Here is a 110,927-nt window from a genome sequence, read left to right as displayed (position 1 = left end):
AGAATCACGCCGGGCACTCCGACCAAGGCACTTAAGCCGCCGATCACGGCCATGACCTTGACCGTCTTCTTCCAGCGCGGGGTTTCCTGGTCCGGTCCGTCGTTCGGCTGCGGAGGTGGCGCCGCCGGAGGTGAAGGCGGAGATGCGGTCATCGTTTCCCCCGGTTCTTCTGCTGTTGTCCGAGGTCGACGTTTTAGCAGAAGGTGTTCCCACCATCAACTCGTCGCAAGATCAATCGAGTTGGCTGCCGTCCGGGGGTGGCTGGAAGTGCGTCACTCGGTGGAGTGAGTCACTCAGCGACGTCACGAGGGCCTCGCGGAAGCTGCCCCAGGGGCCGGGGGAGAAGCGGATCACTGGGCCGTGGGGGCTTTTGGAGTCACGTATCGCCACGATGCCGGGGATGTTGGTGGCTATCTCCACGCATTCATGGTTGGGGTCGCTGAAGCTCGACTTGCGGAACTGAAAACGCGTCTTCATCACAACTCCTTGATCATGGCGTTGATGAAGGCGCGGGAGTCGTCAGGGTTGAGGGCGGTTGCGGCGGCGCTCTCGAAGAGCGCGGCATGTTGTGCGGCTTCCTCGCCTCCCTCGGCCCAGTGTTGGCTGAGCGGTACCTCCATGTACACCACGTCCATGGCGCCAGGTTCCGCGAATGAGAGGACGTTGAACGCGGCTCCCAAGGCTGGATGAGGTCCAGCGGTGAACGGGCGCACCTGGACGGTGACGTTCGGCTCGCGGGAGAGGCGGTTCAGTTGGTCCAACTGGCCCCTCATGACGTCCGGACCGCCTACCTGGCAGCGAAGTGCTGATTCATTGATCACTGCCCAGACCGACAGTGGTGGGGTTTCGACGAGGCGCCGCTGACGCTCGATCCTCGCCGCTACGAATTGCTCGTCGGGACGCAGAGCCCGTACGTAGTCAGCCGTCTGGAACAGGCCGGGTACGTAGGAGACCTGCCAATACCTGATGGAGGCGGCCGCGCTCTCCAGCGAGACGTATTCCGTCATCTTCACTCGCGAAAGAACAGGAAGACCGTTCCACCAACCTTTCGCCTTGCGCCGCTCACGGTCGATCCGTGCCAGCTCCAGCAGGCCGCCCACAGCGGTCGGATCGCGCACCCCGTACAGCTCGCACAGTGCCCGGATGTCCGGATCTCGAATGGGAACCCAGCCGCGTTCCATCTTCGCGACCTTCGTGGTGGACGCGCTCAGGACCTTCGCCGCCTGCGGCTGAGTCATGCCCGCTGCTGTCCGGAGCTTGATGAGTTCGCCGCCGAGTCTGCGGCCCAAAACGGTCGACGTGCTGTTGCCCTGCATCGGCTGACTGGCTGTCACGTATCCCTCCTCGTGGGCGTTGCGCGCCCAGTTTGGTGCCGTGCGGACCGCGCTCGCAACCTGGTTCGGAGGATATTTTCCAGGAGGAGGTTGCGGGCTGCCCGGGCGCGGCCCTACCGTCCGTAACGCACCGATCGCGCCACGCAAATCAGCCACGCGCGCCGATCCCCCACGCCCGGAGGAGACCGAAAATGCTCGCTCCCGAGGAACTCCCCAGCCCCCTCCAGTACGACCGCATGAACTACCCGTCGAGCCTTCAGTGCGTCGCCATCGCCCGCCGCCACACCGCCCGGCTCGTCGACGTCTGGGGGTACCCCGAGGCCGCCGATGACGCCGCCGTCCTACTGTCCGAGCTGGCGGGCAACGCCGTGCAGCACGGGCGTCTGCGGGGGCGGCTATTCCAGGTGGAGCTGACGGTCACCCAGGCCGTGACCAGGGCAGAGGCCGTCACCCTGCGGATCGCCGTCTCCGACGCCCGGGGCGAGACCCTCCCCAGGCCACGGCACGCCACGCCGGAGGACGAATTCGGCAGGGGTTTGTTGATCATTCGTACGCTGGCCACGCGCTGGGGAGTGGCTCGGCGGACCGTGGGAAAGACAGTCTGGTGCGAGTTGGATCTTGGCGGATGCGGTTAGCCTGTCGATTACCTTCCTGACGTGGTGGGGGTTCTTGTGCGTTTCTCCCGGTGGAGCCGTGGCCCGTGGGTTCGGGCCGTGCTCGCGGGGCTGTATGTCGTCGCGCTCGCCGCTGCCGTGCCGCGCGGGGCCGGTGGGCACGGGCGGGACGGCGACTGGTCGAGCGAGGAGGCCCAACGGTTCTGGGGGCCCTCGCGGATGTCGGCGTCGACGACGGCCGGGGACGGTGAGGACGACGACGCCGAGTCACCCGCACAGCGGATGACGGGGAGCGCGCGGCACTTCGACGGGGTGCCGTCGGTGGGGGTGCTGTTCTACGTCGGCGAGGACATGAAGGACCATCACTGCACGGCCAGCGTGGTGCACAGCCCCAAGGGGAATCTGATCGTCACCGCCGGGCACTGTTCGGTCGGTGACGACGCCGCCTTCGTGCCGGGCTATCAGCGCGGCAAGGACACGCAGCCCTACGGGGTGTGGGCGGTGGACCGTACGTTCGTCGATCCCCGGCGTGCGGACTACGGCGACGGGTCCGATCTGGACTTCGCCTTCGCCACCGTCAAGCCCGATGGCCGGGGGCGGCAGATCGAGCGTGTGACGGGCGCGAACCGGCTGACCCGGACGCCCGGGTACGTCAACCGGGTGACTGTCATCGGCTATCCGAACTCCGATGACGACCCCGCCGACCAGGCCATTCGCTGCACGACCCTGACGTCCCGGCTCGATGACCACAAGCAGTTGCAGATGCGCTGTGACGGCTTCTATTCGGGCACGTCAGGAAGCCCCTGGCTTGCTCACTTCAACGAGAAGACGAAGACGGGCGAGCTGATCGGGGTGCTCGGCGGGCTCAACGGCGGCGGTCCGGACGGTGACGACAGCGATCAGCTCTCGTACAGCCCGGTCAACGACGAAGAGATCTTCAAGCTGTACCTGGACGCGATCAACGGCCGCGAGCCGCGTCGCTCCTGAGGCTCAGGAACCTTGCTCAGCCCTCGCCCGGCTCGTACAGGGGGAGGAAGTGGATGACCGGCTCCTCGTAGGGGTGGGCGGCGCGGACCGCGCGCAGGATGGCGGCGGCCTGGTCGGTGTCGCAGAAGGACTCGATCCGGCTCTCCGTGGCGTGTTGCGGGACGCCGACCTCCCCGTCGTACGGGTCGGCGCCCGGCAGCGGCTGCCACGTGCCGGTGATGCGCCAGACGCTGGTGCAGCGCTCGTAGGCGCCGACCCGTCCCGCGCCGGATGCGTGCAGGGCGGCTGCCACCTTCTCCACGTGGTCGTCCGGAACCGATATCTCGATCTTCAGGCGTGCCATGCCCCGGACCCTAACAAGTGGTCTGTCTCCCCTCCCTGAGTGGCAATTCAGGCGCCGGCGCCGTCGAGGCGTCCCGCGACCACCGGTTGGCGATGACCGCGCACACCATCAACTGCACCTGGTGGTAGAGCATGAGCGGCAGGATCACCGGGCCCGCCGACGCGCCGAACAGGACCGCCGCCATCGGCAGGCCCGTCGCGAGGCTCTTGTTGGAGCCGCAGAAGACAATGGTGATCCGGTCCTCCCGGTCGAACCCCAGTCGCCGGGCGACGAGGGACGTCGTGGTGAGCGCCAGGGCCAGCAGGGCCGTGGCCACGCACAGCAGGGCCAGCAGCCGGATCGGCGTGACCTGCTGCCAGATGCCTTCCGCGACTCCTCTGCTGAACGCGGTGTAGACGACGAGGAGGATGGAGAGCCGGTCCAGGAGGCCGAGGGGCTTCTTGTGGCGGGTGAGGAAGCCGGTGAGCCGGCGGCGGGCCAGTTGGCCGGCGAGGAACGGCGCCAGTAGCTGGGTGGCGATGGTCAGCAGGCCGTCGGCCGAGAAGCTGACGGCGGAGCCGATCAGCCAGGCGGCGAGGAGCGGGCTCGCGACCATGCCGAGCAGGCTGGAGTACGTACCGGCGCAGATCGCGGCGGGGACGTTGCCCCGGGCCGTGGACGTCAGGGCGATCGATGACTGGATCGTCGAGGGGACGACGCAGAGGAAGAGCAGGCCGGTGTAGAGGTCCTCGGTGAGCAGGTACGGGACCAGGCCGGCGGCGGCCAGCCCCAGCAGGGGGAAGAGGACGAACGTGCTCGTCGCCACCACGGTCTGCAGCCGCCACTGGCGCAGACCGTCCACGGCCTCGCGGGTGGAGAGCCGGGCGCCGTAGAGGAAGAAGAGCAGTCCGATGGCGGCATCGGCCGCGTAGCCGACGGCCGTGGCCGTCCGGCCGGTCGCGGGCACCAGTGTGGCCAGGGTGACCGTGCCGAGGAGGGCGGCGACGTAGGGGTCGACCGCCCTCCTCAGCCGGCCCGGCCGGAAGACCGGGGTCATGCGTCAGTCCCCGTCCTGGGCCGGATCGCCGCTCTGGGCAGGGGAGTTGCCGGTGCCGGAGACGTCCCGGCTGCGCACGTCGATGGCGCCGCCGCCACCGTCGTGGTCACTGCCCGCGGTGCCCTTGCTCGCGAACAGCGTGTTCAGCGTCCGGTCGACCTCCAGCCATGAGTCCGCGTTCGAGTTGTCGATGAACAGGACCCCGGTGCGTGGTCCGCTGAAGGAGGACGGTTCCGGGTCGTCGTCCCCCGGGAGGGCGACGAGCGGTACCGGTGCCGGGTACGCCGCTCCCGCGCAGAAGAGGACGGCCGCGGCGATCGTGAGGGTGATGCCCGCCGTGGAGGACCAGAGCAGGCGGGGTGTTCTCCATGGCGTGCCGAGGCGGCTTCCCACACCGCTCACGTCGTCGACGGCTCTCGCGTCGGGTGGTGCCGGCCGAGGTTCTTCGTCAGAAGTTCCGTGGCGTCCCCGACGCCGATCACTTCGGTCAATTCGGGGTCCGGCAGCCGTCCGTCCGTCTTTCTCAGTTCCGCCAGGGCGCTGTCGATCGCGTGGTGCGCGGCGAACAGACAGGGCGTGCTGTAAATGGCGACGTCCACGCCCAGATCCGCGAGTTCTGAAAGGGAGAGCCGCGGCGATTTACCGCCTGCGATCTGATTGAACAGCAGGGGTTTGTTGCCGACGACCGAGCGGATCTTGTGAATGCTTTCGACGCTTCTCACTCCGTCGACCAGGACGACGTCCGCCGCGGTTTCCGCCAGCGCCGCCGCCCGGCGCATGATCTCGGCTTCCTCGGTGGCGTCCGTACGGGCCACGACAACCAGTTCCTGTCTGCTGTCGAGGACCCGGTGGAGCTTCTCCAGATACTCCTCCAGCGGCAGGATCAGCTTGCCGTCCACGTGCCCGCACCGGCGGGGGCGCTTCTGGTCCTCCAGGATGACCCCGGAGGCGCCCGCCCGCTCCAGTCTTCGCACGACGTGGCAGGCGACCTCCGGGTCGCCGAAACCGTCGTCGATGTCCACCAGCAGGTGGTGGCCGGGGAAAGCCGCGCGCAGTCGTTCGGTGAAGGCCAGAATGTCCGGCCAGGCGATGAAACCGATGTCGGGGAGGCCGTAATGCGAGGCGGCGAAACCGAATCCGGATACGAAGAATCCGTCGTAGTACCGAGCCGCCAGTGAGGCGGAGTACATATCGTAGATTCCGAGGAGGGGCGTGGTCCCGGGACCCGCGATCGCTTCACGTAAGGCGTTTCCGTGCAGCATGTCTTCTCCTTGCGGTGAGTTCGCACAGGCAGCCAAGGCAGCTACGCGCGGATGCTTTCCGGGCGGCCAGTGGTGCAAACCGGTCTGGACTCCCCTTTTGTGGTCGAATATGCAAAAACAGAACAAGAGTGTGGAAGATGTGAAAGCCCGGGGGAGAAGCCCGGCTCCCCAGGGGCCCGGACGGTGGGCGGCCCTGCCGGGTTTACGCTGGCAGGGCACCCCGCTCCGCTCCCGGAAACAGGTCCCACCGTGTCGCTGCCCCCGATACCCAAAGCAGAGCTGCACCTCCACATCGAGGGCACGCTGGAGCCCGAGCTGGCCTTCGCGCTCGCCGCGCGCAACGGCATCGAGCTGCCGTACGCCTCGCAGGACGCACTGCGGGCCGCCTACTCCTTCTCCGACCTCCAGTCGTTCCTGGACCTCTACTACGCGCTGATGACCGTCCTGCGCACCGAGGACGACTTCGCCGACCTCGCCCACGCCTATCTGGCCCGCGCGCAGGCGCAGGGCGTGCGGCACGCCGAGATCTTCTTCGACCCGCAGGCCCACACCGCGCGCGGTGTGGAGATCGGCACCGTCATCGAGGGCCTCACGCGCGCGCTCGACGCCGCCCCGGAGAAGTACGGCATCAGCACGCGCCTGATCATGTGCTTCCTGCGTGACGAGAGTGCGGAATCCGCGCTCGCGACCTTCGAGGCCGCCCGCCCGTATCTGCACCGCATCACGGCCGTCGGCCTGGACTCGGCGGAGGTCGGCAACCCGCCGTCGAAGTTCCGTGAGGTGTACGCGCTCGCCCGCGAGGCCGGGCTGAAGTGCGTGGCCCACGCGGGGGAGGAGGGGCCGCCCGCGTACGTCTGGGAGGCGCTCGACATCCTCGGCGTCGACCGGATCGACCACGGGGTGCGTGCCATGGAGGACGACGCGCTGGTGTCCCGACTGGTCGCCGACCAGGTGCCGCTGACGCTCTGTCCGCTGTCGAACGTACGGCTGCGCGTCATCGACAAGCTGGCCGACCACCCGCTGTGCACCATGCTCGACGCCGGGCTGCTGGTGACGGTCAACTCCGACGATCCCGCCTACTTCGGCGGCTACGCGGACGACAACTTCACCGCTGTGCGCGACGCTCTCGACCTCGACCCGGAGACGCTGCGCACGCTGGCCCGGAACTCCTTCCGGGCCGCGTTCCTCGACGCCGAGACGCGCGAGCTGTATCTGAAGGAAGTCGACGCGTACCGGCCCCAGCCGGGGGCCTAGGGCCTGGCCGCCCGCGGCGGCGGGCGCCCTGCGGGCGCGTCCTCAAACGCCGGACGGGCTTGATATGGCTGGGCTCGGACTCTAACCCCGCTCCGCCGCCGACAGGGCCCGCTGGACACCCGGCTCGTGCGGGCCCAGGAACGTGGGGCTCGGGCGGACGACCGCGTCCAGCGCGGCCTTGCCCGCGGCGAGGACCTCGCGGGCCCCGCCCCCGTACCAGGTGACGTCGTGCACGGCGTCGACCCCGACGCCGTACGCGTCGATGCCCGCCGCCCCGCACAGCGCCAGCGCGCGGCGGATGTGGAAGCCCTGGCTGATCAGCACGGCCCGGTCCACCCCGAATATCCGCTTGGCGCGGGCGCAGGAGTCCCAGGTGTCGAAGCCCGCGTAGTCGCTGACGACCCGGCTGTCGGGCACCTTGCGATCGGTCAGATAGCGGCGCATGGCGTCCGGCTCGTCGTAGTCCGTGCGGCCGTTGTCACCCGTCACCAGGATCACCCGCACCTTGCCCGCGCGGTACAGCTCGATCGCCGCGTCCAGGCGGTGCGCCAGATACGGGGACGGCTTGCCCTTCCACAGGCCCGCGCCGAAGACCATCGCGACCGGCGCCGACGGCACATCGCGCACCTCCCGCAGCCGTGGCTCCGCCGCCGCGTACACCCACGTGACGGGCAGCAGTGCCAGCACACAGCCCGCCACCACGGCCCACAGCGCACGCCGGCGCCCGCGTCTGGTCGCCGGCAACCGCAGGCGCTGCCGCAGATTTCGCGCCAACCTCATGTCGTTCTCCCCCGTTCGCCAAAGCATCAACGCCCCGACACCTGGTGCGGTTCCCGCCGCGGAGGCCCCGCGGAGGGCTGACGAACCGTGGGAAGCGAGCCCTCTCGGCGGGCCGGGCCTGGCCCGGCTCGTTCCGCACCGGTCGGCCGACAGCACGGCCGCACGCGGGCGCAGCTGTCAGACCCGGCGGCTACGGTCGGAGTATGAACGGCACAGCACGGACCGCAACGGAAAAGCCCGGCATCGCCGGATACGACGCGCCGGACCTGGAGCGATGGGCCACCGAGCCCGACAAACGCCCTGGTCGCACCGCCTTCCAGCGGGACCGTGCGCGGGTGCTGCACTCCGCCGCGCTGCGCCGCCTCGCGGGCAAGACCCAGGTGGTCACCCCTGGCGTCAGCGGCCAGGCCTGGGACGCCAGCCCCCGTACGCGCCTCACGCACTCCCTGGAGTGCGCCCAGGTGGGCAGGGAGCTCGGAGCCGCCCTCGGCTGCGACCCCGATCTGGTGGAGGTCGCCTGTCTGGCCCATGACCTCGGTCACCCGCCCTTCGGGCACAACGGCGAGCAGGCGCTCAACGAAGTCGCCGAGGCCTGCGGCGGCTTCGAGGGCAACGCCCAGTCGCTGCGCCTCCTCGCCCGGCTGGAGCCCAAGCGTTTCGTGCCCCAGACGCTCGGCGGTGCCCCGACCGGGCGGCTGGTGAGCGTCGGCCTCAATCTCACCCGCGCCGCCCTCGACGCCGCCACCAAGTACCCCTGGCCGCGCGGCGGGCACCCCACCGACCCGGGCTCCCGGAAGTTCGGGGTCTACGCCGACGACGTGCCCGTCTTCGAGTGGTTCCGCCAGGGCGCCCCCGAGCACCGCAAGAGCTTCGAGGCCCAGGTCATGGACTGGGCCGACGACGTCGCCTACTCCGTGCACGACGTGGAGGACGGGCTGCACGCCGGCCACCTCGACCCCAACATGCTCCAGGCCGACCCCGAGCGCCGCGAGGTGTTCGCCGTGGCCGCCGGCCGCTACGCCCCGGGGGCGGAGGAGGCCGCGCTGGCCGAGGCCCTCGACCGCCTCCTCGACCAGGAGTGGTGGCCGCACGGCTACGACGGCTCGGCCGTCGCCCAGGCCCGCCTCAAGGACGCCACCAGCCAGCTCATCGGCCGTTTCTGCCTCGCCGCGGAGTCCGCCACCCGCGCCGCCTTCGGGCCGGGCCGGCTGACCCGCTACCACGCGGAGCTGGTCGTCCCCCGCGAGACCCGCCTGGAGTGCGCCGTGCTGAAGGCCGTCGCCGACCGCTACGTCATCCAGCGTGAGGACCAGGAGAAGCTCCGCGCCGACCAGCGGATCGTCATCGCCGAGCTGGCCGAAGCCCTCATCGCCCGCGCGCCCGACGGGCTCGACCCGCAGTTCCGCTCCCTCTTCGCCGAGGCCGACGACGACGCGGGGCGGCTGCGTGCCGTCATCGACCAGATCGCCGCGCTCACCGACGCCTCCGCCCGCTCCCTGCGCGCTCGCCTCGCGGCGGGGCGGTCCGGGGTCAGGCCCGGGGGGTGACCCGCGTGTCGGGGCCGGGGCCCCGGGGCATCCCTTTCCCGGGGCTCCGCCCCGGACCCCGGTCCTCAATCGCCGGACGGGCTCACAGACGAGGTACGTATCCGAAGGACGGACCGTGACCCGTCCGGGGTAGTCCCTCTTCCGGCGGCAGGCTCCGTGCGGGACGCTCGGCACTGCTGATTTTACGACCGGGGGCGGTTAACGCAGACGTTCTGCGTGGCATCGAGGAGGCAGCAAGTGGTCGACGCACACCAGACGTTCGTCATCGTCGGAGGGGGCCTGGCCGGGGCGAAGGCCGCCGAGACCCTCCGGTCGGAGGGCTTCACCGGGCGGGTGATCCTCATCTGTGACGAGCGCGACCACCCCTACGAGCGGCCGCCGCTCTCCAAGGGCTACCTCATCGGCAAGGACGAGCGCGAGAGCGTCTTCGTCCACGAACCCGGCTGGTACGCCCAGGCCGACATCGAACTGCACCTCGGCCTGCCCGCCGTCCACCTCGACCGCGAGGCCAAGTCCGTGCGCCTCGGTGACGGCACCCGGATCCACTACGACCGGCTGCTGTTGGCCACCGGTGCCGAACCCCGCCGCCTCGACATCCCCGGCACCGGCCTCGCGGGCGTGCACCATCTGCGCCGCCTCGCCCACGCCGAGCTGCTGCGCGGCGTCCTCGCCTCTCTCGGCCGCGACAACGGCCACCTCGTCATCGCCGGCGCGGGCTGGATCGGCCTCGAAGTCGCCGCCGCAGCCCGCAGTTACGGTGCCGAGGTGACCGTCGTCGAGTCCGAGCCCACCCCGCTGCACACCGTCCTCGGCCCCGAGCTGGGCCAGCTGTTCACCGATCTGCACTCCGAGCACGGCGTCCGCTTCCACTTCGGGGCCCGCCTCACCGAGATCGCCGGCCACGACGGCATGGTCCTGGCCGCCCGCACCGACGACGGCGAGGAGCACCCCGCCCACGACGTCCTCGCCGCGATCGGCGCCGCCCCGCGCACCGCCCTCGCCGAAGCCGCGGGCCTCGCCCTCGTCGACCGGGCCGACGGCGGCGGCATCGCCGTCGACGCCTCGCTGCGCACCTCCGACCCCGACATCTTCGCCGCCGGCGACGTCGCGGCCGCCGAGCACCCGTGGCTCGGCACCCGGCTGCGCGTCGAGCACTGGGCCAACGCCCTCAACGAGGGCCCCGCCGCCGCCCGCGCCATGCTGGGCCAGGAGGTGTCGTACGACCGGGTGCCCTACTTCTTCTCCGACCAGTACGACGTGGGCCTGGAGTACTCCGGCTACGCGCCCCCCGGCTCGTACGACCAGGTCGTCTGCCGCGGTGACGTCGGCAAGCGCGAATTCATCGCCTTCTGGCTGGCGGAGGGCCGGCTGCTCGCCGGGATGAACGTCAATGTGTGGGACGTCACGGACACCGTCCAGAAGCTGATCCGCTCCGGCCACCGGCTCGACCCGAACGCCCTCGCCGACCCGGCCGTCCCCCTGGAGTCACTGCTTCCGTAGGCGGGGCTTCCAGGGGGCGCCCCGCCGGACGTAGCGTGATCCGTATGACGACCTCACCGGCCCGTACGGCCGTGGTACCCGTGGCGGAGATCTTCGAGCTGCGCCGGTCGGTGCTGCGGCCGGGCCTGCCGGCGGAGGCGGCCGTCTTCGCGGAGGACGCCGCCCCGGGCACGTTCCACATCGCGGCGTACGACGAGCGGGGGGCGGTACGGGCGTGTGTCAGCTTCTTCCCGGAGGCGCTGCCCGGGGAGGCCGGGGAGGCCGCGTATCGCTTTCGGGGCATGGCCAGCGACCCGGCCGTCCGGGGTCTCGGCTACGGCGTCGCCGTCCTGCGGGCCGGGCTGGACCAGGCCGCCGCCCGCGGCGCCGGCCTCGCCTGGTGCAACGGCCGCACCTCCGCCCGGGGCTTCTACGAGCACCAGGGCTTCACCGTCACCGGCGAGGAGTTCGTCGTGGAGTCGGTCGGCCCGCACTACCTCTTCACGATCAAGCTCCCGGGGTGAGCGGTCCGGACTGTCGTACCCCGGCCGTAGAATTCACGGCGTGGCAGGCAGGATCAACGATGACGACGTGAAGGCGGTCCGGGACGCGGTCCCGATCGACGCCGTCGTTTCCGAGTACCTCCAGTTGCGCAACGCGGGCGGCGGAAACCTGAAGGGCCTGTGCCCCTTCCACGACGAGAAGTCCCCGTCGTTCCAGGTCAGCCCCGCCAAGGGACTCTTCTACTGCTTCGGCTGCCAGGAGGGCGGGGACACCGTCGACTTCGTCATGAAGATCGACCACCTCTCCTTCGCCGAGACCATCGAGCGGCTCGCGGGCCTCGCCGGCATCACCCTGCGGTACGAGGAGGGCGGCTACACCCCCGGCCGCCAGCAGGGCGAGCGCATCCGCCTCGTCGAGGCGCACAAGCACGCCGCGAAGTTCTACGTCGAGCAGCTCGACAGCCCCGAGGCCGAGATCGGCCGCGCGTTCCTCGCGAGCCGCGGCTTCGACCAGGCCGCCGCCCAGCACTTCGGCGTCGGCTACAGCCCGGCCGGCTGGGACCACCTCACCCGCTTCCTGCGCGGCAAGGGCTTCAGCGACAAGGAGCTGATCCTCTCCGGCCTCGCCCAGGACAGCCGCAACGGCCGGCCCATCGACCGCTTCCGCGGCCGGCTGATGTGGCCCATCCGCGACATCACCGGCGAGGTCATCGGCTTCGGCGCCCGCAAGCTCCGCGACGACGACAACGGCCCGAAGTACCTCAACACCCCCGAGACCCCGCTCTACAAGAAGTCCCACGTCCTCTACGGCATCGACCTCGCCAAGAAGGACATCGCCAAGACCAGCCGTGCCGTCGTCGTCGAGGGCTACACCGACGTCATGGCCTGCCACCTGGCCGGGGTCACTACCGCCATCGCCACCTGCGGTACCGCGTTCGCGGGCGACCACATCAAGATCCTGCGCCGGCTGCTGATGGACAACTCCGGCGCGGAGGTCGTCTTCACCTTCGACGGCGACGCGGCCGGGCAGAAGGCGGCCCTGCGCGCCTTCGAGGACGACCAGAAGTTCGCCGCCGAGACGTCCATCGCGATCACCCCCGGCGGCATGGACCCCTGCGAGCTGCGCCTCGCCCAGGGCGACGCGGCCGTCCAGGCCCTGGTGGACACCCGCACCCCGCTCTTCGCGTTCGCCATCCGGCAGGTCGTCGCCCGGCACAACCTGGACACCGCCGAGGGCCGGGCCGCGGCCCTCGAAGCCGCCGCGCCCATCGTCGCGAACATCAAGAACGGCTCCATCCAGCACGAGTACGCCGTGCAGCTCGCGGGCATGCTCGGCATCCTCGACACGCAGTTCGTCGTCCGCCGCGTGGGCCAGCTCGCCCGCTGGGCCCGCGAGCGGGGCGTCCGCCCCGGGGAGGTCCAGGGCGGCGGCCGGCAGCACCGCGCCGCACCCGCCGCCCCCCAGCAGGCCCCGGCCCGCGGCGGCCCCGCGCTGAACCTCCGCAGCCCCGCCCACCGCACGGAGCGCGAGCTGCTGAAGCTCGCCCTCCAGCGCCCGGAGCTGGTCGCCCCCGCCTTCGACGCCTACGGCGAGGACGAATTCACCGCACCGCCGTACGTGGCCGTGCGCCGCGCCATCGAGCAGGCCGGGGGAGTCACCCAGGCCGCCGAGGACTACCTCGCCCGGGTCCGCGACGTCGCCCCCGACGACACGGTCCGGGCCATGGTCACGGAGCTGGCCGTGGAGGCCATCCACAACAAGAACGTGGACGAGATCTACGCGGGCGTGCAGCTCGTCCAGGTCCGCCTCCGAGCGGTCGAGCGCCGCATCGAGGAGGTCCAGGGCAACCTCGTCCGCCTGGGCGCCCAGGCGGCCCCCGAGCACCTGACGGCCGTGCAGAACGAACTGTGGGTCCTCGAGCAGTACGGCCGCTCCCTCAAGGACCGCGGCGCGGCTGCGCTGTAGCGCCTTTGCCCTGGCCGGGCGGTGGACGTCCCGGCGGCGCCGACTGACCCGCCCCGCGGGGGCGTGGGCCCTACCGTGTGGACACCGGCCTGCGCCGCGGCCGAGCGGCGACTTTGCTGGCCCAGTGGCGTGGACGAGCTCCCGAACGCCGCCCGGTCGGCGCCGAGGCCCCGGCCGGGCGCAGCCCGTCCCGCAGGGGCACCCGCAGCTCCGGCCGGTCCGCGAGGACACCGCCCGTCCGCAGACGGCACCGCCCGTCCCGTCGGCGCGGCATCCGCCCGCGCCTCAGCCGGGCGCCGCCCGTCCCGCAGGGACACGCGCCGCCCCGGCCGGTCCGGCGAGGACACCGCCCGCGCCGCAGGGGCACCCGCCGCCCCGGCCCGCCCGACGAGGGCCCCGTTCAGTAATCGGCCGGTCACCGTGCGGGCTCAGAAAATGCCCGCACGCCCCTCGTGGCGGGACTGTGTCGTACCCCACACTGGTGGGCGGTGCCTGAGTCCTCGGAGCGCGGCAGGTCCGGGCGACTGGACCCGGAGCCCTTCGCGAAGTCGCTCTTGATCCCCGGGACGGACGGCGGCCCGGCCGTCTCCGTCCCTCCTGCGCATGCCGCCCCCGAATCGGCAGCGATCACCCTGGAGGTCGCCCCCGTGCAGACCCGGACCCCGACCCTGCCCCAGGCCCCGGCCGAAACGGCCCCGGCCGTGCCACGGCAGTCCGAGCCACCCGTGTCCGAGAGCTTCGACGAGCCGGCCCCGGAGCCGGCGGTGCGGGCAGCCGACACCGGTGGCCCGTCCTCCGACCTCTTCCGCCAGTACCTCCGCGAGATCGGCCGCATCCCCCTGCTCTCCGCCGCCGAGGAAGTGGAGCTGGCCCGCCGTGTCGAAGCCGGGCTCTTCGCCGAGGAGAAGCTCGGCAGCACCCCCGACCTCGACTCCCAACTCGCCCTCGACCTTGACCGGTTGGTGGTCCTTGGCCGGATGGCCAAGCGGCGGCTCATCGAGGCGAACCTGCGCCTCGTCGTCTCCGTGGCCAAGCGCTACATCGGCCGCGGGCTGACCATGCTCGATCTCGTGCAGGAGGGAAACCTCGGGCTGATCAGGGCCGTTGAGAAGTTCGACTACGCCCGGGGCTACAAGTTCTCGACCTACGCCACCTGGTGGATCCGGCAGGCCATGTCACGGGCGCTGGCCGACCAGGCCCGTACGATCCGGGTCCCCGTCCACGTCGTGGAGTTGATCAACCGCGTGGTGCGGGTCCAGCGCCGGATGCTCCAGGAGCGCGGCTACGAACCCACCGCCGAGGAGGTCGCCGCCTATCTCGACCTCTCCGAGGAGCGGGTCAGCGAAGTCCTGCGCCTCGCCCAGGAACCCGTCTCGCTGCACGCCCCCGTGGGCGAGGAGGACGATGTCGCGCTCGGCGATCTGATCGAGGACGGCGACGCGGCCTCCCCCGTCGAATCGGCCGCGTTCCTGCTGCTGCGCGAGCATCTGGAAGCCGTCCTGTCCACGCTGGGTGAGCGCGAGCGCAAGGTCGTGCAGCTGCGCTACGGCCTGATGGACGGCCGCCCCCGCACCCTGGAGGAGATCGGCCGGATCTTCGGGGTCACCCGCGAACGCATCCGCCAGATCGAGTCCAAGACCCTCAACAAGCTCCGCGACCACGCCTTCGCCGACCAGCTCCGGGGCTACCTGGACTGACCGGACGACCTCACGCGCCGCCCTGGAAGGCCCCGGGGTGGGTCTGCTCGCGGACGGTCACGTACTGCTGCCGCACGGCCTGCCCCACCGCCAGATCCTCACCCGGCTCGAAGACCTGGCAGGCCGCGGCGGGCCAGCGCGGCGGCTCCAGGTGCGACAGCACGCCCTGCTGGACGCCCAGCGCCCACGCGGCCTGCCGGGCCGCGCCCAGCGCCGCGTAGTCCGCCGCCTGCGGGACGACGACCTGCGCGCCGAACAGCGTCGGCGCCACGGCCTGCACGGCCGGCAGCTCGGCCGCCGCACCCAGCAGGAAGACCCGGCGCACGTCGACGCCGCGCCCGCGCAGCACGTCCAAGGCGTCCGTGAGCCCGCACAGCATGCCCTCGAAGGCGGCCCGCGCCAGATGCTCCGGTTTCATGCTCTCGCGGCGCAGCCCCGCCAGCGTTCCGGCGGTGTGCGGCAGGTGCGGGGTGCGCTCGCCCTCCAGATACGGCAGCAGCACCAGCCCGTACGCGCCGGGCGTGGACCGCAGCGCCAGCTCGGACAGCCCGTTCAGATCCGTACCGAGGATCTCGGCCGTGCCGCGCAGCACCCGTACCGCGTTGAGCGTGTGCACCACCGGCAGATGCCGCCCGGTCGCGTCCGCGAAGGAGGTGATCGTGCCCGTGGGGTCCACCAGCGCCTCGTGGTGCACGGCGAAGACCGAGCCCGACGCGCCGAGCGAGATCACCGCGTCGCCGGGGCCGACACCCAGTCCGAAGGCGGCCGCCATCGTCTCGCCCGTACCGGCGGAGATCAGCAGGCCCTCCGGGGTGTGCCCGGCGGGCTCGGCGGGGTGCAGCACGTCGGGCAGCGCCGCCTGGCGGCCCAGCGCCAGCTCCACGAGATCCGGCCGCCAGCTGCCGGTCGCCGCCGACCAGTAGCCGGTCGAGGACGCGGCGCCGCGGTCGGTCGTGCGCCGTACGGGGCGGCCGAGCAACTGCCACACCAGCCAGTCGTGGGGCTGCATCAGCGCGGCCGCCCGCGTCGCCGATTCCGGTTCGTTTCGCGCCAGCCACCGCAGCTTCGCCACGGCCTGCCCGGCCTGCGGCACCGATCCGACGGCCTCCGCCCACGCGGCCCGGCCGCCGAGCGCGTCGGTCAGATCGGCGGCCGCCGCCTGCACACGCCGGTCGTTGCCGAGCATCGCGGGCCGGACGAGCACCCCGCCCGCGTCCAGCACGAGCAGCCCGTGCTGCTGCGCGGACACGCCGATGGCCTGCACGCCTTCCAGTAGCCCGCCCGCAGCGGCCTCGCCCAGCGAGACCAGCCACGCCTGCGGATCACCCTCGGGGCCCGTCGTCGGATGCGGGGCGTAACCCTGCCTGAGCACGGTGCCCGTCTCCGCGTCGCAGACGACGATGCTCGTGCTCTCGGTGGAACTGTCCAGCCCCGCGACTATGCCCATGCGGAGGATGATGCCAAATCCCCGGCGCCCGTCCGTCATCGGTCAGGTGTTGCTGGTGCCCCAGTCGTCCTCGCTGCCCTGGCCCTTCTCGCGCAGGCCGCGGATCCGGTCCGAGACCGAGGCGGGCATCCGCTCGCCGAGGGTGTGGAGAGCCTTGCCGGTCATGGCCCGGCCGTTCTGCGCGGCGGACTCCGCCGTATTGCGCACCGCGGGGTTCTGCGCGACCCGCTGCGCGCCCTTGCGCAGCTGTTCATAGCGCTCACGCCCGGCTCGTGCGCCGAGTACGTACCCGACGGCCGCGCCGATGATGAACGTCAGTCGGTAGCGCATCGCGCTCCACCTTCCCTCGGATTTCCCTCGGATCCCGCAGACCCTGACGACCCTCATGACCCTTGAGCCCTGCCGGGCCCCGCCCGTGTCGGCGGGGCCGTTCGGGGCTGTGCACCGCCTACCCGTCGGACCCGAAGGTCACTCACGGGATACCGATTGGCGGAGCACCCCCCAGCTTGCGCTAATGTATGTGTCGCAGCGAGCGCACGCCGCCCGGGAGACCGGAGGGCAGAGCATTCGAGGCACCGCAGCAATCCCCTGTAGCTCAATTGGCAGAGCAGCCGACTGTTAATCGGCAGGTTACTGGTTCGAGTCCAGTCGGGGGAGCGCAGTCCCCTGTAGCTCAATTGGCAGAGCAGCCGACTGTTAATCGGCAGGTTACTGGTTCGAGTCCAGTCGGGGGAGCAGTGGAGGAAGGGCCCCTTGGGGGCCCTTTTTTCATGCCCGGAGGGAACCATCCATGCGTGATCGAAGTCCTCATGGGCAGGCTGGTCACGCAAAGCGGACCCTCAGGGGCAGCAGATCGTATGAGCAGCTATGCTGCGGCAGACGGCGCGCACAGATGTGCGCGACGCGCCGTGAATGGGGCGGTAGCTCAGCCGGTTAGAGCAGCGGACTCATAATCCGTCGGCCGTGGGTTCGAGTCCCACCCGCCCCACCACACGGTTACTTCGAGGAAACGTTTGACCTGTGTGCTTGTACAACCAAGGGCCGCCACATGCTGATGTGGCGGCCCTTGGTCATGGTGCGTCTGCGCTGGTGAGGCCGAGGTGGGGCCGGTCCGTGAGGGTCAGGAGGCGACGGTCTCGGGCCGGCGTGGTCCGGGCACGGGCACGGTGTCGGCAGCGGGGGCGTCGAGGACGGGGTCGGGGTCCGGCAGGCCCGCGCGGTGCGCCTGGACGCCGGCACGCACGGCCCAGAAGTAGAAGCCCACGGCCGACACGGCGACCAGTGCGATGTCCAGACCGCCCGGGATGACGCCGTGGCCGCCGAACTCGGCACTGCCGAGGGCGGACAGCAGCGCCAGCCACAGCAGGAACGTCACCATCCACCAGGCCGGTGCGAACTGCCGGCGCAGGCTCGTCCCGCCGCGCCGGCGCAGCACCACCGCGGCGATGGGCACCGAGACCAGGGTGAGCACGGCGACCTTGCCGGTGTTGGGCCACTTCGACCAGTACAGGGCGCAGGCCGCGAACGCGAAGGTGATGGGGCAGAGCACCGAGGCGGCGGGGAGGCGGAACGGGCGGGGCAGGTCGGGCTTGGTCTGCCGGAACACGCCGACCGCGATGGGGCCCATCAGGTAGGAGACGACCATCGCGGCGGAGACCACGCTCGCCAGGGCCTCCCAGCTGTGGCCGACGGTGAGGAGCAACAGCACGGAGAAGCCCAGGTTCAGCCACATGGCGGGGCGGGCGACGCCGTAGCGGGGGTGCACCTCGGCGATCTTCTTGGGGAAGAAGCCGGTGTCGGCGAGGTTCTGGGCCAGATACGCGGCCGAGGCGACGTTGCCGATGTTGGCGCCGTTCGGTGAGATGAAGGCGCCGAACTGGAGCATGGTGACGACCCAGTGCAGCATCAGCAGCTTGGCGAGGTCGGCGAAGGGCGAAGCGAAGTTGATCCCGTTCCAGCCGCCCGCCTCGGCGAGCCGCTCCGGCGGTACGGCGCCGAGGAAGGCGATCTGGAGGGCGAGGTAGATGACCAGGCCGAGGGAGAGCGCGCCGACGAGGGCGAGCGGGATGGCCCGGCCGGGGTTCTTGGCGTTGCCGCCGAGGTTGACGACGGCCTGGAAGCCGTTGAAGGCGAAGACGACGCCGGAGGCGGTGACGGCCGTGAGGACGGCGGACCAGCCGTTCGGGGCGAAGCCGCCGTGCGCGGTGAAGTTGTCCGTGTGGAAGCCGGAGGCGATGAGCGCGCCGACCGCGAGGACCGGAATGGCGAACTTCACCAGGGTCAGGAGATTGTTGGCGCGCGCCAGCAGCTCGACCGACCAGTAGCAGGCCAGCCACAGGGCGACGGTCAGGAGTAGCGCCGTCGCCATGCCGGTGCCGGTGAGGCTGCCGTCGGCGACCAGCCCCCGGGCCCAGCCGAAGCTCCAGGACGACATGTACTGGGTGCCGGCGATGGCCTCGATGGGGATCAGGGAGGCGGTCGCGATCCAGACCGCCCATCCGGTGACGAAGCCCAGCACCGGGCCGTGCGAGATGGAGCCGAACCGGGCCATGGCACCGGGCAGCGGGTAGGCGGCACCGACCTCGGCGTAGGTCATGGCGATCATGCCGATGAAGACGGCTCCGATCACCCAGGCGACCAGCGCGGCGGGCCCGGCGACCTGGGCCGCCTGACCGGCTCCGAAGAGCCAGCCCGAGCCGAAGATCGACCCCAGTCCGATCATTATCAGGGCGAAGAGACTGAGGCCTTTTCGATTGGCCGCGCTCATGTCCACGACGTGCATTTCCGTTCTGTCCGGAGACCGAGGGAGCGCCTCTGCGTGCCTCTCGGTCCATCCGGTTGCCGGGCCTGCTCCGTCGGCGCGCACCGACCGGCGACGCCGTCCGGTGGCTGAGCGGAAAGCAGCCGCAAGCGCTGCGTGCCGGCCCCGTGGGCTCCGTCGAATCGGCCCCGGGGAACGGGCACCGGGTGTGGCGCGACGAGTCCGGTGGGCCGCGAATCAAGATCGACGGCTGTTCGGGCTCGATGGCGACGGGATGGCCGAGGACGCAGTAGCGACGCCGGACATACTACGTCAACCGGGGGTAACAGCTGCATTCGGCTCCGGCAGCGAGGTCGACATGCTCGCGTCATCCCCACCCGACCGCAGAGCGTGCGCCGCGGATGCGCAGCGGCCCCTCCCGGGGGCCCTAGGGGAGCCCCTACACCCTTCGGTGGAGGGGCAGTTGGTCATCACGGACGATGTTCCGCCGTGCCGCAGAGCCCATCGTGGGGGGAGATCGTTTCATACGGCAACAAGGTGACAAGGGGAGCGGGCCATGGCGGAAGTGACACGACGCGGCGTACTGGCAGGAGCGGCGGTGATCGGCGGAACGGCCGCCGCGGCGGCCGCACAGGGCGTCACCGCTCCGGCCGCCCTCGCCGCGCCGCCGACGGACGCCCCGCCCCCGTCGGCCCCGGTCACCGTCGGCCCCGGGGACCCGCGCTACCGGTCCCTGACCCATCGCGGCTACAACGCCCGCTTCGTCGGAAAGCCCGACTACGTACGCGTGGTGAACACCACCGCCCAGGTCGTCGACGCGGTGCAGCAGGCGGTGCGGGAGGGCAGGCGCATCGCCGTGCGCAGCGGCGGGCACTGCTTCGAGAACTTCGTCGACGATCCCTCGGTGCGTGTCGTCATCGATGTCTCCCCCATGCGGGCGGTCTCCTACGACGCCCGGCGGCGGGCGTTCGCGGTCCAGCCCGGCGCGTTACTCGGCGAGGTGTACCGCACACTGTTCCTCGGCTGGGGTGTGACCATCCCGGCGGGCGCGACCGCCGAGGTCGGCGTCGGCGGCCATGTCCTGGGGGGCGGGTACGGCTCCCTGTCCCGCCGGTACGGGCTGTCCGTGGACCACCTCCACGCCGTGGAGGTCGTGGTCGTGGACGCGTCCGGAAAGGCTTCCGCCGTGGTGGCCACCCGGGAGCCCTCGGACCCGAACCACGACCTGTGGTGGGCGCACACCGGCGGCGGGGGCGGCAACTTCGGCATCGTCACCCGCTACTGGTTCCGCGACCCGGCGGCCAAGGGCTCGGACCCCGCGCGTCTGCTGCCCAGGGCCCCGGAAGCGGTCACCACCTTCTACGCCACCTGGTCCTGGAAGGACCTTGACCAGCGCTCGTTCAGCAGACTGGTGCGCGATCACGGCACCTGGCACGAGAACGACAGCGCGCCGGACTCGCCCTACGCCGGGCTGTTCAGCGTCCTGATGCTCAACAGCCGCAGGAAGGGAACCGTCAGCCTCGTGGGGCACCTGGACTCCACCGGAGAGGGGGCGAGGCGGCTGATCGACGACTACGTCGCCGCGGTCGGCCGCGGGGCGGGGGCACGGCCCGACCGGAGGCAGGAGGAAGAACCGTGGCTGCAGTCCGAGGCCAGCGTGCAGGAAACGGCCCCGGCCTCCTTCAAGGCCAAGGCCGCCTATCTCCGCAAGCGCTTCACGGACCGGCAGATCGCCGCCGTCCATGACCATCTGTCGAGTGGGACGGGTGGTGACGTCGACGGCTCCCTGTGGCTCGTCTCCTACGGCGGGAAGGTCAACACGGTTCCGGCCGACGCGACGGCCGTCGCCCAGCGCGACTCGATCCTCAAGGCGATCTACATGAACAGCTGGGAGGCCGGGCGAGGGAACCCCGAAGCGTGCCTGGCATGGGTGCGCGACCTCTACCGGTCCGTGTACGCCGACAGCGGCGGCGTGCCCGTGCCGGGCACGGTCAGCGACGGTTCCTTCATCAATTACCCGGACACCGATCTCGCCGACCCTGCCCTCAACACCTCGGGCACCGCATGGCACACCCTGTACTACAAGGACAACTACCCCCGTCTGCAGCGCGTCAAGGCGCGGTGGGACCCGCGTGACGAGTTCCGGCACGCCCTCTCCATCCGCCCGCCGAAGTGACGACGGCCGCAGTGATGACGGCTGCTTTCCCGGCCGGGGCGGCGCGCTGACCGCGCCCCGACCCCGTGCTTTCCGGGCCTCCCCGGGGCCCTTTCGCGCCGTGTGGCGCACATCGCACCACCGTCCGCCGCCGGCTTGGCACACTGAGTCCGCGAGATCACGACATCGTGGGGGCCCGGCACGGGCAGGTCGTGGCCGGAACGACGACGGGCGGGGTGCGTGGACTTCATCGGCAACGACATTTCCGGCGGCACCTTCACGGGAACGGTCATCCAGGCGCAGCACGTGCACTGGGGGCAGGCGGCTCCCGTCCGCACGCCCCGCATGCTGCTGCCCGAGCCGGAGGAATTCGTCGACCGCGCCGCCCCCCGCGCGAGACTCGACGCCCTGCTGACCGGACGGGACGGCCGCAGAGCCCCGCGGATCGTGGTCATCACCGGCATCCCGGGCATCGGCAAGACCGCCGTCGCGCTGCGCTGGCTGTACGACGTGCGCGACGACTTCCCCGGCGGTCAGTTCTACGCGGACATGAGCCCCCAGGGCCCGCGCTCCCCGATCGATCCGGTGAGCGTGCTCGAGACCTTCGTCGGACAGCTGGGCACCCCGCGCGAGGAGCGGCCCGCCGGGCTGGCCGGACTGTCGGCGTACTTCCGGTCCCTGACGGCCGACGAGCCGAGCCTGATGCTGCTCGACAACGTCGTCGTGCCCGCCCAGGTCCGCCCGCTGCTGCCCGGGGCACCCGGCAGCGTCGTGGTCGTGACCAGCCGCAATCGGCTCACCGGCCTGAGCGTCACACAGCCCGGACCGGACTACGTGACGCTCGACGCGCTGGACGACGACGCCTGCGCGCAGCTGTTCGGCCCCGTCGCCGAGGGCGGCCCCGACGACGGGCACGAGGGCGGCCGCGACGGCGGGCAGGCGCTCCGCGAGGTGATCCGCGCCTGCGCCGGGCTGCCGCTGGCGGTCCGTATCGCGCGCGTGCGCGCGGCGGAAGGGGTGGAGGCACTGCGCGAGCTCGCCGACGAGCTCACCGATCCGCAGACCGTATGGGAGGCGCTGTCCGTGGCCGACGAGATCCCCTACCCCAAGGTCCTCGACATTGCCTACTCCGGCCTGGACGAGAGAGCGGCGGCGGTCTGGCGGATGCTCGGCGCACACCCCACCGGCGAGTTCGCGGGCGACCTGGTGAAGCGGCTGGGCGGCGACGGCCGCGACGGGGCCAAGGCGTTACGGACCCTCGTCCACGAACGGCTGCTGGAGCCCTCCACGGCCGGCCGCTACCGCATGAACGGCCTGGTCCACGCGTACGCGCGCAGGCTGCTGGAGGACCCGCCCGCGGCTTCGCCCGGCGCGGTCCTGCCCGGCGCGGCCTCGTCCGACACTGCCACGGACGTGATCATCGACTGGTACCTGGAGCGGGCCGCGGCGGCCGAGGCCCTCATCTCCGACCGGTGGCGCTTCGGCTCCCGCTTCGCCCCGGGCGGCCTGCCGACCGCGGTCTTCGAGAGCGAGGCGGCGGCCCTGGACGCGCTGGAGCCGGACGGGGAGAACGCGGCCGCCGTCGTCGCGCTCGCCGCCCGCACCGGCCGCGACCGGCTCACCTGCGAACTCGCCGAGGCGCTGCGGGGCTTCTTCTTCCGCCGGAAGTACCACACCCGCTGGATCGGCGTGTGCGAGCAGGCCCTCGAAGCGGCCGGGCGGCTGCGCGACGACCTCGTCCTGGCCCGGATGCACTACGAGACCGCCTTCGCGCTGTACGACCGCGCGGGCGACGGCGACAACGACGCCGCCCGGCACCACTACGAGCGGGCGCGCGCCCTCGCGGCCGGCATCGGGCACGCGCGTACCGCGTCCTCCGCGCTGGAGGGCCTGGGGCAGCTCGCGCTCCGGGAAGGGCGCCCTCACGACGCGATCGCCCTGTTCCGGGACGCCACCACCGCGCTCGGCGACATCGAGCACCCACGGGGGCGCGCCCTGCTGGAGTACCACCGGGGCCGCGCCCACAACGCCGCCCACGATCATGCGGAGGCGGCGCGGCTGCTGCTGAACGCCCGCCGCCTGTTCGCCGCCCTGACCGACCGCCACGACCCCACCGTCCCCCGCCCGGACCGCTACAACGAGGCCCGCGCCCTCACCCGCTACGCGGAAGCCCGCCTCCGGGCCGACCGCCCCGACGAGGCCCTGGCGGGGCTCGACGAGGCGATGACCCTGTTCCCGCCCCGCGTCGCCCCCAAGGAGCTGGCGGACGCGGTACTGCTGCGGGGCGACGTCCTGGCCGCGAGCGGCGACCCCGAGGGCGCCCGCCGGGAGTGGCAAGCGGCGCTGGAGACGTATACGGGGATCGGCAGCGTGAAGGCGGCCGCGGTGCGGGTGCGACTGGCCGCGCGGGACGACGACGGTGCGTCTGCCGACGGGGCCTCTACCGATGGCGCGACTGGCGGCGGCTCGTAGCGGGCGGGGGCGCTGCCCCCGCCGACCGGGGTTTCGGCCCGAGCGGTGTGTCGGCTTCGCGTCGGCCACGCGGGCTCGGGGCTTGCTCACCCGGCAGCCCTGCCAGGCCTCCGCTTCCGCGCGGAGCGCGCTGGCACGGCCGTCCGACCGGTGGCTTTTCCCCGTACGGCCGCACGGGGACACGGCCCGGACACGTCATCCCCAGCGCACGGCGGCAACGGTCAGTACGGCGGGTGGCAGGTGTTCTCCCGCCCGGACCGTGATCTCGCCCTCCCAGGACGGGCCGAAACGGGCCAGGCAGGCGTAGGCGGTCGCCGCCGCGGTCTGTGGTGTGGTCCACCACTGCGGGTCGCGCCAGCGGGCCGTGAGCTCCGGGCCGTCGCGCAGGGCGAGCCCGCAGTCTCCGTCCAGCCCGGCCGGCTCGGGAACGGCGACCGCGCCGCACCCCGGATACTGGTCGAACAGCGGCTCCGCGACCTCCCCCGTGGGTCGTCCCGTCGCGTCGGGGTAGGCCAGCACGATGTCCGCCGTGTGCAGCCAGCGGACGTCCGGCTCGCCTTCGACGGCCAGGAGGTGGGGGTCGGGAAGGTGTCCGGCCTCGGAGCCCTGTACCGCCGCCGGGTAGTGGCGGACCGTGACTGCCGTGGCTGCCCCGCCGTGCTCCTCGAAGTGGGCCGTCACGAACACCGGGGGAGGGGCGGGGTCCCGGCGGCGGTCGTGGGGGCGGCGGGGGATGGCGACAGGCCGGACGACCGCCGGGTCGGCCGGTTCGGGCAGCCCGAGGTGTTCGTAGAACAGGGCGCGCAGCAGGGCCATCGACCGCATCGGACGGGACGTCACCAGGCCGCCCACCTCGGCCAGCCGTTCGTCGCCGGGCTGCGTGGCCGCGGCGTCGGCCAGTTGCCCGGCCAGGGGCCGTCCCGCCGCGACGCGCGGCAGCAGCCCGCCCAGGAGGGCCATCGGCGAGCCGGGTGCCACGACGCCGTCGTCGAAGGCGCCCAGCAGGCCGGGAAGGCCCAGCGCGACGCCGTAGAGGGTGACCGAGCCGTGGTCGCCGATGAACGCGTCGGCGGCGGTCAGGGCGGCCTTCCAGGTGTCCGTCTCCGGGACGGGCAGGACCAGCCCGGCGCGGACGAACGGCGCGAGCCACGTGTGCACCTGCCAACCGCCGTGGCCGTGCCAGGCATTGGGGTGTACCGCGGCCACCACGCGGTATTCGTCCCGCGGCAGCTCGGCGAGCGCCCGGCGTACCGTGTCGCCGCCGTGCCCGAGGAGGGAGCGCCGGCCCCAAGTCGACGTCAGGACCAGCAGTTTCTGGCCGGGGCGTACGCCGAGGGCCGCCCGGTAGGCGTCCCGGAAGGGGGTGGAGGACCGCAGTTGGTCGGCGCACGGATCGCCGACGACGGTGGCGAAGGGCACCGCGTCGGGACAGCCGTCGCGCAGGCGTTCGCGTTGCTCGTCGTGGGACAGGACGATGGCGGAGGGGATCAACCGGCCGTCATGGACCAGCCATTCATCCGTCAGGCCGAAGGCTCCCGGCTCCCGGCTCCCGGCTCCCGGCTCCCGGCTCCCGGCTCCCGGCTCCCGGCTCCCGGCTCCCGGCTCCCGGCTGAGTGTTTTATTGTATCCGGCACCGTGCGGGGCGCATATGAGTGGTGCGGAAATATCCTGCAACTCCCCGCCGCGGCTGCTGCTGACCGCGAGGTCGAATTTCAGCTCGCACGCCTCGTCCCAAGGAATGCACGGCATTTCCCTCGCGGCGATGAATTCCCGCATTCCCCCGTCGAACGCCGACGAACCCGTGCATGTGAAATGCACCTGTATCCGTGTATCGCCCTCGAAGACGGACAGGAGGTCCAGCAGACGGGTCGCGGAGGTGACGTTGTGGATGACGCCGAGGACGTGGTGGGTCGCGCCGATCGTGCGCCAGCGCTCCGGTCCGCCGGGCGCGGCGAGGTGCGTCTGCCCGGGCGACACCGGCACCGCGTCCTCCCCATGACGATCGCGTCGGCCGTGGCTCTCCCCGGACGGCCCCGGCCGACGATACCTTGCGCCTGTTCGGGTGCGGGGCGGTCCCGACCGACGGCTCCCGGATGCGGAATACGACGCGGCATCGCCCTGTTGCCGCTGCCGGGGGCCCTGGACGACGAGCGGAAGAGGCAGGCACGCGATGAGCGGCAGCACGGTGGAGCTCACCAAGGACAACTTCGACGAGATCGTCTCCGACAGCGGATTCGTGCTCATCGACTTCTGGGCGGAGTGGTGCGGGCCGTGCCGGAAGTTCGCGCCCGTCTACGAAGGGGCGGCCGGGCGCCATGACGATCTGGTTTTCGCCAAGGTCGACACCGAGGCGCAGCCGGAGCTGGCCGCCGCCTTCGAGATCCAGTCGATTCCGACGCTGATGATCGTGCGGGACAACATCGCGGTCTTCGCCCAGCCCGGCGCGCTGCCCGAGGCCGCGCTGGAGGACGTCATCAAGCAGGCCCGCGCGCTCGACATGGACGAGGTACGGGCCTCGGTCGCGCAGGCCCAGGCGGACGCGGAGGCCGGGCAGGGCGGCGAGCGGCGCGACGGTGAGTGAGCTGCTGCTGGTCCGGCACGGCGAGACCGAGTGGAGCCGCTCCGGGCGGCACACCGGGCTGACCGATCTGCCGCTGACCGAGGTCGGTGAGGGGCAGGCGACGGCGCTACGGCCGTTGCTCGCGGAGCGCACGGTGTCCCTGGTGCTGGCGAGCCCGCTGGGGCGGGCCGTGCGGACCGCTGAACTGGCCGGGCTCACGGATATCCAAACCGACCCCGACCTGCGAGAATGGGACTACGGCGGCTACGAGGGCGTGACGACTCCGGAGATTCAGCGCACCCGGCCCGACTGGTACCTGTGGGACGACGGGGTGATCCCCGGGCCCGCCGAGCACCCCGGGGAGACGCTCGAAGAGGTGGGCGCACGGGCCGACCGGGTGCTGGCACGGATCGCGCCGCGACTGGGCTCGGCGGACGGCGGCGATGTGGTGCTGGTCGCGCACGGGCACTTCCTCCGGGTGCTGACCGCTCGTAGGCTCGGGCTGCCGCCCGCGGCCGGCGCGCTGTTCCGGCTGGACACGGCGACGGTCAGCCGCATCGGCACCGAGCACGGGCGCCCGGCACTCGTGGCGTGGAACACGCCGTCCCCCGCGACGTCCGGGGGGCCTGGGGCCTCCGGGACGTCCGGGAGCGGAGCCTCCGCCGTCGCTATACCCGACGGCGCTCCCGAAACCGCGTCCGATGGGTCTCCCGGGCGTGTCGGAACCGGGGCGGGGGCCGCGTCGGCACGATGATCGGGACGTTGGGCCCCGATCTTCATATGACTCGTTTGAACCGTTCTTGCAGGAGGAAGCCAGCATGGCCACGAACCGCACCGCGCACACGGTCTGGGAAGGCGAGCTGCTCAAGGGCAGCGGCACCGTCACTTTCGACTCGTCCGGCATCGGCGACTACCCGGTCTCCTGGCCGTCCCGCGCCGAGCAGGCCAATGGCAAGACCAGCCCGGAGGAGCTGATCGCGGGCGCTCACTCCAGCTGCTTCTCCATGGCCCTCTCGCACGGGCTGACCGGCGCCGGCACCCCGCCGACCCGCCTGGAGACCAAGGCCGAGGTCACCTTCCAGCCGGGTGAGGGCATCACCGGCATCCACCTCACCGTGCGCGGCGAGGTGCCGGGCCTGGACGAGGACGGCTTCGTCGCGGCAGCCGAGGACGCCAAGAAGAACTGCCCGGTCAGCCAGGCGCTCACCGGCACGACGATCACGCTCTCGGCCGAGCTGGCCTGACCGCCGGCCGATAATGGACCAACCGCTCCCGGCTGCCACACGGCGGCCGGGAGCGGCTTGTCCCCAGCACCGTCCCGCGACTCGTCCCGCGACCGTCTCACGACCGCAGGGACGCGTAGACGATCAGGCTCCGCTTGGGGTGCCCGTCGGGGTCGAGGTCGCCCGCGCAGGTGACCAGGCGCAGCGCCCGCTCGGAGGTCCTGCCGTAGACCTTCTCCCTCGGGAAGGCCTCTTTGTCGACCTTCTCGGTGCCGGTCACCGTGAAGTGCAGCACCTTGCCGTCGCCACGCTCGATGTCGATGACCGTGCCCTTGCCTACCTTGTCCAGGTCGTGGAAGACGGCCTTGCCGTCGTGGGTGTCGTCGTGGCCGATGATGACGGCCGCCCCGGGCTCGCCGGGCCTGGCGCCGCCCGTGTACCAGCCCGCGGTCATGCCCTTCTCCGGCGGTGGGACCCGTACGGTCGCGTCCTTGTCCGTCCCCAGGCGGATCAGCGGGCTCCGTACGCCGATGGCGGGGATGGAGACGCCGGCCGGTTCCTCGGCCGAGGCGGGGGTGCCGCTGGCCTTGTCGTCGGCGGTTCCGCCCATGGAGCAGGCGGTCAGCAGTGCGACCGGCAGCATCAGCAGGGCGAGGACGAGGGCCGACAGGCGGGTGCGGGACATGGGTATCCATCCGGGGTGAGGAAACACCGCCCACGCTACGGAGCGCCCCCGTGCCTGCGCCTCGGGTGAATGGCCACTTCGCCATCCCCCTAAAGGACGAGACACGGGGCCACCACGGGCGCGGCGATCGGCCCCGTGTCGTGTGCACCACCGCTGCGCGGCGGTTTCCTCAGACGCCGGGCGGATCGCTCGGTGTGACGCGCTGCAGCAGCCCCCAGCTGAATTCCGCCACGTACTCCGCGCGCTCCCCGGCGGCGTCCGGTGCCGTGAACGACAGCCGCCAGCGAGTGGGTGCCGTGCCTTCCATCGGGCGCGCGGGCGGGAAGGCGCGCGCCACCTCGTCCACGGTGCACGCCCAGGGCCGCAGGTCACGGGTTGTGCGCAGCGCCGGGCCGGGCAGGCCGGGGGCCCGGATCAGCCATTCGTTCCAGATCGCGCCGCCGGGCGCGGTCAGCACCTCGAACCTCAGGTCGGGCCAGAGCGGTACGCGCCACGTCAGGGCGTCGAAGGTCAGGTCGCCCACGCGGCGCTCGGAGACGGTCTCGGGCGGGCCGAGCACGGAACGGTAGCGGGCGCCCGCCGCGCGGCGGCGCGGGGAGCGCACCATGGCCTGCCAGCGGCGGTTGGCCTCGCGCATCTCCGCGCGGTCGACGCCCAGTTCACGCAGGGCGTCCTCGACCAGGCCGGGCTGGTGGTCGGCCATCCGGCGCAGCAGCACGAGCTGGAAGGCGAGCGGATCGAAGGCGGGGGTGGCCAAGGGGCCGGGCGCTGAGCTCATGGGGGCATGGTCGCGCACCCCGTCCGGCTCCCGGCGCCGGTCGACGGTCTTCGTCGCCGAGGGTGGCGATATCGCGACACCGGCCGCCGGGAACCAGCCACGCTGACGGGTGATCAGCACCGGTGCCGGGCGGACCGTCGGCGGATGTCGTCGAAGCTTTACCCGCCGTCACCCCGGAGCTGGCCCGTGGGCCGCCTACGTCACCGGCCCGGCCGGTACGGTCTGGACATGACCGAAATCGACCCGCAGCGAACCGCCTTGGTGATCGTCGACCTCATGGAGCGCATCGTGGCGCTTCCGCTCGCGCCGCGCTCCGGTGACGAAGTGGCGGAGAGATCCGTGGAGTTGGCGCGGGCGTTCCGCAAGGCGGGGGCGCCGGTCGCGGTCGTCCGGGTGGAGCGGCCGGGGGTGGTGGAGCAGCCGCCCGGCAGCGCGCTGCTCGACGGGGTCGCCGAGCCGGGTGACATCGAGGTCGTCAAGGGGGCCGTCGGCGCGTTCCACGGCACCGGGCTGGACGCGCGGCTGCGGGAGCGCGGGGTGCGGACGCTCGTCCTCACCGGGATCGCCACCAACCTGGGCGTGGAGTCGACCGCCCGTGCCGCCGCCGATCACGGCTATGAGCTGGTGTTCGTGGAGGACGCGATGACCGCCCTGACCGAGGCGGAGCACCGGGCGTCGGTGACGCTCGACATGCCCCGGCTCGGCACCGTCGTCACGGCCCGCGATCTGCGCCTGGCCGGCTGAGCGGGCGGTAGAGCGGGCAGCGCGGAGCGGGGCGCGGCGGCCGCTCAGAGGTGGGTGTACGGGTCGTCGGGGTCCTCGCCCAGCATCCGCTTGAGCAGGTCGCGCAGGACCGCGCGCTCCTGCGTGGACAGCCCCGCCAGCGGCTCGCGCGCGAAGTTCAGCGACTCGCGCAGCCGGCCCGAGACCTCCCGGCCCGTTGCGGTGGCCGCAGCGAGCTTCACCCGGCGGTCGGCGGGGTCCGGCCGGCGTTCGACCAGGTCACGGGCCTCCAGCCGGTCGACGATGCCGGTGACGTTGGACGGCTCGCACTTCAGCTGCTGGGCGATACGACGCATGGGCTGCGGCTCGCCGGCCAGCAGCGCCAGCACCCGCGCCTGGGCGCCGGTGAGGGAGTGCTTGGCCGCCGCCTCCTCGTACTCCTCGTGGTAGCGCGCCACGACGGTCGCGATGAGTTCGACGACTTCGAGGGTCAGGGCATCCGTTCGGGGGACCATACGGCTCAGGCTACTCCGTTGCTTGACAACATGAAATATCGAGGCGCATGGTTGTTTTAGTTGGTGAACCATTAGGAGGCTTCGTTTCATGTCCGCAACGCCCACCACCGGCCGTGAATGGCACCTCGTCGCCCGCCCGCAGGGCTGGCCGAAGCCCGAGGACTTCGCCCTCCGCGAGGTCGCGGTGCCCGAGCCCGGCGAGGGCCAGATCCTCGTCCGCAACATCCACATGTCCGTGGACCCGTACATGCGCGGCCGGATGAACGACGTCAAGTCGTACGTACCCCCGTTCCAGCTCGACCAGCCCATGGACGGCGGCGCGATCGGTGAGGTCATCGCCTCCCGCGCCGAGGGTTTCGCGGTCGGCGACCACGTGCTGCACGGCCTCGGCTGGCGCGAGTACGCGGTGGTCGACGCCCGGCACACCGCCAAGGTCGACCCGGACCTGGCCCCGCTCTCCACCTACCTCGGCGTGCTCGGCATGCCGGGCCTGACCGCCTACGCGGGTCTGCTGGAGGTCGCCTCCTTCAAGGAGGGCGACGCAGTCTTCGTCTCCGGCGCGGCGGGCGCGGTCGGCAGCCTCGTCGGCCAGATCGCCCGGCTCAAGGGCGCCTCGCACGTCGTCGGCAGCGCGGGCTCGGACGAGAAGGTCCGGATCCTCAAGGAGGAGTACGGCTTCACCGCCGCCTTCAACTACAAGAACGGCCCCGTCGCCGAGCAGCTGAAGGAAGCCGCCCCCGACGGCATCGACGTCTACTTCGACAACGTCGGCGGCGACCACCTCGAGGCGGCCATCTCCTCCCTGAACGTGCACGGCCGCGCCGCGCTGTGCGGGGCGATCGCCCAGTACAACGCCACCGAGCCGACGCCCGGACCGAGCAACCTCGCCCTCGTCATCGGCAAGCGGCTGCGTCTGAACGGCCTGCTCGTCTCGGACCACCAGGCGCTGCGCCCGCAGTTCATCGAGGAGGTCTCGGCCTGGGTCCGCTCCGGCGAGATCAAGTACAACGAGACGGTCGTCAAGGGCATCGACCACGCCGTCGACGCCTTCCTCGGCATGCTCCGCGGCGAGAACACCGGCAAGATGATCGTCAGCTTCGCGTGACACATGTCCTCAAGCGCCGGACGGGCTCATCGCAGCCCGTCTGGCGCTTGAGGACGCGCCCGCAGGGCGCCCCCGCCGCAGGCGGGAAAGGTCAGGGCGTCCGCGGCAAGCGGCTACGCTCCCGCCATGCGAGATCTTGTAGCGGGCATGACCTACCTGGCCAAAGGTCAGCGCTGGGTGGGGCGGAACCGGAAGCAGTGGGGGTTCGGACTCCTGCCCGGGCTGATCACTCTTGTGGGATACGCGGGCGCGATGACCGCGCTCGTCCTGTACGCGGACGAGGTCGTCGACTGGGCCACGCCCTTCGCCGACGGCTGGGGCTCCCCCTGGCTCGGCCTCTTCCGCGGCGGCCTGACCGTCCTGTTCTTCGGCGGCAGCCTGCTGCTCGCGCTGATCTCCTTCACCGCCGTCACCCTGCTCGTCGGCCAGCCCTTCTACGAGTCGCTCTCGGAGAAGGTCGACCTGTCCGAGGACGGCACCGTCCACGAATCCGGGCTGCCGCTCTGGCGCGAACTGTGGATCTCCGCCCGCGAGAGCCTCGCCGTGCTCCTCAGGGTGGCCGTCTGGGGCGTGCTGCTCTTCGCCCTCGGCTTCGTGCCCGTCGTCGGACAGACGGTCGTCCCGGCGATCGGCTTCTGCGTCTCCGGGTTCTTCCTCACCGAGGAACTCACCGCCGTCGCCCTCCAGCGCCGTCGCGTCCCCCTGCGGGAGCGCCTGCGGATGCTGCGCTCCCGCAAGCTCCTCGCCCTCGGCTTCGGGGTGCCCCTCACCCTGCTCTTCCTGGTGCCGTTCGTCGCGGTGTTCGTCATGCCCGGCGCGGTCGCCGGCGCGACGCTGCTCGCCCGCGAGCTCACGGGCGAGGCGGCCGCGGAGGACGGGGGCGAGGGGAACGGGGACGACGGCCGGCGGCTGTCGGACCGCGCCGTCAGCTGAGCACGTCCGCCGACACCAGCCCCGGCGCGGCGGCCGGGGCCTCGGCCAGCACGCCGCCGTCCGGGGACCACACCGCACTGAGACCACAGGCGTCGTACGGGCCCGAGGGGCCGGTGTGGTTGGCGAGCAGGACGTGCAGGCCGTGGTCCTTCGCCAGCGCCGGGAAGATCGCCTCGCGCTCCTCGGCGCCGACGCCCTTCGAGTACAGCGAACTCGCCAGCAGCACCCGGCAGCCGTCGGCCGCCGCGCGGGCCGCGAGCTCGGGGAAGTGCGTGTCGAAGCAGATGGCCAGCCCGAACGCGACACCGCCGAGCGTGAACCGGCCGTCCGCCATCCCCGGGACGAAGCCCGCGGCCCGCTCCGAATCCGTCACGTGCCGCTTGTCGTAGCGCGTGAGCAGCGCGCCGTCCGGCCCGTAGACGTACGAGGTGATCGTCGGCCCCGCCGCCGTGCGCCCCGCGCAGTTGACCACCGCCGCGACCCCCGTCGCCGCGCAGGCCTGCCGGACCGGGTCCAGCCGGGGGTCGTCGGGAGCGAAAGCGAGCCGGTCCGGGTCGGCGACTGTCTTCGGCAGCTCGTAGCCGGTGACGGCCAGCTCGGGGAAGACGACGAGCGCCGCACCACGCTCCGCCGCCTCGGTGACGAACCCGGCCATGCGCGCCACATTGGCGTCGACGTCGCACGGCCGGGCGGTGAACTGCGCCGCTGAGATGATCATGTGCTCATCATGACCGAGAGGCGCCACCCGCCGCCACGGTGATCACGGCCCGGATCTGCGCGGTGATCGCCTGCCGGTCCCGGACGAACGACGGGTCCGTGATCCGCCCGGTGGCGGGATCGGTGTTGCCCGCGCCGAACCGCAGCACCGGTGTGTGCAGATGACCGCCCGGGAGGTACGGGCGCAGCGCGTCGCGCAGCAGCGTCGCACGGTAGGCGATCTCGTTGGAGAGGTAGTCGCCCCCGCCGCCCTCGCGGGCCGTCGAGCCCGGCGTCGGCCCGTCGGGCCGGTCCACGGGCCCGGTGCCGCCCGCCGGGATCTCCGTGACGGCCGTGTTGTCGTACACCGGGTACGGGCCGGTCTTCGCCGCCAGGATCGCGTCGTAGGGCAGGGTCGTCGACGTCCACTGCGGCTGCGGGTGGACGGTCGGCACGCCCGGCGGCACGGGGACGGTCTCTGTACGGGACGCGCCCACGTTGTCGGGGAAGCCGCCGCGCCAGGCGCCGTTGGTGTGCTCCAGATCGAAGCGGCCGTCCCGCCCCTGGCTGATCGTCGTGAACAGGTCCGCCTCGCGCTGCCCGGACTCGAAGTGCGGCAGCAGCGTGCGCTCGACGTCCCCGGCCGTGAAGTCCGCCCAGCGCACCGGGAAGAGTGCCGCCTCGATCCGCGCCGGACCGGTCGCCGTGTTCACGGTCGTGCCGTCCAGGGCGAGCGCGGCGGCGCCCGAGGGGTTGGAGCGCCGGATGTCGGAGTCCAGCTGGAAGGGGTCGAAGCCGGTGATCACGACGCGCTTGATGCCCTGGTCGCCCCGGGGCAGCTTGATGGAGTCCTGTCCGCGCGAGCCGCGCTCGACCTTCGCGACCAGCTTCTCCACCAGGGCCGTCCGCCGCGCGTCCGTCATCGCGAACGCCGGCTTCCAGTCGCGCAGCGCGCGCGTCATCCCCAGGCGCGCCCAGTACAGCGGACGGTCGTCGTCCCGGCTCAGGTCCCCGGAGCGACCGGTCGCGCGCCCCTGCGCGCGGTCCACGGCCCGCTGCCACAGCCGCCGCCCCTCGGCGGTCGCGAGCCGCTCGGCCTCCGCGGCGGTGCGCGTACGCGCCAGGGCGCGGGCGAAGCCGGGCGCCACCCCGTCGAACCCCGAGCGGCGCAGGATCTCCTGCGGCACGGAGCCGGTGAGCCGCTCCTCCTCGACGGTGGGCGAAGTGGCCGATGGCGCCGAAGACGCGGCGGGAGCCGCGACGGCAGGGGTGGGCAAAAGGGCGGCGCACGCGAGCAATGCGACGCCGAACGACATCCGGGCCTTCTCAATGGGTCTCATGAGCCGGAAGGAAATCATTGTGCGTGCATGGGCGGAAGGGAAGCACTCAACACCCGTTACGTACAGTCGAGTTCAGGCCACAATGGCGGGATGCGAATAACCGAGTACGCAGCCCCGCTGTTCTCGCCGGGAAGCGGCCAAGGGGCCCGTCAGTTCGCCGAGTTGGGCATCGCGCTCCTGCTCGCCTCGCTCATCGGCCTCGAACGCGAGTTACAGCAGAAGAGCGCCGGACTGCGCACGCACACCCTCGTCGGGGTGGGCAGCGCGCTGTTCATGGAGGTGTCGGCCCACGGCTTCGGCGTGGTCGAGCTGGCGGGTGTGCGCCAGGACCCCTCACGGGTGGCCGCGCAGATCGTCTCCGGCATCGGCTTCATCGGCGGCGGCCTCATCTTCGTCCGCCGCGACGCGGTGCGCGGTCTGACGACGGCGGCCACGATCTGGCTGACCTGCGCCGTCGGCATGGCGTGCGGCGGCGGCCTGCCGCTGCTCGGCGCGGCGGCGACCGTGGTGCACTTCCTGGTGGTCCGCGGCTTCCCGAGAATGACGAGACGGATGACGGTGACGCCGGTGGCGGAGCAAGTGGAGCTGAGACTGTCCTACCGGACGCGCAGCGGGCTGCTGGGGCGGGTGCTGGAGCTGTGCACGAAGCGCGGTTTCCGGGTCACGGACGTACAGATCGACGCCGATACCGCCCCGCGCGGGGACGACAGCCGCGAGAAGGGCAGACACACGGAGGCGGGCCTGGTGCTGAGCCTGGAGGGCAAGGGTTCCGCCCATCCGATCGTGGAGGAGCTGACGGACTGGGACGGCATCCGTGTCGTGGGCCTGAGCGCGCATCGCGACAGCACGGAGTGACGGCGCGGGCCCCCGGGGAGGGCGTGGTCGGGAGGCGGGCGCCGGTGACGGGTGTCAGGCTGGCTTCGAAGGCATCCGCGAAGGGAACTTCCATGATCACCACAGATTTCGTCCACGGCTCACCCTGCTGGCTCGATATCGGCGCTCCGGACGTCCACGCCACGGCCCGCTTCTACAGTTCGGTGTTCGGCTGGGAGTTCCAGTCCATGGGTTCGGACCCGGAAGTCGGCGAATACGGTGTCTTCCAGCTGGACGGCAAGGGCGTCTGCGGCATCGGGCCGCTCACCGAGCAGGGGGCCCGCTCCGCCTGGATGATCTACTTCAGGACCGACGACGCCGACGCCACGGCCCAGGCCGCGGAGCGGCAGGGCGGCACCGTGCGGGTGGCGCCGTCTGACGCGGACGGGTGGGGGCGGATGGCCCAGCTCACCGACCCCCAGGGCGGGCAGTTCGCCGTCTGGCAGTCGGGGGAGAAGGCCCAGGGCGGCATGGAGGTCACCGACCAGCCGGGCGCCCTGTGCTGGACCGAGCTCTACACCACCGACGCGGCCGCGGCGAAGGCCTTCTACGGCAGCCTCTTCGGCTGGACCACGCAGGACGTGCCCCTGCCCGGCGACGGGGACGGCACGTACTCCCTCATCACCCCGGCGGACCAGCCCGAGGAACGCATGCACGGTGGCCTCATGCAGCTCCCGGCCAAGGACCTGTCCCTGACCGGCGGCCGCCCCTACTGGCACCCCGTCTTCGCCACGGCGGACTGCGACGCCACGGTGGCCAAGGCCACCGAGAACGGCGGCAGCGTACAAATGGGCCCGGAGGACGCGGAGGGCGTCGGCCGCCTGGCCGTCTGCGTCGACCCCAACGGCGCGGACTTCGTGGTGCTCAAGCCGAGCGAGATGTGAGCGCGGGTCGACCTCCCCACGCCGAAGCCGGCGCGGGGAGGTTGACCGACAACACGGTTCCGTTGGCCCCTCTGCTTCGGCAGGGTCGTCCCCGTGGTGGTTCGGCGGGGAGGTGGGGACGTGTCCGCGCAGCAGAGTGAGCCCGTGGGCCTTTCGGTGACGCTGAATGCCGAGGCGTGGGCCGAGACCACCGCTCTCGCCGTGGGGCCCGCGAAGTTCAGGTTCGCCGACCCCTCGGCCTTCAAGGCCCACATCGACGTCATGCCCCTCGCGGGGGTGCAGCTCTCGTTCATGCGCTATTCGGCGCTGGTCTCGCAGAGAACCCCGGAACTCATCAGACGCTCGGATCCGGAGCTGCTCCAGATCGCCCTCATGCTGTCGGGGCGGCAAGGCGTCGAGCAGAACAGGAACAACGTCCTGATCTCCCCGGGCGACATGGTGCTGTTCGACAGCTCACGACCGTTCCAGGGTTGTCTCGCCCCGGGGGAGGACGGCGGCTCGTCGGTGATGCTCCAGTTCCCCAGGCAACTGCTGCCCCTGCCCGATCCGCAGATCGCGAGAGTCTGCGCCGAAACGCTGCCCGGCACACAAGGCGTCGGTCGCCTCCTGCGGCAATTCCTGCTGGGGCTGTCCGAGGAATACCGGCACTGCACCCCCGACGACAGGCTGCGACTGAGAAACACCACACTGGACATGGTGACCGCCATGCTGGCGCAATACACGGACGCGAAGGCGCCGTTGTCGCCGGAATCCCGTCGGCACCTACTGTTCCGGACCCTCAGCTCCTTCATCGTCGAGAACCTGGACGACCCGGACCTGACACCCGACAGCATCGCCCGGGCCCACCACATTTCCGTCCGCTACCTGCAACGGGTTTTCCAAGAAGAAGGCAGCACCGTCACGGCCTTCATCAAGCAACACCGTTTGGACCGGTGCCGCCACGATCTGGCCGATCCGGGCCTGGCCGGGACCCCGATCAGCTCCATCGGCAGCCGCTGGGGCTTTACCCACCCCTCCGACTTCTCGCGCGCCTTCCGCGCCTACATGGGAATGACGCCACGCGAGTACCGTCAGGCCGCGCATACGGGCTGACGGCCGGTCCCGGCGGAGCCCGCTCCGTACCCGGCGGTGGCCGGGCACGGAGCGGCGACTCGGCTCAAGGGGATGCGTCCCCCCGTAGCGCATCCAGCGAGAGCCGACTCCGAACCGCCCCCCAGCGGTTCGTCAGTAAAACTAGCGACCGTTGCCCTGTGCCATATATGGGCTCCGCGCACAGTCCTTGACGGGCGACGCACATCGACCGCGGGCCCGGGACGAGTGACGTCCCGGGCCCGCCGTCATGCGGTGATCAGCAGGTGCGCCCCACGTAGTGCGCGCCATTGATCTTGTCGGCGGATCCCAGCCAGACGGTGCCGGGAGCCACACAGCGCTCGTAGTCGGGGCCCCACGCCACATCCACCTTGATGACCACGCGCGAGCCGTCACCGGTGCAGTGGTTGTAGAACGCGTCACTCCCCGTCTCGTAGAACCCGCAGGGGTTCAGGGCCGCGGGAGTGGCGGAGGCCGCCGAGGCCAGGCCGAGGGTGAGAGCCACGGCGCCGACGGCGGCGGTCAGGGAGCGGCGAACGTTCACAGAAAACTCCTCATGAGTATGCGGATGCCCGGGGTGCGGTGTCCCGGGTGTACGGAGAGCGTCGCGCCGTTCGCCGGGGCCGTCACGTGATCTCGCCCGGACGAGTGGTGGAGTCCACCGATTCGAGTGCCTTCCGGCTTGCGCCGCTTCACCGGTGCCTCTCAGCAGCGCCGCGCCGCGTACGCCGCGGTGCCCGCGTGCGGGAGGTCGGCCCACACTCTGGTGCCCTCGGTGGCCGGGGCGGGCTTGGTGATGCCCCACGCCCCGCCGCACTCGCGCACGATGGCGGCGAGGAGAAGAAGTTGGCGCTTACGGCGCGCCCGGCAGGTCGCGGCGAGAACGGGGACGGAGTGGGAGTGGTGGGGGTCCCAGTTCACGATGCGCAATGTCCCGTCCCGCCAGCGGACGGAGTAGTACAGGTCCTGCCCCGGCGCGAACAGCGCGCCGCAGGCGACGAGTTCGCTTGCCACGTGCAGCGCGGGCTCTTCGAGCTCGCCCAACCCGTGGGCGTGCAGCGCGGTGTGGACGTTGCTGCGGGCGATTCCGGCCGAGCGGGGTTCGCCGGGGACGGTGAAGCTGTACGACAGTCCTGCGGGGTCCTGTGGTGTGGGGGTGGGGTGGTGGGTGACGGACTGGACGGTGAGGGGGCAGAGGCTGACGGGCATACGGCAGCTCCGGGTGTGGAGGGGTGTTGGCGTTCGTACGCGTCGGTCAGCCGGTGGCTTGTCTCCCTGACACGAGCACGCCTCTCCCAGGGCAGGAGTGTGCGGGCACGCTCGCGTGATGCGCTTCCGGCTGGTGCCGTGCGGTGATTGATGCGATACCGAAGGTAGCTGCCGATGTGGCACAGGTGCCACGCTTCGCGTGGCAAATGCTCGATCGAGTGAAAGGTGTCTGGCTGTGCGCGGCCACCGGGCCTGGAAGCTGTAGGAAAGGTCCATGCCACCCAGGACGACACCCACCGAACGGCAGCAGCGACTCGGGGCCGAGCTGCGCAAAATGCGTATGGCTGCCGGAGTTTCGACCCATTACGCCGCTGGGCTGCTCGGTATCGACCGCCCGAAGATCTCCAACATCGAGTCCGGGGTGCGGGTGATCACCCCCGATCGCCTACGGACTTTGGCCTGCAACTATGCGTGCACGGACGAGAAGTACGTCGAAGCCCTGGTAGCCATGGCCGCCGATCGCACGCACGGCTGGTGGGAGCATTTCCGGGGCGTGTTGCCAGCGGGGCTGCTGGACATCGCGGAGTTGGAATGGCACGCGGTGCGGGTACGCACCTCACAGGTAATGCACCTCCCCGGGCTTCTTCAGACGGAGGACTACGCGCGGGCGATCTTCGGGGCGGTGCTTCCGCCCATGCCCCGGCTGGAGGTCGAGCTTCATGTGGCACACCGGTTGCAACGACAGCAAGTCTTCGAGCGGGACCGGCCATTGGACTACGTCGGTTACATCCACGAGGCCGCGCTCCGCATGCAGTTCGGCGGTAGGAAGGTGATGCGGGACCAGCTGGATCACCTGCTGCTCATGTCGGAGCGCGAAAGCCTCGAACTGCGCGTCCTCCCTGTCGAAACGGGGGCCTTCCCAGGTGCCGGGCATGCGATGTTGTATGCGGAGGGGCCCGTGCCGCAGCTCGACAGCGTGCAACTCGACTCGGCAGGCGGCCCCTGCTTCCTGTACGCGGAGTCTCAGCTTGCCCGATACCGCGCGCACCTGGCGTGGATGGAGCAGGCCGCCCTTGACCCAAAGCAGTCGCGTGACTTCATTCGAGACATCACGCGCGATCTCTGAGGAAGGTGACCATGAACCGCATCACCTGGGAAGAACCCTTCTGCGGAGCAGGGAACAACTGCTTCCGAATAGGCACCGACGCTGATGGCAACGCCTACATCGCCGTCAGCGGCGCCGAGGACCGCTACCTCACCGATACCCGCGAGGCCCTCGCGACTCTCATCCGGGAGATCAAGGCCGGCAAAGCCGACCACCTCCTCTGAGGAGGCACACCGCCCATGCCCGACGACATCGTCGACGCGCTCGACCTCGACACCAAGGCCCGGCTCCTGTCCGGGCAGGACATGTGGTCCCTGCCCGCCGTACCCGGCATCGGGCTGCGTTCGGTCGTCATGTCCGACGGGCCCGTCGGGGTGCGCGGTGTGCGGTGGAGCGCCGATGATCCCTCGCTCGCGCTGCCCAGCCCCACCGCGCTCGCCGCCACCTGGGACCCGTCGCTCGCCCGCCGCGCGGGCCGGGTCCTCGCGGCGGAGGCCCGGCGCAAGGGCGTGCACGTGCTGCTCGCGCCGACCGTCAATCTGCATCGCTCCCCGCTCGGGGGCCGGCACTTCGAGGCGTACAGCGAGGATCCTTACCTCACAGCCGCCATCGGCACCGGCTATGTGCGGGGCGTGCAGGACGGCGGGGTCGCCGCCGTCGTGAAGCACTTCGTGGCCAACGACGCCGAGACCGAGCGTTTCACCGTGAACAACAAGGTTGCTGCCCGTGCCCTGCGCGAGCTGTATCTGGCGCCCTTCGAGGCCATCGTCAAAGATGCCCGTCCGTGGGGCGTGATGGCCGCGTACAACCAGGTCAACGGCGTGACCATGACCGAGCACGGCCACCTCCAGAACGACGTCCTGCGCGGCGAGTGGGGCTTCGACGGCGTCATCGTCTCCGACTGGCTCGCCGCCCGCGACACCGTGCGGGCCGTGCTCGGCGGGCTCGATGTGGCGATGCCGGGGCCGGTGACCGTCTACGGTCCGGCGCTCGCCGCCGCCGTGCGGGCCGGGGACGTGCCCGAGTCGGTGGTCGACGACGCCGTGCGCCGCGTGCTGCGGCTCGCCGACCGGGTCGGCGCCCTCGGCGAGGCGGCCCCGCCGACTCCGGGCGAAGGCGACAGCGACAGCGACGGCATCGAACTCGCCCGCGAAATCGCCACCCGATCCTTCGTACTGGTACGCAACGCGTCCGTCCGTGGCACGCCCGCCCTGCCCCTCGATCCCGCGCAGGGCCTTCGGGTCGCGCTTCTCGGCGGCGCCGCCCGTGACGCCCGTATCCTCGGCGGCGGCTCCGCGCAGGTCTTCCCCGCCCGAGTCGTCTCGCCGCTGGACGGACTGCGCGCCGCCCTCCCTGAGGGCGCGGTCACCTACGTCGTCGGCGCCGAGCCCGGCGACGAACTCCGTGCCGCAGGTGCCGGGTTCACGCTGCGGGCCGTGTGCCGGGACGCTGCCGGGCGGGTGCTGGGGGAGGAGCGACTGCCCAGCGGCATGGTGCAGTGGCTCGGTGATCTGCCCGCCGGGGTCGGTTACGACGCCCTGCACACCGTCGAGGTGACCGGCACGTTCACCCCGCGCGAGAGCGGTGCGCATGTCTTCGGCACGAAGGGGGTCGGTGCCTTCCGGCTCGTCGTCGACGGGCGGACGCTCTTCGACGGGGAGCAGGGCGCCGACCACGCCGACCCCTTCGAGGCCTTCCTCGGCTCGCCCGTGGAACGCGGGCGGGTCGCCCTTGAAGCCGGGGCGGCCGTCGAGGTCTCCCTCACCTGCGCCGTCGCCAAACCGGAGGGCGCTCCCATCGAGGCCGTCGGCTTCTGCCTCCTGCACCGTGAACCCGAGCGCGACGCGGAGGAGCTACTGGCCGAGGCGGTCGCCGCCGCGGCCTCGGCGGACACGGCCGTCGTCGTGGTCGCCACCACCGAGCGCGTCGAGAGCGAAGGCTTCGATCGCACCACCCTCGCCCTGCCCGGCCGCCAGGACGAGCTCGTCGCCCGGGTGGCCGCCGTCAATCCCCGCACCGTCGTGGTCGTCAATTCCGGCTCACCCGTGGAGCTGCCGTGGCGGGACGACGTCGCCGCCGTGCTGCTCGGATGGTTCCCCGGGCAGGAGGCGGGCGGGGCCCTGGCGGATGTGCTCCTGGGCGCGTGCGAGCCCGGCGGCCGCCTTCCCACCACCTGGCCGGTACGGCTCGCGGACGCGCCGGTGACGCGGGTCGCCCCGGTGGACGGCGAACTCGCTTATGCGGAAGGGGTGTTCATCGGCTACCGTGCGTGGGAGAAGGCGCGGGCGACCCCCGCGTACGCCTTCGGACACGGCCTGGGCTACACCGACTGGTCGTACGAGACCCTTGACATCGACACGGACGTCACAGGAACCGCCACCGCGCGCGTTCGCGTCCGCAACACCGGCAGCCGCCCCGGCCGTGAGGTCGTCCAGATCTATCTGGCCGTCCCGCCCGGTGACAGGGCCGATCGTCCGGCCCGGCGGCTGGCCGGCTTCGCCTCCGTCGAGGCGGGGCCCGGCGAGACGGCCGAGGCGGTCATCGCCCTGGACCCTCGCGCCGTCGAGGTCTGGGACGAGGAAGCGGCCTGCTGGCGTCGGATCCCCGGCATCTACACCGCCGAGGCCGGCCGCAGCGTCGCCGACCGCCGACTGACCGCACGGGTCGCCGTGGGGTAAGAGACCGGGGCGGGGTCACCTGACGGGCCCCGCCCCTCCTCACCGTGCGGTGATCGTGCGGTACGCCATGTCGGCCAGCGTCCGCTGTCCCCTCTTGTTGGGGTGGAACCAGTCCCACTGGCTCAACTCCTGACCCGTGAAGGCGTAGCCGCTGACCGCGGTGTCGTAGCGGCACAGCTTGTCCCGCGCGCAGGCGCTCTTGAGCACGTGGTTGTACGCGGCGACCCGCTGGGCGACCTGGTCACGGCGGGCCACGGCCGCCGCGTCCACCGCCTCGGAGTCGCCGAGCATCGACGGGCAGATCCCCAGCTTCCAGACCGTCTTCGCGTAGCCGTTCGTCCGCCCCTGCGACCACAGCCGCTTGAGGTCCGGCACGCCCGCCACGTACACCTGTGCCTTGGGCAGGGAACGGCGGAGCTCCTTGAGCGAGGACTCGAAGTCCTCCTGGAACCGCTCCACCGGCGTCATATCGGCCACATTCTTGCGGCAGGCGTCATTGGCCCCGAGCAGCACCGTCACGAGCTGCGGCTTCCGCGCTATCGCCGACCGCATCTGCGCCGGCAGGTCCGCCATCCGCGCGCCCGTCCTCGCGTAGTTCCAGCTGCTCGTCTGCGGATACGGCAGCAGCCGTTGCGCCAGGCTGTTCACGGTGGTGCCGGTGGCCCAGGAGGCCTCGGGGCAGTCGGCGAGCACGCCACAGGCGTCGAAGCCCCGGGTGATGGAGTCGCCGAGCGAGGCCATCGACGCGGGGCGGGCGTTCCATGCGGGCTCGGGTGCGGCGCTGGGCTTCGCGGCCGCCTTGGCCGAGCCGTTGTTCGTACCGTCGTCGCAGCCCGCGACGAGGAGCGCGGCCGAGAGCGCCGCCACCGCGGCCTGTACCATCCGGGGCCGCCGCCCCGTGCTGCTGCGCATCGTGTTTCCCCCATCCGGCCGGGTGGTATCTGTCCTGGACCGACGGTACGTCACCCCGTGGGGTGCCCACGCACGGTAGCTTTCCCCGGGAGCGCGACCCTCGTCGGGCCGTGCCGATGATTTGCAACACGTCACGTCCTGTCCCTTTTCAGGAGAATTGCTCCCGATGGTGTTTACTGTTGGTAACCTCGTGGGCTGGTACGGGAGTGGCCATTGGGGCGAAATGCCCCAAGCCGTCCCGGGCGGGACCGATATGCGCGCGAGGCCGCTGGGGAAGGCGAACCTCGAACCGCACTGGAGGTCCCGGTGACGACACGTGGAGTTCTGTACGTCCACTCCGCGCCCCGCGCGCTGTGCCCGCACGTCGAATGGGCCGTCGCGGGCGTGCTCGGTGTGCGCGTCACCCTCGACTGGATCCGACAACCCGCCGCGCCCGGCACCTGGCGCGCCGAGTTCTCCTGGCAGGGCCAGCCCGGCACCGCCTCCAAGCTCGCCTCCGCGCTGCGCGGCTGGCACCTGCTGCGCTTCGAGGTGACCGCCGAGCCCTGCGCCACGGCGGAGGGCGAGCGCTACAGCTCCACCCCCGACCTCGGTATCTTCCACGCCGTCACCGGCATCCACGGCGACATCCTGATCCCCGAGGACCGGCTGCGGGCGGCGCTCGCCCGCGCGGTACGGGGCGAGACCGAGCTGGCGGCCGAGGTGGCGAAGCTGCTCGGCAAGCCCTGGGACGACGAGCTGGAACCTTTCCGCTACGCGGGCGAGGGCGCTCCCGTCCGCTGGCTGCACCAGGTGGTCTGAGCCGCGCGGTCGAACGCCCGTCTGCCGCTGTTCGCGTGAACCCGGCTACATTTCCCCCGTGATCCACACAGGATCCATGCCACGCGCGGGGGGTAGTAGTGAGTGTCATAGGCGTGACCAAGGCGGTCGCGATCGGCCTGGGGGGATTGCTGCTCGGCTGGGGCGTCCTGTTCATCTTCCTCAACATGGGCGGCCGTTCCTACTGCCCCGGCGGCGCCTGCGCGACCGGCAGGGACACCGCGTTCGGCCTCACCATCGCGTTCCTCATCACCGGTCTCGTCGCCCTGATCATCGCGCTCGCCATCGCGGCGAACACCGAGTCGTGGCGCAAGCGGAGCCGGTTCGCCTTCGCCGCGACCGGGCTGGTCGTGGGCCTGCTGCCCGGCTGGCTCTGGCACGACTCGCTCATCGGCCAGCGGGTGCGGCTCGACTGGCACGCGCCGACCGACCGCCCCGAAGCCGTCCGTGGCGTCGGCAATTGGAGCGTCGGCAGCACCGTCGTCCGGGCCCGCACCGACGGCCTCACCGCGTACGCCGGGCGGGACGGCCAGGTGCGGTGGGATCTGACCGCCCCCGTCCGGGAGTCCGTCTGCGCCATGAGCGCCCGCACCAGCAAGGGCACCGGCCTGGTCGCCTTCAGCGGGTACCTCAAGCCGTGCACGACCCTCACGCTCGTGAACCTCTCCACCGGAAAGAGCGTGTGGGAGCAGAAGATCAAGGGTGACGAGTCCTTCCCGGCCGCGACGGACGGGCGGATCGCCCTCGCCGACGGCACGGCCGTCGTCCTGGAGGAGGAAGCCGTGCGCGGCCTCGACGCGGCGAACGGCAAGCAGCGGTGGAAGCGCCCGGTGCCGCGCGACTGCCAGGCCGTGACCGTCGAAGCCTCCGCGGCCCGGCTGCTGCTCGTCGAGCAGTGCCGCAAGGACCGTGCCGGCGACATCACCATGCGGCTGACCTCACTGGACGCCGGTACGGGCAAGCAGCGGTGGAGCAGCCCGCTGCCCGTGAAGTCGGGCTACTCGTCGCTGTACACGGTGTCCGTCGAGCCGGCCGTCATCGCACTCAAGGAGAGGGACGAGCGCGGCACCGCCGCCGTGCTGTCCTTCGACGACACCGGCCGCACCCGGGCGACCATCCCCTTCTCAGGCCGCACGGGGACCCTGGCCATCAGCAACGGCGGTTTCAAGGCCAGGCCCGCGCTGACCGCCCTCGTCGTCGGCGACACCCTCGTCACGGCCGCGAAGGATCCGGGAGAGAACGTCTACGTGCGGCGGGTCAGCGGCTACTCCCTCGCCGACGGCCGCCCGCTGTGGAGCAAGAAGTACGGATCGGGCAAGCGGTACAGGGACGAGGTCGAGGCGCTCGCGGTGCGGCCCGGCGGACGGCTGGCCGTCCTGACGAAGACCTTCTCCGACGGCACCATCCGCCCCCTCGACCCCCGTACCGGACGTCAGGCCGGCGACATCGAGCCGGTGAGCGGACGGGACGGTCTGGTGGCCAGCACCGGGGCGGAGCTGCTGCCCGACGGCGACCGCGGCGGCTACGTCGTCGTCAACCACGACGGCACCGATGACGCCCCGCCCGTCTGGGGCGCCTCGCGCTGAGCCACCGGGCCACCGGATCGAGGGAACGCGAAGGCCCGCCCGGTCGGGACGACCGGGCGGGCCTTCGTCATGCGTCGACGAGCGGTGATCAGACCGAACGGAGCGCGAGGACCACGTTGTGGCCGCCGAAACCGAAGGAGTTGTTGATCGCCGCGATGGAGCCCTCGGGGAGCGGGCGGGGCTCGCCACGGACGACGTCCGCGTCGATGTCCTCGTCCATCTCCTCGATGTTGATGGTCGGCGGCGCCATCCGGTGGTACAGGGCGAGGACGGTCGCGACCGTCTCGATGCCGCCGGCGCCACCGAGCAGGTGACCGGTCATCGACTTCGTCGCGGAGATCGCGACGTGGTCGAGGTCGTCACCGAGGATCTTGCGGAGCGCCTTGACCTCGGCCGCGTCACCCTGCGGGGTGGACGTGGCGTGCGCGTTGAGGTGGACGACCTCCGACGGCTTGAGGTCGGTGGAGTCCAGCAGGTTCTGCAGGGCGGCGGCGATGCCGCGGCCCGTCGGCTCGGGCTGCGCGATGTGGTGGCTGTCCGCGGACAGACCCTGGCCCAGCACCTCGCAGTAGACCCGGGCGCCGCGCTTCGCGGCGTGCTCGGCCGACTCCAGGATGACGACGCCCGCGCCCTCACCGAGGACGAAGCCGTCACGGCCCTTGTCGTACGGGCGGGAGGCCTTCTCGGGCTCGTCGTTGTTCTTCGACATCGCCATCATGTTGGCGAACGCCACGATGGGGAGGGGGTGGATGGCCGCCTCGGTGCCGCCGGCGACGACCACATCGGCACGGCCGGTGCGGATCATCTCGACGGCGTAGCCGATCGCCTCGGCGCCGGACGCGCAGGCGCTGACCGGGGTGTGCACACCCGCCTGGGCGCCCACCTCCAGGCCGACGTTGGCGGACGGGCTGTTGGGCATCAGCATCGGCACGGTGTGCGGGGAGACGCGGCGGACGCCCTTCTCCTTGAGCACGTCGTACTGGTCGAGCAGGGTGGTCACGCCGCCGATGCCGGAGGCGATGACCGTGCCGAGCCGCTCGGGGGCGATGGAGGCGTCGTCACCGGCCTTGGCGGTGAAGCCCGCGTCGGCCCACGCCTCACGCGCGGCGATCAGCGCGAACTGCGCCGACCGGTCCAGCTTGCGGGTGAGCGGGCGGGGCAGGACGTCCTCGGGGTCGACGGCCACCCGGGCGGCGATACGGACCGGGAGGTCGGCGAAGCGCTCACCCACCAGGGGCTTGACGCCGGAACGCCCGGCGAGCAGCCCTTCCCAGGTCGATGCGCTGTCGCCACCCAGCGGTGTGGTTGCGCCGATACCGGTGACGACCACGGTGCGATTGGTCGAGTTCACAGGAATTCTGTCTCCACGTGTAGAGGTGCTGGAACCGCCACCGCCGGGGTGGCGACGAACGCTTGGATCAGTCCTGGTGCTTCAGGATGTAGTCGGCAGCGTCACCGACGGTCTTGAGGTGCTTGACGTCCTCGTCGGGGATCTTCACGTCGAAGCGCTCCTCGGCGGCAACGACGACCTCGACCATGGACAGCGAGTCGACGTCCAGGTCGTCGGTGAAGGACTTGTCCAGCTGGACGTCCTCGACGGGGATGCCGGCGATCTCGTTGACGATCTCCGCGAGACCCTTGAGGATCTCTTCCTGAGTGGCGGCCATGGTGGCGCTCCTTCGATATTGCGGTGGAACTGCGATGTGAGAACTGCGTATGTGGTGAGGGACCGCGGCGGCCGGTGGAAGCCGGTCCGGCGCGGAACTCGCCTAGGGGAGGGTAACGACCGTCGCGGCGTACACGAGACCCGCCCCGAATCCGATGACGAGCGCGGTGTCCCCGCTCTTCGCCGCTCCTGTCGCCAGGAGCCGCTCCATGGCCAGCGGAATGGAGGCCGCGGAGGTGTTGCCCGTGGTCTCCACGTCACGGGCGACCGTGACGGTGTCCGGCAGCTTCAGCGTCTTGACCATCGAGTCGATGATCCGCATGTTGGCCTGGTGCGGGATGAAGACGTCCAGGTCCTCCGGGCTGACGCCGGCGTCGTCCAGCGCCTGCTGGGCGACCTTCGCCATCTCGAAGACGGCCCAGCGGAAGACCGCCTGGCCCTCCTGGGTGAGAGCCGGGAAGCGTACCTCGGTCTCCTCGCGGTAGGCGTCCCAGGCGATGGTCTGCTTGATGGTGTCGGCCTTGTCGCCCTCCGAACCCCACACGGTCGGGCCGATCGCCGGCTCCTTCGAGGGGCCGACGACGACGGCGCCCGCACCGTCACCGAACAGGAAGGCGGTGGAACGGTCCTCCAGGTCGGTCAGGTCCGAGAGTCGCTCGACACCGATGACCAGCACGTATTCGGCGCTGCCGTCGGTGACCATGCCCTTGGCGAGGGTCAGGCCGTAGCCGAAGCCCGCGCAGCCGGCGGAGATGTCGAACGCGGCGGGCTTGCCCGCGCCGATCTTGTGCGCGATCTCGGTCGCGATCGCCGGGGTCTGCTTGAAGTGCGAGACCGTCGAGACGATCACGCCGCCGATCTGCTCGGGGGCGATCCCGGAATTGGCGATGGCCTTGCCCGCGGCCTCGACCGACATCGCGGCCACGGTCTCCTCCGGGCCGGCCCAGTGACGGGTGGCGATGCCGGAGCGGGAGCGGATCCACTCGTCGGACGAGTCGATGTGCTTGAGGATCTCCTCGTTCGGCACCACCCGGACCGGACGGTAGCCGCCGACGCCGAGGATGCGCGCGTACGGAGTGCCCTTGGCGGGCTTGATCTTCGCGGTCATACTCTCGGGCTCCTTATTCGGCCGGGGTCTCGGCGGCGGCGGTGTGCTCGGCGATCAGCGCACGGGCGGCGTCGAGGTCGTCCGGGGTCTTGAGAGCGAGAGTCTTCACACCGGGCAGGGCGCGCTTGGCGAGGCCCACGAGGGTGCCGCCCGGGGCAACCTCGATGATCGCCGTGACGCCCAGCTCCTTGAAGGTATCCATGCACAGGTCCCAGCGGACCGGGTTGGCCACCTGGCCGACGAGCCGGGAGACGACCTCCTGGCCGGTGGCCACGGTCTTGCCGTCCTTGTTGGAGACGTAGACCGTGTGCGGATCGGTGACGGTCAGCTCCGAGACCGCCGACTCCAGTGCGGTGACGGCCGGGGCCATGTGCGGCGTGTGGAACGCGCCGGCCACCTTCAGCGGGACGACCCGCCGGGTGCCCTCGGGCTTGTCCTCGGCCAGCGCCGCCAGCTGCTCCAGGGTGCCGGCGGCCACGATCTGCCCCGCGCCGTTGACGTTCGCGGGGATCAGGCCGAGCTTCTCCAGGTGCGGCAGGACCACCTCGGGCTCACCGCCCAGCAGGGCGGACATGCCGGTCTCGGCGGCCGTCGCCGCCTCGGCCATGGCCAGGCCGCGGCGTCGTACGAGCGTCATGGCGGCGGGCTCGGACAGCACGCCGGTGAGCGCCGCGGCGGCCAGCTCGCCGACGCTGTGGCCGGCGGCGGCGCCGACGAGGCGCGTGAAGTCCCCGGGCGTCGGGAACAGCTGACCCGCGGAGACCAGGGCCGCCGCGACCAGCAGCGGCTGGGCCACCGCGGTGTCGCGGATCTCGTCCGCGTCGGCGTTCGTGCCGTAGTGGACCAGGTCCAGGTCGATGGCAGCCGACCACTCCCGGAGGCGGTCTTCAATACCGGGGAGGTCGAGCCAGGGGGTCAGGAAGCCGGGCGTCTGAGCGCCCTGGCCGGGAGCGACGAGTACGAGCACCCTCACACTCTCTCTCGTGGACGGCATCGGCCACCCGTGGGGACAGGGACGAAGAACCGTCAGGGGAATTGTTGACGTCTGACAAAAGACTAAGACTGCGACTCCGCGTCGGCCAGACGCCCCAGGATCAGCGCCACCCGCAGGGTGAAGGCCGAGCGCACATCGGAGGGTGACCATCCGGTGACGTCCGTCACACGTCGGAGGCGGTATCGCACGGTGTTTGGGTGAACGAACAACATCCGCGCCGCACCCTCCAGGCTACTGGCCTGTTCCAGGTACACACTCAGCGTCTCCAGCAGCGCGGAGCCCGCTTCCTCCAACGGTCTGTAGATCTCCTCCACCAGCTGCTCACGGGCGGTGGCATCACCGGCCATGGCCCGCTCCGGCAGAAGATCGTCGGCCAGTACCGGCCGGGGCGCGTCCGGCCAGGCCGCGCACGCCTTGAGCCCGGCGGCCGCGGCCTGCGCGGAACGCGTCGCGGCCAGCAGATCGGAGACCACCGGCCCGGCCACCACGGGCCCGGCCGCGAAGGGGCCGATCAGCGCCTTCGCGGTCTGCAGCGGATTGTCCGAGCCGCCCGCGATCACCACCAGCCGGTCCCCGAGCACCCCCGTCAGCACCTGCAGCTTCGCGTGCCGCGAGGCCCGGCGGATCGCCTCGACCGTCAGCTCGCTGTCCCCGTTGGGGGCGGTGCCCAGCACCACGCAGACGTGCGCGGGCGAGTTCCAGCCCAGCGCGGCGGCGCGGGAGAGCGCGCCCTCGTCGGCCTCGCCCGACAGCACGGCGTTGACCACCAGCGACTCCAGCCGGGCGTCCCACGCGCCGCGTGCCTCGGCGGCCTGCGCGTACACCTGGGCCGTGGCGAAGGCGATCTCGCGGGCGTAGACGAGCAGCGCCTCGCGCAGCACCGACTCGTCCCCCGGGGCCGCCACCTCGTCGATGGCCGACTCCATGACCTCGATGGTCGTGCGGACCATCTCCACGGTCTGGCGCAGTGTGATCGCCCGGGTCAGCTCCCGGGGAGCCGTCCCGAAGACATCGGTGCTGATCGCCTGCGGAGTCTCCGGATGCCGGAACCACTCCGTGAAGGCCGCGATGCCGGCCTGGGCGACCAGGCCGATCCAGGACCGGTTCTCCGGGGGCATGGCCCGGTACCACGGCAGCTGGGCATCCATGCGGGCGATGGCGGCGGCGGCCAGGGTGCCGGAAGACTTCTCCAGGCGGCGGAGGGTGGCGCTGTGCGGATGCGGGGTGTTAGCGGCGGGTTCAGGCACGGGACAAGCCTGCCTTATTCGGGTGCGGAGCGGGGTCGCCGGGCTACCGTAGCCCGATGACGCACGGACGACCGATCATCCAACGGGCGGAGGAACGCTTCCGCGGCGGGGACCTACCGGCCGGTATCGAAACGTGGCACGCCTTCTCCTTCGCCGGTTTCTACGATCCGGACAACGTGCGCTTCGGTCCGCTCTCCGCCTGCAACGAGGAGCACCTGGCGCCGGGCGCCGGCTTCGCGGAGCACCCGCACCGGGACACGGAGATCGTCACCTGGGTCATCGAGGGCGAGCTCACCCACGAGGACTCCACCGGCCATGTCTCGGTGGTGCGCCCCGGCGACGTCCAGCGGCTCAGCGCGGGCGCGGGCGTGCGGCACGTGGAACGCAACGCGGGAGCCGCCCCGCTGCGGTTCCTGCAGATGTGGCTCACCCCGTCCGAGTTCGGCGGGGATCCCTCGTACGAGGTGGTGCGCGGCCTCGCCGACGGCACGCCCTACGCCCTGACGCGGGCGGAGGCGAGCCTGCGCGTGTGGCGGCTCGACCGGGGCCACGGCGCCGACCTGCCGGCCGCGCCGTGGCTGTACGCGCACGTGGTGCGGGGAGCCGTCCGGCTCGGGGGCGAGGAGCTGCGGGCGGGCGACGCGGCGCGCGTCGTGGACGCGAGCCGGCTGCGCGCCGAGGCGCTGGACCCCGCCGAACTGCTGGTGTGGGAGATGCACGCCGAGCCCCACTTCGGGTGACCCCGGCGCGGGGCGCCGGGGCCTGTGTCCGTGGCCGGACGCGTCACGCCCCGCGCAGCTCGGCGAGGACCGCGTCGGTGAGCGGGGGCCAGGCCTCGATCGCCCAGTCGCCGAAGGGCCGGTCCGCGAGGGCCACGCACGCGGCGCCGGCGTCCGGGTCCACCCACAGGAACGTGCCCGACTGGCCGAAGTGGCCGTACGTGCGCGGCGAGGACGAAGTGCCCGTCCAGTGCGGGGACTTGCCGTCGCGGATCTCGAAGCCCAGGCCCCAGTCGTTCGGCCGCTGGTGTCCGAAGCCCGGCAGCACCCCGGGCAGCCCGGGGAAGACCACCGACGTGGCCTCGTCCACGGTCTGCCGGGACAGCAGCCGCGGCGCCTGGAGTTCGGCGGCGAAGCGCGCCAGGTCGGCCACGGTCGAGACGCCGTCCTTGGCCGGGGAGCCGGGCAGGTCCGTCGCCGTCATCCCGAGCGGCTCCAGCACCGCCTGCCGCAGATACTCCGGGAAAGGGATGTCCGCGGCCTTGGCGAGATGATCGCCGAGCGTCTCGAAGCCGGCGTTGGAGTACAGCCGCCGGGTCCCCGGCTCGGCCATCGTCCGCTGCTCGTCGAAGGCCAGCCCGGACGTGTGCGCGAGCAGATGACGGACCGTGGAGCCGGCGGGGCCGGCCGGCTCGTCCAGCTCGATCGCGCCTTCCTCGACCGCGACCAGCACCGCGTACGCGGCCAGCGGCTTGGTCACGGACGCCAGCGCGAACCGTCGGTCGGTCGGCCCGTGCGACCCCGCCCAGCTGCCGTCGGCACGCACCACGACGGCCGCGGCGTGCTCCACCGGCCAGTTTTCGATCTTGCGCAGGCTCTCCATGACGACGAGCCTAACCCGGTGCCCCACCAGGCCAAGATTGCCTCAAGTCTCCGCTTGCCTGGAGTGCACTCCAACTCTCTAGCGTTGAGTCCGTCGCAAGGGCACAGACCGTGCAGCCATGCGGAGGGGTACTGATGGGGACTGCGATGACCGTGACCGACGACGCGCCGACGGAGGTGCGGGCCTGCGGCGCGCTGGAGCGCGAACGCCACCGGCGCCCGGAGGGGCGGGACCGCTTCTCGATCAGTGAAGTGGCCGACTACACCGGCCTGTCCCCGCACACCCTGCGCTGGTACGAGCGGATCGGGCTGATGCCGCTGGTGGACCGCTCGCACACCGGGCAGCGCCGCTACGGGCCCCGGGACCTGGACTGGCTGGACCTGGTGGGCAAGCTGCGGCTGACCGGCATGCCGGTGGCCGACATGGTCCGCTACGCGGAACTGGTGCGCCAGGGCGAGGGGACCATGGCCGAGCGCGAACGGCTGCTGAGCGCGCACCGCGAGGACGTGCGGCGGCGCATCACCGAGCTGCGGAGCACGCTCGACGTCCTCGACTACAAGATCGATATCTATGCAGACGCCCGTCGCCGGGCGTCCGAAGGAGCCTCACGCACATGAGCAAGGACAGGATCGACACCGTAGGTCTCGGCACCGACGGCCCGCTGGTCGGCGTGCAGGGGCTCGGCTGCATGGGCATGAGCGCCTCCTACGGGCCGACCGACGAGACCGAGGCGCGGGCGACGCTGGAGCGCGCCCTGGAGCTGGGCGTCACGCTGTTCGACACCGCCGACATCTACGGCTTCGGGCGTAACGAGGAGTTCATCGCGCCCTTCGTCCGGGCCCACCGGGACAGCCTCACGCTGGCCACGAAGTTCGCCATCGAGCGCCGTGAGGACGACCCGTCGTTCCAGGCGATACGCAACGACCGCGCCTACATCCGCGCGTCCGTCGAGGGCAGCCTGCGCCGCCTGGGCGTCGACCACATCGACCTCTACTACATGCACCGCCGCAACGTGGACGTGCCGATGGAGGAGAGCGTCGGCGCGATGGCCGAGCTGGTCGCGGAGGGCAAGGTCCGCCACCTCGGCCTCAGCGAGGTCTCCCCGGGCGAACTGCGCGCGGCCCACGCCGTGCACCCGATCGCGGCGGTGCAGTCGGAGTGGTCGCTGTTCAGCCGTGATGTGGAGGCGGGCGTCGTCGACGCGGCCAAGGAGCTGGGCGTCGCCTTCGTGCCCTACTCACCCCTCGGCCGCGGCTTCCTGACCGGCTCGTTCGTGAGCGCGGACAAGGAGCTGGACAGCAAGGACTGGCGGCGTACGCAGCCCCGCTTCACGGGTGACAACGCGGCGGCGAACGCGGCGCTGCTGGAGCCGGTACGGACGATCGCCGAGGCGCGCGGCGTCTCCCTGGCGCAGGTCGCGCTGGCCTGGGTGCAGCAGCGCGCGGAGGTCCACGGCCTGGCCGTGATCCCGATCCCGGGAACGCGCAAGCGCACCCGTCTGGAGGAGAACCTCGCGGCGACGCGCATCACGCTGGACGCGGCGGAGTTGGCGCAGTTGGAGCCGATCGCCGGCAAGGTCGCGGGCAACCGCTACCCGGACATGACCTTCACGGCGGTCGGCCGGGAGTAGTAGCCGGGGCCGGCGGGGTCTATCGGCTGCGGGCCGTCCTGCCGCCTGCGGCGGGGGCGCCCTGCGGAAGCCGTCCCGGCGGGGGTCGGGAGTCCTGTTTCCGGCGGGGTCTTTCGGCTGCGGGCCGTCCTGCCGCCTGCGGCGGGGGCGCCCTGCGGAAGCCGTCCCGGCGGGGGTCGGGAGTCCTGTTTCCAGCGGGGCCTTTCGGCTGCGGGCCGTCCTGCCGCCTGCGGCGGGAGCGCCCTGCGGGCGCGTCCTCAATCGCCGGACGGGCTTGATACGGCGCTACCGGTCGCCCGGGGAGACCAGTCCCGACTCGTAGGCGTAGATCACCGCTTGGGCCCGGTCGCGCAGGCCGAGCTTGGCGAGGACGCGGCCGATGTGGGTCTTGACGGTCTGTTCGGCCAGGATCAGCGAGGCCGCGATCTCCTGGTTGGACAGGCCTCGGGCGATGAGTTCGAGGACCTCGGTCTCACGGGGTGTCAGGCCGCCCAGGCGCAGGGCGGGGTTCTTGCGCGGTGCGGGGCGTTGCTTGGCGAAGTCCGCGATGAGGCGGCGTGTGACCGAGGGGGCCAGCAGGGCCTCGCCGGCGGCGACGACGCGGACGGCCGAGATCAGGTCGGCGGGCGGGGCGTCCTTGAGGAGGAAGCCGGAAGCGCCCGCGCGCAGCGCCTCGTAGACGTAGTCGTCGACGTCGAACGTGGTGAGCATCAGCACCTTCGGACGGTGCGTCACCCCGGTCGGCGGGTCGAGGAGCCGCCGGGCGGCCTCCAGGCCGTCCATCTCCGGCATGCGGACGTCCATCAGCACCACGTCCGGGTGCGTGCGGCGGCTCACCTCCACGCCCTGCCGCCCGTCCGGGGCGTCGCCGACGACGTCGATGTCGCTCTGTGCGGCGAGCAGGGCGGCGAAGCCCGCCCGCACCATGGCCTGGTCGTCGACGATGATCACCTTGATGGTCATGCGGTGAAGAGTTCCTCTTCTGTGTTCGTGGTGAACGGGAGCCGGGCGGCCACCCGGAAGCCGCCGCCCGGCAGCGGGCCGGTGTCGAGGGTGCCCCCGACCAGGCGGACGCGTTCGCGCATGCCGACCAGGCCGTGGCCCGTGCCGCTGGTCTCCAGGGGCGGCGCGTCCGCGTCCGGCGCGGTGGCGTTGACGACCAGGACCATCAGGGCGCTGCCGTCCGCGTCGACGGTGACCGACACCCGCGTCTTCGCGCCCGGGGCGTGCCGGACGACATTGGCCAGGGCCTCCTGCGTGATGCGGTAGGCGGACAGGTCCACGGTCTGCGGCACCCCGGTGGGCAGCGGTTCCGGCATCGACAACTCCACCGGCAACCCGGCCCGTACGGTCGCCTCGACCAACTGCGGGATCCGTTCCACACCCGGCTGCGGCGCCCGCTCCGACCCGCCGCTGACCTCGCCGGCGGCGTCCTCGCTGCGCAGCACGCCCAGCAGCCGGCGCATCTCGGTCAGCGACTCGCGGGCCGTCGCGGCGATCGAGGCGAACTCCTCCCGGGCCTCCGACGGCAGACCGTCGAGGCGGTAGGGGGCGCTGTCGGCCTGCACGGTGATCACCGACATGTGGTGGGCCACGACGTCGTGCAGCTCCCGCGCGATCCGGGTGCGCTCCTCCAGCAGCGTGCGGCGGGCCCGTTCGGCCTCGCTGATGGTCTCCTGTTCGGCCAGCGCCCGCTGCGCGTCGCCCCGTTCACGCAGCGCGCCGCCCACCACGAGCAGTACGCCGCTCAGCACGACCAACGGCACCCAGCTGCCGTCGGACCGTTCGGGAGAGACGCTTCGCAGGGCGACGCTCGCCGAGAGCAGCAGCAGCCAGACCGCCAGGAGCGTACGGCGGCGCTCGCGCAGGCTGACGGCGAGGGTCAGCAGCAGCATGCCGACGATCGACATCGGCGTCCACGGCCAGGGCCGGCCGTCCTGTGCGGGGACGGACAGCAGCGCCACCGCGCCCCCCACGTCGGCGACGAAGACGATCGCCCAGGCCAGCAGCGGCCGGCGGACGGCCATCAGCAGGGGCAGGGTCTGCAGCACGGCGAGCACGACGGCGAGGCCCGGGTGCAGCCCGTGGTCCTGGGAGAGGACCGTGCCGGTGACCGGCAGCAGGACGGCGATGAAGAGGATCGCGACGCCGTACGGCAGCCGCCGCACCCATCGGCGCCGGGAACGGCCGAACAGGGGTTCCGGACGGGTGGGGTTACGTGACTTGAACATGGCCTGTTCAGCGTAGGCGGCCGGAACGGGCCGGTCATCACACCGAGGTGCCGACCCGGGTGTCATACCCGGGTATCACCCACCACGGCCGGGCGCCGTCAGAGCTCGGCCAGCAACTGCGCCTTCTTCGCGCTGAACTCGTCGTCGGTCAGCAGCCCCGCCTCGTGCAGCGCGCCCAAGTGGCGGATGCGGTCGGCGATACCGCCCGGGTCGGGGCGGCCGGCGGGGACGCGGCGCGGGGCCGGAACGGTGGCGCCCCGGCCGGACCGGTCCCGCACGGCCGCCAGGACCGCCGCGGCGAAGGGCAGCGACTCATGGACGAGGCCGTAGCCCATGCCGAAGACGACGGCCGCCGGGTCCTGGTCGGTGTCGCCCGGCCGGCTGTCCTCGGTGCCGCGCGGGACGAGTCGCAGATGGCCGCCGAGGACGTCCGGGGAGCGCCATTCGACGCCCGCCAACTCCTCGACGGGGAACCGCTGGTCGCCGGCCTTCCACTTGGCGGAGGAGGCGCCGGTCCAGAACCAGCGGAAGGAGACGGCCCTGCCGTCGAAGGACGCCTTGCCGTCGTAGGCCTTGAAGGACAGCGGGGGGACGGGTGCGGCGACCAGATGCCGCTCGGCGGGCTCGGCGGCACGCGGGCCGAGCCTGGCCCGTATCTCGTCGGCGTAGTACTCCGCCAGCAGCTCGCGCTCGGCGGGCAGCACCAGCCGGTACGGATCGCAGCTCTCCTTGAGCTGGCCGTCCGCCGCGTCGATCAGCGGATCCGCGCCCGGTCTGGGCACAGCACGCAGGACCACCGTGCCGCGCTTCCCCGAGGCCGGCTCGACGGCCGCGAGCGCCTCGTAGGGGATGCGTCGCTCGCCGAGCGCCTGGAGCAGCTTCGGCGTGCGGATCCCCCGTTCGAAGCGGATGAGCACGGAGTCGGTGTCGAACTCCCAGGCGGCATGGAAACCGGCCAGCACATCACCCATGCGCTTCATCGTATGCGGCGGTCGCCCGCCCGTCCCCCCTCCCGGCGCTACGCGCGTCAAACCGATGGCCTGAAGGGGCCGGTGACCGGCCGGACATGGCCGGTTCCGGCTCAGGCCGCGGAGCAGTCGGGGTCGTCCTTCGCGCAGATGACGGAGGTGACGGCGCCGACGCCGATCCCGGCGAAGTTGGCGAGACTGGTGGTGCCGGGTTCGAAGTAACCGGCGTGGCCCTTCGCGTCCCGGGCCGACAACAGCCGGGCCCCGAAGGCCGTGGAGACCGGGTCGGCACCGTGGCCGAGGCCCCCGACGGCCAGGTGCGGAACGTCCTGAATCCAGTCGTCCGCATCGCGCATCGCCCAGATCCGGGCGCTGGTGCGCAGTTCGGAAACCCGCTCGGCCCGCATGCCGGGGCTGCCGGCCACCGCGACGTCCGTGACCCGGGAGGGCAGCTCGCGGGCGGCCACGCCGCAGACGACCGAGCCGTAGCTGTGGCAGAACAGCGAGGCCCTGGAGGTGCCGGGCAGCGCCCGCACCATCGCCCGCAGCCGCAGCGCCCCCTCGGCGGCGAGCTTGCCTGTCGCCGCGTCCATGCCGACGCCGTTGGGCGAGGTGTAGTCGGCCCAGGCTATGACGGCGGTCCTGGTGCCGGGGGCCGCCTTGCGCTCGGCCGCGTAGAGCGAGCGGGCCATGCCCACGGGCGCGGTGTGGGCGCGCTGGGTCTTCTCGAAGGTCAGCACATTGGTGTCGACGCCGGGCACCACGACCGAGACCCGGTCGGCCCGGTCGAGGTCGCCGAAGACCTCGGCGACCCGGCCGGAGCCACTGGGGTCGAAGGCGAGGATCTGCCGGTCGTCGGCCATCAGCGAGGCGAAGCGGTGCATGCGGCGCCCCGCCTCGTGGCGGCCGGAGGGCGTGAGCCCGCCCGCGTGCCTGCGGCGCTCCTCGACGCTCCGGGCCTTGGCGAGGGCGATCCGGTTGGCGCGGTAGCGCAGCTCGACCGGGGCACCGTCGAGATTGCCGACGACCAGGGGGTAGCGCTCCGCGAGCCGGGTCCGCTGGCCGCCGGAGAGGGAGCCGAGGAAGCGGGCCACGACGGCGGCCCCCGCCTCGGGGGCGGGCAGCGGACGACCCGCTATGGAGTCGTGCAGCCAGGCGCTCAGCGAGGCCGCTCTCGGGTCGGAGTTCCCCTGATGTCCTCTGACCGCCGTCCAGCCGGTCGTGGCGAGCATGACGAAGACCACGGCCAGGGCGAGCAGTGCGCGCATGGCCGTGGTCGAGTTCGTCCAGGGCAGGGAGGAGGGAGAGCCGAGCTCCGGGAAAGAAGTCACCGCGAGACACCCTAGGAGAAACCTGTGGCCATCCGGGAAGCCGGTGAGCTATCTCACGTTTGACGACGGGCAATTGCGCACACTCGTGCTCACCCCGCTCAGGTACGCCAATTTTCCGCCAACACGGGTCCGATCCGGACGAGATGCGGGGGCGCCGGCCGCTTGGGCGTCACCCCGGGTCGTCGTTCACGTCGTCGGTCCGGCGCCTCCCGGTGACCGGCATCACCCGGACCGGGGGCGCCGCGCTCGGCTCTTCTGCGCCGGGCACGCCGTCGGCGTCACCGTTTCGGGCGGCCGGCTGCCGGGGGCGCGTTCGTGAAACCGCCGGTGGCGCGGGACGGGGGCGGGGTGGCTGCCCTGGATCGCGCCCCGCGCGACCGGCTTCCCCTATCAGGGCCCTGCGTGCTTTTCGCCCTTGGCAGCGGTGATCACCGACGAGGAGGATCGCCGTACGCCATTTTCGATTCAGGGGAGTGATCCATATGCGGACGATCCGCACGGCGGCCCTCGCCATGAGCTTCGCTGCCCTCACGGGGACCCTGACCGCCACGAGCGCGCAGGCCGCGCCCGCGCCGTCCCCGGCCCGCACGGCCCGCGTCGCCTCCGGCGACTGCGCCGCCGGGCAGCTGTGCCTGTGGCAGAAGACCGATTTCCGCGGCGCCCGGGCCACGAGCGAGCTCGCGGACATCGACATCGAGAGCTGTGTGACCTTACCGGCGGGCAGGAGCGCGGCCTCCTTCGTCAACCGCACGGGGCGCCCCGTCACCACGTACCAGAGCGCCACCTGCGGGGAAACGGGCGAGTTCGCCACGTATCCCTCCGGGAGCTGGGTGCCGGAGTCGCCCTATCAGGTGAGGGCCTACAAGGTCTGGGAGAGCTAGGGGCCAGCCGGCGGATCCTTCCCCGGTCCCGCCGCCCCTTCCCGGAACCGGGGGCAAGCCCCGGGCCCCCTTTCCGCGCTCCGCACGGTGTCCTCAAGCGCCGGACGGGCTGATCTCAGCTCGTCCGGGGCTCCGGCGCCTTGGAACCGCCGCTGCCCCGGCCAGCAAAGGCTGGCCGGGGCAGCGGCAGTGGGAAGCGGGGTCGGCTCCCGCCGAGTGCGAACGACTACGCGTCGCCGCCCGCGGCGCCCGGGTCGGCCGCCGCGACGTCGAGGAGCTGGTAGCGGTCGATCGCCTGCTTCAGCGCCGAGCGGTCGATCTTGCCTTCCTTGGCGAGCTCGGTGAGCACGCTGAGGACGATCGACTGCGGGTCGATGTGGAAGAAGCGACGGGCCGCGCCACGCGTGTCCGCGAAGCCGAAGCCGTCCGCGCCCAGCGAGGTGTACGTGCCCGGCACCCAGCGCGAGATCTGGTCCGGAACCGCCCGCATCCAGTCGGACACGGCCACCTTCGGGCCCTCGGCGCCCTGGAGCTTGCTCGTCACGTACGGGACGCGCAGTTCCTCCTCCGGGTGCAGGAGGTTGTGCTCCTCCACCTCGATGGCGTCCTTGCGCAGCTCGTTCCAGGAGGTCGCCGACCAGACGTCCGCCTTGACGTTCCACTCCTCGGCCAGGATCCGCTGGGCCTCGAGCGCCCACGGCACCGCCACACCGGAGGCGAGGATCTGCGCCGGGATGGCGCCCTGCTCACCGGTCTTGAAGCGGTAGAGGCCCTTGAGGATGCCCTCGACGTCCACGTCCGCCGGCTCGGCCGGGTGCTGGATCGGCTCGTTGTAGACGGTCAGGTAGTAGAAGACGTCCTCGGCGTTCTCGCCGTACATCCGGCGCAGGCCGTCCTTCATGATGTGCGCCATCTCGAAGCCGTACGCCGGGTCGTAGGAGACGACGGCCGGGTTCGTGGACGCCAGCAGCTGCGAGTGACCGTCCGCGTGCTGCAGACCCTCACCGGTCAGCGTCGTACGACCGGCGGTCGCGCCCAGCACGAAGCCGCGCGAGAGCTGGTCCGCCATCTGCCAGAACTGGTCACCAGTGCGCTGGAAACCGAACATGGAGTAGAAGACGTAGACCGGGATGAGCGGCTCGCCGTGCGTCGCGTAGGCCGAGCCCGCCGCGATCAGGGAGGCCGTGCAGCCCGCCTCGGAGATGCCGTCGTGCAGCATCTGACCGGTCGGCGACTCCTTGTACGCGAGCAGCAGCTCACGGTCCACGGCCTCGTACTGCTGACCGAGCGGGTTGTAGATCTTCGCGGACGGGAAGAACGCGTCCATGCCGAAGGTGCGGTACTCGTCGGGGGCGATCAGCACGAAGCGCTTGCCGATCTCCTTGTCCCGCATGAGGTCCTTCAGGATGCGGACGAAGGCCATGGTGGTGGCGATCGACTGCTGTCCCGAGCCCTTCTTCGCGGTCGCGTAGGCCTTGTCGTCCGGGAGGGCCAGCGGCTTCGCGCGCACGACGCGGGTCGGCACATAGCCGCCCAGCGAGTTGCGGCGGTCGTGCATGTACTGGATCTCCTCCGAGTCGCGACCCGGGTGGTAGTACGGCGGCAGGCCGGACTCCAGCTCCTTGTCGGCGATCGGGATGTGGAGACGGTCCCGGAAGCGCTTGAGGTCGTCGACCGTCAGCTTCTTCATCTGGTGGGTCGCGTTGCGGCCCTCGAAGTTCGGACCGAGGGTCCAGCCCTTGACCGTCTGCGCGAGGATCACGGTCGGCTGGCCCTTGTGCGCCTTGGCCGCCGCGTACGCCGCGTAGATCTTCTTGTGGTCGTGACCGCCACGGCCCAGGTGCAGGATCTGGTCGTCGGTCATGCCCTCGACCATCTTCCGCAGACGCTGGTCGTCGCCGAAGAAGTGCTCACGGATGTACGCACCGGTCTCGGTGGCGTACGTCTGGAACTGGCCGTCCGGGGTGCTGTTGAGCTTGTTCACCAGGATGCCGTCGCGGTCCTGCGCGAGCAGCGGGTCCCAGGAGCGGTCCCAGACGAGCTTGATGACGTTCCAGCCGGCGCCGCGGAACTGCGACTCCAGCTCCTGCATGATCTTGCCGTTGCCGCGGACCGGGCCGTCGAGACGCTGCAGGTTGCAGTTGACGACGAAGGTCAGGTTGTCCAGACCCTCACGGGCGGCGATCGACAGCTGGCCGAGCGACTCCGGCTCGTCCATCTCGCCGTCGCCCAGATACGCCCACACGTGGGACTTGGAGGTGTCGGCGATGCCGCGCGCCTCCATGTAGCGGTTCATGCGCGCCTGGTAGATCGCACCGAGGGGGCCGAGGCCCATCGAGACGGTCGGGAACTCCCAGAAGTCCGGCATGAGCCGCGGGTGCGGGTAGCTGGACAGGCCGTAGGGGGCCTTGGACTTCTCCTGGCGGAACGCGTCGAGCTGCTGCTCGGACAGTCGGTCCAGCAGGAAGGCACGGGCGTAGACGCCGGGGGAGGCGTGGCCCTGGAAGAAGATCTGGTCGCCGCCGTCGCCCTCGTCCTTGCCACGGAAGAAGTGGTTGAAGCCGACGTCGTACAGCGACGCGGAGGAGGCGAAGGTGGCGATGTGGCCGCCGACGCCGATGCCCGGGCGCTGGGCGCGCGAGACCATCACGGCCGCGTTCCACCGGGTCGCGTTCAGGATCTTGCGCTCGATCTCCTCGTTTCCGGGGAAGAACGGCTCGTCCTTGGTGGCGATGGTGTTGACGTAGTCCGTGCTGCGCATCTCGGGCACGGCCACACGCTTCTCACGCGCGCGCTCGATCAGGCGAAGCATGAGGTAGCGGGCACGTTCCCGGCCTCGCTCATCGACGGCTGCGTCGAGCGAGTCGAGCCATTCCTGGGTCTCTTCGGGATCGAAGTCCGGGACCTGGCTGGGAAGGCCGCCAATGATGATCGGGTTGCGATCGGATCCGGGAGCCACGCTGTTCCTTCGCTGTTCGGGTCGTTGTGCCCTGCACGCAAACGATGCTGCGCACGCGGTCACATACGGTCTTTGCTTATGTCGCGCCGTCCCATCGTGGACCGCGGCGGCGCAAACGTCATCTCTACTGATCGGTAACCACCGCTCGCGAGATGAAGCGCCGAAGGCCGACCGACGCGCGGCAGCCAAATCGCAACCATACGCCCCCTATGGGGGTCGTCCGCGTACGGCCGTTCGGACCCGATTGCCGTAATCGTGCGGTGCAACTTCACAAAACCGACAGAACGCTGTGTCATGAATCACTCGCCCGTGCTCTTCCATGGTTGGAGTTGCGGCGAGACGTCAACGTTTGGGCGGGGTGGAGGGCCGGGTACTTGCGCGAACCGCCCGTCACGTGTGGACTACCGCCAATGACTCGCGTAAAGCGAGGAACACAAGACATTTTCTCGAAACAAGACAGGAGGCAATCCGTGAGCGCGACCGCGGACCACGCGGAGGAGCGGACCAACCCTGCCGCCAGGCTGGGTTTCCAGCCCGGACAGGTGGTCCAGGAGATCGGCTACGACGACGATGTCGATCAGGAGCTCCGCGAGGCCATTGAGGAAATCACCGGCCAGGATCTCGTCGACGAGGAATACGACGACGTGGCCGACGCCGTCGTCCTCTGGTTCCGCGACGAGGACGGCGACCTGACGGACGCGCTCGTGGACGCCATCGGCCTGCTCGAGGACGGTGGGGACATCTGGCTGATGACGCCCAAGACCGGCCGCGACGGCTACGTCGAGCCGAGCGACATCAACGAGGCGTCCCGGACCGCCGGCCTGAGCCAGACCAAGAGCATCAGCGTGGCCAAGGACTGGACCGGCACCCGCATGGTCGCCCCGAAGCGCTGACCCTCCGGGGCCGGCCTTCCCGCCGCCGAGCACGACCACCGCGCCCCCCGGCAGCACCGCTGCCGGGGGGCGCGGTGTATCGCGCGGGGGGCGCAGTGACACACTGGCCGCAACCCGCCGGCGGGTGAGGCCGTGATCGACCGCACCGGGGCCGGCATTTTGTCGAGACGAGGGATGCGAACCCATGGCGATTGAGGTCGGCACCAAGGCCCCGGACTTCGAGCTGAAGAACCAGCACGGCGAGACCGTCCGGCTCTCCGACTTCCGTGGTCACAAGAACGTCGTACTGCTCTTCTACCCCTTCGCGTTCACCGGCGTGTGCACCGGTGAGCTGTGCGCCCTGCGCGACGAGCTGCCGCAGTTCGCCAACGACGACGTGCAGCTGCTCGCCGTCTCCAGCGACTCCCCCTTCTCGCTGCGCGTCTTCGCCGAGCAGGAGGGCCTGGAGTACCCGCTGCTGTCCGACTTCTGGCCGCACGGCGAGGCCGGCCGCGCCTACGGCGTCTTCGACGAGGAGAAGGGCTGCTCGGTCCGCGGCACCTTCATCATCGACAAGGAGGGCGTCGTCCGCTGGACGATCGTCAACGGCCTGCCGGACGCGCGCGACCTGAACGAGTACACCAAGGCGCTCGCCGCCCTCTGACCCGGCCGGTGATTCGTCCGGCGGGCGACTGATATGCGCCCGCCGTCCGTTTCGCTGTAGTTTGAGTCACTCCGGGGGCAATCCGAGCGCTCTCCGCGTGCCCTTGAGTGCAAGACCCTGTAATCGGTGGGAACCGGTCACTAGGATCAAAACGTTGATCGGATGCCATCGCACAACGGGGGCGCAGGTCTCGCCGAGTGGTTCCGGCCCCCTCAACCAATGGAGGACTCGTGGGAGTCAGTCTCAGCAAGGGCGGCAACGTCTCGCTGACCAAGGCGGCCCCGAACCTGACCGCGGTCATCGTCGGTCTCGGCTGGGACGCCCGTACCACCACCGGTACGGACTTCGACCTGGACGCCAGTGCCCTGCTGGCGAACGACCAGGGGAAGGTCACCAACGACCAGAACTTCGTCTTCTTCAACAACCTCAAGAGCCCCGACGGCTCCGTCGAGCACACCGGTGACAACCTCACCGGTGAGGGCGAGGGGGACGACGAGGTCATCAAGGTCAACCTGGCCGGCGTCCCGGCCGATGTGCAGAAGATCGTGTTCCCGGTCTCCATCTACGAGGCCGAGTCGCGCACGCAGAGCTTCGGCCAGGTGCGCAACGCGTACATCCGCGTGGTCAACGCCGCCGACAACAACGAGCTGGCGCGCTACGACCTGAGCGAGGACGCCTCGACCGAGACCGCCATGGTCTTCGGTGAGCTGTACCGCAACGGCGCCGAGTGGAAGTTCCGGGCCATCGGCCAGGGCTACGCCTCCGGCCTGCGCGGCATCGCCCAGGACTTCGGCGTCAACGTCTGACCTCGGCGGTCGCACCCGACCGATCCTGATCGCGGCCGGCGCCGCACACCCGCCCCAGGCCTTCGCCATGGGCCGGGAGTGCGGCGCCGGACGCGCATGGACACCCATCTCGTTTCATCTCGGGGAGGAACCAAGATCATGGGCGTAACGCTCGCCAAGGGAGGCAATGTCTCCCTCTCCAAGGCCGCACCGAACCTCACCAACGTGACCATCGGCCTCGGCTGGGACGCGCGCTCCACCACCGGAGCCCCCTTCGATCTCGACGCCAGCGCGCTGCTCTGCGCGAGCGGCCGGGTGCTCGGCGACGAGTACTTCGTCTTCTACAACAACCTCAAGAGCCCCGAGGGCTCCGTCGAACACACGGGCGACAACCTCACGGGTGACGGCGACGGCGACGACGAGTCGATCATGATCGACCTCACCCAGGTGCCGGCGACCTGCGACAAGATCGTCTTTCCGGTCTCCATTCATGACGCCGATGCCCGTGGCCAGAGCTTCGGCCAGGTCAGCAACGCCTTCATCCGCGTGGTCAACCAGGCCGACGGCGCCGAGCTGGCGCGCTACGACCTGAGCGAGGACGCCTCCAGCGAGACGGCGATGATCTTCGGCGAGGTCTATCGCTACGGCGGTGAGTGGAAGTTCCGCGCGGTCGGACAGGGGTACGCGTCGGGACTGCGGGGCATCGCTCTAGACTTCGGGGTCAACGTTTCGTAAAGCCGCGCACCGCGCGGGGGACCTCGTACTTACACGATTGGGTAGCCAGTGGTTCTGAAAACCTTCGGTTGGTCCTTCGGCATCACCGCCTTGGGACTGGTCGCAGCGTGGTTCTACGGGGGGTGGGAAGCGTTCGGGATCGTCGCGATCCTGTGCGTCCTCGAGATCTCGCTGTCCTTCGACAATGCCGTGGTCAACGCCGGAATCCTGCAGAAGATGAACGCCTTCTGGCAGAAGATCTTCCTCACCATCGGTGTTCTGATCGCAGTCTTCGGCATGCGGCTGGTCTTCCCCGTCGTCATCGTGGCGATCAGCGCCAAGGTCGGCCCCATCGAGGCCGTCGATCTCGCGCTGAGCGACAAGGACCAGTACGAGCAGCTGGTGACGGACGCCCACCCGGCGATCGCGGCCTTCGGCGGGATGTTCCTGCTGATGATCTTCCTTGACTTCATCTTCGAGGACCGCGACATCAAGTGGCTGGGCTGGCTGGAGCGCCCGCTGGCGAAGCTCGGCAAGATCGACATGCTGTCGGTCTGCATCTCGCTGATCGTCCTGATGATCTCGGCGATGACCTTCGCGACGCAGGCGCACCAGCACGGCGGCACGCACGTCGACAAGGCGGCCACGGTGCTGCTCGCCGGCGTCGGTGGTCTGATCACCTACCTGATCGTGGGCGGCCTCTCCGGCTACTTCGAGGGCAAGCTCGAGGAAGAGGAGGAGCGCGAGCACGAGCTCGAGGAAGAGGCCAAGAAGACCGGCAAGAAGGCCCCGGCCATCGTGCTCGCCGGCAAGGCCGCGTTCTTCATGTTCCTCTACCTCGAGGTGCTCGACGCGTCCTTCTCCTTCGACGGTGTCATCGGCGCCTTCGCCGTCACCAACGACATCGTCCTGATGGCGCTCGGCCTCGGTGTCGGCGCCATGTACGTCCGGTCCCTCACCGTCTACCTGGTCCGCCAGGGCACCCTGGACGACTACGTCTACCTGGAGCACGGCGCGCACTACGCGATCGGTGCGCTGGCCCTCATCCTGATGGTCAGCATCCAGTACCAGATCCCCGAGGTCGTCACCGGAGGCATCGGCGTGGCGCTCATCGCGCTGTCGTTCTGGTCCTCCGTGCGCCGCAACCGCGCCCTCGCGAGGAACGGTGACCCGGGCTCCGGCGACAAGGCCGAGGTGCCGTCCGGCGTGTGACCGGGGCATAAACGAGGAACGCTCTAAGCGGGGCGGTCATGAGGCGAGTCCTCGTGGCCGCCCCGCTCGCGGTTTCGGGGTGCGATTCGGGGCGAAACAGGGTGGGGGTTGAGGAATGGAGTTCCGGGACAGGCTTTTCGGCAACTGGGGGCGTGCGAGCGCACGGCAGTTCGACACCAGCGGCACCAACGGATCGGTGGAGCTGACCAAGCGCAATCCCACCTTTTCGCTGACCAAGCAGGGCGCCCTTTCGGGCAATCTGCGGGTCAATCTCTCCTGGCGGATGCGGACCTCCGACTTCGGGGACCGGCCCGCCTTCGGCACCGGGCTGCGTCATCCGTTCCGCAAGTTCCGACCGGAGATGGTGCAGGCGCAGGGTCCCGCCATGGTCAATGTGGACCTCGACCTCGCCTGTATGTATGAACTCCAGGACGGTGCGAAAGGCGTGGTGCAACCGCTCGGCAACATACTGGGCAGTCTCAACAACGCGCCGTACGTCCAGCTCAGCGGGGACGACCGGTTCGGCTCCGGGTCCGGCGAGACGATCTACGTCAACATGGACCACCGGGACAAGATCAAGCGTCTGCTGATCTTCGTCTATATCTACGACGGCACCCCGGCGTTCGACCGTACGCACGCCTTGGTGACGCTCTTCCCCGGCAACGGGCCCCAGATCGAGATCGCGCTCAACGAACGCGCCCCCGAGGCCCGCTCCTGCGCCGTCGTGATGCTGGAGAACATCAAGGGCGAGATCATCCTGCGGCGCGAGATGAAGTACGTCTACGGCTTCCAGGCGGAGCTGGACCGGTTGTACGGCTGGGGTCTGCAGTGGGGCAGGGGGTACAAGAAGACGAAGGTGTGAGCGGGGGTTTGGGTGAGCAGCGGCCCCGCTCACGTCTGGGCTCGGCCGCCCCTGGCCGGGTCAGCCGTGCCTGACCGGTTGAGCAGCCCTCACCGGTTGAGCGGCTCTCACCGGTTCTGCTGGAACTGCGGACCCTGCGGCGGCAGCCTGAAGGCCGGGTCGGGCACGGGGCGCGCCTGCGGATACCCGTAGGACGGCTGGTGCGGCTGCTGCTGCGGGTAGCCGTAAGCGGGCTGCCCCGGCGGCTGCGCCGGGGGCGGGGTGACGGGCGCCGGGGGCTGCTGCGGGTAGCCGTACGCGGGCGCACCCGTCGCGGCGGGCGCGTGGGCCGACGGGTGCTGCGGGTAGCCGTACGCGGGCTGGGCGGCGGGCACCGACGGCGGCACCGGCGGCGGTGCGGTGGGCGGCGGCGGGTAGCCGTAGCCGGGCGCCGACGTGGACGCGGGCGGCGTGGCAGGGGGCTGCGGGGCCGGCACGGGCTCGGAGGCGGGCGCCGGGACGACCGCCTGGGTCGTGTCGTCCGTGGCGGGGCCCTGTGCGCCCTGTGCGCTCTCCGGGGCGTCCGTGGCCCGTGCGGGGGCCGGGGTGGCCTCGGGCTCGGGTGCGGGCACAGGCGCGGGCTCCGGCGCGGCCGTGTCCTCGGCGCCCTCGGACTCCTCCACGGAGATCCCGTACTCGGTGGCCAGGCCGACGAGCCCGGACGCGTAGCCCTGTCCCAGTGCCCGGAATTTCCAGCCCTCCCCGCGGCGGTACAGCTCTCCGCAGAGCATCGCGGTCTCGTCGCCCGTCTCCGGCTGCACCTCGAAGACCGCCACGGGGTCCCCGGAAGGCGGTGACGGCTGTGTGCCGCCGGCCGTGTCGTACAGCAGCACCCGCAGGTCCCGGACCTGGCCGAAGGCACCGCCGTCCGCCGACGCGGCCAGGACGACGCGGTGCACCGAGGCGTCCAGCATCGCCAGATCGGCCTCGATCGAGTCCGTCAAGCCCTCGACCAGCCGCTTTTTCGGCAGATGACGGACCAGTCCGGACGGGTGCCGTGGCTGGTTGTAGAAGACGAAGTCCTCGTCCGATCGCACACGCCCCTCGTCGCCCAGGAGCAGCGCCGAGGCGTCCACGTCCGGGACGCCCGGGCCGGGAGTCCAGCGCAGTACGGCCCGTACGGTCCGGGCCTCCACCGGGATGTTCGACCCCTTCAGCATCGCGTGCGTCATGCCCGCAATCCTGCCCTCCCGCATGGGCCGCGGACAACGTCGGGGGGCGTTACGCCGCCGTCGTCGGTAACACTGGACACCGGAAGGACCCACGTGAGTCATGAGATCGTCATGGACTTGGGGAACTCTTGACCCAATGCCGGACGTACCATAATCGGCCATGCTTCCGGCTGGACGGCCGGTGGAGCCGCAGCCACGGGGAGAGCGATGAGGCACTTCGGACATCTTGCGCCTGTGGTGCGGAATGGATTGTTCCACCAGGAGCCCGCGGAATTCGGTGCGGATTCCCCGGCCCGTACGCTCGCCGTCGCCCTCGGCGCCACGCTCTACAGCCCCGGCACGCGGCCCGCGCTCGCCCGGGACATCCTCAAGCAGGCCGAGCGCGGTGTGGTGTCCATGGTCCTGTGCCTGGAGGACTCCATCGGTGACGACGAGGTGGCCGGCGCGGAGGAGAACCTCGTCCGGCAGTTCGCCGAGCTGGCCGCCGCCGGTGCGGCCGGTCCGGCCGGTGGTGGCGTGCCGCTGCTGTTCGTCCGGGTCCGTGAGCCCCGGCAGATCACCGACCTCGTGCGACGGCTCGGCCCCGCCGGGCGGCTGCTGTCCGGATTCGTCCTGCCGAAGTTCACCGAAGAGCGCGGGGTGCCCTTCCTCGAAGCGCTGACGGAGGCGGAGAACGCCTGCGGCCGACGGCTGTTCGCCATGCCCGTCCTCGAGTCGCCCGAGCTGCTCCACCTGGAGACGCGGACCGAGGCGCTGGCCGGGATCGCCCGCACCGTCGAGAAGTACCGGGACCGGGTGCTGGCGCTGCGCCTCGGCGTGACGGACTTCTGCTCCGCGTACGGGCTGCGCAGAGCACCCGACATGACCGCCTACGACGTCCAGCTCGTCGCCTCCGTCATAGCCGACGTCGTCAATGTACTCGGCCGCGCGGACGGCAGCGGCTTCACCGTCACCGGCCCGGTCTGGGAGTACTTCCGGGTGCCGGAGCGGATGTTCAAGCCGCAGCTGCGCCGCAGCCCCTTCGCCGGCCCGGCCGAGGCGCTGCGCACCGCCCTGATCCGGCACGACATGGACGGCCTCCTCCGCGAGATACAGCTCGACCGGGCCAATGGCCTCCAGGGCAAGACCTGCATCCACCCCTCGCACGTCGCGCCCGTGCACGCGCTCTCGGTCGTCAGCCACGAGGAGTTCAGCGACGCCCAGGACATCCTGCGGCCGGAACGCGACGGTGGTGGAGTGCTGCGCTCCGCCTATACGAACAAAATGAACGAAGTGAAGCCGCACCGGGCCTGGGCCGAGCGGACCCTGCTGCGCGCCGAGGTGTTCGGCGTCGCGCGGGAGGACGTGAGTTTCGTGGAGCTGCTGGCGGCGGGTGTACAGACCGGATGAGCCGGATGAGTACGAAGCACGAGCGTAAGGACGGTATGGGGAACGACGGCGTGGTGTGGTCGGGGCAGTGGGTCGCGGACCGGCTCGGGGTCGGGCTGGAAGGTGACGCCGCACTGCCGGAACTGCTGGGGCTCGCGCTGCGGCGCAACCCCAAGCGGGCGCATCTGCTCGTCTCCAACGTGCTGGGCAAGCACGTCCCCACGAGTCCCCGGGCCGTGTACGGGCCCGGGCTCGCTCTCGGCCGACGGGTGCGGGAGCTGCTGGGCGACGCGGCTGCCGCGCGGGCGGTCGTGCTGGGTTACGCCGAGACCGCCACCGGGCTGGGCCACTCCGTGGCGGACGGCATCGGGCTCGCCCCGTATCTGCACTCCACCCGGCGTCCCGTGCCGGGCGTCGCGCCCGTCGGTGGCTTCGAGGAGGAGCACAGCCACGCGACCTCGCACCTGCTGCTGCCGGAGGACCCGGAGTTGCTGTCGGGCGACGGCCCGCTGGTCCTGGTGGACGACGAGTTCTCCACGGGCCGCACGGTCCTGAACACCATCGCCGCCCTGCACGCGCGCTTCCCCCGCGAGCGGTACGTGGTCGTGGCCCTGGTCGACATGCGGTCGGACGAGGACCGGGCCGGTCTGGCGTCGTTCGCGGCGGGGCTGGGGGCGCGGGTGGATCTCGTGGCCCATGCCTCGGGGACGGTGCGGCTGCCGGAGGGCGTGCTGGCGCGGGGACAGGAGCTGGTTGCGGAGCACGAGGCGGCTGCGGCTTCTTCGGAGGCCGAGGCGAGCGAGGAGCGGCGACGCGGCCTCCGGGGTGGGGGTCCGGGGCCGTATATTTACGGGCCCGGCACCCCCGAGCGCGATGGCGCCCCCACATCGGGCCCGCAAATACACGTCAGCGCCCCGGACCCCCACCCCTCCGACCCCGCCGCCTCCCGTCGTTCTCCGGCCGCCCCCGTGCGTGTCGATCTCGGCTGGCCCGACGGGTTGCCCGACGGCGGTCGGCACGGCTTCACGCCCGTCCATCGGGAGCTGTTGGAGGCGGCGCTGCCCGCGATGGCCGGCCGGATTGCCCGGGCCCTGCCGTCGGATGCCTCGCGGGTGCTTGTCCTGGGTAACGAGGAGTTGATGTACGCACCCCTGCGGCTCGCCGACTCCCTTGAGCGCATGTCGTCCGACATCTCCGTGAGCTACTCCACCACCACCCGCTCACCCGTCCTCGCCGTCGACGACCCCGGCTACGCGATCCGCACCCGCATCCGTTTCCCCGCGCACGACAACCCCGCCGACGGCCCCGGCGAGCGGTACGCCTACAACGTCGCCGGTGCTGGCTTCGACGCCGTCGTGGTTGTTGTCGACTCCGTTGGTGATTCTTCTGAACTCGCCGCTCCCGGTGGGTTGTTGGACGCGCTGTCGGAATTCATTCCGAGTGTTCTGTTGGCTGTTGTGCCCTCTTACGATCCCGCCCACCGACAGGTGTCGTCCATGCCCGAGCCCCTCCGCGGCCCCGCGTTCTCCTCGTACGCCCCCGACGAGGTCGGCTGGCTCCTCCAGGACCTGTCCGGCGTATCGCTCGAAGCGCCCACCGAGGAGCGCGAGGAGGCGATCCAGAGCGGCGGCGCGCACTACGCGGAGTCCCTGCCCGTCGAGTACCAGCCGAGCGCGGACTACCAGGCGCTCTTCCACTCCGCACTCGACGCCTCCGCGTCCCGGATGGCACGGGCGGTCGGCGTGGTCACCGAGACCGTGCTCGCCGAGCGGTCGCCCCGCCCGGTGCTGGTCTCGCTGGCCCGCGCCGGTACGCCCGTGGGTGTGCTGATGCGTCGCTGGGCGCGGCACGCGCACGGCCTCGATCTGCCGCACTACGCCGTCTCCATCGTCCGGGGGCGCGGCATCGACACCACGGCCCTGCGCTGGCTCGCCGCCCACCACGACCCGGCCGATGTCGTCTTCGTCGACGGCTGGACCGGCAAGGGCGCGATCACCCGCGAACTGGCCGACGCCCTTGAGGAGTTCGAGGGCTTCGACCCCCGGATCGCCGTGCTCGCCGACCCCGGCCACTGCGTCGAGACCTACGGCACCCGCGACGACTTCCTCATCCCGTCCGCGTGCCTCAACTCCACCGTCTCGGGGCTGATATCCCGGACCGTCCTGCGCGCCGACCTCGTCGGCCCGCACGACTTCCACGGCGCCAAGTTCTACCGCGAGCTGGCCGGCACCGATGTGTCGGGAGCCTTCCTCGACACCGTCTCCGCCCGCTTCGACGAGGTCGGTGAGGACGTCACCGCCGACGTCAAGGAGCTCGCCGCCACCGACCGCACGCCCACCTGGGAGGGCTGGGCGGCCGTCGAGCGGATCAGCGAGGCCTACGGCATCCACGACATCAACCTCGTCAAGCCCGGCGTCGGCGAGACCACGCGCGTCCTGCTGCGCCGCGTCCCGTGGAAGATCCTCGCCCAGCGCGGCGTCGGCGCGGACCTCGACCACGTGCGGCTGCTGGCCGCGCAGCGCGGGGTGCCGGTGGAGGAGGTCGACGGCCTGCCCTACAGCTGCGTCGGCCTGATACACCCCCGCTACACCCGGGGCGCGACCGGTGCGGACGGCAAGGCGGTGGCGGCCAAGTGACTGTTCTCGTCGCCAGCGACCTCGACCGGACCCTGATCTACTCCGCCGCGGCCCTCGCCCTCGGCATGCCGGACGCGCAGGCGCCGCGCCTGCTGTGCGTCGAGACGTACCAGCACAAGCCGTTGTCGTATCTGACGGAGACCGCGGCCATCCTGCTGGACGAACTCGCCCGCACGGCCACGTTCGTGCCCACCACCACCCGCACGCGCGAGCAGTACGGGCGGATCCGGCTGCCCGGGCCCGTGCCCGAGTTCGCGATCTGCGCCAACGGCGGGGAGCTGCTCGTCCGGGGCGAGTCCGACCGGGACTGGCGGGCGGGGGTGGAGCGGCGGCTCGCCGACGAGTGCGCGACGCTCGACGAGGTCCGCGCGCATCTGGTGCGGACCGCCGACCCGGCGTGGCTGCTCAAGGAGCGCACCGCCGAGGACCTCTTCGCCTACCTCGTCGTGGACCGGCCGCTGCTGCCCGACGAGTGGGTCAAGGAGCTCTCCGTGTGGGCCGAGGAGCGCGGCTGGTCCGTCTCCCTCCAGGGCCGCAAGCTCTACGCCGTGCCGAAGCCGCTGACCAAGAGCGCCGCCGTCGCCGAGGTCGCACGCCGGACGGGTGCAGTTGAGGTGCTCGCCGCCGGTGACTCGCTGCTCGACGCCGACCTCTTGCTGGTCGCCGACCGCGGCTGGCGGCCCGGCCACGGCGAGCTGGCGGATGCCGGCTGGACCGCGCCGCACGTCACCGCGCTGGAGACGAAGGGCGTGGCGGCGGGCGAGGAGATCCTCCGGGCGTTCGGCGCGGTGGTCGGCCCGGGATTCCGCCCGTAGGGGAGCGGGCTGCGGCTAGGCTCGCGAAGGGGCTCGGCCGGTGCGTCCGGCCGGTGCCCCGCTGATGCGTACTTTCTTCTACCGGCAAGCCGAGGAGATCGTCCGATGGAGATCAAGAGGCCACCGCTCACCCCCGAGCTCTACACGTACGTACTCGCTCACAATCCCGCGCTCGACGCGTCGCAGCGCGCCCTGGTCGACATCACCCACACCGCACTGCCCGGTGAGGCCGTCAAGCAGATCGCCGAGGAACAGGGCCCGCTGCTGGCCTTCCTCGTACGGCTCACCCGGGCCCGGCACATCGTGGAGGTCGGCACCTTCACCGGTCTGTCGGCGCTGTCCATGGCCCGGGCGCTGCCCGCCGACGGCACGCTGATCACCCTGGACATCTCGGAGGAGTGGACGGCGTACGCGCGGGAGGCGTGGGCCAAGGCCGGGGTGGACGACCGGATCGAGCTGCGGATCGCGCCCGCCCTGGACTCCCTGCGCGCGATGCCCGCCGAGCCGCACATCGATCTCGCGTTCATCGACGCGAACAAGGACGGCTACATCGACTACTGGGAGGAGATCGTGCCGCGGCTGCGCCCCGGCGGTCTCGTCGTGGTCGACAACGTCCTCTTCGCCGGCGAGGTCGTCGCCCCGGCCGCCGGGAGCATGGCCGCGTCGGTCGACGCGTTCAACGAGCACGCGGCGGCCGACGCGCGGATGGAGTCGGTCATGCTCACCGTCGCGGACGGGCTGACCCTGGCGCGCCGGGTGGACTGACGCCGGTCTCAGCCGCAGCAGCCCCCTCCACAGCAACCGCCGCCTCCGCCGCCGCCCGACGGCGGAGCGGACGGCGCGGCGCCGCCGGTCACGGCGACGGTGGACAGCAGCTTCACGGTGTCCGTGTGCCCTTCGGGGCAGCTCGCGGGGGCGCCGGACTCGGCCATGGGCCGGTTGAGTTCGAAGGTGTCACCACAGGCTTTGCAGCGGTATTCGTAGCGAGGCATGCGGGCAGCATAACGAGCCGGTGGGCCGGGGCGGCGGCCGATGGCCACGGCGCCTCAGCGGCCGCGCTCCTCGCGGATCTCCTGGACCACACGGGCGACGGAGACCCGTACCGCCTCGGTCTCGGTGAGGAAGTGCCACCAGTCGGGGTGGCGGCCCTCCAGGCCCGCGACCGCCCGGTCCAGCCGGGCCACCGCGTCGTCCAGGGGGCGGGCGTGCCGCGGGTCCGGGGTGCTGCGGCCGGCCATCGCGAGCCGCTGCGCGTCGCGGATCGCGAAGCGGGTCCGGTCGACCTCCTTCTGGTGGTCGAACGACACCTCGTCCAGCCGGCGCAGCCGCTCGCCCGCCGCCGAGACGGCCTCCTCGGTGGTGTTCAGCAGGGCCCGTACGGTCGCGAGTCTCGCCGTGGCGTCCGGCCAGCGCTGCTCGTCGCGCGCGGTCCGCGCCTCGGCCAGCTTCTCCTCCGCCTGCCGGACGGCGCGCTCGGCCTCCTCCGGCACCTGCTGGAGGTCCTGCCAGCAGGCGGCGCTGTAGCGGCGGCGCAGCTCGCTGAGGACGGGGGCGACGCCTGCGGCGCGCGTGGTGATCGCCTGTGCGCGCGTACGCAGCGAGACGAGCCGTTTGTCGAGGTCCGCGGCCTTCTGCGGCAGGTGGTCGGCCTCGCCGCGGATGGCCTCGGCCTCCCGCAGCACCCGGTCCGCGCGCTGGATGGTCTCCTGCACGCCGTGCTGCCCGGCGCCCTGGTTGAGCTTGGTCAGCTCGGGGGAGAGCGCGGCGAGCCGCGCGGCCAGGTCGTCGGCCTTGATCCCGGAGGCCCGGACGGCGTCCAGCGCGTTACTGGCGGCGAGCAGCCCCTGCCGGGCCCGCTCGACGGCCGGCGCGAGCCGTGCCAGCTGTGTCTCCGCCGTGCCCAGCAGCGGCCCGAGGCTCTGCCCGAACCGCTCCAGCTCGGCCTTGACCCGGTCCAGCTCGTCCTTGGCCCGGGTCAGATCGCCCCGCGCGCGGGCGGCGGCCGCGCCGTCGAGGCCCTCGCGGTCCAGGTCGTGCGCGTCGACGGCGGTGATGTAGGCGTGGGAGACCTGGTCGATGCGCTGCCCGAGGTCGGCGAAGTCGCCCGCCGCCTTGCGGGCGGCGGGGGAGGAGTCGACCGCGGTGATCGTCTCGATGGAGATCCGCAGATCGCGCTGCGCGGTGTCCAGCTCGTAGAACGCCGCGGCGGCCGCGTCCTTGGCCGCCTGCGCGTCCGCCCGCTGCTCCTCGCCGCGGCCCCAGCCCCAGCGGCGGGTGCCCCCGCCGGCGAAGGCGGCGGGCGCCATGGCTACCAGCAGCGGGAGCGGCAGCAGCGCGAGCGCCACCGTCTCCCGGGCGACGGCCGCCACAGCGCTGAAACGGCGACGTGCCGGTCGTACGGACTGCGCGAAGGTCGCCGTCACTTGCCCTCTCCCGATGGATCGCCCCAGGCCCGGATGCCATTCTCCCACCCGTTAAGGACGAACACACGGGCCGGTTAGTTCGCGGATCGCACCGTGACTTCGCCGTTCTGGGTGCGCGCGGTCACCTTGCGGTGGCTGGCGCTGTCGCGGGGGACATCGACATCGACCTTGCCGTTCTGGCTCTCCGCGATGACGTCGTACGTGGTGCGGGGCAGCTCGACCTTCGTCGCGCCGTTGTCGCTGGAGACCTCCACCCGGTCGGGGACGCGGGTCAGCGCGAGGCGCACCGCGCCGTTGGAGGAGACCGCCTTCACCTGCTGGGGAGCGACGCGGGCGGCGACGACGTCGCCGTTCGAGGACTTGAGGTCGAGGTTCCCCTTGGAGTCCGCGATGTCGATCTTCCCGTTGTCGGTGTGGACCTTGAGGTCGGTCTCGAAGCCGCGCGCCCGCACCTTGCCGTTGTCGTCCCGCACGGTGACCTTCACCCCGCGCGGCACCTCGATGCGGTGCTTCGACGCGCAGTTGTTCATCAGCCCGTCGCAGTGCTCCCGCAGCTTGAGCGTGCCGTCCTCCATCGCCCAGGTCGCCTTCGACTCCCCGCCCACGGTCCACCCGTCGAACCACCGGGTGACCTTGAGGTCCTTGATCTTCGCGTCGACGGTCACCAGCTCGAGCTCGGAGTTGTCCGCGTCCACGGTCAGCTCCTGCCCCTCCAGCGAGAACGTCCGCCGCTCCGGCTCCGCGTCCTCGGCATGGGCCCCGCCGCACCCGGTCATCGTGACCCCGGCGGCCAGCACCGTACCGACGACGAGGGACAGACGGACGGCGGCGCGGCGACGAGAGCGGGGAAGCACGTGGGACTCCGTGGGTTCGGCATCGGGACTTCGGGGTGCTCCCCGACTCTAGATACCGGCGGCCGGTGGGCGGCATGTAGCCCACTCCCTGCTTCGGGGTGGGGTTATCCCCACCCCGACCGGGGTTTGCGGGGATACGGGCCGGGCCATGTAGGCTGTCACCTCGTTCGGGGCGCATAGCTCAGCGGTAGAGCGCTGCTCTTACAAAGCAGATGTCGGCGGTTCAAATCCGTCTGTGCCCACAGATGAAATAGCAGGTGAGAACCTGTTTCAGGCCCTCGGTCCATCCGGACCGGGGGCTTTTTCATGATCGCCCACTTGGAACCTCGTCGGCTGGCCGGGCGAGCGGCGAGAAGCGCGCCGCTTCCGGCAGCCCTGGCACTGGCAGATGTTCTTCGTGACCTGGTCGCCGTGGACCGTGCCCACCAGCAGGGCGCCCTCCTTGTACCTGGGCCGCCGCGCCGGAGGCCGAGGGCGGGTTCGCTCCCCACGTCTCCATTGCCTACAGCAATGCGGAAGGCCCGGCGTCGCTGGTGGCGGATGCCCTGTGGGGTGAGCCGGCCTGGGGCGGCTCCGGCGGCCTCCGGGGCCATTTTCTTGATCCGGGGCCACCTCCGCCCCGCCCCCATCTGCGAGGCTGAGCCCCCTCTGCTGGTTCGCCTTATGAAAGGCCCCCATGTTGCAGAACGTCTGGAAGCGCTACGGCCTCGTCGTGGCCGCGGGCACCGTGTGCATCGTCGTCAACGCCCAGGGCGTCGGGCCGTTATGGTTCACCGGGCTCGGCCTGGTCGTCGTAGGTCTGCTGATGCGCCGGGCGATGACCCTCGCGCAGCGGCCACCACGTGACGAGGCCCCGCCGCTGGCGCTGGAGGTGCCTGTGAGCGGTCGGTGGATGGCGCGCAACGGGCCCGCCACCAAGGTGCCCAGCCATACGCACAATCTCGCGCAGACCTACGCCATCGATCTGGCCCGTCGGCCGGCGCCGGAGCCCGTGTGGTTCTGGCCGGTGGCGCGGCGGCCCGAGGCGTATCCGGCGTTCGGGGAGGTGCTGCTCGCCCCGGCGGACGGGCGGGTGGTGGCCGCCGGGGACGGGCAGCGGGACCATCTGTCGCGGTCCTCGCTGTTCGGAGTGCTCTACGTGGTCGCGGAAGGGTTCGTGCGCTCCCTCGGGTTTCCCCGGCATCTGCTGGGCAACCACCTCGTCCTCGAACTCGGCGACGGGGTGTACGCGGTCTTCGCGCACCTGCGGCGCCGCTCGCTGAAGGTGGCCGTGGGTGACCGGGTCACGGCCGGGCAGCCGCTGGCGGAGTGCGGTAACTCGGGGAACTCCACGGAGCCCCATCTGCACTTCCAGCTCATGGACGGGCCCGACGTCGCCTCCGCCCACGGCCTGCGCTTCAGCTGGCGGTACCAGGACGACGACGGGCAGGAGCACGACGGTGTGCCCGCCGACAACACCTGCTTCAGCCCCGCCCGGGCCGGAGCGGCCGACCGGCCGGACCCTTACGCGCCGTAGCCGGGTTGCAGGACGAAGCGAACCAGCCGGACGCGGCCGTCGGGGGCGAACTCGCCGAAGGCGAAGACCTCTTGGCGCCGCGACGGCTTCCCGTCGTGGCTCGTGGTGTAGCGGGCCGCGAAGCGATTGCCCTCGCGCAGCGTCTCGTGCACGTCCACCGGGTAGGTGTGGCCCATCTTCCGGCCCTCCTCCAGGGCCTTCAGGACGCCGGAGCGTTGCATCACCTTCCCGCCGACCTGGTGCAGCGCGTCGGGGGTGTGGAAGCGGTCGTGGGCCTCGGCGGCCGGGACCGCCGGGTCGTACCCGGCGGCGTAGAAGGCCCGCAGGTAGTGCGCCGGGTCCTGGGCCGGGGTCGGCTCGGCCCCGGCGGCGGGGGGCGGCGCCGGGGTGGTGCCCGGCGCGGGGCGGGCGGCGGCGTCGAACGGGTCGTCCTTGCCCGGGCCCGACCAGCCGGCACGGCCGGCGGAGAAGATGTCGGTACGGGCCACCCGCCCGTCCTCGGCCAGCTCGGCGAAGACGGCCGTGTCGGTGGCGCTCTGGACCTTCCACAGCATGGGCGTGCCGATGGTGTACCGGGCGGCGGCCCGGTTCCCCTCCACGGTCACCTCGTGGATGTACAGCTCGTGGGGCGCGCCGAGGGAGCGCCGGGAGCGGACGCCGTGCAGGACCTTCTTCCGGTCCCACTCGCGGCCGTTGACCCGGTGGGTGCCGTCGGGCAGGTGGTAGCGGTCCCAGACCTCCTCGACCGGGTCCTTTCCGTCGAAGGCGTCGGCGTGGTAGGCGCGGAGGTATCCGGCGAAGTCCTCCGCGGCGGTGGGGCGGTGCGTGCTGCTCATGGTGCTCTCCTGGTGTTCTCGATGGGGATGGCACCGCCCTCGGGCCCCAGGGGCGGCGTTGTGGCGATACGGAATTCGCGGCGGAGGGCGGCCCGGGCGGCGAAGTGGCCGCACATGCCGTGCACACTCGGGCCGGGCGGCGTCGACGCGGAGCACAGATACACCCCGGGCAGGGGGGTGCGGTACGGATTCCAGGCGGGCGTCGGTCGCAGGAGCGACTGGGTGAGCGTGATGGCTCCCGCGCCGATGTCGCCGCCGGGGTAGTTCGGGTTGTACCGCTCGTACTCGGCCGCCGGGATGCCGCGCGCCGCGAGGACCGTGTCGGCGAAACCGGGCGCGTACCGCTCGATGCGGCGGGTGATCAGCGGCACCGGGTCCCGGGTGTCGCCGTTGGGCACGTGCGCGTAGGCCCACACCGGGCGGCGGCCCCCGACGGCACGGCCCGGGTCGGTCACGGCCGGGTCGACCAGCAGCACGAACGGCTCCTCGGCGGCCTCGCCCCGGGCGGCGGCGTTCTCCGCCGCGAGCGTCTCGGCGCGGGTGCCGCTCAGGTGCACGGTCCCGGCCCGGCCCACTTCGGGATGCGCCCAGGGGATGGGCTCGCTGACGAGGAAGTCGGCCTTCGCCGCGCCCGGCCCGTAGCGGAAGCGCTCCAGCGCCCGGCGGTAGCGCGGTGGCAAGCGGTCGCCGGCCAGTGCCAGCAGACCGCGCGGCGTGGTGTCCAGCATGACCACCTTGGCGTCCAGCTCCGCGAGGTCGGTGACCCGGTGGCCGGTGTGCAGCACACCGCCGTGCGCCAGCAGATCGTCGGCCAGCGCCTCGGCCAGGCGGACGCTGCCGCCCTCCGGCAGGGGCCAGCCGGTCGCGTGCGCCAGATGCCCGAGCAGCAGCGAGATGGCACCCGCGGGCAGGCTGGGCAGTCGGCCCACCGCGTGCGCCGCGACGCCGGTGAGCAGCGCGCGGGCACCCTCGGTGCGCAGTCCGCCGCCCCGCAGGAGGTGGTCGAGCACGCGGGGGCCGAGCAGCAGCGGGACCGCCGGGTCGGACGGCAGGGACCGCTGCCCGGACAGCAGGAAGTCGGTCACTCCCGTGCTGTGCCGCACCAGTGGCTCCATCAGCCGGCGCCAGCGCCCGCCGTCCGGGCCGAGCCGGGCGCAGGTCCGTGCCAGGTCGCGGTAGGCGAAGGCGGCGTCGCCACCGTCCAGCGGGTGCGCGTAGCTGATCGGCGGCTGGAGCAGGCGGACGCCGCGGGCCGCGAGGTCGAACTCGCGGAAGAACGCGGACGCGGCCGCCATCGGGTGCACGGCCGCGCAGATGTCGTGCCACACCTCGGAGTCGAACAGCGCCTCGCCGCGCAGACCGCCGCCGACCGTGGCGGCCTGCTCGTGGACGTGCACGGTCAGCCCGGCGCGTGCCATGGTGACGGCGGCGGCCAGACCGTTCGGGCCGCTGCCGACGACGGCGACGTCGGCGCGCGTCATGTGAGCGCGTCCTCGGCCGCGAACTGCTGGGTGGCCAGCCGCCGGTAGACCTCGTCGGACGCGATGAGCTCCCGGTGGGTGCCGATCGTCCGCACGCGCCCCTCCTCCATCACGATGATGCGGTCGGCCTGCACGACGGTGGACAGTCGGTGCGCGATGGCCAGCACGGCGCATTCGCCGGCGGCTTCCGCCATCGTGTCGCGCAGCGCGGCCTCGGTGTCGCTGTCCAGGTGCGCGGTGACCTCGTCCAGCAGGATCACCTCCGGCCGTTGCAGCAAGGTGCGGGCGATGGCCAGGCGTTGCCGCTGGCCGCCCGAGAGCCCGGCGCCACGCTCACCGAGCTCCGTGTCGAGCCCGTCGGGCAGAGCGGCGACGAAGTCCTCAAGGCTCGCGAGCCGCAGCGCGCGGGCGATGTCCTCGGCACCGGCCCCGGGGTTCGCATACGTCAGATTCTGGCGGATCGTGCCGCGCAGCAGCGGCGCGTCCTGCTCGACGTAGCCGACCAGCGACCGCAGTTCGGCGAGCTTCAGGGTGGCGGTGTCATGGCCCGCGACATGGATGGTGCCGGAGTCCGGCCGGTGGAAACGCTCGATGAGCTGGAACGTCGTCGTCTTCCCGGCGCCGGAGGGACCGACGATCGCGGTCAGGCCGCGACGCGGCAGGCTGAACGAGACGTCCCGCAACACCGGGACGTTCTCCTGGTAGGAGAAACCGACGCCCTCGAAGCGGACCGCGGGGGCCGACTCCGAGGCGGCCGCGCGCTCCCGCCGCTCCCCGGGATCCGCCTCCTCTTCCTCCTGCGGAATGGCCCCCAGCTCCGTCACGCGCTGGATGGCGGCGCGGCCCTGCTGGATCTGGCCGATCGCCATGAACAGCATCACCAGCGGCGACACCACGTAGAAGAGGTACATCACGAACGAGGTGAGGTCGGCGGGCGACAGTGACCCGGTGGCGACCCGGGCCATGCCCCAGGAGATGACGACGGCGAGCGAGAGCTGCGTGCCGACGTTCATCGCCGGGGTGAGCAGCGAACTGAACCCGGTGACCCGGATCCCGCTGTGCCGCACCCGGTCGGCCAGCCGCGCCAGCTCCTCGGTCTCCCGTTCCTCGGCGCGGGAGGCCTTGACCGTGGTGATGGCGCCGAGCACGCGCTGGAGCCCCGAGCCGAACGCGCCGATGTTCTCCCGGTTCTTCAGGGCGGCGATGCGCACCTGGCGGGCCAGCAGCAGCGCACCGCCGCTGGCCAGCCCGAGACAGCCGACCGTGGCCAGCAGCAGCTTCCAGTCGAGCAGGGCCATCAGCACGATGCCGCCGGCCACCATGAAGACGGAGGTGACCACCTGCGCCAGCGCCTGCGCGATGACCAGACAGGCGATGGAGGTGTCGGACACGGTGCGCGCGAAGACATCACCGTGCTCCAGGCGCGAGAAGGCGGGGAACTGGCTGCGCAGCAGCCGGCCGCCCAGGACGCGCCGGGCGTCGAAGACGATGTTCTCGCCGGCCCGGCCGATCGCGTAGGCGTGTCCGGCGTTCAGTGCCGCGTCCGCGACGAAGAACAGCGCGATGAACGTGACGGTCCAGGCGATCGGCTTGTCCAGGGCCACCGCCTCGATCAGCCGGCCCAGCATCCAGGGCTGGGCGAGCGTGGCCGCCGCGCCGACCAGGCCCATGCCGACGCCGATGATCAGCAGGACCTGGTGGCGGCGGACTATCTCCCGGAGATTCATGCGGACTTGGTGTAGGACGCGACGAACAGACCGGCCGCGGGGGCGTACGCGGTCCGCTGCCAGTCACTGTAGTGACCCTCGGGCCGCAGCCCGGCGTCCCGCGCGTAGCCGTCCACCTCGTCGGGGGTGAGCAGGCGCACGGCCTCGGTGCCGATGCGGTGGGTGCCGTCCGCCTCGAACCACACCGTGGACACCTGCCAGATGCGGTTGTCCATCAGGAGCGTGGCGTGCATCTGGATGCCCGTGTTCGGCTCCGGGTAGGGCACGAATATCGTGGTGCGCGTCTGTCCCTCGTGCTGGGCGACGATGCCCGGCCGGTTGTGCGTCTCGACCACCAACCGGCCGCCGGGCCGCAGCAGTTCGGCCGCGCGGGCGATGGCCTCCCGCTGCCCCTCGGGGTCGAGGATCTGCGCGAGCGTGGAGCAGACGCAGTAGACCAGGCCGTAACTCCGCTCACCGCGGTAGGTCCGGATGTCGCCGAGCTCGGCGGTCACCTCACCCTCGTCGGCCTTCTTCTCCAGGGCCGCCAGCATCTCCCGCGAGGAGTCCACCCCGGTGACCGGGCCGACGCGGTGCGACAGCGGCAACGCGATCCGGCCGGTCCCGACGCCGAACTCCAAGGTGCCCGAGGCCGGGTCCGGGTGGAACCCGGCCAGGGCCTCGACGGCGACCCGCGTGGCGGCGTCGTCCTGGAAGACACGGTCGTACCAGCCCTCGAACTGCTTGCCGTAGCCGATGTCCGCGATCGTCATGGGTTCTCCGTTTCTGTGTGCGTGGAACCCCCGTGGCAGGGGTCCCGGTCTCAGGCGGCCCGCAGGAAGCCCGGTGAGACGGGGTTCATCGCCTGATAGGTGGAGACGTAGAGAACCTCGGGGTCCTCGCTGTCGTCGTGCCCGCTGGCGCGCACCACGGAGAACTGGAAGCCGCGCACCTCGGAGACGTTCGGGGCGTCCCTGATCTGCTTCCTGATGAACTCGGCGAGGACCCGGAAGGGCGGCGATCCGGTGGGGTCCTCGCCCTTGGCGATGTTCTTGATGATGGCGCTGCAGATGTCGAACACCGCCTTTTCCGTACGGCGGGACGAGAACCAGAACGCCTGGATCATCCTGCGGTCCTGGATCAGGTCGAGCTCGATCCAGGGCGACGTCTCACGGTTCTCGTCGAGCGTGCGGTAGAGGTAGTGGTAGTCGTGCGTCGCGGGGTTCGGCGCGAAGAACTTCCAGTTCGGCACGAGGGAGAACAGGTCCTTCTCCCGCCCGCGCTCGAAGGCCGGATGCGGATGCTGCGCGGACAGCGTCGTCAGTAACAGGGCCGCGCCCGCGAGCCGGGTCAGGGCGCCGGGACCGGTGAAGGCGTCCTTCAGCAAGGTGGTGGCGTTCACTTCGTCTCACTCGCCTTTCCCGGGAGTTCCCCGGCCGGGGCCTCGGCGGCCGGCGCGGGCGGCAGGCAGTGCCCGTCCACGAAGTCCGCGATGAGGTCCGCCGCGGTACGCGCGTGCCGGGCGTCGGTCAGGATCGTGTCGTGCCCGCCGCGCTCGACGACGGTGACGTCGCCGTGCCGGTCGGCCGCCCGGTGGGCCCGGACGATGTCGTGGTACATCAGCAACTGCTCGGGATCGATGTCGACCGTCACCTGTGCCGCGACGACCAGGCCCGGGGCCGGCACCGGGGGCAGGTCCCCTTCGAAGGACTGGAACTCCTCGCGCACGGCCTTCCACTCCCGGGCCGCCGCCGTCCACAGCCGTGAGTCGGTGTAGAGGGCGAACGCCTTGTCCCGGTAGGCGTAGGGCAGATGGTCCACCCAGCGGGGGCGCGTCATCAGCGAGCCGAAGCCCAGCTTCGTCCAACGCGCCATGTCCGTCATGGAGTCGGTGAAGAGCTCGCTGCCCTTGCGCTGCTTGTCCGACCGGATGAGCTGCGCCGGGTGCGAGGGGTCGAGATAGACGACACCGGCCACCCGGTCGCCGAGCTGCGCCACGGCCCGCCGGTTCAGCTCCGCGCCCAGGGAATGCCCGACGAGCACCACCTTGCGGTCCTCGGGCAGGGCCTGACGGATCAGGTCCACCAGGTCGTCCACGGACTCCTGGATGGTGTACGGGGACTCCTTCACCCGGCGGCTCGGGCCGTAGCCGGCGCGGGCGTAGGTCACCACGGGCTGGCCCCGGTCGAACGCCAGCCGCTCGACGATCCACGCGAAGTGCTCGGTGGTCGAGGCGAGGCCGTGGTTGAAGACGAGGACCGGGCGGTCGGCGATGTCCCGGCCACCGGTGTCGTACCGCAGGACGTTGCCGTAACGCGTGGTGACGGTACGGGAGTTCGGCCAGCCCTCCACGGCGCGGGCCCGCCGCTGCGTAGCCAGCACGGCCGAGGCGGTGACGCCGCCGGCCAGCAGCACCAGCGCGGTCTTCACCATCCGGTCGTCCCGGCCGGCGACCACCGGCAGCGTCCGGGGCGCGGTGGTGTAGGCCACCATGGGGTGCATCGCGGGGAACGCGGTCATGAACCGGCCCAGGCCCATGACGAACGCGTTGGCGATATGGAAGCCGCCGGCCGCGCCGATCATCGGCCGGGTCAGCTTTCCCCCGGCCAGATAGACGACGGGGAAAAGGCATTCCATCGCCAGGACCGCGTGCTGCGTGAGCTTGCTGGCCCGGGGATAGCGCTGCGTCAGCCGGTACGCGCGCTCGAAGCCGTAGGTGCGGGTCCGCAGCACGCCGGGCAGGGCCGAGCCGTCACGCCACTTCGTGCCCGCCAATTTCGCCCAACCGGACGTCGCGTAGGACATGTTGGCCTGGATCGCGAGATACCACATCAGGGCATCCTTGACCTGCGGGCTGTTCGACAGCCGGGCGAGCCCGGTGACCGCCTGCACCTGCGTGGCGACCTGGTCCGAGCCGTCCGTACCGTAGCGGTGGCGGGCCTGCAGAAGCGTGGTGGAGACCCCGAGGTACAGATTGCCCGCCGCCCGCCACTTGCTGTTCCCCGGCAGCAGCATGCCCAGGCTGCAGGCCGCGCGCGTGGCGTGCAGGGCCAGTGTGGTGCGCCTGCCGCTCACGGCGTCGGTGAGCTTCTGCACGGCCGGAATCTTGCTCTCCGGCGTCTGCTTCATGATTTCCCAGTCATTGAGCCCGCCGGGGCCCAGATTCCGGTGCTGGTGCAGGTATTCCAGGGAAGAAGAAAGGGTGGAAAGAGCCGCAAGTCGTTCCGATATGCCTATCGCCCGGTCCCGGGAAATCGGAATCGGAGAAAATAGCGAAGAAGTAAGCTTCTTTATCAGCTGCATGCCGAAAATTTGCTCCGCGTCGAATCGGCTGAGGGTAGAGTCGAGAGGCTGTCGGGCCGCGATTCCGCCGCGGCCCGACAGACCTCTCACCTCCCGGCGGACAGCTCCCGGAAGGTACTCTCAGAAGCCCATGGGGCTTCCGGGCAGGTGGCGCTCAGTCCGGCAGGACGTCAGTCGTTGGCGCCGGCCTCGTACGCCTGGACGGTGACCCACGCGGCACCGGCACCGCCGGCGAAGCCCACGCCGAAGGCGACCAGGGCCGGGGTGGCCTGAATCGGCATCATCGCGCCGAACTCGCCATGGGTCTCGTCCGTCAGCTTCTCGGGGGTGACGGCGACAACGCTGTCGATAATCTTGCTCATCGCTTGTTTCCCTTCGGTGGTGTTTATGGGGTGAAGGCTCAGCCGTTGACGCGACCGGTGACGTACGCACCGACCACGGCACCGGCGCCGGCCACGGCGCCGCCGACGTACCAGCAGGTGGCAACGGCCGCCACGGGGGTGGCCAGGACCGGACCGGCGTCGTCCTGGTAGCCCTGCTCCAGCGCACCGAGGTCCTGCTCGTTCATGAACGCGGCGATCTTCTGCTCCATCGTGCTGTCCTCCGTCTCTTTATGGTGAGGTACTGCATTCGGGATATTGCGGGGTGTTTCTTTCGCACCGGGACGCGGACACGGCCTTTCCCGACGGGAGCTGCGGGCAGAATCCCGCAAGGAATGGCAGGGATATCGGGCCTGAGGACGCCGCATGCGTCACAGGGAGAATTGAATTCGTGGTGCGCCATCTCGATGGGACGTGCGCGGCCTGCGGGCCCGGGTTCGGGGACCGAATCATCCCGGACATCGACCGGTAATCCATGCGTCGGGTGGTGCCAGCGCCTTCGAATAACTATTCGGTGGCGATCACCACACTAGCGGGCTGTCGATCAATGAGAACAGGCCATAAAGATTTCTGGCCGGATCCGTAGCGTGCCGGCCGTCGTCGGCGCTACCCCCGGTACGGGCCCGACCTGGGCTTCTGCTGTCGGGGCTCGGCGGGCCCTGCGTAATGTGCGGGCAAAGGAGTGGCCGATTCCGCTCGCCTGAAAGTCTCTGGAATCCCTATTTTTCCAGGAAAACGGAAATATCACTCGGAGGTGTTCGGGGGTGCCGCGCAGTTGAACGGGGGGTCGCACGGCATCTGGCATGGTCGGACCGTGCGCTCACGGTCCGGCCGCCGAGGCGGCGTCGAAGGCGTCCGTCCGTGCCCTCAGCGCGGGTCGGCGGACTCGTCCTGCGCCCGGCGCAGCCTGATCAGCAGGGTCACCGCCCGCAACGTGAAACCGGCGGCCGCCAGGAGGGTCGCGCAGGTGAACAGGGCCGACTCCGCGCCGCGGCCCAGGTCCAGGAACAGGGCGGGGCTCGCCACGACGAGGAACAGCAGCGCGGCCACGGCGCAGCCGCTGGCGACCGCGTAGCTGATCTCCACCGTGATGGCGTCGCGGCTCTCCTGCCGGCGTGGTCCGGACATGTGCCGCCCCTCTCCTGGTCCCTTCATCCCCGCAGTCTGTCATCCCGCGCGGTCGGGGGGCGGGTGCGAGCGTCGATCCGGTCGGGCGGGCGTGGCTGGGGACGCGCGGTCGGTGCGGCCTGCGGCTTCATGCCGCGGGCGGCTCCGTCCTCGGCGACCGGCCGGCGCGGCCTGAAGGATCCGGTCGGCCGGACTGATCCGGCCGGTCCGGGACCCGTAGCAGCGGGCTGGTGTGGCGGTTGAGCCAGGCGCGATAGGCGGGGTTGGCCCGGATCAGTTGCTCGTACGCGTCCTGGAGGTCGCCGAACAGGGCGTCGAGGTCGGCCGGGGGCATCGAGCAGGGTCTCGACGCGAGGAACAGCCGGGCGGCCAGGGGGTCGCCGTGCAGGGGGCGGAGCACCGTGCCGGGCGCCGGATCGGCGGTGGGCTGGCAGGGGCGCACGGCCTCGCCGGAGGCGACGAGCTCGGCGGCGGTCGTGCTGTCACGGACGTGCACGAGGCGGGGGTCGAATCCCGCGGAGGTGAACGCCCGGCGCAGCGCCGCGCATTCGTCGTCGGCCGTCGGGTCGACGATCCAGGGTTCCCCGGCGAGATCCGGGAGCCTGATCACCGGCCGGTCCGCCGCAGGGTGGCCCGCGGCCAGGGCGACGAACCTCGGTTCGCGCGCGACGAGCATGCGACGCTCCACCCCGGGCGGGACGGTCAGGGGGAAGCCGTCGAACTCGTGGATGAGGGCGACGTCGAGCTGGTTCGTCGCCAGCAGCTGGAGCAAGGTGTCCGCCGACACCTCTATATGGATCGTGGTGTCCGTCTCGGGGAGGCGGGCGTGGACGCGGCCCAGCCAGCCCGTCACGGCACGGCTGCCGATGCTGCCGATCCGCAGGCGCGAGCCCCCCGAGCCCACCGCCGCGTCCCGGGCGGCCGTCACCAGAGCGGTCATCTCGGCCACGATGGGCCGCGCCCGGGACAGCACCGAGTGACCCAGCGGTGTCGGCCGGCTCCCCGTCTGGCCGCGGGTGAAGAGGAGGCCGCCGATGGCCCCTTCGATCCGGCTGAGCTGAGTGGTGAGGGAGGGCTGGGTCATGCCCAGCTGTAACGCCGCTTTCCGCACACTTCCCGCGTCGGCTATGGCCAAAAGCGCACGGAGGTGCCTGACCTCTAGCTCCACGGGGGGAGCATAACCGCGCCTCGTGCGTCACACCAGACACAGCGGGGGCAGGGTAGGTGATTACTCGGTGCTATGGCCACTTGGCATCATCCGCACCATTGATATCTCGTCAGAGACTCTCCGGGACCAAAGAGTTCACCCGACGCACCCCGGCCGCCTGTCCACCCCGTGCGGCCGAAGGTGCTCGGAACGAATGGAGTCCCCCACATGAACCGCTCCACGATGGTGCTCTCGGCAGCACTCGGCCTCGGACTGGCCGCGAGCATGACGGCCGTGCCCGCCTCCGCGGCGACGGCGCACACCGACCGGCAGTTCACGCAGTCCTCGTACGTCGGCTCGGCGGCCGAGGAGGCGAACAACAAGGCCTTCTTCGAGGCCGTGATGAAGTCCGCGAAGGCGAAGCAGGCCGCGAAGCCGGGCCTGCGCGCCGTCACCGTCACCTACGACGCCCGCAGAGCCCCCAGCTTCGCCGCCCAGATAGCCAGCAGCGCGCGGATCTGGAACAGCTCCGTGACCAACGTCCAGCTGCGTGCGGGCACCAACGCGGACTTCACGTACCGCGAGGGCAACGACTCCCGTGGCTCCTACGCGAGCACCGACGGTCACGGCCGCGGCTACATCTTCCTCGACTACCGGCAGAACCAGCAGTACGACTCCACCCGCGTCACCGCCCACGAGACCGGTCACGTCCTCGGTCTGCCGGACCACTACTCGGGTCCGTGCAGCGAGCTGATGTCCGGTGGCGGCCCCGGCCCGTCCTGCCGGAACGCCACCCCCAACAGCGCCGAGCGCAGCCGGGTCAACTCGCTGTGGGCCAACGGCATGACCGCGTTCAACAAGGACGCCTTCACCAAGGCGCACTGACAGCGCGCTGATCCCCTGGGTCGCGCAGGCGGCCCGCAGGGCGCCCGCAGGGGCGCACGCGCGACCCCGAAAGGGGCTCTCAAGTGGTCTCCCGTCGATCCGGCGGGGGTCCCCGGCGGCTTCTCCGCATGATCACCAACAGCCCCTGGGTGATCTTCCGGAGGATCCCGCGACGCACGACGGCGGCGGCCCGGCTCCTTCCCGGAACCGGGCCGCCGTCCCGTGCCAGCCACCCCGGGTCCGCCGAGGGCGCATACTGAGGCCAATGACGAAGCCAAGAGCGACCCGACGTTACTTGCCCACCAGCCCCTTCAACACCCCGCCCGTGACGCTTCCGGTCGAGCACTTCGCCGTAGGGGACCGCGTCACACACGACCGGTACGGTCTCGGACGGGTCATCGGCGTCGAGGACGGCATCGCCGTGCTCGTCGACTTCGCATCGCGCCAGGAGCGGATTCCGGGGCCCTTCACCAAGCTGACCAAGCTCTGACCGCACCCGTGGCGCCGCGATTCACCTATCCGGAGGTGGGAGCCACCGGGCGCGATCCGCTGCCCGGCGGGTACTCCCACCTCCGCGTCACTATGCCCACGGGCCACGGCCGGGCCGTCTTCGAGGCGGCCGCCGACGCCGTGCTGACCTGGGGCATGCACCGGGCCGCGGGGGTGCGGATCGCCGACGGCACGCCTCCCGCCGCGTACGGCGTCACCGTGACCCCCGGCGTCGGCATCGGCCCCCTGCGGATCTCCGGCCCCTGCGCGGTGGCCTGGGCGTTACGCGAGGAGCGGCGGGCCGGCTTCGCCTACGGGACCCTGCCCGGCCACCCCGAGACGGGGGAGGAGGCCTTCGTCGTGGCGATCGACGACGCGGGGGACGTCACGCTGACCGTCATCGCCTTCAGCCGTCCCGCGCGCTGGTTCACCAGGGCCGCCGGACCGCTGGTGCCCCTCTTCCAGCGGGCGTACGCGCGGGGCTGCGGACGCGCTCTGCGCAAGGAAGTCGCCCGCAGGACGATCCGGGGCTGATTCCGCCCCCGCCCCTGCCTTCGGCCGCCCCCGCGCGCCGGTGTCCCACCGGCGTACGGAATCCCCTGTACCGCTCCACCGGCCCGACTGCGCGGGCCCGCTCGCGCGGCTTCGGTATCCCCGCGCTACCGCGTCGGGACCCACTTCGTACGGCCGGCGCCGAAGCGGGCGCGTTCGGGTACGTAGCCGGTGCGTACTGGTGCGTCAGGTGTGTCGGGTAGGTGCCCGGTGTGTACGGGGCCTACGGGGTGGTCGGTGCCTCGGCGGGTTCCGGGCGGCTCATGAGGAACGCGGCACCGGAGCCGGCGGCGAAGAGCGCGAAGACCGAGACGGCCGTGCCGAACCAGGTCGCCCCCAGCCATTGGCCGCCGAAGTAGCCGAGGCTCACGCTGTACGCCGCCCAGGTCAGACCCGCCAGCGCGGACCAGGGGAGGAACTCGGCGACCCTGCGGTGCATCACCCCCGCGCCGAGGCTCACCACGGACCGCCCCGCGGGCGCGAACCGGGCCAGGACGACGAGCGGGCCACCGCCGCGCAGCAGCGCCGTGCCCAGCTTGGCCTGGGCCGCGGTCAGCCTGCGGGAGCGGGCGATGGCACGGTCGAAGCGGTCGCCGCCGCGCCAGGCGAGGCGGTAGGCGACCAGGTCGCCGAGGACGGACGCGGTCGCGGCGCACATCACGAGCGCGAACATGTCGGCGAATCCCGCGTGGCCCCGGGCGGCGTCGGCCGCCGCGTCGGCGGCGGTGCCCGCGGCCGCGGTGGCGGCGGTGATCACCAGGACCCCGCTCGGCAGCACCGGGAGGAAAACATCGAGGAGAACGGACAAGCCGACAATCACATAAATCCATGGCGTGGTGGCCAACGCCCCCAGCTGCTCCAGCACGTCCTGATCTCCCGGTACGGTCCCCCGCCGCGACGTCGCAGGGGAGCGGCAGGGGCGGCCTTCACAACCGTACAGCGTACGCCTGGGGCTCCTGAGGCGTGGGATCGGGGGGTTGTGATGTTGTGAACGTCACGCACCACAGGGGCCTCTTCGCGGATCGCCGGTGCGGCCCGGTCATGCGTCAGGAGGGGTCCGGCGGTGCCGGACCCCTCCTGGTGACGGGCGGTGCGGACGGCCCGGGCCGCCCTCGCGGGTCAGACCGCGCTGGGGGTGCGCTGCGGGGCGGACGCCTGGGCGTCCTCGCTGCCGGAGCGGGAGAAGAGACGGTCCAGCGAGAGGGCGCCGGGACCGGTGAAGACGAGCAGGAAGAAGGCCCAGCAGAACATCGCCGAGGCCTCGCCGCCGTTCTGCAGCGGCCACAGGGCGCTGCTCTGGTGCATGTCGAAGTACGCGTACGCCATGGAGCCGGAGGCTATGAAGGCCGCGCTGCGCGTGCCGAGGCCGAGCATCACCAGGCCGCCGCCGACGAGCTGGATGACCGCGGCGTACCAGCCGGGCCAGGTGCCGGCGTCGATCGTGCCGCCGCCGACCGCGCCACCGAGCACGCCGAACAGCGAGGCGGCGCCGTGGCAGGCGAAGAGCAGGCCGACCACGATGCGGAAGGCGGAGAGGACGTAGGGGCGGGCGGCGTCGAGCCGGGCGGTGAGCGCCGAGGCCGAAGACGTGGGGGGCATGGGTGAGGGCTCCTCGTGGCGGGGACGGGAAACGACGAGGGCTCCAGGTTAGGTACCCCTAACGATACTTGCAAGTTCAAGTTTCTTATTTCATTCGAACGCCCGCCCTGGTATTCGCGGCCTCGCGCACGTCCTCCGCCGGGTCCGTGGCCGTGCCGGTGTCGACCTCCATCTCCAGGACCGTGGACAGCCGCTTCCCGGAATCGTTCGCCTCCGCACGCGCCTGCTCGAGCCGCAGCCGGGCGGCCCGGCCGCGCAGGGTCAGCGTCATCAGCTGATTGCCGAACCAGGGGCCGCCGCCGACCCTGTCCCAGTCGAACGCGGGGCGCCCCACCCGCCCGTGCCGCGTCAGCGCCCGCCCCAGCCACCGCCCCGGCCCGCTCCAGCCGAAGCGGAAGCCGAGCCGCACGGCGGTGTGGATGTTGTTGTGCACCGGGGAGCAGGTGAGCTGGAGGACCCGGCTGCGCACGTCCTCCGGCAGGGCGGGCTCGGCGACGTACGCGTGGTGGACATCGCCGGCCAGCACACCGATCGTCGCGGGCGCGTCCGGTCCGCTGCCCGCCGTCGTGATCAGCTCGGTCAGCTCCGTGAACGACGCGGGGAAGGCTGCCCAGTGCTCCAGATCCGCCCGCTGGCGCATGGTTTCGGCCACGCGCGCCCAGCGCGGCCCGCGCTCCCCGGCACACAGGGCCGCGTTCCACACCTCCGCGTCGTGCACCGCCGGTGGCAGCAGCCAGGGCAGTGACGTGCCGATGAGGAGGTGGTCGTACGAGCCGCGGCCGTCCAGCACCTCGCCGCGCAGCCAGTCCGCCTCGGCCGGGGCGAGCATCGCCCGCGAGCCCTCACCGAGGACCCGCGTCGTACGGGTGTCGACCATCACCAGCCGTACCCGCCCGAAGTCACGGCGATAGCTCCAGCGGGCCTCGGCCGGGTCGTCCTCGACGCGGGCGGCGAACTCCCGCAGCGCCTCGGTGCCGTCCGGGGCGGAGCAGACCGCCTTGTAGAGCTCGTCGCGGGCCAGCTCGGCGGGGGAGAGATTGCCCAGGTGCTGGTACACCCAGTACGACATCAGGCCGCTGACCGCCCGCTCCCGCCACCACGGCGTCGCCCGCATCCGGTCCCGCCACGCCTCGCTGGTGTTCCAGTCGTCTATGACGTCGTGATCGTCGAAGATCATCAGGCTCGGGACGGTGGAGAGCAGCCAGCGGACCTCCGGGTCGCACCAGGACTCGTCGTAGAGCCGGGTGTACTCCTCGAAGTCCGCGACCTGGTGCCCCGGCGGCTCGGTCAGCGGGCGCCGCTCGGCGATCCAGCGCCGGGTCGCCTCGGAGGTCTTGTCCGCGTACACCTGGTCACCCAGCAGCACGAGGACGTCGGGCCGGTGGTCACCGGTGCCGTCGGCTTCCGTATGCGCCGTGCCGCGGGCCATGTCGCTCGCCATGTCGCTCGCCAGGGTGTCGAGCGCGTCCGGTCCGAACGGGCCGAAGGGTTTCAGACGGGCCCGCGCGCGGACGCCTTCCGCCTCCGGAGGCGGCGCCGACCACCGGCAGGACCCGAAGGTGACCCGCACGGTGTCGTCGGCGCCGCCGCCGGCGCCGATCGAGGGCGTACGGATCGTGCTGTCGGGGAAGGCCGAGCCGGCGAGCGGCCACACGGGCTCGCCGTCCAGGAAGACGCCGTACGCCGTCTCGCTGCCCGGGGTGAGGCCGGTGACCGGCACCAGGGCGTAGTGGTGCCCGGCGACCTGCCAGGTGCGCGCCGAGCCGCCCGCGCCGTCGGCACAGCGGACCTCCGCCTCGCACGGGCGGTCGCTCTCGACCCACACGGTGGCGCTCGTACCGCTCTGCCAGTCGACGTACCGCAGCAGCGGGCCCAGTCGCAGGGCTGCCGTCATGCCGGTCTCCCCTCCGTCATTCCGTACGGTACGAAACGAGGGAGGGGAGTACGGAGTTTCCCATTCCGGGTGAAGTCCGCGCGGGTCAGCAGCCGTTGAGGACAGCCGCCAGCTTGTTCTTCTCGGCGGGGTCGACGGTCAGCTTGTAGTGGTGCTTCACCGTGACCCACATCTGCGTGTACGTACAGGCGTAGGACGCCAGCGGCGGCATCCACTGCGCGGGGTCCTTGTCGCCCTTCGCCTGGTTCACCCGGTCGGTGACGGCGATCAGCTGCGAGCGGGTCAGGTCGTTGGCGAACGCCTGCCGCTGCGCGGTCGTCCACGTGTTGGCACCCGAGCGCCACGCCTGCGCCAGCGGCACGATGTGGTCGATGTCGATGTCCTGGGCGTCCTCCCAGGTGGCACCGTCGTACGGCGAGACCCAGCGGCCCTCCACGGCGGCGCACTTGTCGTCCTGCTGCACGTCCTCGCCGTCGCGCTTGAGGACGACCTCACGGGTGTTGCAGGCGCCGCCCTGGCTGCTCCAGTGCGGGAACTTGGCCCGGCTGTAGCCGTCCATGGAGCCCTCGCTCTTGACCGTCAGCTCGCCCAGGTACGTACGGGCGGTCGCGGCGTCCGCCGGGGTGGGCGGCGCGGCGTGGGCGGCCGGGCCGCTGAGGACGATCGTGCCGACCAGCGCGGCGAGCCCGCCGCCGACGGCCGCACGACGCGCGTAGACGCCGCGCGGAGCAGAGGTGACGCGTATACCGGACATGGGAACTCCCTTGATGTGGGGGGTTGTCGGCCGTCGGAGCGCGGCCAGGATCGCGGCGACGGGTTGCCGAGGGGTGGTCGCCGGGTAACAGCGTGGCGACGCGACCATGTCAAAGCAAGGGGGCGGGAGCGTGATCCACCCCTCGGCCGGGCGTACTGACACGCCGCCACCCGGACGCGTCAGCAGGGATGTTCGCCGACCGTAGGGTGGCCGCGTGCTCGCCGCCGAAGTCCTGCTGCCCGTCGACACCACCCTCGGGGTGGTCCTCGCGGCCCTGCTCGTCGCCGCCGTCACCGTCGCCGCGCTCGCCCGCCTCACCGGTGACCGGGGCCGGGGCTACGCCCGCCAGATCGCCGTCGCGGGACTGCGCGCGGCCGCGCAACTGGCGGTGGTCTCCGCGCTGATCGGCTGGGTGGTCCGGGCGGCCCCGCTGCTGCTGTGCTTCCTGCTGCTCATGTTCGCCGTCGCCGTCCGGACGGCGGGCCGCCGCGTCACGGACAACGCCACGTGGTGGTGGGCGGCCGTGCCGATCGGGGGCGCGGTGCTGCCGGTCGTCGCCGTGCTGCTGCTGACCGGGCTCGTGCCGTACCGCGGCATCGCGCTGATCCCGGTCGCCGGCATCCTCATCGGCGGCGGCCTGACCGCGACGGTCCTCGCCGGACGGCGCGCGCTGGACGAGCTGAGCACCCGGCACGGCGAGGTGGAGGCGGCCATGGCCCTCGGCTTCCTCGACCGCGAGGCCCGGCTGGAGATCGCCCGCCCGGCCGCCTCGGACGCCCTGCTGCCCGGCCTGGACCAGACCCGGACCGTGGGCCTCGTCACCCTGCCGGGCGCCTTCGTGGGCATGCTGCTGGGCGGCGCCTCACCGCTGCTGGCGGGCGCGGTGCAGATGTTCGTGCTGGTCGCGCTGATGGCCGTGCAGGTGGTGGCGGTGGCCCTCACCCTGGAACTGATCGCCAGGGGCCTGCTGCACCGGGAAGCCTCCACCGAGGTACCTGTACCCTGAAGGGAGCAGAAGGGGAGTAGCTCTTCGCCGGACCGTCGACATACTGCTGAGTTCGCTCAGCCGGCGCCCGGAGGCGGACGTTTTCACATCCGCCAGCGAGACCTTCGGCCGCAGTGTCCACGACGCTGCCGTGCCGAAGCGACCCCTGATCTCCACGCAGGCCCCGTCCCTCGGTGCGCGCAGCCCCCACCGACAGAGGAAACCCTGTGTTCAGCTTCACCGTCGCCGCCCTGGTCTTCGGGGTCGTCTTCCTGGCCGAGCTGCCGGACAAGACCGCCCTCGCGGGCCTGATGCTCGGCACCCGCTACCGCGCGAGCTACGTCTTCGTCGGCGTCGCCGCGGCCTTCGCCGTCCACGTGGCCCTGGCCATCGCCGCGGGCAGCGTCCTGACCCTCCTGCCGCACCGCCTCGTCCAGGCCGTCGTCGGCCTGCTCTTCCTCGCGGGCGCGGCGATGCTGCTGCTGAAGAAGGACGACGGCGAGGAAGAGATCAAGAAGCCCGCCGACCAGTCCTTCTGGAAGGTCTCCGGCGCGGGCTTCATGCTGATCCTGGTCGCCGAGTTCGGCGACCTCACCCAGATCATGACCGCCAACCTCGCCGCCCGCTACGACGACCCCGTCTCGGTCGGCGTGGGCGCGGTCCTGGCCCTGTGGTCGGTGGCGGGCCTGGGCATCGTGGGCGGCCGCACCCTCATGAAGCGGGTGCCGCTGGCTTTGATCACACGGATCGCGGCGGTGCTGATGCTGGCGCTGGCGGGCTTCAGTCTGTACGAGGCGGTGTCGGGCTGACGGGTTGGCGCTGCCGCTGCCGTACTCAATGGGCCCCGGCCACAGCCGAGCCGGGGCCTTCCCCGCGGCCCCGCCGCCGCCGCGATCATTCGGCTGTCTCTCACGGGAGCTGCCTTCCGGCGGCGTCGACGCCGGCGAAACTCTGATCGAGGCCCTGCGGCGGGAGGGCGCCGAGGAGACGGGGCTGACGGTCACGGGCGTCGGCGGCTACCTCGGTCACTTCGACTACCGCTCCGGCAGTGGACGCGCCACCCGTCAGTTCAACTTCGCTGCCACCGTCGCGGGGGAGACGGTCGAGCTCACCGAGCACGACGCGCACCTGTGGGCCGACCGCACCCAGCAGAACCAGGTCTCCAGCGCCGTCCAGACCGTCCTCGATACTTGGCGACGCCAGATCGCCTGACCGGCTCCCGAGCCTCAGCCGGGCCCATGGCCGGACGCCGCCGGGGGAGCGGCTTCAGCCCGCCCCCGCCCCCTTGCGGGTGATGTTCCTTCCGGCGGCCGTCTCCACCAGCGTGAGCGCCCCGGTCCAGGCGTCCTCCGGGTACTCCCAGTGGCGAGGGTCCGCGAGCAGCGCGGGGAGGGATTCGCGTGGCAGCGGGGGGCCTGGGCGGAATCCCGGGTGGCCGTCGGGGGCCGTCCACGGTTCGACCTCGCACACGCTGATCCAGCCGCGATCGACCAGCCGCAGCGGAACCTCGGCCAGCGCGCCCGACGGCGCCGACAGCAGCGGTTCCTCAAGATCTCCCCGCACTCCCGGCAGGATGTCGATCTCGTAGGAGTTGATGAGGAAGGCCTGTTCGTCCGACGTCAGGTCATCCCACGGGGAGTCGTTCACACCCCCGCGCCGCACCGATCGCGGCGGTCCGCCGCGTGCCACGCCGCGAGGAGGCGTTCGTACATCCTCCGCTCCGACCTGGTGAGCAGGCCCCGGCGGGTGGCCAGGAAGGCGCGGATGGTGTCGTTTATCTCCTCGGGCGACAGCTGGTCGGTAGTCGAGTCGGGTGACATGGGACCAGGCTACGAGCAGGAGGCCGCCTTAAACCCCCAGACTCGATCAAGTTCGCGGAACGCTCATCAAACGGTCATCAAGACGAACGCTCGTCGAGACCCGTGGCAGCTTCTTACCCGACCGTCAGCACGATGCCGCCGTCCGGCCCCGCCGTGACCCGGATCTGCTCCAGGTCCATGACGTGGACGTCCGGCGCGTGGGCCGCGGCGCGCGGGCCGACGCCCACGACGCGCATGCCGGCCGCCTTGCCCGCCGTGATGCCCGCCTCGGAGTCCTCGAAGACGATGCAGTCCTCCGGGGCGAAGCCCAGGGCGGCGGCGCCCTTGAGGAAGCCCTCCGGGTCCGGCTTGCTCGCGCCGACGCTCTCCGCCGTGACGCGGACCTCGGGCATCGGCAGGCCCGCCGCGCCCATGCGGGCCGTGGCCAGGGCGCGGTCGGCCGAGGTGACGAGAGCGTGCGGGAGGGCGGCGAGGGCGGCCATGAAGGCCGGGGCGCCGGGGACCGGGACGACGCCGTCGACGTCGGCGGTCTCCGCCGCGAGCATGCGGCGGTTGTCGGCGTGGTTCAGCTCCATGGGGCGGTCCGGGAGGAGGACGGCCATCGTCGCGTAGCCCTGGCGGCCGTGGACGACCTTCATCACCGCGTCCGCGTCCAGGTCCTGCTCGGCTGCCCACTGGCGCCAGCAGCGCTCCACGACGGCATCGGAGTTGACGATCGTGCCGTCCATGTCCAGGAGCAGGGCACGGGCGGTCAGCGTGATCGGGGTGCTTGCGTTGGCCGGCATCGGCGGACTCCAGGGCGCGGGAGCAAAAAAGACAAGTGGCTCCGCCCGCCGGTCAGGGTATACGGACGGAGCCACTTTGTTTCTTCACGATACAAAAAGGGCGCAGTGAACGCCAATGCCGCTGGTCGCAGCGGTCCTGGGGTGGCCCGTGCGGGTGGCCCGGGGGCTGCCAATGGGCTATCCCAGCGGGCCGCGGGCGCGGATCCGGATCACGATGGGTGGACGCGGGGCGCCGAGCGTTCCGCAGGACCCGAACCGCATTCGAGGAGCGCTCATGGCGGAGGACACCCCGGGCCGAGCCGAGCACCCCCCGGGCCCCTCCCTGGCCGCGGCGAAGCCCTACGTGCCCGGCGAGGGGCAGTCCACCCGCACCGTCCTGGTGGCGATCGGGGCGCTGCTGCTCGGGCTGCTGCTGGCGGCGCTCGACCAGACGATCGTCTCCACCGCGCTGCCCACCATCGTCAGCGATCTCGGCGGACTCGAACACCTCTCCTGGGTCGTCACCGCTTATCTGCTCGCCTCCACCGCCGCGACCCCGCTGTGGGGCAAGCTCGGGGACCAGTACGGGCGCAAGAGGCTCTTCCAGACCGCCATCGTCATCTTCCTCGTCGGCTCCGCGATGTGCGGCGCCGCACAGAACATGCCGCAGCTCATCGGCTTCCGGGCGCTGCAGGGCCTCGGCGGCGGCGGGCTGATCGTGCTGTCGATGGCGATCGTCGGCGACATCGTGCCGCCCCGCGACCGCGGCCGCTACCAGGGCCTGTTCGGTGCCGTCTTCGGCGGGACGAGCGTCCTCGGGCCGCTGCTCGGCGGGCTGTTCGTGGACCACCTCAGCTGGCGTTGGGTGTTCTACATCAACCTGCCCATCGGCATCGTCGCGCTGCTCGTCATCGCCGCCGTGCTGCACATCCCCACCAGCCGCACCCCGCACCGCATCGACTACCTCGGCACGTTCCTCATCGCCGCCGTCGCCACCTGCCTGGTGCTGATGACCTCGCTCGGCGGGGTGAGCTACCCCTGGGGGTCCTGGCAGATCATCGGTCTCGGCGTGCTGGGCGTCGCGCTGCTCGTGCCCTTCGTGCTCGTCGAACGCCGCGCGGCCGAGCCGGTCCTGCCGCTGAAGCTCTTCACGATCCGCACCTTCGCGCTCTGCTCGGTCATCGGCTTCGTCATCGGTTTCGCGATGTTCGGGTCCATGACCTATCTGCCGACCTTCCTCCAGGTCGTCCAGGGCGTCTCCCCGACCATGTCCGGGGTGCACATGCTGCCGATGGTGGCCGGCATGCTGATCTCCTCCACCGCCTCCGGCCAGATCGTCAGCCGCACCGGCCGCTACAAGGTCTTCCCCATCGCCGGCACCGGGCTGACCGCCATCGGGCTGCTCCTGCTGCACCAGCTCGACCCCGCCAGCGGCGTCGGCGAGATGAGCGTCTACTTCTTCGTCTTCGGCTTCGGGCTCGGCCTGGTCATGCAGGTCCTGGTGCTGATCGTGCAGAACTCCGTCGGCTACGAGGACCTCGGCGTCGCCACCTCCGGTGCCACGTTCTTCCGCTCCATCGGCGCGTCCTTCGGCGTCTCCATCTTCGGCACGATCTTCGCCAACAAGCTCGGGCCCCGCATCGCCGACGCCCTCGCCGGCGCGAAGCTGCCCGCCGGCGTCACCCCCGAACAGCTCCAGGGCGACCCCCGCGCCGTCTCCGCGCTGCCACCCGCGGAACGGGCGGGGGTGCTCGACGCCTACTCCGTGTCGATCACCGATGTCTTCCTCTACGCGGTGCCCGCCATGGCCGTCGCCTTCGCCCTCGCCTGGCTGCTCAAGGAGGAACCGCTGCGCGGCAGCGTCACCGCCCCCGACACCACCGAGGTGCTCTCCAGCAACCCCGTCGAGCGCACCTCGCGGGACGAGTGCGCCCGCGCGCTGTCCGTCCTCGGCAGCCGGGAAGGCCGCCGCAAGGTCTACGAGAAGATCACCGAACGGGCCGGGTTCGATCTGCAGCCCGCCTCCAGCTGGATGCTGCTGCGCATCAACCGCTACGGATCCGCCGAACCCGCCATGCTCGCCGAGCGCGTGCCCGTACCGCTACGGGTCATCACCGAGGCGGCACGGGAGTTGGAGGTGCGCGGACTGGCCGTCCGCGAAGGGCTGCCGCTCATCCTCACCGACCGGGGGCGCGATGTCGCGGCCAAGCTCTTCCGGGCGCGCGAGGAGTCGCTCGCGGAACTGCTCGGCGACTGGTGGACGCCCGACCGGCCCACCGATCTGATGGAGCTCGTACGGGAGCTGAACGGCGAGCTGTGCGGCTCGGACGCCGAACAGCCGCACAACGGGCAGAAGGGCGACCACCGGCGCTAGCCGTGGCCGCGGTCTCGCTAGGCCAGTTCCTTGGCGAGCCACACCTCGGCGTACGGGCTCTCGTTGTAGCGCGGAATGGGTAGATACCCATGCCGCGCGTACAGCGCCCGGGCCTCCACCAGATCCATCCGGGTGTCCAGGACGATCCGCTCCACGCCCCACGCGCGCGCCGCATCCTCGGCGGCGCTCAGCAGCACGGCCGCGCCGCCGAGACCGCGCTTCGTGGGGCGTACGTACATCCGCCGCAGTTCGGCGGTACGGGCGTCCAGCCGCCGCAGGCCCACGCACCCCGCCTGCTCGCCGCCGTGCCGGCCGACCAGCAGCACGCCGTGCGGCGGGGTGAGGTCGTCGCTCGGGTCCTCGGCGAGGTGACGGTCGATCTCCTCGGGCGTCGAGGTCCGGGCGTGGTTCAACTCGTACCAGCGGTCGGCCACATCGGTGAGGTACTCACGCAGCAGAACGGCCGAGCCGGCGGAGCCGACCGGCTCCGGGCCGACGGTCCAGGGCAGGCGGGCGGTCGCGGCATCGTTCATGCCGGGATCCTCGCACGTGCGACGCGTGCGACGCCCGGGATTTACCCGGCGGGGGCGGGCAGCCCGTCCCCGCCGGAGCGCGGGGCGGTCAGCCGTTCTTCGGCGCCGCCTGCTGGACGACCTCGAAGGACCACAGCGTGGAGCCGGACGCGGCGGGCTTCTGCTTGGGGGCGCCGTCGCCGCCACCCTCACCACCGCCGTGCGCGGCCTTCATCGAGCCGTTCATCCACGCCTGGAAGTCCTCCTCGGCACGCCAGCGCGTGTAGACGAGGTAGGTGTCCGTTCCCTCGACGGGCCGCAGCAGCTCGAACCACTCGAAGCCGTCGGAGTTCTCGACCGAACCGGCCCGCGCCGCGAACCGCTTCTCGAGCGTCTCCCGCTGCTCGGCGGGGACGGTCAGCACGTTGATCTTTACGACGCTCACATGACACCTCTCATCGGGAGGAGCCCCTGGTGGGCCCCTGCTCCGGACCGTGTGGGTGCAGTCTCCTACACGGGTCGGCGGGGCAGGTGCGGGGGCCGCTCCGGGGCGGCGGGACCACCTGCCCGGCCGGGAGGGCGTTGCGCCCCGAGGAGCGCGTGCTGAATGCACGAAGCGGCGTGCGTTCAGCACGATCTGGCACCGGGGCGGCCCGCCCGGCGCGGCGGCACGCCGGGAAGCTGAAGTCCCCTGACAGAGAGGGGAGTTGGTCTGGCGGGCGTCGTCGTCCGGCCCGCAATGGGTGACGGTGCCCCCGGGCGGGCAGCCGGTCCGGCAGGCCCAAAACCACTCGCGCCTTCGCGGACGGGGAAGTAGCGTGAGGGCGCTCATGGAGCCGTGTGCTCCGTTCGTATACGTCGCGAGGTGATGACCTATCTCCCAGGCCTGACAGCCGCCTGTCGTGAGGCTCGACCCCCTGCCCTTCTCCGGCAGCGCGCGGTCGCCTCAGCAGCGGCGTACCCATCGGCCTGGGCATCGTCGTACCCCCTGTCCTCCTGTCCCGCAGTGAGCGGGGAGGGCGTGCCTGGCCTGCCCCTTTCCCCCTTCTGTCCGCCAGAACAGGAACCGCGCCGTGTCCGCCGACACCGACACTCCCTCCCTTCGCTCCACCTCCCCCGAGATCCGCACGGGCCACCGCCGCACCATCACGCTGGTCGTCGTTCTCGTCGCCGAACTGATGAACGCCCTCGACGGCTCCGTCGTCTACACGGCCCTGCCGTCCATCCAGAAGGACACCGGTGCCTCCACCGCCGCCGTGCAGTGGGTCCACGCCGCCTACGCGCTGACCTTCGCCCTCGGGCTGATCACCGGCGGCCGCCTCGGTGATCTCCACGGCCGCAAGCGGACCTTCCTGCTCGGCACCGGCGTCTTCACCGCGGCGTCGCTGCTCTGCGGCCTCGTCGGCACCCCGGCTCTGCTGATCGCGGCCCGCATCGTCCAGGGCGGCGCCGCGGCGGTCATGGTCCCCCAGGTCCTGGCGACCCTGCACATCACCTTCGACGACGGATCCAGGGCCAAGGCGTTCAGCCTGTACGGCACCGTCATGTCGCTGGGCAGCGTCGCCGGGCCGGTCCTCGGCGGCGTCCTCACGGGCGCCGATCTCCTCGGCCTCGGATGGCGCCCGATCTTCCTGATCAACCTGCCCATCGGCCTGGCGGCGCTGCTCCTCGGCCTGCGTCACCTCCCCGAGTCCCGGGACCGGCACGCCCGGCGCCTGGACCTCGTGGGCGTGGCCCTGTCCGGCCTGGGCCTGTTGCTGATCGTCTTTCCGCTCACGGTCGGCGGCGAACACCACTGGCCCGCCTGGAGCTTCGTCATGCCGGGGGCGGGTCTCGTGATCCTGGCCGTCTTCGTGCTCCAGCAGCGGTCCAGGACGGCACGGGGCGGCGCCCCGCTGGTCGTCATGGCGCTGTTCGGGAACAGGGCCTTCAGTGCGGGGCTGGCCGCTCAGCTCGTCTTCGGGCTGCTGTCCGGCGTGTTCTTCCTGACCTGGACCCTCTTCATGCAGGACGGCCTCGGTCTGACCCCCGGGCAGGCCGCCCTGGGCTTCGTGGCGGCCTCCCTCGGTGAGATGGGCGGTGCCTGGCTGGCGATGAGCCTCGCCGCCCGTCAGGGGCGGCGTGCCCCGCAGGCCGGAGCCCTGCTGGCCGCCGTCACGCTGGGCGGCTACGCGTGGCTGATCGCCGGGCAAGGAGCCGGTCTGCCCTTGGTGTTGACCGTGGCGCCGATGCTGCCGTTCGGGCTCGGCCTGGGGATGATCGGCGCGGCACTGGCCGACCTGACACTGAGCGAGGCCGACCACGCTCATGCCGGCTCCGCGTCGGGGGTCTTCAACACCTCGACGCAGCTCGGCATCGCTCTGGGCACGGCGCTGACGTCCGTGGTGTTCTTCGCCCACTCCCCGGCGAGCAGCCGGGGGACGGCGGTCACCACAGCGTTCACCGGAACCGTCTGGTTCGTCGTGGGTGCCCTGTCGGCGATGTGGGCCCTCATGCTTCTGCTGCCCAAGCGCACTCCCACCGGCTGAACTCCCGTCCCGCCCCCGGCCCGTGCGGCCGGGGGCCGTCGCGGGCCGAACCGCCGCACGCACCGGCTGACAGGTCTTTCAGGACTTTCGAAGAGGAACAACCACCCCCATGATCCGAGTGCTGATCGCCGATGGTCTGCGACTGCCACGCGAAGCGCTGTCCGCCGTTCTCTCGTTGGAGACCGGCATGCAGGTGGTCGCGCAGGTACCGCGGGGCGACGACGTCGTGCCGAGCGCGCTGCGCGTCCGTCCGAACGTGGCGCTGCTGGACGTCAACCTCCCGGGGCTGGCCGGGATCTCGGCGGCGGCGCAGCTCAAAGCCGCCCTGCCCGCCTGCCGCGTCATCGTCGTGACCGCTCACGAGCGCCCCGACGTGCTCGGGGCCGCCCTGAAGACGGGCGTGGAGGGGTTCATGGGCAAAGGCGCGTCGGTCAAAGAACTGGCGGAGGCGGTCCGCAAGGTGGCCCGCGGCGACCGGGTCCTCGATCCGCGGATCGTCGCCGACGCCCTGCGCGCCCCCGACAATCCGCTCGGCCCGCGCGATATCGACATCCTCCGGCTGGCCGCACAGGGGCACACCCCAGCGGAGATCGCCGAGGTCCTGCACCTCTCCCCGGGAACGGTCCGCAACAACCTGGCCGCCATCAACCGCAAGGTCGGCACCCGTAACCGCATCGAGACGATACGCGCGGCTTCCGCACGCGGCTGGATCTGAAGGGCTTCCCCCGCCCCCGCGGGGTAAGCCGGTGGAAATGCAATCTGCACGGCATGCGATGCACTTTGCCTTTGTCGGGAGCTGTCACGGTGGGCCCCCATGGGACCGGCACCCCTGTATTTCCTGGTCAGCGCGGTGCCGGCGGGGAATTACCGCAGCGGAAAGCGGTAATCGGTCCGGTGTGGATCCGGAAGAATTCGAACCCGTCAAGGAAGAAGCGGCGACGACAGCCGCACGGACCGGGAGAAACAATGGCCAGTCGATGTGACGTATGCGGTAAGCAGCCGAGCTTCGGGAAGCGTGTGGCCCGCGCCGGGCTCCGTGCCCAGGTCCGGCACGTCAAGGGACGGTCGAATCGCCGATTCAATCCGAACATCCAGCCGGTCCGGGCCGTCAAGGACGGCACCCCCGTCCGTATGAAGGTGTGCACGTCTTGCATCAAAAAGGGCAAGGTGGAGCGCCGGGTCCCGGCGTAGGTCCCATGTGGCTTCGCCGCCGCTTCGAGCGGGACGAGTTCCCCTGCCACGATTGCGGCTCGCCGACCGCGCCCCTCGACGGTCCGCACGAGTGGTACATGGTGTCCGACCGTGTGTGGCGGCGCGCTCACGCCGGGGAGGACAGCGTCCTGTGCATCGGGTGCCTCGAAGTCCGGCTCGATCGCCGGCTCCTGCCCGCGGATTTCACCGCCGTTCCCCTCAATGATCCGCGTGACGGCCGGCACAGCGATCGATTGCTGAATCGTCTGCGGCCCCGGGGGTGACGGCTGACGGAACGCTGGTGGGCGCGGGACGGCGCTTCGCTACCGGATCGCTACCGAACAAATCAGTTTGCCCGGGTCGGAGCCTGCTCTACCCTGGAGAACTGCGAGACGCGCCCGCGCCTCGCCCGTTTTCTGTTTCGAGGTGATGACGTATCTCCCAGGCCCTGTAGCCACTCGTTCCGAGGCGCTCCTTTCCGGCTGTCCGCTGCGGCGGACTTCCGACGTATGCCTCGACGGTGGCGCACCCGATGGCCTGGGCTTCGTCATACCCTTTCCGCTTCTGTGCGCAGTAGGCGTACGGGCATGCCCAGGCCTGCCCCTTTCCTCCTATTCGCGAACAGGAATTGTTGTTTCCGTGTCCACCGACACCCATACCTCCGGCCGGCCGCGCGCCGGCGCCGGGCCGGGACGCGCCCGCACCATCACTTTGGTCGTGGTGCTGATCGCGGAGCTGATGAACGCGCTGGACGGCTCGATCGTCTACACCGCGCTGCCGTCGATCCAGGCCGATACCGGGGCCTCCAGCGCCGCGCTGCAGTGGATCCCGGCCGCGTACACCCTCACCTTCGCCCTCGCTCTGATCACCGGCGGCCGTCTGGGCGACCTCTGTGGCCGTAAGCGGATCTTCCTCGTCGGCACGGGTGTGTTCACCCTGGCGTCGCTGCTGTGCGGCGTCGCCACCGGGCCGGAGCTGCTGATCGCGGCCCGGGCCGTCCAGGGCGCCGCGGCGGCGGCGATGGTGCCGCAGGTCCTGGCCACGATCCACGTCACCTTCGACGGGGAATCGCGTGCCAAGGCCTTCGGCCTGTACGGGATGATCATGTCGCTCGGCGGGGTCCTCGGCCCCGTCCTGGGCGCCGCCCTGACCAGTGCCGATCTCTTCGGCCTCGATTGGCGGCCGATCTTCCTGATCAACCTGCCGATCGGTCTGGCCACCGTCCTGCTCGGCCTCCGGTTCCTTCCGGAGTCCCGTGACCGGCAGGCCAGGCGTCTGGACCCGCTGGGCATGGTCCTCTCCAGCGCGGGTCTGCTGCTGATCGCCTACCCGCTCACCGTCGGCGGCGAGCGGCACTGGCCGGCCTGGAGCCTCGCCATGGCGGCGGCCGGGGTCCTCGTGCTGGCCGTCTTCGTGGCGCAGCAGCGGGCGAAGACCGCCAAGGACGGCTCGGCGCTGGTCGCCCTGTCCCTGTTCCGGGGCAAGGCGTTCAGCGGCGGCCTCGCCGCCCAGCTGGTCTTCGGGCTGGTCTCCGGCGTGTTCCTCCTGACGTGGACGCTGTTCATGCAGGAGGGCCTGGGCTTTTCCCCGGCCGGGTTCGCGCCGGGATCGATCGCCGTCTCGATCGGCGGCATGGCCGGCGCCATGCTCGCCTCGAAGGTGACGGTGCGTCAGGCCCGGCGGGTGCCGCAGGCGGGCGCCGTGCTGGTCGCGGTCACCCTGGTCGGCTACCACCTGCTGATCACCGCCCAGGGCACGGCTCTGCCGTTCGCGGCCGCCGTTGCCCCGATGATCCTCTTCGGGGCCGGCTTCGGCATGATCGGCGCCGGGCTCGCCGGTCTGACGCTCGGCCAGGTGGGTCACGAGGAGGCGGGGTCCGCATCCGGGCTGTTCAACACCGCGATGCAGCTCGGCACCGCCCTGGGCATCGCGCTGGCCTCCGTGGTGTTCTTCACCCACGCCCCCGCGGGCAGCCACGGTGCCACCGTGACCGGGGCCTTCGCGGGCACCATCTGGTACGTCACCGGGGCGCTGGCGGTGATGTGGGGCCTGATGTTCCTGCTTCCCCGCAGGGCACGCGGCTGACCACCCGGCGCCGTCGGCCGGGGCCGCCCGGCCCCGGCGCCGCGTCATCCGCGCCGGGGAAGCCGTCTCACCCCGTCTGCGGCCTCGGGCGTCCCGAGCTCAGGTCGGCCAGGACCGTGCCGAGCTGTTCGAACGTCAGCGGGGGTGCGGGCAGGGGGCGGGCGGCCTCGGCGCGGAGGCCGTCGAAGAGGAGGGCGAGCTGACGGCGCCAGGAGTCGGGGGAGACGGCGGCGGAGGAGGGGACGCAGCGGCCGACGGCGGCGAGGGCGAAGAGGAGGTCCTCGGCCACGATGTCGGGCCGCATCGTGCCCTGTTCCTGGGCGCGGCGCACGAGCAGGCCGACCGTCTCGTGGTTGTGCTCGCGGAGGGTGGCCAGGGTCGGGCCGGCGGGGATGGCGGTGGTCATCAGATCGATGGCGCCCCGGTCGGCGGCCAGGCCCTCGAAGACCGCCTCCATGTAGCCGACGAGGGCCGCCCAGGCGTCCTCCGCCCGGCGGGCCTCCTCGCCCAGCCGCAGCCCCGTGCTGAGGGTGTCGTGGAAGACCGCCTCGATGAGGTCCTCACGGGTGGGGAAGCGCCGGTAGAGGGTGGCGTTGCCCACCCCCGCCCGGCGGGCGATGTCGTCCAGGGGGGCCTCCAGGCCCTGCTCGGCGAACAGCTCGCGAGCCGCCGCGATCAGCAGCTCCCGATTGCGTCGCGCGTCGCGCCGCAGGACTGGCGGCTTGTCTGCACCGGTGCTCATGGTGCGCACCCTAACAAGTGTGGACTCATCCCCGTTTGTATCGAGTCCGGCGTCGGGTGGGGTGCCGGGCGCGGCGCGGAGTCGGCCGGCCCGGCCCGGTGGCGACGAAATAAGGACACCTGTGGGAGGTTGTCAAGTGACCTGGGGGTGACCTGCGTCTGTTCTTCAGGACTCAGTAAGGTCTCAAACAGCCCTACGAGGCTGACCGAGCTGGGCGGAGTGGAGGAGCGGCGGGGCGTGGCGAACGCAGAGGGGGGCGGGCTGGGGAGTCCGCCGAAAACGATTTCGCGGATCGGCATGGCACTGGGAGCGCTGTGGCTGCTCGCCGGGGTGCTGGCCGTGCGTCAGGCGGCGGTGGTGCTGCGGCTGCCGCCGGAGCGCCGCTTCACCGACCTCGAACGATGGATCGGTGACAACGGTGTCCTGCACGTCCGCGGCTCGCTGTACGACAAGGACGGCTTCACCGGCACCCCCTTCGCGGGACTGGTGCTCAAACCGCTGACCCGGGCCGCCGAGCAGAGCCTCGGCATCGCCTTCACCTTCGGCACCCTGCTGCTCGTCGTCGCCCTCGCCCTCGTCGCCGCCCGCGCCCTGCCCGGCCCGGTCTCCCGTCGTACCGCCCTGCTCGCCGCCCCGGTCGCCATCAGCCTGACCGTGCTGTCGCTGCCCGTACGGAACACCTTCACCCTCGGCCAGACCAGCATCCTCCCCGTCCTGCTCGTGCTCCTCGGCTGCTGCCTGCCCCGGGCGGCCCAGGGCACCGGGCGCACCACCGGCATCCTCGTCGGCCTCGCGGCGGCGCTGCAGCCCGTCGTGCTGCTCTTCGCGCCCCTGCTGTGGTTCACCGGGCGCCGCCGCGCCGCCCTCACCACGGGCGCCACCTTCCTGGCGTGCTCCGCGCTGGCGTGGGCGACCATGCCGGACGACTCGTGGACGTACTGGGTGCACCACATCGCCGGAGCCGGCCTCGGCCAGGCGCCCGACGGGCTCGCCAACCAGTCCCTGCACGGCCTGCTGCTCCGCACCGGCCTGCGCGGCCCCGTCGAGCTGGTGCTGTACGCGCTGCTCGCCGCCGGTGTCGTCGCGCTCGGCCTGCGCCGGGCCGTGCGCTACGCCAAGGACGGCCAGGCGCTGCTCGCGATCGCCATCACCGGCTGTGTCGCGGTCGCCGTCTCGCCCACCGCCTGGCAGCACCAGCAACTGTGGATCCTGCTCGCCGTCGTCGGCCGGGTCGGCAAGCGGCGCGCCGACCGGATGGTGTGGCCCGTGCTCGTCGTGCTCGTCATGACGCTCACGAGCACCGCCCTGATGCCGCACAACCGCGTCCAGGGCCCCATCGCCGACCACGCCCCGCTGCTCGCCGCCCTCATCGCGGCCTGCGCGGTGCCGTTCCTGTCGCGCACCTCGCCGCTGTGGGAGAAGCCGCTGCCCACCCCGGTCAGCGAGCCGCGGCCGGGGCGCTTCTCCTGGGTGCCGCTGCTGCGCTTCTGGAAGCGCCCGCTGTCCCGGCCGAACGTGCTGCTGGAACTGATGCTGATACGCGCCGGTTACTGGCTCTACTCCTTCATCCGCTCCCAGGTGCCCGACGAACGGGCCCTCGCGGAATCCCACGGCCGGCAGATCCTCGGTGCCGAGCAGTTCCTGCACATCGACATCGAGCACGGCTTCAACCAGTTCGTGGCGCGCACCGGCTGGCTCACCGACAGCATGAACTACTACTACGGCACCTTCCACTTCCTGGTGCCCGTCTCCCTGCTCGTCTATCTGTACCTGCGCCGCCCCGGCACCTACCGCTGGGCGCGTACCGCGCTGTCGCTGGCGACGCTCATGGCGCTCATAGGGTTCTGGGCCTACCCGCTGGCCCCGCCGCGGCTCATGCCGGGCCTCGGCTACGTCGACACCGCCAACGGCCCGCAGGATCTGGAGAACCCGGACTTCGGGGCGCTGACCGAGCTGTCCAACCAGTACGCGGCGATGCCCTCGCTGCACATCGGCTGGTCGCTGTGGTGCGGCGTCGTGATCGCCATCATCGCGCCGAAGCTGTGGATGAAGGTGCTGGGCCTGCTCTATCCGCTGCTGACGTTCTCCGTCATCCTCGGCACCGCCAACCACTACGTGCTGGACGCGGTCGGCGGCGCGCTGGTCGTGACCGCCGGTTTCGCCATCCAGTACGCGCTGAGCGGCCCCGGCCGCACGGAGGGGGCGCCCCCGGCCGGGCGCCCGGGGAACGACGACGCCCGGGAACGGAAACCGGCCGAGGTCGCCGGCTGACGAGTGGGGCAAAGGCGCGGGGTGCGTGTACGGGAACGGTCCGTACACGCACCCCGCTCTCCTTTCACGGTGTCCGGGTCAGCCGCTCACCGTGATCTGGGAGGCCGGGTCCGTGACGTCCGTGACGTCGTACACCGCGTTGAACGCCGACGTCACGGCGCCGGTGGGACAGCCGAAGCCACCGGTGACCTTCACCGGGACCGCGGCGTTCACGAAGGTGATCTTCGAGGGGCTGCCGTCGCCGCCGTTGGTCCAGCTTCCGGTGACGGAGCTGGGACCGGTGGGCGCGGACGTCACCGTGCAGCTGGCCAGCCCGCTGGTCTGGAGCACGAAGCCCGCGGTGGGAACGGTCAGCGTCGCGCTCGCCGGCGATCCGTTCTGCATCGAGACGCCCCAGGTGCCGGTGGTGGTGACGGTCGCGGTCACCCCCGGCAGGTTGGTCGTGCAGGACGAGTACGTGGGCGGGTTGATGTCACTGGCCACCGGGCCCGCGGGGTTGGCGTTGTCCGGGGCCTGGGGGATGTGGTTGTTCGTGCCGGTGGCCGACGGCTGCGACACGGACACCGAACACGTGAGGGTCACCGAACCGGCCTTGAAGGTGGCCTTGCCGTTGACCTTGGCGGTGAAGGCGTGGCCCGCCGGGGTCACGGTGGTCGAGTCTGCGGCCGGGGCGGGCCGGGCGTCCGCGACGCCGGTGCCGGTCAGGGTGAGGGCGGCGGTAACGGCCAGCCCGGCCCCGGAGGCGAGCAGAAGTCGCGGACGCCGGCTGCGAGTGGACATGGGGGTCTCCTTGTGTGGGAGGTGAGTGGGGGGACGTGGTGCGGCGTGCGGTGTGCACTGCGTGCGTGCGTGTGCGCTGCGTGCGGTGCGGGTCTGTGGGGTGTGGGGTGCGCACCGTTGTGGGGCGGGCCCGTGCCGCTCCGGGGTGTCGCGGGACTGCTTCGCTTTACGTCCCGCGACACCCCTGCGCGTCCCGAGCCCTCACGCCGGTGGGCCACCGGGCCGTAGGCCTAGCGCGTGCTGTGCGGCTCGGGAGGTTGCTCGGTCCCTTGGGCGGGTGGGGTGACGGCTTCGGGTTCCTCGTCGGGCCTGGAAACCGGCTCGGGTCCGGACTCGGGCTCCGGGCCCGAGTCCGCCGGCAGCGGTTGCCACGCGAAGATCATGCCGCCACCGATGGTGCCGATGATCGTGCCGAACAGGAACCCGCCGAGGTTGGACATGACCAGCGTCGCCGTGGCGACCATGACCGTGAGCACCCCGGCGAGCGCCCGGTACTGCGGGGCGAACCACGCGGTCAGCCCCATCACGACCATGACCAGGCCCATCAGGACCGACGGGATGCCCGCGATGCCCTGATGGAGCATGATCTTCAGCGGTGCGAGCGGAATGGCGCTGATCTCCGCGCCCGCGACGATCGCGGCCAGGCCGCCCCAGAAGGGGCGCCCCTTGCGCCACTGACGCCACGCGGCCCACGGGCTGCGCCGCGCGGTGCCGGGCTCGGTGCCACGCCGGGAGGCAGTGGCCACGTCAGAAGCATTCCCGCTTGCCCTTGGCGACCTTCATGCTCAGCCCGGAGAGCTTGAACGTGCCCGCGTTGGTCGC

The 110,927-nt window shown here is 71.5% G+C and carries 108 protein-coding genes, 4 tRNA genes and 1 pseudogene (2 of these 113 only partly in view); 55 read left to right on the top strand and 58 right to left on the bottom strand.

The genetic code is table 11. From position 1 onward, the window contains the following. The 3 genes from AB8O64_RS12120 to AB8O64_RS12110 form a co-directional block, all read right to left on the bottom strand. On the bottom strand, positions 1-152 hold the start of the coding sequence (locus AB8O64_RS12120; protein WP_370419175.1) for a hypothetical protein. 850 nt of this gene lie to the left of the window's left edge; 152 of the gene's 1,002 nt are visible here — the first part of the coding sequence; its start codon is at positions 150-152; its stop codon lies off the left edge, out of view. A 79-nt stretch (positions 153-231) separates the two neighbouring features. Then, positions 232-477: a DUF397 domain-containing protein gene (locus tag AB8O64_RS12115; protein ID WP_370419174.1), complete on the bottom strand. Its 246-nt coding sequence runs from the start codon at positions 475-477 to the stop codon at positions 232-234. Next, complete coding sequence (locus tag AB8O64_RS12110) at positions 477-1,334, bottom strand: helix-turn-helix domain-containing protein (protein ID WP_370419173.1); 858 nt, start codon at positions 1,332-1,334, stop codon at positions 477-479. Before AB8O64_RS12110 ends, AB8O64_RS12115 begins: the two co-directional genes overlap by 1 nt. A gap of 191 nt (positions 1,335-1,525) precedes the next feature. Between AB8O64_RS12110 and AB8O64_RS12105 the strand changes: the two genes are divergently transcribed. Both AB8O64_RS12105 and AB8O64_RS12100 read left to right on the top strand, forming a co-directional pair. Next, entirely contained in the window at positions 1,526-1,969 is a 444-nt protein-coding gene (locus tag AB8O64_RS12105) for an ATP-binding protein (RefSeq protein WP_370419172.1), read from the top strand. 21 nt (positions 1,970-1,990) lie between these two features. Beyond that, complete coding sequence (locus AB8O64_RS12100) at positions 1,991-2,935, top strand: serine protease (protein WP_370419171.1); 945 nt, start codon at positions 1,991-1,993, stop codon at positions 2,933-2,935. A 16-nt stretch (positions 2,936-2,951) separates the two neighbouring features. Here AB8O64_RS12100 and AB8O64_RS12095 read toward each other — a convergent pair whose 3' ends face one another. Genes AB8O64_RS12095 through AB8O64_RS12080 form a run of 4 tightly spaced genes read right to left on the bottom strand, consistent with a single transcriptional unit; the run spans position 2,952 to position 5,576 of the window. After that, positions 2,952-3,278, bottom strand: coding sequence for a hypothetical protein (locus AB8O64_RS12095; RefSeq protein WP_370419170.1), 327 nt, complete (start codon positions 3,276-3,278; stop codon positions 2,952-2,954). 10 nt (positions 3,279-3,288) lie between these two features. Next, positions 3,289-4,314 carry a bile acid:sodium symporter family protein gene (locus tag AB8O64_RS12090; RefSeq protein ID WP_370419167.1) on the bottom strand — a complete coding sequence of 342 codons (1,026 nt, stop codon included), beginning with the start codon at positions 4,312-4,314 and terminating at the stop codon, positions 3,289-3,291. A gap of 3 nt (positions 4,315-4,317) precedes the next feature. After that, positions 4,318-4,716, bottom strand: coding sequence for a hypothetical protein (locus AB8O64_RS12085; RefSeq protein WP_370419165.1), 399 nt, complete (start codon positions 4,714-4,716; stop codon positions 4,318-4,320). Next, positions 4,713-5,576, bottom strand: a complete 864-nt coding sequence (locus AB8O64_RS12080) for an oxaloacetate decarboxylase (protein WP_370419164.1) — start codon at positions 5,574-5,576, stop codon at positions 4,713-4,715. The genes AB8O64_RS12085 and AB8O64_RS12080 overlap by 4 nt, the downstream gene beginning before the upstream one ends. A gap of 255 nt (positions 5,577-5,831) precedes the next feature. Here AB8O64_RS12080 and AB8O64_RS12075 point away from each other — a divergent pair, with 255 nt between their 5' ends. Next, complete coding sequence (locus tag AB8O64_RS12075; RefSeq protein WP_370423849.1) at positions 5,832-6,830, top strand: adenosine deaminase; 999 nt, start codon at positions 5,832-5,834, stop codon at positions 6,828-6,830. Positions 6,831-6,911: 81 nt separating this feature from the next. Here the strand turns inward: AB8O64_RS12075 and AB8O64_RS12070 are convergent, their stop codons facing one another. Next, positions 6,912-7,610, bottom strand: coding sequence for a vancomycin high temperature exclusion protein (locus AB8O64_RS12070; protein WP_370419163.1), 699 nt, complete (start codon positions 7,608-7,610; stop codon positions 6,912-6,914). 203 nt (positions 7,611-7,813) lie between these two features. On the opposite strand from AB8O64_RS12070, the gene AB8O64_RS12065 reads away from it, so the two are divergent. From AB8O64_RS12065 to AB8O64_RS12045, 5 genes are all read left to right on the top strand, one after another. Next, entirely contained in the window at positions 7,814-9,157 is a 1,344-nt protein-coding gene (locus AB8O64_RS12065; RefSeq protein ID WP_370419162.1) for a deoxyguanosinetriphosphate triphosphohydrolase, read from the top strand. 237 nt (positions 9,158-9,394) lie between these two features. Then, the gene (locus AB8O64_RS12060) at positions 9,395-10,657 is read left to right on the top strand and encodes an NAD(P)/FAD-dependent oxidoreductase (protein ID WP_370419160.1); all 1,263 of its coding nucleotides are present in this window, start codon (positions 9,395-9,397) and stop codon (positions 10,655-10,657) included. A gap of 44 nt (positions 10,658-10,701) precedes the next feature. Further along, complete coding sequence (locus AB8O64_RS12055; protein ID WP_370419159.1) at positions 10,702-11,160, top strand: GNAT family N-acetyltransferase; 459 nt, start codon at positions 10,702-10,704, stop codon at positions 11,158-11,160. Positions 11,161-11,200: 40 nt separating this feature from the next. After that, positions 11,201-13,105: a DNA primase gene (dnaG, locus tag AB8O64_RS12050; protein ID WP_370419158.1), complete on the top strand. Its 1,905-nt coding sequence runs from the start codon at positions 11,201-11,203 to the stop codon at positions 13,103-13,105. A gap of 488 nt (positions 13,106-13,593) precedes the next feature. After that, complete coding sequence (locus AB8O64_RS12045) at positions 13,594-14,802, top strand: sigma-70 family RNA polymerase sigma factor (RefSeq protein WP_370419156.1); 1,209 nt, start codon at positions 13,594-13,596, stop codon at positions 14,800-14,802. 10 nt (positions 14,803-14,812) lie between these two features. Here AB8O64_RS12045 and AB8O64_RS12040 read toward each other — a convergent pair whose 3' ends face one another. Together AB8O64_RS12040 and AB8O64_RS12035 are read right to left on the bottom strand one after the other, a co-directional pair. Beyond that, positions 14,813-16,249: an FGGY family carbohydrate kinase gene (locus tag AB8O64_RS12040; protein ID WP_356456670.1), complete on the bottom strand. Its 1,437-nt coding sequence runs from the start codon at positions 16,247-16,249 to the stop codon at positions 14,813-14,815. A gap of 42 nt (positions 16,250-16,291) precedes the next feature. Beyond that, a complete protein-coding gene (locus AB8O64_RS12035) occupies positions 16,292-16,579 on the bottom strand; it encodes a YtxH domain-containing protein (protein WP_356456668.1) in 288 nt (95 codons plus the stop codon). A gap of 254 nt (positions 16,580-16,833) precedes the next feature. On the opposite strand from AB8O64_RS12035, the gene AB8O64_RS12030 reads away from it, so the two are divergent. The 3 genes from AB8O64_RS12030 (at position 16,834) to AB8O64_RS12020 (ending at position 17,240) form a co-directional block, all read left to right on the top strand. Further along, positions 16,834-16,906: transfer RNA gene (locus AB8O64_RS12030), tRNA-Asn, on the top strand. Positions 16,907-16,911: 5 nt separating this feature from the next. Beyond that, a tRNA-Asn gene (locus tag AB8O64_RS12025) sits at positions 16,912-16,984 on the top strand. Positions 16,985-17,163: 179 nt separating this feature from the next. Beyond that, positions 17,164-17,240, top strand: a tRNA-Ile gene (locus AB8O64_RS12020). A gap of 129 nt (positions 17,241-17,369) precedes the next feature. Here the strand turns inward: AB8O64_RS12020 and AB8O64_RS12015 are convergent. Then, positions 17,370-19,031: an APC family permease gene (locus AB8O64_RS12015; protein WP_370419153.1), complete on the bottom strand. Its 1,662-nt coding sequence runs from the start codon at positions 19,029-19,031 to the stop codon at positions 17,370-17,372. A 535-nt stretch (positions 19,032-19,566) separates the two neighbouring features. On the opposite strand from AB8O64_RS12015, the gene AB8O64_RS12010 reads away from it, so the two are divergent. Together AB8O64_RS12010 and AB8O64_RS12005 are read left to right on the top strand one after the other, a co-directional pair. Next, positions 19,567-21,186, top strand: coding sequence for an FAD-binding oxidoreductase (locus AB8O64_RS12010; protein ID WP_370419152.1), 1,620 nt, complete (start codon positions 19,567-19,569; stop codon positions 21,184-21,186). Between the two features lie 219 nt (positions 21,187-21,405). After that, positions 21,406-23,637: an NB-ARC domain-containing protein gene (locus AB8O64_RS12005; RefSeq protein ID WP_370419150.1), complete on the top strand. Its 2,232-nt coding sequence runs from the start codon at positions 21,406-21,408 to the stop codon at positions 23,635-23,637. A gap of 195 nt (positions 23,638-23,832) precedes the next feature. Here the strand turns inward: AB8O64_RS12005 and AB8O64_RS12000 are convergent, their stop codons facing one another. Continuing rightward, positions 23,833-25,620: a hypothetical protein gene (locus AB8O64_RS12000; protein ID WP_370419149.1), complete on the bottom strand. Its 1,788-nt coding sequence runs from the start codon at positions 25,618-25,620 to the stop codon at positions 23,833-23,835. 187 nt (positions 25,621-25,807) lie between these two features. Between AB8O64_RS12000 and trxA the strand changes: the two genes are divergently transcribed. From trxA to AB8O64_RS11985, 3 genes and pseudogenes are all read left to right on the top strand, one after another. After that, positions 25,808-26,218: a thioredoxin gene (trxA, locus tag AB8O64_RS11995; RefSeq protein WP_130877623.1), complete on the top strand. Its 411-nt coding sequence runs from the start codon at positions 25,808-25,810 to the stop codon at positions 26,216-26,218. Then, a pseudogene (locus AB8O64_RS11990) lies at positions 26,211-26,804 on the top strand (histidine phosphatase family protein); the annotation flags it as partial. The gene trxA and the pseudogene AB8O64_RS11990, both read left to right, overlap by 8 nt. Before the next feature lie 211 nt (positions 26,805-27,015). Beyond that, positions 27,016-27,441 (top strand): OsmC family protein, encoded by a 426-nt coding sequence (locus AB8O64_RS11985; protein ID WP_370419148.1) that lies wholly within the window; start codon positions 27,016-27,018, stop codon positions 27,439-27,441. Between the two features lie 97 nt (positions 27,442-27,538). Here AB8O64_RS11985 and AB8O64_RS11980 read toward each other — a convergent pair whose 3' ends face one another. After that, the gene (locus AB8O64_RS11980; RefSeq protein ID WP_370419146.1) at positions 27,539-28,105 is read right to left on the bottom strand and encodes a class F sortase; all 567 of its coding nucleotides are present in this window, start codon (positions 28,103-28,105) and stop codon (positions 27,539-27,541) included. 169 nt (positions 28,106-28,274) lie between these two features. Continuing rightward, complete coding sequence (locus AB8O64_RS11975) at positions 28,275-28,883, bottom strand: hypothetical protein (protein ID WP_370419145.1); 609 nt, start codon at positions 28,881-28,883, stop codon at positions 28,275-28,277. Positions 28,884-29,111: 228 nt separating this feature from the next. Between AB8O64_RS11975 and AB8O64_RS11970 the strand changes: the two genes are divergently transcribed. Further along, entirely contained in the window at positions 29,112-29,627 is a 516-nt protein-coding gene (locus AB8O64_RS11970) for an isochorismatase family protein (RefSeq protein WP_370419144.1), read from the top strand. A 44-nt stretch (positions 29,628-29,671) separates the two neighbouring features. Here the strand turns inward: AB8O64_RS11970 and AB8O64_RS11965 are convergent, their stop codons facing one another. Further along, on the bottom strand, positions 29,672-30,121 hold the full coding sequence (locus AB8O64_RS11965; RefSeq protein ID WP_370419142.1) for a MarR family winged helix-turn-helix transcriptional regulator: 450 nt from the start codon (positions 30,119-30,121) through the stop codon (positions 29,672-29,674). A gap of 88 nt (positions 30,122-30,209) precedes the next feature. On the opposite strand from AB8O64_RS11965, the gene AB8O64_RS11960 reads away from it, so the two are divergent. After that, complete coding sequence (locus tag AB8O64_RS11960) at positions 30,210-31,226, top strand: NADP-dependent oxidoreductase (RefSeq protein ID WP_370419141.1); 1,017 nt, start codon at positions 30,210-30,212, stop codon at positions 31,224-31,226. Positions 31,227-31,352: 126 nt separating this feature from the next. Next, complete coding sequence (locus AB8O64_RS11955; RefSeq protein WP_370419140.1) at positions 31,353-32,159, top strand: EI24 domain-containing protein; 807 nt, start codon at positions 31,353-31,355, stop codon at positions 32,157-32,159. On the opposite strand, the gene AB8O64_RS11950 is transcribed toward AB8O64_RS11955, so the two are convergent. Further along, positions 32,152-32,877 carry a carbon-nitrogen hydrolase family protein gene (locus AB8O64_RS11950; protein WP_370419138.1) on the bottom strand — a complete coding sequence of 242 codons (726 nt, stop codon included), beginning with the start codon at positions 32,875-32,877 and terminating at the stop codon, positions 32,152-32,154. The genes AB8O64_RS11955 and AB8O64_RS11950 overlap by 8 nt on opposite strands. Before the next feature lie 7 nt (positions 32,878-32,884). Further along, positions 32,885-34,195 (bottom strand): pyroglutamyl peptidase, encoded by a 1,311-nt coding sequence (locus AB8O64_RS11945; protein WP_370419137.1) that lies wholly within the window; start codon positions 34,193-34,195, stop codon positions 32,885-32,887. A 90-nt stretch (positions 34,196-34,285) separates the two neighbouring features. On the opposite strand from AB8O64_RS11945, the gene AB8O64_RS11940 reads away from it, so the two are divergent. The 3 genes from AB8O64_RS11940 to AB8O64_RS11930 all read left to right on the top strand — a co-directional run bounded on the left by AB8O64_RS11940 (position 34,286) and on the right by AB8O64_RS11930 (position 37,044). Beyond that, the gene (locus AB8O64_RS11940; RefSeq protein ID WP_356456644.1) at positions 34,286-35,050 is read left to right on the top strand and encodes an MgtC/SapB family protein; all 765 of its coding nucleotides are present in this window, start codon (positions 34,286-34,288) and stop codon (positions 35,048-35,050) included. Positions 35,051-35,142: 92 nt separating this feature from the next. Then, positions 35,143-35,952: a VOC family protein gene (locus AB8O64_RS11935; protein ID WP_370419136.1), complete on the top strand. Its 810-nt coding sequence runs from the start codon at positions 35,143-35,145 to the stop codon at positions 35,950-35,952. A gap of 120 nt (positions 35,953-36,072) precedes the next feature. Then, positions 36,073-37,044, top strand: a complete 972-nt coding sequence (locus tag AB8O64_RS11930; RefSeq protein WP_370419135.1) for a helix-turn-helix domain-containing protein — start codon at positions 36,073-36,075, stop codon at positions 37,042-37,044. Positions 37,045-37,300: 256 nt separating this feature from the next. Here AB8O64_RS11930 and AB8O64_RS11925 read toward each other — a convergent pair whose 3' ends face one another. Both AB8O64_RS11925 and AB8O64_RS11920 read right to left on the bottom strand, forming a co-directional pair. Beyond that, positions 37,301-37,585, bottom strand: coding sequence for a DUF6355 family natural product biosynthesis protein (locus AB8O64_RS11925; protein ID WP_370419134.1), 285 nt, complete (start codon positions 37,583-37,585; stop codon positions 37,301-37,303). A gap of 161 nt (positions 37,586-37,746) precedes the next feature. Next, positions 37,747-38,250, bottom strand: a complete 504-nt coding sequence (locus tag AB8O64_RS11920; protein WP_370419133.1) for an ATP-binding protein — start codon at positions 38,248-38,250, stop codon at positions 37,747-37,749. Positions 38,251-38,524: 274 nt separating this feature from the next. Between AB8O64_RS11920 and AB8O64_RS11915 the strand changes: the two genes are divergently transcribed. Genes AB8O64_RS11915 through AB8O64_RS11905 form a run of 3 tightly spaced genes read left to right on the top strand, consistent with a single transcriptional unit; the run spans position 38,525 to position 42,033 of the window. Next, complete coding sequence (locus AB8O64_RS11915; RefSeq protein WP_370419132.1) at positions 38,525-39,376, top strand: helix-turn-helix domain-containing protein; 852 nt, start codon at positions 38,525-38,527, stop codon at positions 39,374-39,376. Between the two features lie 11 nt (positions 39,377-39,387). After that, the gene (locus AB8O64_RS11910) at positions 39,388-39,579 is read left to right on the top strand and encodes a hypothetical protein (RefSeq protein ID WP_370419131.1); all 192 of its coding nucleotides are present in this window, start codon (positions 39,388-39,390) and stop codon (positions 39,577-39,579) included. A gap of 15 nt (positions 39,580-39,594) precedes the next feature. Beyond that, positions 39,595-42,033 (top strand): glycoside hydrolase family 3 protein, encoded by a 2,439-nt coding sequence (locus AB8O64_RS11905; RefSeq protein ID WP_370419130.1) that lies wholly within the window; start codon positions 39,595-39,597, stop codon positions 42,031-42,033. A gap of 39 nt (positions 42,034-42,072) precedes the next feature. Here AB8O64_RS11905 and AB8O64_RS11900 read toward each other — a convergent pair whose 3' ends face one another. Next, positions 42,073-42,945 carry an SGNH/GDSL hydrolase family protein gene (locus AB8O64_RS11900; RefSeq protein WP_370419129.1) on the bottom strand — a complete coding sequence of 291 codons (873 nt, stop codon included), beginning with the start codon at positions 42,943-42,945 and terminating at the stop codon, positions 42,073-42,075. Between the two features lie 306 nt (positions 42,946-43,251). Between AB8O64_RS11900 and AB8O64_RS11895 the strand changes: the two genes are divergently transcribed. Continuing rightward, on the top strand, positions 43,252-43,746 hold the full coding sequence (locus AB8O64_RS11895; RefSeq protein ID WP_356456633.1) for a DUF3145 domain-containing protein: 495 nt from the start codon (positions 43,252-43,254) through the stop codon (positions 43,744-43,746). 113 nt (positions 43,747-43,859) lie between these two features. Beyond that, entirely contained in the window at positions 43,860-45,350 is a 1,491-nt protein-coding gene (locus AB8O64_RS11890) for a PQQ-binding-like beta-propeller repeat protein (RefSeq protein WP_370419128.1), read from the top strand. Positions 45,351-45,438: 88 nt separating this feature from the next. Here AB8O64_RS11890 and fabF read toward each other — a convergent pair whose 3' ends face one another. The 5 genes from fabF to AB8O64_RS11865 form a co-directional block, all read right to left on the bottom strand. Beyond that, on the bottom strand, positions 45,439-46,701 hold the full coding sequence (gene fabF / locus AB8O64_RS11885) for a beta-ketoacyl-ACP synthase II (protein ID WP_130877606.1): 1,263 nt from the start codon (positions 46,699-46,701) through the stop codon (positions 45,439-45,441). A 67-nt stretch (positions 46,702-46,768) separates the two neighbouring features. Further along, positions 46,769-47,017 carry an acyl carrier protein gene (locus AB8O64_RS11880; protein ID WP_130877605.1) on the bottom strand — a complete coding sequence of 83 codons (249 nt, stop codon included), beginning with the start codon at positions 47,015-47,017 and terminating at the stop codon, positions 46,769-46,771. A gap of 102 nt (positions 47,018-47,119) precedes the next feature. After that, the gene (locus AB8O64_RS11875; protein ID WP_370419127.1) at positions 47,120-48,124 is read right to left on the bottom strand and encodes a ketoacyl-ACP synthase III; all 1,005 of its coding nucleotides are present in this window, start codon (positions 48,122-48,124) and stop codon (positions 47,120-47,122) included. 13 nt (positions 48,125-48,137) lie between these two features. Further along, positions 48,138-49,091: an ACP S-malonyltransferase gene (locus AB8O64_RS11870; protein ID WP_370419126.1), complete on the bottom strand. Its 954-nt coding sequence runs from the start codon at positions 49,089-49,091 to the stop codon at positions 48,138-48,140. Between the two features lie 89 nt (positions 49,092-49,180). Next, a complete protein-coding gene (locus tag AB8O64_RS11865) occupies positions 49,181-50,365 on the bottom strand; it encodes a helix-turn-helix domain-containing protein (protein WP_356456625.1) in 1,185 nt (394 codons plus the stop codon). A 56-nt stretch (positions 50,366-50,421) separates the two neighbouring features. On the opposite strand from AB8O64_RS11865, the gene AB8O64_RS11860 reads away from it, so the two are divergent. Next, complete coding sequence (locus tag AB8O64_RS11860) at positions 50,422-51,105, top strand: pirin family protein (RefSeq protein ID WP_370419125.1); 684 nt, start codon at positions 50,422-50,424, stop codon at positions 51,103-51,105. Between the two features lie 43 nt (positions 51,106-51,148). Here the strand turns inward: AB8O64_RS11860 and AB8O64_RS11855 are convergent, their stop codons facing one another. Further along, positions 51,149-51,967 carry a serine hydrolase domain-containing protein gene (locus tag AB8O64_RS11855; RefSeq protein ID WP_370419124.1) on the bottom strand — a complete coding sequence of 273 codons (819 nt, stop codon included), beginning with the start codon at positions 51,965-51,967 and terminating at the stop codon, positions 51,149-51,151. Between the two features lie 146 nt (positions 51,968-52,113). Between AB8O64_RS11855 and AB8O64_RS11850 the strand changes: the two genes are divergently transcribed. Both AB8O64_RS11850 and AB8O64_RS11845 read left to right on the top strand, forming a co-directional pair. After that, positions 52,114-52,584 carry a MerR family transcriptional regulator gene (locus AB8O64_RS11850; protein WP_370423848.1) on the top strand — a complete coding sequence of 157 codons (471 nt, stop codon included), beginning with the start codon at positions 52,114-52,116 and terminating at the stop codon, positions 52,582-52,584. Beyond that, a complete protein-coding gene (locus AB8O64_RS11845; RefSeq protein ID WP_370419122.1) occupies positions 52,581-53,597 on the top strand; it encodes an aldo/keto reductase in 1,017 nt (338 codons plus the stop codon). Before AB8O64_RS11850 ends, AB8O64_RS11845 begins: the two co-directional genes overlap by 4 nt. Positions 53,598-53,882: 285 nt before the next feature. On the opposite strand, the gene AB8O64_RS11840 is transcribed toward AB8O64_RS11845, so the two are convergent. The 4 genes from AB8O64_RS11840 to AB8O64_RS11825 all read right to left on the bottom strand — a co-directional run bounded on the left by AB8O64_RS11840 (position 53,883) and on the right by AB8O64_RS11825 (position 58,127). Next, positions 53,883-54,560, bottom strand: a complete 678-nt coding sequence (locus AB8O64_RS11840) for a response regulator (RefSeq protein ID WP_370419120.1) — start codon at positions 54,558-54,560, stop codon at positions 53,883-53,885. Beyond that, the gene (locus AB8O64_RS11835) at positions 54,557-55,828 is read right to left on the bottom strand and encodes a sensor histidine kinase (RefSeq protein ID WP_370419119.1); all 1,272 of its coding nucleotides are present in this window, start codon (positions 55,826-55,828) and stop codon (positions 54,557-54,559) included. Before AB8O64_RS11835 ends, AB8O64_RS11840 begins: the two co-directional genes overlap by 4 nt. 98 nt (positions 55,829-55,926) lie before the next feature. After that, complete coding sequence (locus AB8O64_RS11830) at positions 55,927-56,799, bottom strand: DUF4429 domain-containing protein (protein WP_370419118.1); 873 nt, start codon at positions 56,797-56,799, stop codon at positions 55,927-55,929. Between the two features lie 110 nt (positions 56,800-56,909). Next, a complete protein-coding gene (locus tag AB8O64_RS11825) occupies positions 56,910-58,127 on the bottom strand; it encodes an alpha/beta hydrolase (protein WP_370419116.1) in 1,218 nt (405 codons plus the stop codon). Between the two features lie 482 nt (positions 58,128-58,609). Between AB8O64_RS11825 and AB8O64_RS11820 the strand changes: the two genes are divergently transcribed. Beyond that, positions 58,610-59,008, top strand: coding sequence for a peptidase inhibitor family I36 protein (locus AB8O64_RS11820; RefSeq protein WP_370419115.1), 399 nt, complete (start codon positions 58,610-58,612; stop codon positions 59,006-59,008). Between the two features lie 226 nt (positions 59,009-59,234). Here AB8O64_RS11820 and aceE read toward each other — a convergent pair whose 3' ends face one another. After that, on the bottom strand, positions 59,235-61,967 hold the full coding sequence (aceE, locus tag AB8O64_RS11815) for a pyruvate dehydrogenase (acetyl-transferring), homodimeric type (RefSeq protein ID WP_370419114.1): 2,733 nt from the start codon (positions 61,965-61,967) through the stop codon (positions 59,235-59,237). A 470-nt stretch (positions 61,968-62,437) separates the two neighbouring features. Here aceE and AB8O64_RS11810 point away from each other — a divergent pair, with 470 nt between their 5' ends. From AB8O64_RS11810 to AB8O64_RS11785, 6 genes are all read left to right on the top strand, one after another. Beyond that, positions 62,438-62,860: a DUF3052 domain-containing protein gene (locus AB8O64_RS11810; RefSeq protein ID WP_370419113.1), complete on the top strand. Its 423-nt coding sequence runs from the start codon at positions 62,438-62,440 to the stop codon at positions 62,858-62,860. A gap of 184 nt (positions 62,861-63,044) precedes the next feature. Then, positions 63,045-63,503 carry a peroxiredoxin gene (locus AB8O64_RS11805; RefSeq protein WP_130877593.1) on the top strand — a complete coding sequence of 153 codons (459 nt, stop codon included), beginning with the start codon at positions 63,045-63,047 and terminating at the stop codon, positions 63,501-63,503. 230 nt (positions 63,504-63,733) lie between these two features. Next, a complete protein-coding gene (locus AB8O64_RS11800) occupies positions 63,734-64,309 on the top strand; it encodes a TerD family protein (protein WP_130877592.1) in 576 nt (191 codons plus the stop codon). Between the two features lie 138 nt (positions 64,310-64,447). After that, positions 64,448-65,023: a TerD family protein gene (locus tag AB8O64_RS11795; RefSeq protein WP_370419112.1), complete on the top strand. Its 576-nt coding sequence runs from the start codon at positions 64,448-64,450 to the stop codon at positions 65,021-65,023. Positions 65,024-65,071: 48 nt separating this feature from the next. Continuing rightward, positions 65,072-66,214, top strand: coding sequence for a DUF475 domain-containing protein (locus AB8O64_RS11790; RefSeq protein ID WP_370419111.1), 1,143 nt, complete (start codon positions 65,072-65,074; stop codon positions 66,212-66,214). A 115-nt stretch (positions 66,215-66,329) separates the two neighbouring features. Next, a complete protein-coding gene (locus tag AB8O64_RS11785) occupies positions 66,330-67,076 on the top strand; it encodes a Tellurium resistance (protein WP_370419110.1) in 747 nt (248 codons plus the stop codon). Between the two features lie 107 nt (positions 67,077-67,183). On the opposite strand, the gene AB8O64_RS11780 is transcribed toward AB8O64_RS11785, so the two are convergent. After that, a complete protein-coding gene (locus tag AB8O64_RS11780) occupies positions 67,184-68,287 on the bottom strand; it encodes a TerD family protein (protein WP_370419109.1) in 1,104 nt (367 codons plus the stop codon). 207 nt (positions 68,288-68,494) lie between these two features. Here AB8O64_RS11780 and AB8O64_RS11775 point away from each other — a divergent pair, with 207 nt between their 5' ends. The 4 genes from AB8O64_RS11775 to AB8O64_RS11760 all read left to right on the top strand — a co-directional run bounded on the left by AB8O64_RS11775 (position 68,495) and on the right by AB8O64_RS11760 (position 73,871). Beyond that, positions 68,495-69,676: an HpcH/HpaI aldolase/citrate lyase family protein gene (locus tag AB8O64_RS11775; protein ID WP_370419108.1), complete on the top strand. Its 1,182-nt coding sequence runs from the start codon at positions 68,495-68,497 to the stop codon at positions 69,674-69,676. A 35-nt stretch (positions 69,677-69,711) separates the two neighbouring features. Continuing rightward, complete coding sequence (locus AB8O64_RS11770; protein WP_370419107.1) at positions 69,712-72,291, top strand: phosphoribosyltransferase; 2,580 nt, start codon at positions 69,712-69,714, stop codon at positions 72,289-72,291. Next, positions 72,288-73,106 carry an HAD family hydrolase gene (locus AB8O64_RS11765; RefSeq protein ID WP_370419106.1) on the top strand — a complete coding sequence of 273 codons (819 nt, stop codon included), beginning with the start codon at positions 72,288-72,290 and terminating at the stop codon, positions 73,104-73,106. Before AB8O64_RS11770 ends, AB8O64_RS11765 begins: the two co-directional genes overlap by 4 nt. A gap of 105 nt (positions 73,107-73,211) precedes the next feature. Beyond that, entirely contained in the window at positions 73,212-73,871 is a 660-nt protein-coding gene (locus AB8O64_RS11760) for an O-methyltransferase (protein WP_370419105.1), read from the top strand. An 8-nt stretch (positions 73,872-73,879) separates the two neighbouring features. Here AB8O64_RS11760 and AB8O64_RS11755 read toward each other — a convergent pair whose 3' ends face one another. The 3 genes from AB8O64_RS11755 to AB8O64_RS11745 all read right to left on the bottom strand — a co-directional run bounded on the left by AB8O64_RS11755 (position 73,880) and on the right by AB8O64_RS11745 (position 76,383). Then, positions 73,880-74,098, bottom strand: coding sequence for a zinc ribbon domain-containing protein (locus AB8O64_RS11755; protein WP_130877583.1), 219 nt, complete (start codon positions 74,096-74,098; stop codon positions 73,880-73,882). A 54-nt stretch (positions 74,099-74,152) separates the two neighbouring features. Then, positions 74,153-75,412, bottom strand: coding sequence for a hypothetical protein (locus AB8O64_RS11750; protein WP_370423847.1), 1,260 nt, complete (start codon positions 75,410-75,412; stop codon positions 74,153-74,155). Between the two features lie 191 nt (positions 75,413-75,603). Continuing rightward, positions 75,604-76,383 carry a DUF4097 family beta strand repeat-containing protein gene (locus AB8O64_RS11745; RefSeq protein WP_370419104.1) on the bottom strand — a complete coding sequence of 260 codons (780 nt, stop codon included), beginning with the start codon at positions 76,381-76,383 and terminating at the stop codon, positions 75,604-75,606. A 170-nt stretch (positions 76,384-76,553) separates the two neighbouring features. On the opposite strand from AB8O64_RS11745, the gene AB8O64_RS11740 reads away from it, so the two are divergent. Together AB8O64_RS11740 and AB8O64_RS11735 are read left to right on the top strand one after the other, a co-directional pair. Beyond that, positions 76,554-76,625, top strand: a tRNA-Val gene (locus AB8O64_RS11740). A gap of 434 nt (positions 76,626-77,059) precedes the next feature. Beyond that, positions 77,060-77,899: a M23 family metallopeptidase gene (locus AB8O64_RS11735; RefSeq protein ID WP_370419102.1), complete on the top strand. Its 840-nt coding sequence runs from the start codon at positions 77,060-77,062 to the stop codon at positions 77,897-77,899. Here the strand turns inward: AB8O64_RS11735 and AB8O64_RS11730 are convergent. The 10 genes from AB8O64_RS11730 to AB8O64_RS11685 form a co-directional block, all read right to left on the bottom strand. Then, positions 77,887-78,735: a nuclear transport factor 2 family protein gene (locus AB8O64_RS11730; protein WP_370419101.1), complete on the bottom strand. Its 849-nt coding sequence runs from the start codon at positions 78,733-78,735 to the stop codon at positions 77,887-77,889. The genes AB8O64_RS11735 and AB8O64_RS11730 overlap by 13 nt on opposite strands. Next, on the bottom strand, positions 78,732-80,216 hold the full coding sequence (locus AB8O64_RS11725; protein ID WP_370419100.1) for a phytoene desaturase family protein: 1,485 nt from the start codon (positions 80,214-80,216) through the stop codon (positions 78,732-78,734). Before AB8O64_RS11725 ends, AB8O64_RS11730 begins: the two co-directional genes overlap by 4 nt. After that, positions 80,213-81,943, bottom strand: coding sequence for an ABC transporter ATP-binding protein (locus AB8O64_RS11720; RefSeq protein WP_370419099.1), 1,731 nt, complete (start codon positions 81,941-81,943; stop codon positions 80,213-80,215). Before AB8O64_RS11720 ends, AB8O64_RS11725 begins: the two co-directional genes overlap by 4 nt. Then, positions 81,940-82,695: a class I SAM-dependent methyltransferase gene (locus tag AB8O64_RS11715; RefSeq protein WP_370419098.1), complete on the bottom strand. Its 756-nt coding sequence runs from the start codon at positions 82,693-82,695 to the stop codon at positions 81,940-81,942. Before AB8O64_RS11715 ends, AB8O64_RS11720 begins: the two co-directional genes overlap by 4 nt. A gap of 50 nt (positions 82,696-82,745) precedes the next feature. Further along, on the bottom strand, positions 82,746-83,324 hold the full coding sequence (locus AB8O64_RS11710; protein ID WP_370419097.1) for a hypothetical protein: 579 nt from the start codon (positions 83,322-83,324) through the stop codon (positions 82,746-82,748). Next, on the bottom strand, positions 83,321-85,051 hold the full coding sequence (locus tag AB8O64_RS11705) for an alpha/beta fold hydrolase (RefSeq protein WP_370419096.1): 1,731 nt from the start codon (positions 85,049-85,051) through the stop codon (positions 83,321-83,323). The genes AB8O64_RS11710 and AB8O64_RS11705 overlap by 4 nt, the downstream gene beginning before the upstream one ends. Positions 85,052-85,395: 344 nt before the next feature. After that, positions 85,396-85,587, bottom strand: coding sequence for a hypothetical protein (locus tag AB8O64_RS11700; protein WP_130877564.1), 192 nt, complete (start codon positions 85,585-85,587; stop codon positions 85,396-85,398). A gap of 38 nt (positions 85,588-85,625) precedes the next feature. Further along, positions 85,626-85,817, bottom strand: coding sequence for a hypothetical protein (locus AB8O64_RS11695; RefSeq protein WP_130877563.1), 192 nt, complete (start codon positions 85,815-85,817; stop codon positions 85,626-85,628). Positions 85,818-86,472: 655 nt separating this feature from the next. Continuing rightward, a complete protein-coding gene (locus tag AB8O64_RS11690) occupies positions 86,473-86,733 on the bottom strand; it encodes a DUF6332 family protein (protein WP_370419095.1) in 261 nt (86 codons plus the stop codon). Between the two features lie 127 nt (positions 86,734-86,860). Next, complete coding sequence (locus AB8O64_RS11685; RefSeq protein WP_370419094.1) at positions 86,861-87,901, bottom strand: LysR family transcriptional regulator; 1,041 nt, start codon at positions 87,899-87,901, stop codon at positions 86,861-86,863. A gap of 207 nt (positions 87,902-88,108) precedes the next feature. On the opposite strand from AB8O64_RS11685, the gene snpA reads away from it, so the two are divergent. The 3 genes from snpA (at position 88,109) to AB8O64_RS11670 (ending at position 89,788) form a co-directional block, all read left to right on the top strand. Then, positions 88,109-88,765, top strand: coding sequence for a snapalysin (snpA, locus tag AB8O64_RS11680; RefSeq protein ID WP_361928816.1), 657 nt, complete (start codon positions 88,109-88,111; stop codon positions 88,763-88,765). 265 nt (positions 88,766-89,030) lie between these two features. After that, positions 89,031-89,255: a hypothetical protein gene (locus AB8O64_RS11675; RefSeq protein ID WP_130877559.1), complete on the top strand. Its 225-nt coding sequence runs from the start codon at positions 89,031-89,033 to the stop codon at positions 89,253-89,255. Between the two features lie 8 nt (positions 89,256-89,263). Next, on the top strand, positions 89,264-89,788 hold the full coding sequence (locus AB8O64_RS11670) for a DUF1990 family protein (RefSeq protein WP_370419093.1): 525 nt from the start codon (positions 89,264-89,266) through the stop codon (positions 89,786-89,788). A 241-nt stretch (positions 89,789-90,029) separates the two neighbouring features. Here AB8O64_RS11670 and AB8O64_RS11665 read toward each other — a convergent pair whose 3' ends face one another. The 4 genes from AB8O64_RS11665 to AB8O64_RS11650 all read right to left on the bottom strand — a co-directional run bounded on the left by AB8O64_RS11665 (position 90,030) and on the right by AB8O64_RS11650 (position 94,053). Then, positions 90,030-90,671 (bottom strand): VTT domain-containing protein, encoded by a 642-nt coding sequence (locus AB8O64_RS11665; protein ID WP_361928820.1) that lies wholly within the window; start codon positions 90,669-90,671, stop codon positions 90,030-90,032. Positions 90,672-90,925: 254 nt separating this feature from the next. Further along, positions 90,926-91,405: a DoxX family protein gene (locus tag AB8O64_RS11660; RefSeq protein ID WP_370419091.1), complete on the bottom strand. Its 480-nt coding sequence runs from the start codon at positions 91,403-91,405 to the stop codon at positions 90,926-90,928. Between the two features lie 85 nt (positions 91,406-91,490). Next, positions 91,491-93,299: an alkaline phosphatase D family protein gene (locus AB8O64_RS11655; RefSeq protein ID WP_370419090.1), complete on the bottom strand. Its 1,809-nt coding sequence runs from the start codon at positions 93,297-93,299 to the stop codon at positions 91,491-91,493. An 85-nt stretch (positions 93,300-93,384) separates the two neighbouring features. Beyond that, positions 93,385-94,053, bottom strand: a complete 669-nt coding sequence (locus tag AB8O64_RS11650; protein ID WP_370419089.1) for an HNH endonuclease family protein — start codon at positions 94,051-94,053, stop codon at positions 93,385-93,387. 214 nt (positions 94,054-94,267) lie between these two features. On the opposite strand from AB8O64_RS11650, the gene AB8O64_RS11645 reads away from it, so the two are divergent. From AB8O64_RS11645 to AB8O64_RS11635, 3 genes are all read left to right on the top strand, one after another. Next, on the top strand, positions 94,268-95,059 hold the full coding sequence (locus tag AB8O64_RS11645) for an ABC transporter permease (protein ID WP_370419088.1): 792 nt from the start codon (positions 94,268-94,270) through the stop codon (positions 95,057-95,059). Between the two features lie 206 nt (positions 95,060-95,265). Continuing rightward, positions 95,266-95,847: a TMEM165/GDT1 family protein gene (locus AB8O64_RS11640; RefSeq protein WP_370419087.1), complete on the top strand. Its 582-nt coding sequence runs from the start codon at positions 95,266-95,268 to the stop codon at positions 95,845-95,847. 4 nt (positions 95,848-95,851) lie between these two features. After that, a complete protein-coding gene (locus AB8O64_RS11635; RefSeq protein ID WP_370419086.1) occupies positions 95,852-96,250 on the top strand; it encodes an NUDIX hydrolase in 399 nt (132 codons plus the stop codon). A gap of 54 nt (positions 96,251-96,304) precedes the next feature. On the opposite strand, the gene AB8O64_RS11630 is transcribed toward AB8O64_RS11635, so the two are convergent. The 3 genes from AB8O64_RS11630 to AB8O64_RS11620 form a co-directional block, all read right to left on the bottom strand. Beyond that, positions 96,305-96,685 (bottom strand): hypothetical protein, encoded by a 381-nt coding sequence (locus AB8O64_RS11630; protein ID WP_370419085.1) that lies wholly within the window; start codon positions 96,683-96,685, stop codon positions 96,305-96,307. Further along, positions 96,682-96,858: a hypothetical protein gene (locus tag AB8O64_RS11625; RefSeq protein WP_165451508.1), complete on the bottom strand. Its 177-nt coding sequence runs from the start codon at positions 96,856-96,858 to the stop codon at positions 96,682-96,684. Before AB8O64_RS11625 ends, AB8O64_RS11630 begins: the two co-directional genes overlap by 4 nt. A gap of 113 nt (positions 96,859-96,971) precedes the next feature. Next, positions 96,972-97,643, bottom strand: a complete 672-nt coding sequence (locus AB8O64_RS11620; protein ID WP_370419084.1) for an HAD-IA family hydrolase — start codon at positions 97,641-97,643, stop codon at positions 96,972-96,974. Positions 97,644-97,917: 274 nt separating this feature from the next. Between AB8O64_RS11620 and AB8O64_RS11615 the strand changes: the two genes are divergently transcribed. Continuing rightward, complete coding sequence (locus tag AB8O64_RS11615; protein WP_370419083.1) at positions 97,918-99,996, top strand: MFS transporter; 2,079 nt, start codon at positions 97,918-97,920, stop codon at positions 99,994-99,996. Positions 99,997-100,013: 17 nt separating this feature from the next. Here AB8O64_RS11615 and AB8O64_RS11610 read toward each other — a convergent pair whose 3' ends face one another. Together AB8O64_RS11610 and AB8O64_RS11605 are read right to left on the bottom strand one after the other, a co-directional pair. Then, positions 100,014-100,529 carry a GNAT family N-acetyltransferase gene (locus tag AB8O64_RS11610; RefSeq protein ID WP_370419082.1) on the bottom strand — a complete coding sequence of 172 codons (516 nt, stop codon included), beginning with the start codon at positions 100,527-100,529 and terminating at the stop codon, positions 100,014-100,016. Between the two features lie 88 nt (positions 100,530-100,617). Next, positions 100,618-100,953 carry an antibiotic biosynthesis monooxygenase gene (locus AB8O64_RS11605; RefSeq protein WP_130877547.1) on the bottom strand — a complete coding sequence of 112 codons (336 nt, stop codon included), beginning with the start codon at positions 100,951-100,953 and terminating at the stop codon, positions 100,618-100,620. A gap of 628 nt (positions 100,954-101,581) precedes the next feature. On the opposite strand from AB8O64_RS11605, the gene AB8O64_RS11600 reads away from it, so the two are divergent. The 4 genes from AB8O64_RS11600 (at position 101,582) to AB8O64_RS11585 (ending at position 106,312) form a co-directional block, all read left to right on the top strand. Beyond that, positions 101,582-103,036 carry an MFS transporter gene (locus AB8O64_RS11600; RefSeq protein ID WP_370419081.1) on the top strand — a complete coding sequence of 485 codons (1,455 nt, stop codon included), beginning with the start codon at positions 101,582-101,584 and terminating at the stop codon, positions 103,034-103,036. A 109-nt stretch (positions 103,037-103,145) separates the two neighbouring features. Beyond that, positions 103,146-103,751, top strand: a complete 606-nt coding sequence (locus tag AB8O64_RS11595) for a response regulator (protein ID WP_370419080.1) — start codon at positions 103,146-103,148, stop codon at positions 103,749-103,751. A gap of 53 nt (positions 103,752-103,804) precedes the next feature. Next, positions 103,805-104,227 (top strand): 50S ribosomal protein L28, encoded by a 423-nt coding sequence (rpmB, locus tag AB8O64_RS11590; RefSeq protein ID WP_370419079.1) that lies wholly within the window; start codon positions 103,805-103,807, stop codon positions 104,225-104,227. 639 nt (positions 104,228-104,866) lie between these two features. After that, a complete protein-coding gene (locus AB8O64_RS11585; RefSeq protein WP_370419078.1) occupies positions 104,867-106,312 on the top strand; it encodes an MFS transporter in 1,446 nt (481 codons plus the stop codon). Between the two features lie 67 nt (positions 106,313-106,379). Here AB8O64_RS11585 and AB8O64_RS11580 read toward each other — a convergent pair whose 3' ends face one another. Beyond that, positions 106,380-107,054, bottom strand: coding sequence for a TetR/AcrR family transcriptional regulator (locus AB8O64_RS11580; RefSeq protein ID WP_370419077.1), 675 nt, complete (start codon positions 107,052-107,054; stop codon positions 106,380-106,382). 297 nt (positions 107,055-107,351) lie between these two features. Here AB8O64_RS11580 and AB8O64_RS11575 point away from each other — a divergent pair, with 297 nt between their 5' ends. Continuing rightward, on the top strand, positions 107,352-109,325 hold the full coding sequence (locus AB8O64_RS11575) for a bifunctional glycosyltransferase 87/phosphatase PAP2 family protein (protein ID WP_370419076.1): 1,974 nt from the start codon (positions 107,352-107,354) through the stop codon (positions 109,323-109,325). A 78-nt stretch (positions 109,326-109,403) separates the two neighbouring features. Here AB8O64_RS11575 and AB8O64_RS11570 read toward each other — a convergent pair whose 3' ends face one another. The 3 genes from AB8O64_RS11570 to AB8O64_RS11560 form a co-directional block, all read right to left on the bottom strand. Then, positions 109,404-110,105, bottom strand: coding sequence for a hypothetical protein (locus AB8O64_RS11570; RefSeq protein ID WP_370419075.1), 702 nt, complete (start codon positions 110,103-110,105; stop codon positions 109,404-109,406). A 230-nt stretch (positions 110,106-110,335) separates the two neighbouring features. Further along, entirely contained in the window at positions 110,336-110,851 is a 516-nt protein-coding gene (locus AB8O64_RS11565; RefSeq protein WP_370419074.1) for a DUF6114 domain-containing protein, read from the bottom strand. Between the two features lies 1 nt (position 110,852). Further along, a protein-coding gene (locus AB8O64_RS11560) for a DUF6230 family protein (RefSeq protein WP_365377692.1) crosses the window boundary here: on the bottom strand, positions 110,853-110,927 show its 3' end. 546 nt of this gene lie beyond the right edge of the window; only the last 75 of its 621 coding nucleotides appear in the window; its start codon lies off the right edge, out of view — the gene reads right to left on this strand; its stop codon occupies positions 110,853-110,855.

The sequence above is a fragment of the Streptomyces sp. QH1-20 genome, from assembly GCF_041283565.1.
Classification (GTDB): Bacteria; Actinomycetota; Actinomycetes; order Streptomycetales; family Streptomycetaceae; genus Streptomyces; species Streptomyces syringius.
This window is presented reverse-complemented; position numbering and strand designations above follow the sequence as displayed.

What these genes read in the sequence shown, in the direction of transcription:
- AB8O64_RS11575 (WP_370419076.1), top strand. Translation starts at nt 107,352, where the DNA reads ATGGCACTGGGAGCGCTGTGGCTGCTCGCCGGGGTGCTGGCCGTGCGT.
- snpA (WP_361928816.1), top strand. Translation starts at nt 88,109, where the DNA reads ATGAACCGCTCCACGATGGTGCTCTCGGCAGCACTCGGCCTCGGACTG.
- AB8O64_RS11760 (WP_370419105.1), top strand. Translation starts at nt 73,212, where the DNA reads ATGGAGATCAAGAGGCCACCGCTCACCCCCGAGCTCTACACGTACGTA.
- AB8O64_RS11655 (WP_370419090.1), bottom strand. Translation starts at nt 93,299, where the DNA reads ATGACGGCAGCCCTGCGACTGGGCCCGCTGCTGCGGTACGTCGACTGG.
- AB8O64_RS11660 (WP_370419091.1), bottom strand. Translation starts at nt 91,405, where the DNA reads ATGCCCCCCACGTCTTCGGCCTCGGCGCTCACCGCCCGGCTCGACGCC.
- AB8O64_RS11960 (WP_370419141.1), top strand. Translation starts at nt 30,210, where the DNA reads ATGTCCGCAACGCCCACCACCGGCCGTGAATGGCACCTCGTCGCCCGC.
- AB8O64_RS11945 (WP_370419137.1), bottom strand. Translation starts at nt 34,195, where the DNA reads ATGAGACCCATTGAGAAGGCCCGGATGTCGTTCGGCGTCGCATTGCTC.
- AB8O64_RS11950 (WP_370419138.1), bottom strand. Translation starts at nt 32,877, where the DNA reads ATGATCATCTCAGCGGCGCAGTTCACCGCCCGGCCGTGCGACGTCGAC.
- AB8O64_RS11795 (WP_370419112.1), top strand. Translation starts at nt 64,448, where the DNA reads ATGGGCGTAACGCTCGCCAAGGGAGGCAATGTCTCCCTCTCCAAGGCC.
- AB8O64_RS11805 (WP_130877593.1), top strand. Translation starts at nt 63,045, where the DNA reads ATGGCGATTGAGGTCGGCACCAAGGCCCCGGACTTCGAGCTGAAGAAC.
- AB8O64_RS12095 (WP_370419170.1), bottom strand. Translation starts at nt 3,278, where the DNA reads ATGGCACGCCTGAAGATCGAGATATCGGTTCCGGACGACCACGTGGAG.
- AB8O64_RS11955 (WP_370419140.1), top strand. Translation starts at nt 31,353, where the DNA reads ATGCGAGATCTTGTAGCGGGCATGACCTACCTGGCCAAAGGTCAGCGC.
- AB8O64_RS11855 (WP_370419124.1), bottom strand. Translation starts at nt 51,967, where the DNA reads ATGGAGAGCCTGCGCAAGATCGAAAACTGGCCGGTGGAGCACGCCGCG.
- AB8O64_RS11615 (WP_370419083.1), top strand. Translation starts at nt 97,918, where the DNA reads ATGGCGGAGGACACCCCGGGCCGAGCCGAGCACCCCCCGGGCCCCTCC.
- AB8O64_RS11970 (WP_370419144.1), top strand. Translation starts at nt 29,112, where the DNA reads ATGACCGAAATCGACCCGCAGCGAACCGCCTTGGTGATCGTCGACCTC.
- AB8O64_RS12015 (WP_370419153.1), bottom strand. Translation starts at nt 19,031, where the DNA reads ATGCACGTCGTGGACATGAGCGCGGCCAATCGAAAAGGCCTCAGTCTC.
- AB8O64_RS11705 (WP_370419096.1), bottom strand. Translation starts at nt 85,051, where the DNA reads ATGAAGCAGACGCCGGAGAGCAAGATTCCGGCCGTGCAGAAGCTCACC.
- AB8O64_RS11910 (WP_370419131.1), top strand. Translation starts at nt 39,388, where the DNA reads ATGAACCGCATCACCTGGGAAGAACCCTTCTGCGGAGCAGGGAACAAC.
- AB8O64_RS11900 (WP_370419129.1), bottom strand. Translation starts at nt 42,945, where the DNA reads ATGCGCAGCAGCACGGGGCGGCGGCCCCGGATGGTACAGGCCGCGGTG.
- AB8O64_RS11975 (WP_370419145.1), bottom strand. Translation starts at nt 28,883, where the DNA reads ATGAGCTCAGCGCCCGGCCCCTTGGCCACCCCCGCCTTCGATCCGCTC.
- AB8O64_RS11850 (WP_370423848.1), top strand. Translation starts at nt 52,114, where the DNA reads ATGACCGTGACCGACGACGCGCCGACGGAGGTGCGGGCCTGCGGCGCG.
- AB8O64_RS11730 (WP_370419101.1), bottom strand. Translation starts at nt 78,735, where the DNA reads ATGAGCAGCACGCACCGCCCCACCGCCGCGGAGGACTTCGCCGGATAC.
- trxA (WP_130877623.1), top strand. Translation starts at nt 25,808, where the DNA reads ATGAGCGGCAGCACGGTGGAGCTCACCAAGGACAACTTCGACGAGATC.
- AB8O64_RS11650 (WP_370419089.1), bottom strand. Translation starts at nt 94,053, where the DNA reads ATGTCCGGTATACGCGTCACCTCTGCTCCGCGCGGCGTCTACGCGCGT.
- AB8O64_RS11610 (WP_370419082.1), bottom strand. Translation starts at nt 100,529, where the DNA reads ATGAACGATGCCGCGACCGCCCGCCTGCCCTGGACCGTCGGCCCGGAG.
- rpmB (WP_370419079.1), top strand. Translation starts at nt 103,805, where the DNA reads ATGCGATGCACTTTGCCTTTGTCGGGAGCTGTCACGGTGGGCCCCCAT.
- AB8O64_RS12035 (WP_356456668.1), bottom strand. Translation starts at nt 16,579, where the DNA reads ATGCGCTACCGACTGACGTTCATCATCGGCGCGGCCGTCGGGTACGTA.
- AB8O64_RS11570 (WP_370419075.1), bottom strand. Translation starts at nt 110,105, where the DNA reads ATGTCCACTCGCAGCCGGCGTCCGCGACTTCTGCTCGCCTCCGGGGCC.
- AB8O64_RS12055 (WP_370419159.1), top strand. Translation starts at nt 10,702, where the DNA reads ATGACGACCTCACCGGCCCGTACGGCCGTGGTACCCGTGGCGGAGATC.
- AB8O64_RS11830 (WP_370419118.1), bottom strand. Translation starts at nt 56,799, where the DNA reads ATGGGTGATGTGCTGGCCGGTTTCCATGCCGCCTGGGAGTTCGACACC.
- AB8O64_RS11980 (WP_370419146.1), bottom strand. Translation starts at nt 28,105, where the DNA reads ATGTCCCGCACCCGCCTGTCGGCCCTCGTCCTCGCCCTGCTGATGCTG.
- AB8O64_RS11785 (WP_370419110.1), top strand. Translation starts at nt 66,330, where the DNA reads ATGGAGTTCCGGGACAGGCTTTTCGGCAACTGGGGGCGTGCGAGCGCA.
- AB8O64_RS12065 (WP_370419162.1), top strand. Translation starts at nt 7,814, where the DNA reads ATGAACGGCACAGCACGGACCGCAACGGAAAAGCCCGGCATCGCCGGA.
- AB8O64_RS12010 (WP_370419152.1), top strand. Translation starts at nt 19,567, where the DNA reads ATGGCGGAAGTGACACGACGCGGCGTACTGGCAGGAGCGGCGGTGATC.
- AB8O64_RS11875 (WP_370419127.1), bottom strand. Translation starts at nt 48,124, where the DNA reads ATGACCGCGAAGATCAAGCCCGCCAAGGGCACTCCGTACGCGCGCATC.
- AB8O64_RS11715 (WP_370419098.1), bottom strand. Translation starts at nt 82,695, where the DNA reads ATGACGATCGCGGACATCGGCTACGGCAAGCAGTTCGAGGGCTGGTAC.
- AB8O64_RS12070 (WP_370419163.1), bottom strand. Translation starts at nt 7,610, where the DNA reads ATGAGGTTGGCGCGAAATCTGCGGCAGCGCCTGCGGTTGCCGGCGACC.
- AB8O64_RS11690 (WP_370419095.1), bottom strand. Translation starts at nt 86,733, where the DNA reads ATGTCCGGACCACGCCGGCAGGAGAGCCGCGACGCCATCACGGTGGAG.
- AB8O64_RS12090 (WP_370419167.1), bottom strand. Translation starts at nt 4,314, where the DNA reads ATGACCCCGGTCTTCCGGCCGGGCCGGCTGAGGAGGGCGGTCGACCCC.
- AB8O64_RS11965 (WP_370419142.1), bottom strand. Translation starts at nt 30,121, where the DNA reads ATGGTCCCCCGAACGGATGCCCTGACCCTCGAAGTCGTCGAACTCATC.
- AB8O64_RS11695 (WP_130877563.1), bottom strand. Translation starts at nt 85,817, where the DNA reads ATGGAGCAGAAGATCGCCGCGTTCATGAACGAGCAGGACCTCGGTGCG.
- AB8O64_RS12105 (WP_370419172.1), top strand. Translation starts at nt 1,526, where the DNA reads ATGCTCGCTCCCGAGGAACTCCCCAGCCCCCTCCAGTACGACCGCATG.
- AB8O64_RS12040 (WP_356456670.1), bottom strand. Translation starts at nt 16,249, where the DNA reads ATGGGCATAGTCGCGGGGCTGGACAGTTCCACCGAGAGCACGAGCATC.
- AB8O64_RS11845 (WP_370419122.1), top strand. Translation starts at nt 52,581, where the DNA reads ATGAGCAAGGACAGGATCGACACCGTAGGTCTCGGCACCGACGGCCCG.
- AB8O64_RS11750 (WP_370423847.1), bottom strand. Translation starts at nt 75,412, where the DNA reads ATGGCGCCCGCCGCCTTCGCCGGCGGGGGCACCCGCCGCTGGGGCTGG.
- AB8O64_RS12115 (WP_370419174.1), bottom strand. Translation starts at nt 477, where the DNA reads ATGAAGACGCGTTTTCAGTTCCGCAAGTCGAGCTTCAGCGACCCCAAC.
- AB8O64_RS11720 (WP_370419099.1), bottom strand. Translation starts at nt 81,943, where the DNA reads ATGAATCTCCGGGAGATAGTCCGCCGCCACCAGGTCCTGCTGATCATC.
- AB8O64_RS12080 (WP_370419164.1), bottom strand. Translation starts at nt 5,576, where the DNA reads ATGCTGCACGGAAACGCCTTACGTGAAGCGATCGCGGGTCCCGGGACC.
- AB8O64_RS11735 (WP_370419102.1), top strand. Translation starts at nt 77,060, where the DNA reads ATGTTGCAGAACGTCTGGAAGCGCTACGGCCTCGTCGTGGCCGCGGGC.
- AB8O64_RS11595 (WP_370419080.1), top strand. Translation starts at nt 103,146, where the DNA reads ATGATCCGAGTGCTGATCGCCGATGGTCTGCGACTGCCACGCGAAGCG.
- AB8O64_RS11935 (WP_370419136.1), top strand. Translation starts at nt 35,143, where the DNA reads ATGATCACCACAGATTTCGTCCACGGCTCACCCTGCTGGCTCGATATC.
- AB8O64_RS11725 (WP_370419100.1), bottom strand. Translation starts at nt 80,216, where the DNA reads ATGACGCGCGCCGACGTCGCCGTCGTCGGCAGCGGCCCGAACGGTCTG.
- AB8O64_RS11860 (WP_370419125.1), top strand. Translation starts at nt 50,422, where the DNA reads ATGACGCACGGACGACCGATCATCCAACGGGCGGAGGAACGCTTCCGC.
- AB8O64_RS11620 (WP_370419084.1), bottom strand. Translation starts at nt 97,643, where the DNA reads ATGCCGGCCAACGCAAGCACCCCGATCACGCTGACCGCCCGTGCCCTG.
- AB8O64_RS11770 (WP_370419107.1), top strand. Translation starts at nt 69,712, where the DNA reads ATGGGGAACGACGGCGTGGTGTGGTCGGGGCAGTGGGTCGCGGACCGG.
- AB8O64_RS11755 (WP_130877583.1), bottom strand. Translation starts at nt 74,098, where the DNA reads ATGCCTCGCTACGAATACCGCTGCAAAGCCTGTGGTGACACCTTCGAA.
- AB8O64_RS11580 (WP_370419077.1), bottom strand. Translation starts at nt 107,054, where the DNA reads ATGAGCACCGGTGCAGACAAGCCGCCAGTCCTGCGGCGCGACGCGCGA.
- AB8O64_RS11840 (WP_370419120.1), bottom strand. Translation starts at nt 54,560, where the DNA reads ATGACCATCAAGGTGATCATCGTCGACGACCAGGCCATGGTGCGGGCG.
- AB8O64_RS11820 (WP_370419115.1), top strand. Translation starts at nt 58,610, where the DNA reads ATGCGGACGATCCGCACGGCGGCCCTCGCCATGAGCTTCGCTGCCCTC.
- AB8O64_RS11920 (WP_370419133.1), bottom strand. Translation starts at nt 38,250, where the DNA reads ATGCCCGTCAGCCTCTGCCCCCTCACCGTCCAGTCCGTCACCCACCAC.
- AB8O64_RS11775 (WP_370419108.1), top strand. Translation starts at nt 68,495, where the DNA reads ATGAGGCACTTCGGACATCTTGCGCCTGTGGTGCGGAATGGATTGTTC.
- AB8O64_RS11880 (WP_130877605.1), bottom strand. Translation starts at nt 47,017, where the DNA reads ATGGCCGCCACTCAGGAAGAGATCCTCAAGGGTCTCGCGGAGATCGTC.
- AB8O64_RS11985 (WP_370419148.1), top strand. Translation starts at nt 27,016, where the DNA reads ATGGCCACGAACCGCACCGCGCACACGGTCTGGGAAGGCGAGCTGCTC.
- AB8O64_RS11780 (WP_370419109.1), bottom strand. Translation starts at nt 68,287, where the DNA reads ATGACGCACGCGATGCTGAAGGGGTCGAACATCCCGGTGGAGGCCCGG.
- AB8O64_RS11905 (WP_370419130.1), top strand. Translation starts at nt 39,595, where the DNA reads ATGCCCGACGACATCGTCGACGCGCTCGACCTCGACACCAAGGCCCGG.
- AB8O64_RS11675 (WP_130877559.1), top strand. Translation starts at nt 89,031, where the DNA reads ATGACGAAGCCAAGAGCGACCCGACGTTACTTGCCCACCAGCCCCTTC.
- AB8O64_RS11940 (WP_356456644.1), top strand. Translation starts at nt 34,286, where the DNA reads ATGCGAATAACCGAGTACGCAGCCCCGCTGTTCTCGCCGGGAAGCGGC.
- AB8O64_RS11625 (WP_165451508.1), bottom strand. Translation starts at nt 96,858, where the DNA reads ATGTCACCCGACTCGACTACCGACCAGCTGTCGCCCGAGGAGATAAAC.
- AB8O64_RS11700 (WP_130877564.1), bottom strand. Translation starts at nt 85,587, where the DNA reads ATGAGCAAGATTATCGACAGCGTTGTCGCCGTCACCCCCGAGAAGCTG.
- AB8O64_RS11915 (WP_370419132.1), top strand. Translation starts at nt 38,525, where the DNA reads ATGCCACCCAGGACGACACCCACCGAACGGCAGCAGCGACTCGGGGCC.
- AB8O64_RS11835 (WP_370419119.1), bottom strand. Translation starts at nt 55,828, where the DNA reads ATGTTCAAGTCACGTAACCCCACCCGTCCGGAACCCCTGTTCGGCCGT.